This window comes from Pseudomonas sp. GM30 (assembly GCF_000282275.2).
Taxonomy (GTDB): Bacteria; Pseudomonadota; Gammaproteobacteria; order Pseudomonadales; family Pseudomonadaceae; genus Aquipseudomonas.
On record NZ_AKJP02000011.1, the window covers coordinates 1 to 115343 of the forward strand.

The window sequence follows — 115343 nt, forward strand, 5'->3', positions numbered from 1 at the left end:
GGAGGGGTTTATCCGGGGGTGGGAGCGCAGCGACCGTTTGGCGCAGCCAAACACATCGAGAGGAGGTGCAGCGAAGCAAACCGGAGGCGATGCGCCCGGATGAATCCCGCAACGAAGGAACCCGAGCCTAAGCGAGGGCCGAACGCCGGGGCCCAGACCTTTGCTTCCTTTGGGGCGTTTGCCAAAGGGAGTCGCCGTAAGGGCGAAACCGCCAGCCGCAACACCCGAAGCAACGGATATACACCCAAAACCCCAAGAACCTGGTCGGCCCAGAGGCCGCCAAGTCAAAAGCGTCAAAGCCGAAAATGCCCAACCATCCCCTTGAGCTCCCCCCCCAACCGCGCCAGCTCAACACTCGAAACCGCATTCCCCCGCATCGCCATCGAAGACTGATCCGCACTCGCACGAATACTCGTCACACTGCGATTGATCTCCTCAGCCACCGAACTCTGCTCCTCGGCCGCCGCCGCAATCTGCTGATTCATCTGCTGAATCAACGAAACCGCCGCCGCAATACTGCCCAGCGCACTTTCGGTCTGCAGCGCATCACTGACCGCCAGCTTCACCAATTCACCACTGCTCTGAATCTGCTGCACCGACGAATGCGCCGCCGAACGCAACGCACTGACCAGCCGCTCGATCTCCTCGGTCGATTGCTGCGTACGCCGCGCCAACGCACGAACCTCATCGGCCACCACCGCAAAGCCCCTGCCCTGTTCCCCGGCCCGCGCCGCCTCGATCGCGGCGTTGAGCGCCAGCAGATTGGTCTGTTCGGCAACGCTCTTGATCACATCCAGCACCGTACCGATGTTCTGGATCTGCGCACTGAGACTTTCGATGCTCGAACTGGCCGACGTCGCCGAGTCCGCCAGTTGCTCGATCCGCACCATGCTCTGGCGCACCACCTGCTGCCCGCTCTCGACCTTGGCATCCGCCGTTTGCGCGGCCAGCGCGGCCTCCTCGGCATTGCGCGCCACATCATGCACGGTGGCGGTCATCTGGTTCATGGCCGTGGCCACTTGCTCGGTCTCTTCCTTCTGGCTGTTGACCTCAAGGTTGGTCTGCTCGGTGACCGCCGACAGCGACTGCGCGGAACTGGCCAACTGCTCGATGCCCGCCTGCAAACCGCTGACGATCGTGCTCAGCCCGGTGCCCATCTGCTGCATCGCCAGCATCAGTTGCCCGATCTCATCACGCCGGGTGACCTCCACCCTCGCACTCAAATCCCCGGCCGCAATCTGCTGTGCCACCCGCATCACGCTGCGCAACGGCGCGACAATCAAGCGGGTGATAACCCACGCGGCAATCAGCCCGACCAGCAATGCCAGCGCCGAAGAACCGATGATCAACGCGGAGTTCTTCTTCAGTTCCGCCTGCATCGCGCCGTCCTCGGCGCCATACGCCTGATCCACGCGCGCCATCACCTGCGCCGCACGCTGGTGCAACTGTTCGTAGACGGTTTTTTCCTGGGCCAGCAGGCCGGTGTACTCGGCGAGTTTGTCGTTGAAACCGGCGATGTGCCCGGACACTTCATTGAGTACCGTCAGGTAACCCTCATCCTTGACGGTGGTCTTCAACTGCTCGGCCTGAGCCTGCGCCTGGGCGGCCTGCTCGATGTTGCCCTTGCCGGCACTCTCGGCATCGCCCTTGCGGCTCTGGTCGAGACGAATCCGCGCCTCGTTCATCGCCTGCAGCATCAGCCGCGACACTTGACTGACCTGACTGGCCTGCTCGATGAATTGCGCGCCGTCCTTGCCTTCGGTGTCCTTCAAGGTATACGCGCCATCATCGGCCAGACCGGCCTGCAGCACGTCCAGGTTATTGGCCACGCTGGACACCGACCAACTGGCCATTTCCAGCGCCAGATCCTTGGCCTGGGTCAGCGAGACAAACTCATCGAAAGCCTTGCGATAAGCGCCCAGTGCCTGCTCGACATCCCCCATCACCGCCACGTTGGCCGGTGAATGCGCCTTGAGTTGCGCGGCCTGAGCCAGCAAAGCGTCTACGCCTTCGTGCAAGGCATCGACGGTTTTCGGGTTGCTGTGCAGCGCATAATCCTGCTCCAACAGCCGCACCTTGAGCAGTGCACTGTTGAGCGCCGACATCTGCTTCAGCCCATCGAAACGCTGACTGATGGTCTGCAGGGACCAGACACCAATGGCAGCCACCAGCGCAGTCAACAGCAGCACCAGCACGAACCCGATACCCAGTTTCTTCGCCATACCGAGGTTGGCAAAACGTCCTTGCACGGCGGAAATCATTGCGCGAAGCCCCCTGCCAAAGTCTGTTGCCGAAGATTCGCAACGGCCATGGAGCAGCACAAGTCTCTGGCGTCGGAATAATGGCAAAAAGCTACGCACGCGTCGTTTTCAGAACGCTTGAGGTCGATTCACACCGGTATTGCGAAAAAACTGCCGGGCCCTGGGATCACAGGCATAGGCCACGTTGATCCGCTGCCACTCACTGGGTTCGCCACTCGGACTGAAGGCCCCCGAGTCGCAAAGGTTGACACCATTGCACTGCGCCTGACTGTGCAAGCGGCCAGTATCGCCCAGAGGGGCACGGGCCCAGATGAACAGGCCGCCACACGGCTTACCGAAAACCTCCCAGTCGGCGTCTTCCAGCGCCTGCAACGCGGCGACCCGATCGGTATTCAACCGTTGACGCTGGCGCTGGACCATTTTGCGATAGGCGCCATTGGCCAGAAGACTAGTCAGCACCGCCTCATTGAAACTCGAAGCGCCCATGCTACTGATCATCTTGATCCGCCCCAGCCGCGCAATCAGCGCCGGCTCGGCGTAGACAAACCCGACGCGCAGCGAGCTGCTCAGTGTCTTGGAAAAGCTGCCGACATAGATCACTCGCTCATCGAGTGCCGCCAGGCGTGTGCCATTGCCATTGTGCAGGTCGGCGTAGACATCGTCCTCGATCACTCGCACATCGTGAGCGTTGCACAACCGCAGGATCTGTTGGGCAACGCCAAGGGTCAGGCAAGAGCCGGTGGGATTGTGGTGGTGACTGTTGATGAACATCGCAACCGGCCGGAACTGCCGCAGCAGCGCTTCCAGCGCCTGAGGATCAGGCCCGCTCGGCGTGCGGCGCACTTCCAGCAACTGCACGCCGTACAGGCGCAACAGCTCGAACAACGGCGCATAGCCCGGGGTTTCGACGACAACGCAGTCACCGGCCTTCAACAATGTGCGCGCGAGCAGATCAAGCGCCTGGCTCGCACCGGAGGTCGTCAGCACCTGCTCATCCAGAGCCTCGACGCCGATCAGCCTGAGGCGTTTGACGATCTGCTCGCGTAGCGCCGGCAGCCCCAGCGGGCTGCTGTAATTGAACAGACTCGCCATGTCGGTACGGGCCACCTGACGGATCGCATAACTCAGGTCGTCGGATTCACGCCAGCTCTGCGGCAAGCCTCCCTCGCCGAGTTTCAACCCGCTGTGTGCCTGCCCGCAGTCAATCCCGATCACCCCGCCGCCCTGCGCGGCCACCATAAACCCGGCGCCCTGACGCGGGGCCAGAACGCCTTGCGCCACCAGCCGTTCGCAGGCCTCGGCCACACACGACTGACTCAGCAGATTGGAGCGCGCAATCTGCCTGACGGAGGGCAAACGCGTGCTCGGCGCCACACCGCTTCGCGAGATCCACTCAGTCATGCCATCAACAATCTGCTGTACGACCGGCACCATTGCCTGTCGGTCAATTCTCAATTCCATGAGCACGCAAACTCCTGTCCATTTTGCTGGCGGCAGTAAATCACAGCCGCGTCGTTCAGGCTGTGCGACAACGCCGTCAAAAGCAGCCGTTCTAACCGTTTGATACACATTGTTTAGCGGTTTAACGGAACTGGCACCCAGCAACAGGAAAACCCGCACTGAGGCGGGTTCCAGAGTCTTGCCACTCGGCGTCAGAAAGCCGTGACGCCGCCATCCACGGCCAGGGAATGACCGGTGGTAAACGCCGCACCATCGCTGCACAGATACAGCACGGCGCTGGCGATTTCCTCGACCTTGCCGATGCGCCCCACTGGGTGCATCGCGTTGGCGAATTCGCCTTTCTTCGGATCGGCCTCGTAGGCGCGGCGGAACATGTCGGTGTCGATCACCGCCGGACACACCGCGTTGACGCGGATTTTCTTCTTCGCATATTCGATCGCCGCCGATTTGGTCAGGCCGATTACCGCGTGTTTCGACGCCGCATAAATGCTCATCTTCGGCGCCGCGCCAAGCCCCGCCACCGACGCGGTGTTGACGATCGCCCCGCCGCCCTGAGCGAGCAACAGCGGCAACTGATATTTCATGCACAACCACACGCCTTTGACATTGACGCCCATGATCGCGTCGAACTCGTCCATCGAGCCGTCAGCCAGCTTGCCTTGCTCGATTTCGATCCCGGCATTGTTGAAGGCGTAGTCCAGGCGCCCGTAAGTATTGATCACCTCGTCCATCAGATTCTTCACTTCGCTTTCGACGGTAACGTTGCAGCGTACGAAGGTCGCTTCGCCACCGGCTGTACGAATCAGCGCCACCGTGCCTTCGCCCCCTGCCGCGTCCAGGTCGGCCACCACCACTTTCAAACCTTCGGCGGCGAACGCCTGGGCGGTCGCCCGGCCGATACCGTTGGCCGCTCCGGTGACTACGACCACTTGGCCGGAAAACGTCATGCTCATTGTTATGTCCTCGAAGGGAGAGATGCAGGAGGGATTTGCAGACTCGCAGCATAGTCACCGGGGCCCGTCCCGAGTCAGCACTATCAGAAGGCTGTTTATGCCTTCATCCGTCGCAGTGATAAAAGCCTGTGGGCCACTATCACTGCACTGGATCATTGCGCATTCGCCACATCAGCCGACCTTGCAGCATTGGCCTCTAGGGTCTATCAACAAGGCTTCATTCAGTTCGAGTGCCTGCCATGACCAGCCAGACCAATCGCCAGTTCCTCCTCGCCAAACGCCCGGTGGGGGCTGCGACCCGTGAGACCTTCACCTACCAGGAAGTCCCGGTCGGCGAACCGGGCGCTGGTCAGATACTGGTGAAAAACCAATACCTGTCCCTCGACCCGGCCATGCGCGGCTGGATGAACGAGGGCAAGTCCTACATTCCGCCGGTAGAAATCGGTGAAGTCATGCGCGCCTTGGGCGTGGGCCAGGTCATCGCTTCGAACAACCCGGGCTTTGCCGTCGGCGACTACGTCAACGGCGCCCTCGGCGTGCAGGATTATTTCCTCGGTGAGCCCAGAGGTTTCTACAAGGTCGATCCGAAACTGGCACCGTTGCCGGTGTATTTGTCCGCCCTGGGCATGACCGGCATGACCGCTTACTTCGCGCTGCTCGACGTCGGCGCACCGAAGGCCGGCGACACCGTGGTGCTGTCGGGAGCAGCCGGCGCGGTGGGCAGCATTGCCGGGCAGATCGCCAAGATCAAAGGCTGCCGGGTCGTCGGCATCGCCGGTGGTGCCGACAAGTGCAAATACCTGATTGATGAGCTGGGCTTCGACGGCGCCATCGACTACAAGCATGAGGACGTGCTGGCTGGACTCAAGCGCGAGTGCCCGAAAGGCGTCGACGTGTACTTCGATAACGTCGGCGGCGAGATTCTCGACGCTGTGCTCAGCCGTCTGGCACCGAAAGCCCGGGTGGTGATCTGCGGCGCCATCAGCCAGTACAACAACAAGGAAGCGGTCAAAGGCCCGGCCAACTACCTGTCGCTGCTGGTCAACCGTGCGCGCATGGAAGGTTTTGTGGTGATGGACTATGCCGCGCAATACGCCAGTGCCGCGCAGGAAATGGCCGGCTGGATGGCCAAGGGGCAGCTCAAGAGCAAGGAAGACATCGTCGAAGGTCTGCAGACCTTTCCGGAAACGCTGATGAAATTGTTCAGCGGGGAGAACTTCGGCAAGTTGGTGCTGAAGGTTTAAATCCACCATATAACAAATGTGGGAGCGAGCTTGCTCGCGAATGCGGTGGATCAGCCAACATCTTGGGTGACTGAAACTCCCTCTTCGCGAGCAAGCTCGCTCCCACAGGTTTTATGGTGTTTTCTTACGCGATTTCGGCCACGACCGAAGCCAGTGCCTTGGCCGGATCCGCCGCCTGGCTGATCGGGCGGCCGATCACCAGGTAATCGGAACCGGCATCCAGCGCCTGACGCGGCGTCAGGATACGGCGCTGATCATCTTGCGCACTGCCTGCCGGACGAATCCCCGGGGTCACCAGTTGCAGCGACGGGTGCGCCGACTTCAGCGCAGTGGCTTCCAGTGCCGAGCACACCAGACCGTCCATCCCGGCCTTCTCGGCCAGCGCAGCCAGGCGCAGGACCTGCTCCTGCGGCTCGATGTCAAGACCGATACCGGCCAGATCCTCGCGCTCCATGCTGGTCAGCACGGTCACACCGATCAGCAACGGCTGCGGGCCGCTGCGCTTGGAAAGCTCTTCACGGCAGGCGGCCATCATGCGCAGACCACCGGAGCAATGCACGTTGACCATCCACACGCCCATCTCGGCGGCGGCTTTCACCGCCATCGCGGTAGTGTTGGGAATGTCATGGAATTTCAGGTCGAGGAACACCTCGAAGCCCTTGTCACGCAGGGTGCCGACGATTTCCGCGGCGCAACTGGTGAACAGTTCCTTGCCCACTTTGACCCGGCACAGTTTCGGGTCCAACTGGTCGGCCAGCTTCAGTGCGGCGTCACGGGTGGGGAAATCCAGGGCGACGATGATAGGAGTCTGGCAGGCGGACATGGATGGGCTCTCAGGCAAGTCGAAATCGGCGCGCATTGTAGCGGAAGCGGCGCCAGCGCGGCACCCGATGATCGGTAAATCGTCGCCGCAAACGTGATCAGCATAGCGCTCGGTGCAATTGTGTCGAAGCCGATACACAACCGACACGCCGCCAACAAGCGCCCGCGCTAGCCTCGCCAGCCGCAACACGTCCTTACATCAGCACTTCCCGCCTCACGGCAGGACGCCTATGCTGAAACCACCACCTCGCAGCCCATCTTTGTGGTTGGCGGCCTACTGGCAGATGAACAGCCCCATGCACAACACCCAGACCACCGTGACTGATGAGCAGAAAGACGACAAGCGCTGGAGCATCCGTGCGCTGATCGTCGATGACGATGTGCCGATTCGCGAGCTGATGATCGACTACCTCGCGCGCTTCAACATCCACGCCAGCGGCGTCACCGACGGCGCAGCCATGCGTCAGGCGATGCAGGCCGAGCATTTCGACGTGGTGGTGCTCGACCTGATGCTGCCCGGCGAAGACGGCCTGTCGCTGTGCCGCTGGCTGCGCGCCGAATCGGACATCCCGATTCTGATGCTCACCGCCCGCTGCGAACCCACCGACCGCATCATTGGTCTGGAACTGGGTGCCGATGACTACATGGCCAAACCGTTCGAACCCCGGGAGCTGGTGGCGCGGATCCAGACCATCCTGCGCCGCGTGCGCGATGACCGCACCGAACAGCGCGCCAACATTCGCTTCGACAACTGGCGCCTGAACAGTGTGCTGCGCCAATTGATTGCCGACGATGGCCTGGTGGTGCCGCTGTCCAACGCCGAATTCCGCCTGCTCTGGGTCTTCATCGAACGCCCGCGCCGGGTACTCAGCCGCGAACAACTGCTGGATGCCGCCCGTGGCCGTTCGATCGAGGCGTTCGACCGCAGCATCGATTTGCTGGTGTCGCGCCTGCGGCAAAAACTCGGCGACGACCCGAAAGCCCCGCAGTTGATCAAAACCGTGCGCGGTGAAGGTTATTTGTTCGACGCGCGAGACATCGGCTGATGCGAGCGCGCTTCGACACGCTGTTCGGCCGCCTGTTTGGCATGCTGTTCGTGGCGATCGTCCTGGCGCACCTGCTGGCCTTTGCCTGGTTTCACCACTACGGCCCGCCCCCACCGCCACCCCCGCCGGAGTTTACCGAGGGCGTCGACGGCCAGCGGCCGCCGCCGGATCCGCGTTTCGCCCATCGCCCGCCGCGTCCGTGGTTCGGCGGGCCGCTGGTACCGCTGACCTTCCAGTTCATCTCGCTGATGATTGCTGCGTGGTACGGCGCCAAACTGCTCAGCCGGCCGATCCAGCGCCTGAGCGACGCCGCCGAACGCCTCAGCGAAAACCTCGACAGCCCACCGCTGGACGAGTCCGGCCCGCGCGAGGCACGACAAGCGGCGCACACCTTCAACCTGATGCAACAACGCATTCGCGAACAGGTGCAGCAACGGGCACGCATGCTCGGCGCCGTCTCCCACGACCTGCGCACCCCACTGTCGCGGTTGAAGCTGCGCCTGGAACAGATCGCCGACGAAAAACTGCAAGGTCAAATGCGCCAGGACCTTAACGACATGATTGGCATGCTCGATGCCACCCTCACCTACTTGCACGAACAGCGCACCAGCGAAGCCCTGCAGTTGATGGATGTGCAGGCGCTGGTCGAATCGTTGTGCGAGAACGCTCAGGATCAAGGCGCAGACGTTGAAGTCAGCGGCCATTGCGCGCCGCTGCAGGTACAACCGATGGCGCTGCGCTCGTGCATCAACAACCTGATGGACAACGCCCTGCGCTACGCCGGACAGGCGCGCATCGAACTGCAGGATCAACGCGAGCAACTGCTGATCCGCGTGATCGACCACGGCCCGGGCATTGCCGAAGACAAACGCGAAGCGGTGTTCGAACCGTTCTTTCGCCTGGAAGGTTCACGCAACCGCAACTCCGGCGGCGTCGGCCTGGGCATGACCATCGCCCGCGAAGCCGCGCAGCGTCTGGGCGGGCAATTGAACCTGGAAGAAACCCCCAGTGGCGGCCTGACCGCCATCATCCGCCTGCCGCGCACCTGAGAAACATCAAAGCCATTTGCAGGAGCTGTCGAGTGCAACGAGGCTGCGATCATTTGATTCTGCTGGGTGATGGATAGGGCAACGGCAAAAGATCGCAGCCTTCGGCAGCTCCAGGGGATCGGGGCATCTGTGTACCACCCGGTACAAAGCCAAGATACCCAGGACAACTTGCCCCGTGAGTCTGCACAAGCCGGTACACCCACCGGTTTTACAGTCCAAGGAGTGAGCCCATGATCAGTAGCGTCAGCAACTACACGAGCTATACCAGCACCAGCAGCACCTCCACCCAGAACGCCCGCAGCCAGCAACTGCAAAAGCAATTGTTCGCCAAACTCGACAGCAACGGCGACGGCGCGGTGGACCAGGACGAACTGAGCAGTGCCCTGTCGCAGAAGTCCGACGACGGCCTGCTGGTCAACCTGAGCAAACAATTCGGCGACCTGGACAGCGATGCCAGCGGCGGCCTCAGCGCCGAAGAAATGAGCGCCATGGCGCCCCCACCGCCACTGCAGGATCAAGCGCCCAACACCGACCTCGCCGACGCCCTGATCAGCGCCCTCGACACCGATGGCGACGGCGTCATCAGCAGCGACGAACTAAGCAACGGCCTGACCAGCGCCGGCAGCAGCGCCGACAGCAACCAGATCTTCTCGGCCTTGGACAAGAACAAGGACGGCACCGTCAGCCAGGACGAACTCACCGCCAGCCTGACCCCGCCTCCACCTCCGCCGCCTCAGGTTTCCAGTGATGAACTGTTCAGCCAACTGGATGCCGATGGTGATGGCAGCATCAGCGCGACCGAACTGAGCAGCGCACTACAGAGCAGTGACAACACCTCAACGAACAGCACTGACACCAGCGCCGCGCTGCTCAAGGTACTCGACAGCGACAGCAGTGGCGGCGTGAGCAGCGATGAACTGAAAGCGGCGTTGCAGGGGGGTCGGGAACGCCCGCCCGAAGATCAGACCACCATTGCCCAGACCACCAGCGAAGCGCTGAACCGCATGATTGCCAACTTGAGCAAGCAGTATTCGCTGGACAATGCTGCGCCGGTGGGCAAGTACCTGAATGTGGCGACTTGAGTTGATGGGGTGATAAGTGATCGTTTCCATGCAGTGGTGTGGGAACGGTCATTTGGGTGTGGCCGTGAGAGGCTGGTTGCCTGATATGCCTCTTCGCGAGCAAGCTCACTCCTACAATTGGATCGAGTACAGGCAGTTAGAGATTAGTTGGCTTTAAGGCCGCCATCGCTGGCAAGCCAGCTCCCACAACGATTGAAGGCCGTCAGTTGGAAATTGGTCGGCTATAAGGCCGCCATCGCCAGCAGGCTGGCTCCCACAATTTTGAACTGTATGCACCGTACGCGGCGAAGCCGCCCCACTCAATGGCCGAGTGTCAGCTCGCCGAAAGCTCTTGATCTTGCCGTGCCGGCCCCGTCGGCAGGCTGAGTGGAGGGGTTTATCCGGGGGTGGGAGCGCAGCGACCGTTCGACGAAGTCGAACACATCGAGAGGAGGTGCAGCGAAGCAAACCGTAGGCGCTGCGCCCGGATCAATCCCGGAGCGAAGGGACCCCGAGCCCCAGCGAGCGGGCCGAACGTAGGAGCAAGCGTTTTGGGTTACTTTTTAGGCGTTTGTAAAAAGTGACTCGCCGTAAGGGCGAAACCGCCAGCCGCAACACCCAAAAAAACGGATATGCCCACCATCCCAAAAAAGCCTGTCGCAGCGCCTAAACCCGAGCCTGACTCTTACTCCAATCCGTCAACAAACTATAAGCCACCGCCAACAACGTAGGCCCGATAAACAACCCGATAAACCCAAACGCAATCAACCCGCCAAACACCCCAAGCAACACAATCACCAACGGCAGATTCCCCCCGCGGCTGATCAGATAAGGCTTCAACACGTTATCCACGCCGCTGATGATGAACGTCCCCCAGATCCCGAGAAACACCGCCATCCCATACTCACCTTTCCAGGCCAGCCAGGCCGTGGCCGGAATCCACACCAACGGTGGTCCCATCGGAATCAGGCTCAACAGAAAGGTCACGATCCCCAGCACCAACGCCCCCGGGACCCCGGCAATCAGGAAGCCGATCAACGCCAGAACCGCCTGCGCCGCCGCCGTACCGATCACCCCGTTGACCACTCGCTGCACGGTGCCGGCCACCAGTTCGATGTAATATCCGGCACGCTCACCGATCAGCCGCTCCAGCAGACTGTGTACAAACGCCGCCAGCCGCGGCCCGTCGCGATAGAAAAAGAACACGAAGACAATGCTCAGGGTCAGCTCGAGAATCCCGCCGCCAATCTGCGCACTGCGCGCCAGCAGCCAGTTGCCGACCTGCCCCAGGTACGGCTTGATCGACACCATCAGCGCGGCGCCCTGCTGATCGATGCTGTTCCAGAGCCCGACCAACCGCTCGCCCACTAACGGCACGCTGCCGAGCCAGACCGGCGCCTCCGGCAGACCATCGACCTGCACATCCTTGATAAACGCCGTGGCATCGCGCACGTGATCGGCAAGGTTGAACCCCAGCCACACCAGCGGCGCCGCCACCAGCAACATCCAGCCCAGGGTCAAAATAGCTGCCGCAAGGGACTCGCGACCATGGAGCCAGCGGGTCAGCAGCCGCATCAGCGGCCAACTGGCAAACGCCAGCACCGCGCCCCAGAACAGCGCCGACCAGAACGGCGCCATCACCCAAAAACTGGCACCGAACAGCACCAGCAGGAGGATTTGCACCAACAGCCGATCGTTATTGAGCATGTAGAGTCTCGAAGAAGTCAGTCGATCAAAGAGTAGGCGAACACGCCACGCGTGCGCGCCCGGTGCAGCTTAGCGCAACAGATCGATGCGTAGTCCAGAGCCGTCGGCGCTCCCCGCCTCCATCCGCGCCGCCCGCACCCCCTGATCGATCAGTGCCTGCCGCCAGGCCTCAGCCTTGGGTCCGGCAATCGTCACGCGCTGGGTGGTGTCGAGGTTCAAGCCACGGGAAATCAGCCGCAGCCAAGTGTCATCCGGATCCCCGGTCAGCTTGGGAAAGTCCAGTTCACCGGTGCTTTTGAGCTGTCGCAACAGCGTGGCCGAGGTCGGCAACAGCTCGCCCAGCGACGCGCCCGCCTCAAACTGTTCGACATGCAGGTAGGCTTTGCGATTGCCGCGGGTGATGCTGTAGAGCGCCACCAGGGTGTTGTCCTTCGGTGCGGCCAGACGCAACAGCAGATAGGCCTGTTGCTCGTCGGCACCGTACAGCTTGGAGTTGCCAAACACTTCATTGGCCCACAGGCTGCTTTCGCCACAATCGCGGGCCTGGCACCAGAACAGCAACTCGGCGTCCTGCTTTTGCAGGGCTTCACGAGCGGCGGTGAAGGCTTCGGTGGCGGAATGTTCCGGGGGCAACTCGTAGGTGACCGAAGTGGTCTGGCCGCGCGCCGTGACTTGGCCGTCAAAGCGCAACTGGCCGCTGATCTTGCGGATTGAACCCAGCGGATAGATCCGCTCAAGCTCCACAGGAGGGCGATAGTCGACGATCTGTGCATCGGCCAGACGCGGCACGATCTGCAGATCCTGGCTGCCGGGCACGTCGGCGGCGAACGAAACGGAACTGAAACAGCACAGCGCCAACAGACTGAGTGACCGCATAGTCAGGCTCATCGGATCGGCATGGCTTGGCGGGTCGGGGGCGCAGCGGTATAGAAATCCATCGTGTTTGTCTCCCATTTCAACCCGCCCAGCCTCGACAGTTGCCCGGTGCAAGTCAAGGAGTGGCGAAGAAGCGATTGAAACAGTCTGCGACAAGGTCGGCACCGGACTCATCGTTCAGGTGCAAATGATGCCCGCCCGCCAGCTGTTCCTGGCTAAAGGGTAGACGCTCCAGCAACTCCGGATGTTTGGCCAGCATGCCGTCGGCGGCGACCACCAGTTGCGCCGGGCAGGTGACGCGCTGGACGAAAGCCATCGCCTGCTCTTGAGTCAGGCGCAGCGGTGACGGCAGGGTCAGGCGATTGTCGGTGCGCCAGGTATATCCACCGGGCACCGGCATCAAACCGCGTTGCGCCAGCAGTTCCGCGGCTTCGCGACTGACCGCCACCAGCCCCTTCATCCGCGCTTCGATGGCACGATCAAGGGTGTTGTAGACCGGCTTGCGCTTCTCGCGCAGATCCAGTTGCGCTTGCAGGGCCATGCCCATGCGCTCGGCGGCATTTTCGCCTTTGTCCGTAGGAGGAATCACCCCGTCGATCAACGCCAGGTGGCTGATGCGCTCCGGCAACGAACCGGCCAGCACCAGCGAAACGATCGCGCCCATCGAATGCCCGAGCAGACCGAAGCGTTTCCAGCCCAGTTGCTCGGCGACCTGCAACACATCATGGGCGTAGTCCCACAGCGCATAACCGGCGCCGTTGGGCCGATGCCCGGAATGCCCATGCCCGGCCATGTCCAGCGCGATAATGCGCAAGCCTTTGAGCTTGGGCGCCAGGCGCGCAAAGCTGTTGGCGTTGTCGAGCCAGCCATGCAGGGCGATCACCGGCAGACCGTCCTCCGGGCCGAACAAATGCGCGGCCAGTTCGATATGCGGCAGGCTCAGGCGCACTTCTTCGAAGATCGGGCTCATGCGCAGTCCTTCTGTTGGCGGCGCTCCCAGCGCGTAAACAGCTCTTTGAGCAGGCGCGCCGTGTCTTGCGGACGTTCGAGCGGGAACATGTGCCCGCCAGGCATGCTCAGCGCTTCACCCTGCGGCAGGCGCCCGACGAATCGGCTGTGATGACGCATGACCACCCGGCTCTTGTGGCCACGCACCACGGCCAGCGGCACCTGCAATTGGCGTGTGCGCCCCGGACTGGTGTGTGGCACGCCGCGGTAGATACTGATTTCGGTGGCCGGGTCGAAGCGCAGACGCAACTTGCCGCCGACTGTATGCAATCCGTGTTGCAGATAGGCATCGAAGCATTCCGGATCGAAACCGCGGAACAGGGTCTTGCCGGCAAAATAGCTGCGCGCCGTGTCGAGATCGGCGAACTCTTCGCGCCGCCCCAACGTACGTCCGGCCGGGGTCAGTTTGTCGATGAAGCCGAAGCGCTTCGCCGCGCGGATCACCCACTGGTCAGTGCGAGTCAGCACCGGCGAATCGAGCATCACCACGCCGCGATACAGCTCAGGGCAACGCAACGCCGCGTGCAGGTGCAACACGCCACCAAACGAATGGCCGACGCCCCACACCGGTTGATCCTGCTGCTGCAGATGGTGGATCAGTTCGTCGACCAGGTTGTACCAGTTGTCGTCCGCCGGGAAACGCGGGTCATGGGCATGCTGATCCAGATGCGCAACCCGGTACTCGGGCGCCAGCGCCGCGAACAACTTGCCATAGGTGCCCGAGGGAAAGCCGTTGGCGTGGGCGAAAAAGATCGGTTGCGACATGCAGGCTTATCCATGAACGGGAAACGTGATGTTGATTGTCCGTAAGACCAGGAGCCGCAGCAATGACCATAACTGCCAGAAAGGGTGGTGGAGATGTCGTGAAAAGCAAAAGATCGTCCGATCGCGGCCCGAACCTGCGCCAGCTCCTGCACTGAAATACGATCCCATGTAGGAGCTGGCGCAGCCTGCGATCTTTTGATCTTATAGATCATCACCGCAGCGGCGGCTGCTCACCCAATGGCACCACCGCCATGGTCAAACGCGACACACAACTGGCCTTGCCCTCGTCGCTGGTCAGGCGGATATCCCAGACGTGCGTGGTGCGACCGATGTGAATCGGTTTGGCCACCGCGGTCACCCGCCCGCTGCGCAAGCCGCGCAAATGGTTGGCGTTGATTTCCAGCCCCACGCAATAGAACTTGCTCGCGTCGATGCACAGATAACTGGCCATCGAACCGACGGTTTCCGCCAGCACCACCGAGGCGCCGCCGTGCAGCAGACCGTAAGGCTGATGGGTGCGGTGGTCGATGACCATGCTCGCCGTCAGCGATTCCTCGTCGAAGGACTCGAAACGGATATCCAGCACTTCGCCGATGGTGTTTTTCTGGATTGCGTTCAACTGCTCGATGTTTGGAGTGGTGCGCCACAAGGTCATCGCAGGCTTCCTTTGTTGTTTTGATCGTCAGTCAATCCTGCCACAGCACCGCCTCGCTGCGCGCGCTCCATTCTTCGAACCGTGCACCATAGGTGTCTTCGATGACATTACGCTTGATCTTCAAGGTCGGCGTGAGAAAGCCGTTTTCCACCGCCCAACTGTCCTTGACCACCACCAGCCGCCGCAGCCGTTCATGCTTGTCGAGCACGGCGTTGACCTCTTCCAGCAGTTTTTCCAGGCTCGAATGCAGACTGGCCCGCCCCTCGTCCTGATTGACCGTCGACAGCACGCACAACCCCAGCGGCGCACTCAAACCATCGCCGACCACACACACCTGTTCGATCCGCGAGTGCACCGCCAGACGGTTTTCAATCGGCGCCGGGGCGACGTATTTGCCTTTGCTCGTTTTGAAGATTTCCTTGAGTCGCCCGGTCAGGCGCAAGCGCCCCTCGGCATCCTGTTCGCCCTTGTCGCCGGTACGCAGAAAACCGTCCTCAGTGAGGGTTTCGGCGGTTTTCTGCGGTTCCTTGAAATAGCCGAGCATGTTCGCCTGACTGCGCACCAGCACCTCGCCGGACTCATCGATGTGCACCTCGACCTCCGGGCACGGTCTGCCGATCCAGCCCTGTTTGTACTGGCCCGGCAGACAAATGTGCGAGTAACCACAACTCTCGGTCATGCCATAGACCTCCAGTACATCGAGGCCGAGCTTCTGATACCAGTCGAGCAGGGTCTGTGGCACCGGCGCCGCGCCGGACAGGGCAACGCGCAAGGCATCAAGGCCCAGTCCGGCCAGTACCTTGTGCCCGACCCGTTTGCCAATGAATGGCAGACCGAGCAGGAAATCCAGGCGCTTGGCGGGGATCTTGCCGTACACGCCCATCTGGAATTTGGTCCAGATCCGCGGCACGCCGAACATCGCGGTCGGCCGTGCCCGTTGCAGGTCGGTGATGAAGGTGTCGAGGCTTTCGGCAAAAAACACAGTTTGCCCGGTGTAGATCGACGCCAGCTCAACGAACATGCGTTCAGCGACATGGCACAGCGGCAGGTACGACAGCAGCCGGTCGTTCTCGTTGAGCCCAAATAACTGCGTCCCGCGAGTGGTGGCAAACCCCAGATTGGCAAAGCTGTGCATCACGCCTTTGGGCGACCCGGTGGTGCCGGAGGTGTAGATGATGGTTGCCAGTTGTTCGCCTGCCGGGCGCGGATCGTCCCGGATCGGCGAGCTTTTCTGCAAGTCGTCCCAGCTGAAATCAAACTCGCCGGGCGGATGCAGCGGCAGGCTGATGGTGGGCATGTCCGCCGGTATCCCGGCGGACATGCCCGGCCAGTCATCGAGTTTGCCGATGAACGCCAGCACACTTTCCGAATGCGTCAGCACTTGATTGACCGAGTCTGCCGTGAGGTTGGGATACAGCGGCACCGACACATGCCCGGCCATCCAGATCGCCAGATCGGCAATGATCCAGTGCGCGCAGTTTTTCGAGATCAGCGCGATGTGGCTGCCATGCGGCAATTCCCGGGCGCGCAGCCAATGCGCGGCGCAACGGGCCTGATGACCGACATCGGCCCAGGTCAGGGTCTCGACCTGCCCGCCGCCGACGGGTTGCACGAGAAAGCGTTGGCGCGGGTGCCGGGCCTCACGTTCGTAGAACACGTCCAGCGGCAAACGGAATGCGGCAGACATGCGACTCGCTCCTGTTTTTTTGGTCTGGAGCAAGCGTAGTCAACCAAGCAAGTGCTTGGTTGGAAAATTCAAACAAATAATTTCGGCCGTACGAAGAACCTGTAGGAGTGAGCCTGCTCGCGATAGCGGTGTATCAGTCAACCTTCGTTTCGGCTGACAGGGCCTCATCGCGAGCAGGCTCACTCCTACAAGGGAAGGGTGTTACGGGTGCTTGAGGCTGTTGAGGGTCATCGAGCCAATCAGCAATTCAGGGCTTTCCAGCTCGGCAAGGCCAGCGGTACTGACCTTCTCCGGCGGATACCCGGCACCATGCTGCAGATAACTCAACAGATTGCCCACCAACGGGTTATGGCTGACCAGCAGCACATTGCTCACCGACACCAGTTGATCGGTGACCTTGTCCGGATCGGTTTCAGGGGTCAGCCACTCGACGGTACGAATCTCCGGCTCGAACCCCAGCGCCTCGCGGACAATCTGTGCGGTCTGTTGCGCACGCAGATAAGGGCTGGCGTAGATCGCCGTCAGTGGCTGGCCGATCAATTGCGCGGCGCTGCTCAACGCTTCTTTGCGACCGTGTTCGGTCAACGCCCGCTCGGAGTCAGGGCACGAGCCGTAAGGCACCGCCTCGCCGTGACGCAACACCCAGAGTTTCATAGCTTGGGTTCCTCATCGCGGGCCGGATGCGGCGCTGGCGGCACGGCGTGCGGCGCTTCGCCTTCCGGGGCACGCGGGGTTGGCCAGTCGGCAAACGGCCAGGGTTTCTGGTCGCTGTGAAAGCTGCCGAAGCGGCCGATCTGCGCGAGGAACTGGCTCAGGCTGTCGCCGAAATTCATCAGGCTGGCGCTCGGCGCGCCGTAAATCAAACGATAGATCAGTTGCACCAGCACCACGGCGCCGAGGATGAACTGCGCCACTTGCCAGACCAGCACGTAGACGATCATCCACAGCACCCGCAGGAGAATGGATTCGTACTTGGCTTCGGTTTTCGGATCGTTCATGGCTCGCTTCCTGTTGAATCAGTTGAAACCGCTGGTGGAAATAAAGTCGACGTCGGTTTTCGGTTCGGCACGCATCAGTAGACCGATCACCTGCTCCAGCGTGCGTCCTTCAAACAGAATCGCATGCAGCCCGGCGACCAGCGGCATGTACACGCCAACCTCCTGGGACTTGGCCTTGAGCACCTTCAGGGTGTTGACCCCTTCGGCCACTTCGCCCAGGCGCGACACCGCTTCATCGAGGCTCAGGCCCTGACCCAAGGCAAACCCGACCTGATAGTTGCGGCTCTTCGGCGATGAACACGTCACGATCAAATCACCGACCCCGGCCAGACCGAGGAAGGTCATCGGGTTGGCGCCCTGATTCACCGCAAAACGGGTCATCTCGGCCAGGGCGCGAGTGATCAGCATGCTCTTGGTGTTCTCGCCCATCTCCAGCGCCACCGCCATGCCGGCGATGATCGCGTAAACGTTTTTCAGCGCCCCGCCCAGCTCGACACCAAAGCGGTCGGCACTGGCGTAAACGCGGAAGGTGCGACCATGCAGCGCAGCCTGCACTTGTTTGCACAACTCTTCGTCTTCACTGGCGACCACCGTGGCGGTCAGCGCGTGCTCGGCGATCTCCCGCGCCAGGTTCGGCCCGGACAGCACGCCGATGCGCGCCTGCGGGGCGATCTCTTCGAGGATCTGGCTCATCAGTTTGAAGGTGTGGGCTTCGATGCCCTTGGTCAGGCTGACCAGCATCTTGCCGCTCAGGCGCTCGGCGTGGGCAGCCAGCACCGTGCGCAGCGCGCTCGACGGCAGCGCGACGAAGCACAGCTCGCAGGCATCGAGGGTGGCCTGCAGGTCAGTGACAGCAGTCACTCCCGGCAGAATCTTGATGCCTTTGAGGTAACGCGGGTTCTCGCGGTTGACCCGGATAGCCTCGGCCTGCTCGGGGTCACGCATCCACTGCCGGACTTGATGGCCGTTCTCGGCCAATAGATTGGCCACGGCGGTACCAAAACTTCCGCCTCCCAGGACCGCAATCGGGCGCTGTTCAGTCATATGCAATCCGTTAATCCATACCAGTGGCGATGCCGGCATTATACGGGGCGACCGGAGCGCGGCCAGCCCCCGCGTCAATTACCGACACTTGTAGGAAGAAGACCAATAAAGCCGAGGAAAATGCCAGCATCGTGACTGGAAAAGTCACTGTCCTCGGTTAACATGCGCGCCAAATCTCTGTGATCAAGGCTGTGTCGTGTCTCTTGGCTCTCCCCCTTCGCGTTCGTCGTTGCTGCTGGCGCTGTTGTTCAGCCCGGTGTTGCAGGCGGACGACCTGTTTGTCGACAGTGACGCGCTGCCGCAGGTGCTGACGGCCACGCGCCTGAAGCAGACGCCGGCGGAAGTGCCGGGGAGCATGACCGTTCTCGACAGTGAGCTGATCAACGCCAGCGGTGCACGAGACATCAGCGAGCTGCTGCGCCTGGTGCCGGGGATGATGGTCGGCAACATCAGCGGCAATCAGGCGGCGGTCAATTACCACGGGACCAATGCCAGTGAAGCGCGGCGCATGCAGGTGCTGATCGATGGCCGCTCGGTGTACCGCGCAGGCCTGGCCACGGTGGACTGGAGTGATATTCCGGTGGCCATGGAAGACATCGAGCGCATCGAGGTTTTCCGTGGGCCGAACACCGTCAGCTACGGCGCCAACGCACTGATGGCGGTGGTCAACATCATCACCCGCAACCCGGCAGACAGCCACGGCACGCGCCTGAAGTACACCCGTGGCCAGCGCGGCATCAACGACTTCTATGCCAGCCAGGGCACCGGCTGGAACGGCGGTGATCTGCGCCTGTCGCTGTCCGGCCAGGAGGACGACGGCTTCGACAGCGACCGCACCGGCGCCGATTACCGCGACAGCCGTCGCTTGAACCGCTTTAGTCTCGCCGTCAGCCAGACCCTGAGCGACAACCAGAGCCTCGACTGGCAGGTCAACGCCAAGGACGGCAGCAACCAGCGGCCCTACACCTACCGTCCGGTGTTCTCGGGGATTACCGCTGCCGGGAACAATTCTGACGTGGTCGCCAAGGATTACGCCGGCTCGGTGCGCTGGAATCTCGACATCAACCCCGAACACAGCCTTTATATACAAGGCTCGGCCCAGCATTGGGATCGCCAGCAGGTGTGGCGCGCCTGCGATGCCGAAGTGTCGTTCAGCCCGCAACTGACCCAGCTGTGGCAACTCAACCCGAACTACACCGAACGCCTGGCGCGCAACATCAACCGCTTCACCGGCCCCGGTCCGGAAGCCGGAACGCCGCAGGAAATGGCCCTGGCCAATCAGGTGCTGGATCAATGGCGCAACGGTGCCAGCCAGACCCTGTGCGGCGACATCGATCAAAGCGCCCGCGAGTCGCGCTACGACCTCGAATTGCAGGACACCCTCAGTCTGTCCGACAGCCTGCGGCTGGTCAGCGGCATGAACTATCGTTACGACCGGGCCGACTCCGAGACCTACTTCAACGGCACGCTGGACGACACCACCTGGCGCGCGTTCGGCCAACTGGAGTGGCGCGCCAGTGAACATTGGCTGTTGCAGGGCGGCGCGATGTTCGAAAACACTCAACTGATCGGCAGCTCGCTGACGCCAAGATTCGCCGTCAACTATCTGATCAACCCGCGCCATGGCCTGCGCGCCGTGTACTCGGAGGCGATCCGTTCGCCGGACATGTTCGAGAACAACGTCAACTGGAGCTATCAGGTGAGCAACCTGCGCCCCTCGGCCTACGGTCAGTCTTCGGCGCGCTACTTCGTCAAGACCCGTGGCCCGGGTGATCTCGATCAGGAACACATGCGCTCGCGCGAACTGGGCTACAACGGCTATTTCGCCGAGCTGGGGCTGGCTGTGGACGTGAAGCTGTTCTACGACGAAATCACCGGGATGATCAGCGAGCCGCTGCGCAACAACCAGTACATCGCCAGCAACGCCAACAGCTCGCGTTTTCGCGGCACAGAAACCCAGCTCGACTGGCGCCTGAGCATGATCGATCGCCTGCGCCTGACCTATGCCTACGTCGATGCCGAGGCGAGCAATCCGCTGGATCAGCAATTCACCTCGCGCAACAGCGGTTCTGCCGGCTGGCTGCGCGATTGGGGCCACGGCTGGAACAGCGCCCTGTTCTATTACGGCGACAACGCGCTCAACGGCTACCGCTTCGAACGGGTCGACACGCGCATCGCCAAACGCATCCCGCTGGGCAAGGCGCAACTGCAATTGGCCGGCGTGCTGCAACAGCGGCTCGACAACCAGCCGACGACTTTCGTCGACAACAATTACGACGAACGCCGGGTGCTGTACTTCAGCGCCGAGCTGGAGTTCTAGGGTGCGCTACGGCACGCTGAACAAGACGCCAACCCTTGGCCACTGGCTGGCCGGTGTCTGTCTGTTTTTGACCGCGTGGCTGCACGGCGTGGCGGTGCAAGCGGCCGACATTCTGTTGACCGGCGCCGAAGAAAGCCCTGGCGTGCAGGCCTTCGTCCAGGCATTAAGCGAGCTACGCCCCACTGACAACGTGCGGTTCCAGCCTTTGGCCAGCCTGCCGACGCCGGGCAAGTTGCCGGGCAACCTGCGAATGATTCTGCTCGACCTGCCCAGCCTCGACTGGCGCCTGCAGGAGTCCCAGGGGCCGGCGACGCTGGTGTTGCGCATCAGCCGATTGCAAGCGCGGCAACGCCTGGGTGGCGCACAACCGCCGCACTTGAGTCTGCTGTGGAGCGACCCGCCGCTGGGGCGGCAACTGCAACTGATTCGGCGGATTCTGCCGCAGGTGCGGCGGGTCGGCGTGCTGTTCGATCAGCACAGCGAATTTCTGCTCAAGGAGCTGCACCACGCCGCAGAACCGCTGAATCTGCAAATCGTCAGCCAGCGTTGGGACAACACCCAGGACAGTCGCCCGTTGCAAAGCGTGCTGAGAAACAGTGATGTGTTGCTGGGCCTCGACGATCCCGATCTGTACAACCCGAAAACCGCAAAAAACCTGCTGCTGAGCAGCTACTCCCGGCAGGTGGCGCTGGTCGGGCCGAACGCGGCGTTCGTGCGCGCAGGGAGCCTCGCCAGCACTTACAGCGATCAGCCTGACTGGCTGGCGATCCTCGACCAGTTGCTGGATCGCCCGCCGGCAACGTGGCCGCGCACGCTCTACCCCGATCGTTTCAAAGTTTCAAGTAATGCGCAGGTCGCTCGTTCACTGGGTATCGAGCCAATCGATGAAGTGTCTGTTGCCCGCCAGTTGGCTGAAGGAGAAAGCCACCCATGAATCTGCGTCGCCGCTGGGACATCAACACCCGCACGCAATTGATCAGCCTCGGCCCGGCCTTGCTGCTCACGCTGCTGCTGATCAGTTTCTTTACCTTCGTACGAATTCAGGATTTACGGCAGGAGCTCAATCACACCGGGCAACTGATCGCCAACCAACTGGCGCCCGCCACCGAATACGGAGTGATTTCCGGCAACAACGAAGTGCTGGAAAGCCTGCTCAAAGCGACCCTGGCCACACCCAACGTGCGTTTTCTGGAAGTGCAGGACAGCGCCAACCGGATTCTCGCCTACGTTGAGCAAGCCGCCGACGCGCACAACCGTCCGCATCAGGTCGAGGTGTTTCAGGCCCCGGTGCGCCTGCAACGGATCGCCCTCAACAGCGATTTTTTCCACGACGCCAAAGCCAGCAACAACGTGACCAGCGAGGACTATCTGGGCCGGGTGATCGTCGGTCTGTCCAACGATGCCTTCAGTCAGCGCCAACAGGAAATTCTGCTCAAGGCCGCAATTCTGGCTTTGTTTGCCCTGCTCTTCACGTTTGTTCTGGCGCGGCGCCTGGCCGGCAGCCTGTCGGCGCCGATCCGCGATATCGGCAACGCGGTCAAGGCGATTCAGCAAGGCGACTACAAGACCCCGCTGCCGATCGTCGATGACACCGAACTGGGCGCCCTGTCGCAACACATCAACAACCTCGCCCAGGCCCTGGAGCAGGCCAGCCGCGAACAGCATCAGGCGATGGCGCAACTGATCCAGACCCGCGAGGAAGCGGAAAAGGCCAACAACGCCAAATCCGATTTTCTGGCGATGATGAGCCACGAACTGCGCACCCCCATGAACGGTGTGTTGGGCATGTTGCAGTTGCTGGAAACTACGGACATGACCGAGGAGCAGATCGAGTACGCGGCGCTCGCGTCCGAGTCCACCGAACACCTGCTGAAAGTCATCAATGACATTCTCGATTTCTCGCGGATCGAACGCTCGGAGCTGGAGCTTGAGCACATTCCATTCAACCTCGCCGACCTGATCGGCGCGTGTGCCCAGTCGTTCCAGCACAGCGCGGTGCAGCGTGGCCTGGACCTGAACCTGCGGATTCCCGAGGACATGCGCGACTTGCAGGTGCAGGGCGATCCGACGCGGATCCGGCAGATTCTGGTCAATCTGGTGGGCAACGCGTTGAAGTTCACCGAGCGCGGCCGGGTCAGCATCGAGGCGCAGTGGCAGTCGCTGGATCACGAACTGCTGTGGTTCACCTGTTCGGTGCGCGACAGCGGCATCGGCATCTCCTCGGAAAGCCTGGAGTTGATGTTCAATGCGTTCCAGCAGGCCGACAGTTCGATTTCCCGGCGCTATGGCGGCACCGGCCTCGGCTTGCCGATCGCCCGCACCCTGGCCGAACGCATGGGCGGGACGTTACGCGCGCAAAGCGAAGAAGGCCTGGGGTCGGTGTTCACTCTGGAAATCCCGCTGGCCTTATATAAGCAGACGTTGCCGCAACTGGCGGCACCGCGTGCAGCCAATGGCAACGGGCATGGTGAGGGGCGCAATGTGTTGCTGGTGGAGGACAATCCGGTCAACCAGACCGTCATCGAAGCGATGCTGCGCAGCCTGGGCTTTACCGTCAGCGTCGCCACCGATGGCGCGCAAGCGGTGCGCAGCGCCGAAGGCAATGATTTCGAAGTGATTCTGATGGACTGCCGGTTGCCGATCATCGACGGCTACGAGGCGACCCGGCAGATCCGCCAACTGCCCGGACGCGGCGAGGTACCGATCATCGCGCTGACCGCCAATGCTTTGCAGGGCGACCGTGAAACCTGTCTTGCGGCGGGCATGAACGATTACCTGGCGAAGCCGTTCAAACGCAATGACCTACAACAGATTCTGCAGCGCTGGGTGCAGTAGTGACGGTTTTTCGACCATCTGCGACTGGCGTGAAAAGCGAAAGTGCGGCAGTCTTAGGCACCCGAACAAGCCTCAAAAGAGACTTGAATAAAAATTTCAGTGCACAAGTGTACATTCATGTCCTTGGTGCTGTGACTTTCACCACAACGCAATAGTCTATGAGTAGGCTGCCGGTACGAGGCATGAACGCGTCGATCGGCCGGGAAGTTTTGCCCCACCTGCCGCATGGGATTATTGAGGAGCTCGCATGACCAAACAAAACGCCTTTACTCGGGAAGACCTGCTGCGCTGCAGTCGCGGTGAGCTGTTCGGCCCAGGTAACGCGCAACTGCCCGCCCCGAACATGCTGATGGTGGATCGCATCACCCTGATCAGCGAAGAAGGCGGCAAGTACGGCAAAGGTGAATTGGTCGCCGAGCTGGATATCAACCCTGACCTGTGGTTCTTCGCGTGCCACTTCGAGGGCGATCCGGTGATGCCGGGCTGCCTGGGTCTGGATGCCATGTGGCAACTGGTCGGCTTCTTCCTGGGCTGGCAAGGCCTGCCGGGCCGTGGCCGTGCGCTGGGTTCGGGCGAAGTGAAATTCTTCGGCCAGGTCCTGCCGACCGCCAAGAAAGTCACCTACAACATTCATATCAAACGCGTCCTCAAGGGCAAGCTGAACCTGGCCATCGCCGACGGTTCGGTGACTGTCGACGGTCGCGAAATCTACACCGCCGAAGGCCTTCGCGTCGGCGTGTTCACCTCCACTGACAACTTCTAAGGGTTATTCGCATGCGCCGCGTCGTTATCACTGGTCTGGGCATTGTTTCGTGCCTGGGCAATGACAAAGAGACCGTCTCCGCTAACCTGCGTGCAAGCCGCCCTGGCATCCGGTTCAACCCGGAATATGCTGAAATGGGTCTGCGTAGCCAGGTTTCCGGCTCCATCGACCTCAACCTTGAAGAACTGATCGATCGCAAGATCTATCGTTTCGTCGGCCACGCAGCGGCTTACGCCTACCTGGCCATGAAAGACGCGATCACTGACTCCGGCCTGACCGAAGAGCAGGTGTCCAACCCGCGTACCGGCCTGATCGCCGGCTCGGGCGGCGCGTCGACTCTGAACCAGATGGAAGCGCTGGACATCCTGCGCGAGAAAGGCGTGAAACGCGTTGGCCCATACCGTGTAACGCGGACCATGAGCAGCACCGTTTCCGCGTGCCTGGCCACGCCGTTCAAGATCAAGGGCCTGAACTACTCCATCGCTTCTGCCTGCGCCACCAGTGCTCACTGCATCGGTACCGCCATGGAACAGATCCAGATGGGCAAGCAGGACATCGTCTTCGCCGGTGGCGGTGAAGAAGAGCACTGGAGCCAGTCGTTCCTGTTCGACGCGATGGGCGCCCTGTCCAGCAAGCGTAACGACACCCCGGAACAAGCCTCCCGCGCCTACGACGCCGACCGTGACGGTTTCGTCATCGCTGGCGGTGGCGGCATGGTCGTGGTTGAAGAGCTGGAACACGCGCTGGCCCGTGGCGCCAAGATCTACGCCGAAATCGTTGGCTACGGCGCAACGTCCGACGGCTACGACATGGTTGCCCCAAGTGGCGAAGGCGCGATCCGCTGCATGCAGATGGCAATGTCCACCGTCGACACCCCAATCGACTACCTGAACACCCACGGCACCTCGACTCCGGTCGGCGACGTCGCGGAAATGAAAGGTGTGCGTGAAGTATTCGGCGACAAGGCTCCTGCGATCAGCTCGACCAAGAGCCTGTCCGGTCACTCCCTGGGCGCCGCCGGCGTTCACGAAGCGATCTACTGCATGCTGATGATGGAAGGCAACTTCATCGCCGGCTCCGCCAACATCGACGAACTGGACCCTGAAGTGGCCGATCTGCCGGTGCTGACCAAGACCCGCGAAAACGCCACCATCAACACCGTGATGAGCAACAGCTTCGGCTTCGGCGGCACCAACGCCACGCTGGTGCTGAAGCGCTGGGAAGGCAAGTAAGTCCCCGCTGCAGAGCCACACATGAAACGCCCCGACTGGTTCGGGGCGTTTTTTTGGCCTGTAGAAAGTCGCGAAAACACCACCGATCCCTGTGGGAGCTGGCTTGCCAGCGATGACGTCAGCACAGGCAATATCTATGTTGTCTGAAACACTGCTATCGCTGGCAAGCCAGCTCCCACAGGAATCCCGGTTTGCTCAGGAGATGAAACTTCTGTCATGAAACTTCCCACCCTGCGACCGAATGTCGCGGATTACGCGGGCTGCAGCACTGTTGCAAAAACCGCAACAACACCTTGCGCAAATCAAGCGTTTACCTAGCAAGCTAACAAATCATATAAAAGAGTCCTGCACACGCCTTGCTGCAGATAACTTGAGATTTGGAGCTAGCAGATGACTGTAAAAGTAACTGAACGCGACGATTCACACATGTCCCATGAAGGTGTAGCCGCCGGTGTACGGATCTGGGATGTGCATCAACAAGACTTGCTGGTCGGCATGTTCCACAACGAGATCGACGCCCACAACTACAAGGCCGAACTCGAACTGCAAGAACAGCAACGTGATCTGAAATCCGCTTAGGCGAATATTGAACCTGTGGCGAGGGGGCTTGCTCCCGCTGGGGGCGCGGAGCGGTCCTGTTCTTTAACTCAAGAGCAGGGGCCTGCTACGCAGTCTAGCGGAAGCAAGCTCCCTCGCCACAGGTGCAAGCTCCCTCGCCACAGTTTGTCGTTGTTACAGCTTTATCGGTTTACCACATCAGGTCATCAGGGATCTGGTAGGCCGCGTACGGATCGTCCTCTGCATTGACCTCTTCAGTCTGCACGTTGAGCTGGACGATGCGCTGCGGGTCGCGCTCCTGGATCTTCAGGGCCGCTTCACGGGGGATCACTTCGTAGCCGCCGGCATGGTGCACGATCGCCAGCGAACCGCTGCTGAGCTTGTTGCGCATCAGCGTGTTGACCGAGATGCGCTTGACCTTCTTGTCGTCGACGAAGTTGTAGTAGTCCTCAGTGGTCAGCTTCGGCAGACGCGAGACTTCGATCAACTGCTTGACCTGTGCGGCACGGGCCTTGGCCTCGGCTTTCTCCTGCTGCTGGCGGTTCAGCTCCTGGTCGCGCTTGACCTTCTCGGCCATGGCTTCCTGAGCGGCGCGCTGCTGCGAATCATCCAGCTCGGCCTGCCCTTTGTGGGCCAGACGCTGTTGCTTCTGCTTGTCTTTGCTGACCTGCTTGGCCTGCTTTTGGTTGACCAGACCTGCTTTGAGCAACTGGTCGCGAAGGGAAAGGCTCATTAATGCTTACTCACTTGGGCAACGGCTCAGCCGCAGCTGGGCAAATTCTTTTCCTGACGTTTGGCTTCACCCCACAGGGCGTCCAACTCTTCGAGGGTGCAATCTTCCATGGGACGACGGGTGTCGCGCAATGCCTGTTCGATAAAACGGAAACGTCGTTCGAACTTGCCGTTGGCGCCACGCAGCGCGGTTTCCGGATCGACCTTCAGGTGCCGGGCCAGATTGACCACGGAAAACAGCAGATCGCCGATCTCGTCGGCCACCGCTTGCGGATCGTTTTCGGACATGGCTTCGAGCACTTCGTCGAGCTCTTCGCGCACTTTGTCCAGCACCGGCAACGCATCCGGCCAGTCGAAACCGACCTGCCCGGCACGCTTTTGCAACTTGGCCGAACGCGACAGTGCCGGCAGCGCGGCAGGTACATCATCGAGCAGTGACAGTTGCTCGGGCACGGCAGATTTTTCGGCGCGCTCTTCGGCCTTGATCTCTTCCCAGCGCTGCTTGACCTGCTCTTCGCTCAAGCGTGGTACGTCCAGCGGCGCATACAGATCGCCGGTGGGGAACACGTGCGGATGGCGGCGGATCAGCTTGCGGGTGATGCTGTCGATCACCCCGGCGAATTCGAAGCGCCCTTCTTCCTTGGCCAACTGGCTGTAATAAACCACCTGAAACAGCAGATCGCCCAGTTCGCCCTGCAAGTGATCGAAGTCGCCCCGCTCGATGGCGTCGGCCACTTCGTAGGCTTCTTCGAGGGTGTGCGGGACGATGGTCGCGTAGGTTTGCTTGATGTCCCACGGGCAACCGTACTGCGGGTCGCGCAGGCGGTTCATCAGGTGGAGCAGGTCTTCAAGACTGTACATACAGAATCTCACTCAACCTTGTAGGAGCTGTCGCAGGCTGCGATCTTTTGACTTTGTTTTCAAGATCAAAGGATCGCAGCCTGCGGCAGCTCCTACAGGGGACCGCGTTAGGGAGTACGGTTACGCCGCGTCTCGATGATGTTCGGCAACTGCGAGATCCGCCCCAGCAATCGTCCCAGCGCATCCAGCCCGGGGATCTCGATGGTCAGTGACATCAGCGCGGTGTTGTCTTCCTTGTTCGAGCGGGTGTTGACCGCCAGCACGTTGATGCGCTCGTTGAGCAGCACCTGCGAGACGTCACGCAGCAGACCGGAACGGTCGTAGGCGCGGATGACGATGTCCACCGGATAGGTGAGCACCGGCACCGGGCCCCAGCTGACCTGGATGATCCGCTCCGGCTCGCGCCCGGCCAGTTGCAGCACCGAGGCGCAGTCCTGACGGTGAATGCTCACGCCACGACCCTGAGTGATGTAGCCGACGATCGCGTCGCCCGGCAGCGGCTGGCAGCAGCCGGCCATCTGCGTCATCAGGTTGCCGACACCCTGAATCTGAATGTCGCCGCGCTTGCCTGGCTTGTAGCCAGTGGCTTTGCGCGGGATCAGCTCCAGCTGTTCGTTGCCGCGTTCCGGCTCGACCAGTTGCTGCGCGAGGTTGACCAGTTGCGCCAGACGCAGGTCGCCGGCACCGAGGGCGGCGAACATGTCTTCGGCGGTTTTCATGTTGGCCTTTTCGGCCAGCTTGTCGAAATCCACCGCCGGCAGACCGAGGCGATTGAGTTCGCGCTCGATCAGGGTTTTACCGGCCGCGACGTTCTGGTCACGGGCCTGCAACTTGAACCAGTGAACGATTTTCGCCCGCGCCCGCGAGGTGGTGACGTAGCCCAGGTTCGGGTTCAGCCAGTCGCGGCTCGGCGTACCGTGCTTGCTGGTGATGATCTCGACCTGTTCACCGGTCTGCAGGCTGTAGTTGAGCGGCACGATCCGCCCGTTGATCTTCGCGCCACGGCAGTTGTGACCGATTTCGGTGTGCACGCGGTAGGCAAAGTCCAGCGGCGTCGCCCCCTTCGGCAAATCGATGGCGTGGCCGTCGGGGGTGAAGATGTACACCCGATCCGGTTCGATATCGACCCGCAGCTGTTCGGCCAGACCACCGATATCGCCCAGCTCCTCGTGCCACTCGAGCACCTGACGCAACCAGGAGATTTTCTCTTCATAGTGGTTGGAGCCGGATTTGACGTCGGTGCCCTTGTAGCGCCAGTGCGCGCAGACGCCGAGCTCGGCCTCCTCGTGCATCGAGTGCGTACGGATCTGCACTTCGAGAACCTTGCCTTCCGGGCCGATTACCGCGGTGTGCAGCGAGCGGTAGCCGTTCTCTTTCGGGTTGGCGATGTAGTCGTCGAATTCCTTCGGGATGTGCCGCCACAGGGTGTGGACGATGCCGAGCGCGGTGTAGCAGTCGCGCATTTCCGGCACCAGCACGCGCACCGCACGCACGTCGTAGATCTGGCTGAATTCCAGACCCTTGCGCTGCATTTTGCGCCAGATCGAATAGATGTGTTTCGCCCGGCCGCTGATGTCGGCGTCGACGCCGGTGGCCTGCAATTCGTCCTTGAGCTGGGTCATCACATCACTGATGAACCGCTCACGGTCCAGCCGCCGCTCATGGAGCAGCTTGGCGATCTGTTTGTATTGATCGGGTTCCAGGTACCGGAAGGACAAGTCCTCCAGTTCCCACTTGATATGACCGATGCCAAGTCGATGCGCGAGCGGCGCATAGATGTCGAAAACTTCCCGGGCGACGCGGTTGCGCTTCTCGTCATCGGCGGTTTTCACCGCACGAATGGCGCAGGTACGTTCGGCCAGTTTGATCAGCGCGACGCGAACGTCATCGACCATCGCCACGAGCATCTTGCGCAGGTTTTCCACCTGGCCCTGAGTGCCCATCACCATCGACTGGCGCGGGCTGAGGCTGGCACTGATCGCCGCCATGCGCTGCACGCCGTCGATCAGCTTGGCCACCACCGGGCCGAAGCGCTGGCCGACGGCCGCGAGCTCGATCTGGCCTTCGCGCACGCCGCGATACAGCACCGCCGCGACCAGCGAATCCTGATCGAGTTTGAGGTCGGCGAGGATCTCGGCGATCTCCAGTCCCGTGCTGAAACTGCCGGAGCCTTCGGCCCACAGATTCTTCTTGGCATTGGACTGCTGTTCGGCCTCGCGAGCGAACTCGCAGGCTTCTTTCAAGGCTTCGCGATCCAGCGCCATGTCGACACTGACCGCGTGATCGAGCCAAGCCTCGAGATTGATACTACCGTCGGTGTTGATCGGCTGGTGTGCTCTCACCTGTACCATGCTGCTTTACCTTCCCTACGACGCAGATTCAATGCGTCAAATCGCTGACCCTCAACGCCCGTATGCGCTCGCGGGGCTAAAGCGAGCGCCGCCCGGACAGGTCAGACGGATTCAGACGAGCCTTCCTGGCTCGCTTCAAATAACGCCATGGCCTCGACATGCGCCGTCTGAGGAAACATATCGAGAATCCCGGCACGTTTTAACCGGTAGCCCTGCTTGATCAATTCGACCGTATCGCGCGCCAGAGTTGCAGGGTTGCACGATACATAGACCAACCGTTTGGCACCCAGGGTCGCGAGCTTGCGCACCACCTCGAAAGCACCGTCACGCGGTGGGTCCAAGAGTACCGCAGAAAAGCCGTTTCCGATCCACTGAGCATCGGTCAAAGGCTGGGATAAATCGGCTTGAAAAAACTTTGTGTTATGCAAATTGTTGCTAGCGGCGTTCGCGGCGGCACGGTCGACCATGGCCTGCACGCCCTCCACCGCCACCACTTCGCGCACGCTTTTGGCCAGCGGCAAGGCGAAGTTGCCCAGACCGCAGAACAGGTCGAGTACGCGCTCGTCACCGCTCGGCTTGAGCCAGTCCAGCGCCTGCGCCACCATCGCCTCGTTGACCCCGGCGTTGACCTGGATGAAATCCCCCGGCCGCCAGGCCAGATCCAGACCCCACTGTTCCAGGCGATAACCCAGCGCCTGCGTGGCATCCACCGGTTGCGGCTCGCCTTCGCCATGCAGCCACAGTTGCGCTGCATGGAACTGGCAGAAATCCTTGAGGATCGTCAGGTCGGCTTCCGACAGCGGCGCCATGTGGCGCAACAGCACCGCCAGCGACGAACCACTGAACAATTCGACATGCCCCAGCGCCTGCGGCTTGCTCAAACGACGGAGCATCTCCGGCAAACGGGTCATGATCGATTGCAAGGGCTGTACCAGCACCGGGCATTCATTGATGGCGACGATGTCCTGACTGCCGGCGGCGCGGAAGCCAACTTCAAGCTGCTTCGCCTTCATGTCCCAGCGCACGGCAATCCGTGCGCGGCGGCGATAGCCGAATTCCGGGCCGGTCAATGGCGCTGCCCATTCTTCTGGCGCGACGCCGGCAACCTTCGACAACTGCTCGGCGAGCATGCGCTGTTTCAGGGCAAGCTGTTCGGTGTGGGGCAGATGTTGCACGCTGCAACCACCGCAACGACCGGCGTGCTGGCAGGCGGCCGGGCGACGCAACTCGCTGGCCTTGAACACGCGCTCGGTGCGCGCCTCGACCACTTTGCCGTGGGCACCAAGCACCCGCGCCTCGACCTCTTCACCAGCAAGGGCGCCGAGGACGAACCAGGTTTTGCCTTCGAAAAACGCGATGCCGCGACCGTCATTGGCCAGGCGCTCGATGCTCAAGCGCTGTTTTTTGCCGGTCGGGATCTGCGCGGCCTTGCTGCCGCCGGTGGGCTGGAAGCGCAGGCCTCTCTCGTGCCTGGCCATCAGTTGGGCGCGTCGAAAATGCCGGTCGACAGATAACGGTCGCCACGGTCGCAGATGATCGCGACGATCACCGCGTTTTCAACTTCTTTGGACAGGCGCAGCATCGCTGCCACCGCACCGCCCGAGGACACGCCACAGAAGATGCCTTCTTCGCGGGCCAGACGCCGGGTGACGTCTTCGGCCTCGCTTTGCGCCATGTCGACGATGCGGTCGACGCGGTCAGCCTGATAGATCTTCGGCAGGTACTCTTGCGGCCAGCGACGGATGCCGGGAATGGCCGAGCCTTCCATCGGTTGCAGCCCGATGATCTGCACGCTGTCGCTCTGCTCTTTCAAGTAGCGCGAGACGCCCATGATGGTGCCGGTGGTGCCCATCGAACTGACGAAATGGGTGATGCTGCCCTGGGTCTGACGCCAGATTTCCGGACCGGTGGTGGTGTAGTGCGCTTCCGGGTTGTCGCCGTTGGCGAACTGATCGAGCACCTTGCCACGGCCTTCGGCTTCCATCCGCTGGGCGAGATCGCGAGCGCCTTCCATGCCCTCTTCCTGGCTGACCAGAATCAGCTCGGCACCGTAAGCGGTCATCGCCGCCTTGCGCTCGGCGCTGGAGTTGTCCGGCATGATCAGGATCATCTTGTAACCCTTGATCGCGGCGGCCATGGCCAGCGCAATTCCGGTGTTGCCCGAGGTCGCTTCGATCAATGTGTCGCCAGCGTGAATCTGCCCGCGCAGTTCGGCACGGGTGATCATCGACAGCGCCGGACGGTCCTTGACCGAACCCGCCGGGTTGTTCCCTTCGAGCTTGAGCAACAGAGTGTTGCTGGTGGCACCGGGCAGGCGCTGCAAACGCACCAGCGGAGTGTTGCCGACGCAATCGGCGATGGTTGGGTACTGCAGGGTCATGGCGTATTCGCAATCCAGACGTGCGGGGGCGCCTATCATACCGGCAAACGTTCGCAGGCCATATCACGCAAAGTGCGGTGCTTATGGTTTCTGGGAATAAGCAGAGAACTCAGCCTTCCTCTTGCCCTGCGACATTCATCGCATAGAACTCGTGCAATTTGGCTTGCAGCAATTGTTTGTCTGGTAACTGCACCTGATATTCCGCGATCAGTGCCGCAGACAGGCTGCGATTGAGGGCATATTCGACTACCTCGTCCTCCTTGCTGGCGCAAAGCAATACGCCGATGGCCGGATTCTCGTGAGGCTTGCGAACGCCGCGATCCAGCGCTTCAAGGTAGAAATTCAGCTTGCCCAGATATTCAGGCTCAAAACGTCCGACCTTGAGCTCGATGGCGACAAGACAGTTGAGCCCACGATGGAAGAACAGCAGATCAAGGGCGAAATCACGACCGCCAACTTGCACCGGATACTCCGAACCGACGAAGCAGAAATCGCGCCCCAACTCGATCAGAAATTCCTTCAGTCGCCCCAGCAAACCTCGATGCAGATCGGTTTCGGCGTGCACGCCGGGCAGATCGAGAAACTCGACCATGTAGGCGTCACGGAAGATTTCGAGCGCAGCGGGATGAGTCTGTTTGAGGACAGCAGAAGCCTTTGCTGGCTGGGTGACACTGCGCTCGAAGAGCGCAGCCTTGAGCTGGCGTTCGAGTTCGCGCTTTGACCACTTTTCCTGAATCGCCATGCGGACGTAGAACTCGCGTTCTTCTGGACGTTTGCTTTGGCTGAAAATGATCAAATTGTGAGACCAAGACAATTGTCGCACCAGTGGTGCGACTTTTTCTTCAGCGTGATAAGTCTCGTAGAACTGGCACATGCGGAACAAGTTTGAACGGGTAAACCCACGCAGCCCTGGCTGCGTTCGAGCCAGATGTTCGGCCAGTTGCCTAACCACCGCATCGCCCCACTCAGCGCGAGCGATCTTGCGACTGATGTAACCCCCCACCTGCCAGTACAACTCGATCAGTTGAATATTTACTGCCTGCACGGCTTGCTGCCTGGCGTTCTGAATCAGCGCCAGTACTTCATTGAAACGGTTATCGGAGGCATTGCCGGGGATGTCAGCTGCAGTCATGACCAGTTCCTTGAGGACGAGCGGAGCCCCGAGAATAAACGGTCAAGGACGGGTTAAAACGTCGATAAAGTCCTTTAGGAAAGGTCGTACAAAAATACGCGAACCCTCCCGCATGGGCTGACAGCGGTGAGGCGAAATTCCCCATCGCGAGCAGGCTCACTCCTACAGGAGATCTGCGTTGTTCACACGATCGGCGGCGAAACGAGTTCCAGTGCAGGAGCGAGCCTGCTCGCGATAGCATCAGTCGATGCGACATCATCGTCAGCCACCAGGCGCAAATTCAGGCGCAACCCCGCCCCGGCATTCTCCGCCCACAACATCCCGCCCTGACGCTGCACCGCATTCCTCGCAATGCTCAGCCCCAGTCCAAACCCGCCATCCCCCGGGCGCGAGCCGTCGAGGCGGGTGAAGGGTGAGAAGATCCGCTGCAGATCGCCCTCGGCCACGCCGCCGCCCTGATCCTCCAGCCATAAATGCCAGTAATCGCCGTCACGCCGTCCATCGAGGCGCACGATGCCGCCCTCGGGCGAATGACGGATGGCATTGCGCAGAATGTTCTCCAACGCCTGAGCCAAAGTATTGAGGTTGCCGCGCACCCAGCACGACGCCGGCACCGCACACTGCAATTGCAGGCTCGGCCAGCCGCTTTCATAACAGGCATTATCGGTGAGCATCTCCCACAGCGCCTGAATCTGGATCGCTTCGTCCGGCAACGGCGCACGCTCGGTGTCGAGCCACGCCAGTTGCAGGGTGTCTTCGACCAGCCGTTGCATGCCGTCGACTTCACGGCCGATGCGTTCGCGCAGTTGCAACAGATCCTGCTCGCTCTCACTGGCCACCCGCAGCCGACTCAACGGCGTGCGCAGCTCGTGGGACAAATCACGCAGCAGTTGCTGTTGCAGGGCGACGGTGGATTGCAGGCGTTCGGACATCGAGTCGAAAGCCCGCGCCAGCTCGCCGAGTTCGTCCGGGCGCTGGGTGATGCCGCTCGACAGGCGCACATTCAATTGATCGGCGCGCCACGCATTGGCCTGCTCACGCAGGTTGTTCAGCGGCACCACCAGCAAGCGATACAGGCCGACACACAGCAGCAAGGTGAACAGCCCCGGAATCACCCCGTTAGTGATCACCCGCCAGAACACCCGGTATTTCCCCGGCAGGAATCGTTCGGGCAACTCGATCACCAGACTGCCGGCAGACGGGTCCAGCGGAAACGGCACCCGCAGCCACGGCCGGCCCTTCTTGTGGATCGGCCAGTCGAGGCCGCGCAAAAAGGTCAGGTGCTGGATTTCCTGTTCATTCAGCGGCTCGCTACTCATCGACTGCAGATTGCGGTCGATCACCCCGACCCATGCGGCTTCGCGCAGCTCCATGCTCTGCAACCAGTTATCGACCCCGTCACGCTCGCCGCGTTGCCACGCCCGCTCGGCTTCGCCGGCATAGCGACTCAGCGTGCCGCGTGCCTCGTCGGAGAGGAACTGGTTGCGCTCCTCCATGTAACGGCCCCACGACCAACTGAGCCAGATCATCAGCAGACAGAACGCCACCAGCAGACACGCCAGTTTCCAGAACAGCGAATGCCGTCCCGGCAGGTCAGAGACTTTCATCGGACGCACTCAGCACATAACCCTTGCCCCACACCGTGCGCACTTCCCGTTCGGTGTAACCGATGGCCTTGAGTTTGCGGCGGATCTGGCTGATGTGCATGTCGAGGCTGCGGTCGTGGGCCGCGTAGCCGCGCTGCAAAACGTGCTGATAAAGGAACGCCTTGCTCAGCACTTCTTCGTCGTTGCGATTGAGGATTTCCAGCAAGCGGTATTCGCTGCGGGTCAGGCCGGCGGCTTGCGCGTTATAAAAGACTTCGCATTGTTCGTCGTCGAAACGCAGCGCGCCGTGGATCGCCGCCGGTGCAATGGCTGCCGGGCGCCGATCCAGCGCCACCCGGCGCAAGATCGCTTCGATCCGCACATGCAACTCGGCCATGCTGAACGGTTTGGGCAGGTAGTCATCGGCGCCCAGACGAAAGCCGCTGATGCGATCGGCCTCGGCGCCCAGCGCCGACATGAGCAGCACCGGTGTCGAATGGCTTTGACGCAATTGCGTCAGCACCTTCAGGCCGTCGAGCCCCGGCAACAGAATGTCCATCAGCACCACGTCGAACGGCTGGTGACGCGCGATGTTCAGCCCCTCTTGACCGTTCTGGCACCAGGTCACCGCAAAACCGCTGCGGCCCAGATGTTCGTGAACGTAGGCGCCCAGCACCGGGTCGTCCTCGATGGCAAGAATGCGTGGCGAATCGATGGAGACAAGAGTCATGAGTATCTGCAAATAATTCTCAGTTGGCCGATTATTCAAGATTGCCCGCCATCGGGCAACCCAAGGTTGACCTGCCGGACAAACGAACCGTGACCTGCTGACCGATGCCGAGATGATTTTTCCGAAGATTGCCTGCCTGCAAATCGCTACACTGCGCCCATGTCGCGTGCCGGATGCACGTGCGAGTCAACAGTTCAGCGGGATGCAGGAGATGGGTGTGCTCAAGAAACTGGGAATCAAAGGTCGCGTATTGTTGCTGACCCTGTTGCCGACCAGCCTGATGGCGTTGGTCCTCGGGGGCTATTTCACCTGGATGCAACAGTCCGATCTGCAGACCCAACTGATGCAGCGCGGTGAAATGATCGCCGAGCAACTGGCGCCGCTGGTTGCGCCCGCCATGGGCCAAGGCAACACCGATCTGCTCGAACGCATCGCCACTCAGTCTCTCGAACAGCCTGACGTGCGCGCCGTCACCTTCCTCGCCCCCGACCGCACACCGCTGGCGCACGCCGGCCCGACCATGCTCAATCAGGCGCCCAGCGGCGACAGTGCACAACTGCAACGGCGCAGCGGCAATGACGCCACCCGCTATCTGATGCCGGTATTCGGCAAGCATCGCAACCTTGCTGGCGACGTGATCCCGCAAGAGTCCGAGCGCCTGCTCGGCTGGGTCGAACTGGAGCTGTCGCACAACGGCATGCTGTTGCGCGGTTATCGCAGCCTGTTTGCCAGCCTTTTGCTGATCGCCGCTGGCCTGGCCGGCGCGGCCCTGCTCGCGTTGCGCATGGGCCGCACCATCAACCGCCCGCTGAGCCAGATCAAACACGCGGTCGCCCAGCTCAAGGACGGTCATCTGGAAACCCGTCTGCCACCGCTCGGCAGTCAGGAGCTGGACGAATTGGCCTCGGGCATCAACCGTATGGCCGGCACGCTGCAGAACGCTCGCGAAGAACTGCAGCACAGCGTCGATCAGGCCACCGAAGACGTGCGGCAGAATCTGGAAACCATCGAGATCCAGAACATCGAACTGGATCTGGCGCGCAAAGAGGCACTGGAAGCGAGCCGGATCAAATCCGAGTTCCTCGCCAACATGAGCCACGAGATCCGCACCCCGCTCAACGGCATTCTCGGTTTCACGCATCTGTTGCAGAAAAGCGAATTGACGCCGCGCCAGCTCGACTATCTGGGCACTATCGAAAAGTCTGCCGACAGCCTGCTCGGGATCATCAACGAGATCCTCGACTTCTCGAAGATCGAGGCCGGCAAACTGGTGCTCGACCATATCCCGTTCAACCTGCGCGACCTGTTGCAGGACACTCTGACGATTCTGGCGCCGGCGGCCCACGCCAAGCAGTTGGAGCTGGTGAGTCTGGTCTATCGCGACACGCCGCTGTCGCTGGTCGGCGATCCGCTGCGCCTGAAACAGATCCTCACCAACCTGGTCAGCAATGCGATCAAATTCACCCGCGAAGGCACCATCGTCGCCCGCGCCATGCTTGAAGAAGAGCATGAAGACAGCGTGCAGTTGCGCATCAGCATTCAGGACACCGGCATCGGCCTGTCGAGTCAGGATGTGCGCGCGTTGTTCCAGGCCTTCAGTCAGGCCGACAACTCGCTGTCGCGCCAGCCCGGCGGAACCGGTCTGGGGCTGGTGATTTCCAAGCGCCTGATCGAACAGATGGGCGGCGAAATCGGCGTCGACAGCACCCCGGGCGAAGGCTCGGAGTTCTGGATCAGCCTGAGCCTGCCGAAAGCCCGCGACGACAGCGAAGACCTGCCCGCCCCGCCGCTGCTCGGCCGGCGTGTGGCGGTGCTGGAAAATCACGAACTGGCGCGTCAGGCGCTGCAGCATCAATTGGAAGACTGCGGCCTCGACGTCACGCCGTTCAATACCTTGGAGAGCCTGACCAACGGTGTCACCGGCGCGCACCAGACCGATCAGGCCATCGACCTTGCGGTGCTCGGCATCACCAGCAACGACATGCTCCCGGAGCGCCTGAACCAGCACATCTGGGATCTGGAACACCTGGGTTGCAAAGTGCTGGTGCTGTGCCCGACCACCGAACAGACGCTGTTCCATCTCTCGGTGCCCAACCCACACAGCCAGCTCCAGGCCAAACCGGCCTGCACGCGCAAATTGCGTCGGGCGCTGGCGGATCTGGCCAATCCGCGCCAGCCGCGCAACGAGCCGGGCGAACCGCTGTCGAGTCGCGCACCGAAAGTGCTGTGCGTCGACGACAACCCGGCCAACCTGTTGCTGGTGCAGACGCTGCTCGAAGACATGGGCGCCAAGGTGCTTGCGGTGGAAAGCGGCTACGCGGCGGTCAAAGCGGTGCAGAGCGAGTCCTTCGATCTGGTGCTGATGGACGTGCAGATGCCGGGCATGGACGGACGCCAGACCACCGAAACCATCCGCCAGTGGGAAAGCGAACGGCATTGCACGCCGCTGCCGATCGTCGCCCTCACCGCCCACGCCATGGCCAACGAAAAACGCGCCCTGCTGCAAAGCGGCATGGATGACTACCTGACCAAACCGATCAGCGAACGGCAACTGGCGCAAGTGGTGCTGAAATGGACCGGTCTGGCCTTGCGCAATCAGGGGACGGAGCGGGCCAGCGACAGCGCGGCGGGCGCCAATGAGTTGCCGGTGCTCGACCACGAAGAAGGCCTGCGTCTGGCCGCCGGCAAGGCCGATCTGGCGGCGGACATGTTGGCCATGCTGCTCGCCTCGCTGGAAGCCGACCGCGAAGCGATTCGCGCCGCCAGTGAAGCGCGTGATCAGAACGCATTGATCGAGCGCGTGCATCGCCTGCACGGCGCGACCCGGTATTGCGGCGTCCCACAATTACGCGCGGCCTGTCAGCGCAGTGAAACCCTGCTCAAACAGGGCGATCCCAAAGCCGTGGCGGCGCTGGAAGAGCTGGAGCGGGCGATCAATCGCCTCGCGACCCAAGCCAGGATCAGCGCCTGATCCACGGCAATGCCGGCAACGGCATCCGCCGTTAAAGTGGTGGCCGTCAACGCTGACTCGCCACCCCGTTCCAGGAGGAATTCATGCGCACGCTCGTTTTCAGCAGCCAGACCTACGACCGCGACAGCTTCCTCGCCGCCGCCTGCCCGGCCGGGATAGAACTGCACTTTCAGCCGGCCCGGCTCAGTCTCGACACCGCTGCTTTGGCCGACCAGCATGAGGTGGTCTGCGCCTTCATCAACGATGACCTCAGTGCGCCGGTGCTGGAGCGCCTTGCCGCCGGTGGCACGCGGCTGATCGCCCTGCGCTCGGCGGGTTACAACCATGTCGATCTGCTCGCCGCGAAACGCCTCGGGCTGGCCCTGGTGCGGGTCCCGGCCTACTCGCCGCATGCGGTGGCCGAACATGCGGTGGCACTGATTCTGGCGCTCAACCGGCGCCTGCACCGCGCCTACAACCGCACCCGCGAAGGCGATTTCACCCTGCACGGCCTGACCGGTTTCGATCTGGTGGGCAAAACCGTGGGGATTGTCGGCACCGGGCAGATCGGCGCGACGTTCGCGAAAATCATGCACGGTTTCGGTTGTGAATTGCTGGCCTTCGACCCGTATCCAAACCCCGAGGTGGTGGCCTTGGGCGCCCGTTACCTGAGTCTGCCGGAGCTGCTCGCGCAGTCACGGATCATCAGCCTGCACTGCCCGCTCAACGCGCAAAGCAAACACTTGATCAACCGCGAGTCACTGGCACACCTGCAACCGGGGGCGATGCTGATCAACACCGGCCGCGGCGGCCTGGTCGACACGCCGGCGCTGATCGACGCCTTGAAGGACGGCCAGCTGGGCTATCTGGGACTGGATGTGTATGAAGAGGAGGCGCAGCTGTTTTTCGAGGATCGCAGCGACTTGCCGTTGCAGGACGACGTGCTGGCGCGGCTGCTGACCTTCCCGAATGTGATCATCACCGCGCATCAGGCGTTTCTGACTCACGAGGCGCTGGGCGCGATTGCCGCGACCACCCTGCACAACATCGCGACCTGGGCCGCAGGCGCGCCGCAGAACCAGGTCGAGGGTTGAAGGCTTGCCGGTTTACTTCGGCGACAGCGACGAGGCCAGGATCAACAGCGCCAGCCAGCCAAAACCGAAAAAGCGCTGCTTCATCGAGTGGCCGTTACGCAGCAGGAACCAGACAAAGACCATCGGCAACAGAAACACCATGATTTTCAACCAGCCTTCCACCGGACGCGAACCGTCGGCGTTGGCTTGAAGTTGAGGTGCGGGTTCCGGTTGCCGACGACGGCGACCGAGCGCCGCCGGTGAAACTCGCGGCGCCGGCTCAGGAGCTGCTGGCGGGATAAACGCCTCAGGCACGGATTTGTTGCGCGGCAGGCTGCCAAATGAAATCGTCGCGGCGGCTTGCGCCGGTGTGTGCGGGTGTTGCTGCGCCATCGGAGCACCACAATGAATGCACGCCTTGACTTCAGAGCTGATGCTCCGCTTGCATTCATAACATTCGATCAGCGCCATGTTCCGTTCCCTCAGAGTGAAGGGCGGCAGTTTGCCATGAGCGCCAACCGATTTGAACCGGATCGAAGGTCGCACACGTACGCCATCCTGTAATCCAGCCCGTGCTAGCATGTCGCGCAGATTTGGAGGACCCATGGTCGAACACGATTTCCGCTACACCCTGATGAACCCGCAACACACCCTCACCGAATGCCGCGCCCTCGTACCGGGCCGCTATCAGGTCACCGGCAACGGTGGCTCGATCCGCAACGGTGACGTCCTGTTGGTCACCCTCAAAGGCAGCAAGGACTTGTCCATGCGCCTGACCGTCGACTCCGTGCGCCACCTGATCAACCCGCCGGGCCAATGGACCGCGATGACAACCGGCCCGGTCTTCGGCGAACTGGCGATTCACACCTGGCAGGTCAACTGCGACAGCTGCGCCAAAGAGCTGAACTTCGAGTTCGCGGTGGACGCCAAGCTGGGCAAGACCGCCGAGAAACCGGCCGCCACGGCGCGCGTCGCCGAGCTGGGCTGGAAAGCCGTCGGCGACAAGCATCTGTGCCCGAAATGCCAGGAGCCTGCGTGATGAAACGCCTTGCCCTGCCGCTGCTGGTCGGTGCCGCTCTGGTGGGCTGCGCCGCAGAGCCGGTGCAATTGCAGCAGAACCGCAGCTACATTCTGGAATGGATCGGCGAGCGGCCATTGATGGATTACAGCCATCTGACCGTGACCCTCGGCGACGATGGCCGCGCGTATGGCAATGGCGGCTGCAACCACTGGTTCGCACCGTACACCCTCGACGGCGACAAGCTGAGCTTCGGCCCGATCGGCAAGACCCGCAAACTCTGCGCGCCGGCGCTGATGGAGCAGGAACAACGCTTCCTGCAGGCGCTGCAAGGTGTCGAGCGCTGGGACATCTCGCCGATCGAGCAGATGCGCTTCTGGCCGGCCGAAGGCAAGCCGCTGCGCTGGTGGCTGGAAGAGGGCTGATCGTTCAGCCACAGAAAAGATCGCAGCCTGCGGCAGCTCCTACAAGGTCATGTGTCCACCCGTAGGAGCTGCCGAAGGCTGCGATCTTTTTTTGAACGCCATTTACTGTGGCGAGGGAGCTTGCTCCCGCTCGGCTGCGCAGCAGTCGCAAAATCGTCAACCGCACGTTGTCACAGACACCGAGTCAGCAGGGTTTTGGGCTGCTTCGCCGCCCAGCGGGAGCAAGCTCCCTCGCCACAAAAGCCCATTCAGCTCATTTTGTCGCCTGCAACGCCTCAAGCTTGGCCATCACCCCCGCCGCTGTCTGCTCACCCATCAACTGTTCGCGCACCTTGCCCTTGTTGTCGATGATGTAGGTCACCGGCAGGGCCTCACTGCGCGGCAGGTCGAACAGGTCCGCCGGATCCTGCGCCAGTACGGTGAACTTGATGCCCAGTTTCTCGCTGGCGCTTTTCAGGTCTTCACCCTGGACGTTGTCGAAGTTGACCCCGAACACGCCGATGTTCTTGCCCTTCAGTTCGTCGGCCAGATGATTCAGTTCGGGAATTTCCGTGCGGCACGGGCCGCACCACTCGGCCCAGTAATTGAGCACTACCCATTGCTTGTCCAGGCGCTCGGACGCGACTTTCTGACCGTTCTGGTCAATGCCGTAGTCGTTGCCGCAGCCCCCCAGCATCAACGCCCCGATTATCGTCAATGCCGCTGCCAATCGCCGTGTCATGTCATGTTCCCTGGTCAAAAATTGAAGGCGCCTGCGACCCATCGCCTCTGAAGGTTCTGGATTGCGCGCTGCACAGTTAGAATAGCCGCCACTTTACGCCAGAAGCGACCCGCCATGACCGATCTGACGCTTTATCACAATCCGCGCTGCTCGAAATCCCGCGGCGCGCTGGAACTTCTTGAGGCCCGTGGCCTGACCCCGAACGTGGTGCGTTACCTGGAAACGCCGCTGAACGCCGCGCAGATCAAGGCCTTGCTCGGCAAGCTCGGGATCAGCGCGCGTCAGTTGCTGCGCACCGGAGAAGATGAATACAAAATGCTTCAGCTGGCTGACGAGAGCCTCAGCGAAGCGCAATTGATCGACGCCATCGCTCAGCACCCAAAACTGATGGAACGGCCAATTCTTGAAGTCGGCGACAAAGCCGTGATCGGTCGTCCGCCGGAAAATGTGCTGGAGTTGTTGCCGTGAGCGCGCCGTACATTCTGGTTCTTTATTACAGCCGCAGCGGCTCGACCAACGAAATGGCGCGGCAGATTGCCCGCGGGGTTGAACAGGCCGGCCTCGAAGCACGCCTGCGTACCGTGCCGGCAATCTCCACCGAGTGCGAAGCGGTCTCCCCGGACATCCCCGACGAAGGTGCGCTCTACGCCACCCTCGATGACCTGAAGAACTGCGCCGGTCTCGCTCTTGGCAGCCCGACGCGTTTCGGCAACATGGCCGCGCCGCTGAAGTACTTCCTCGACGGCACCAGCAACCTGTGGCTGACCGGCGCTCTGGTCGGCAAACCGGCTGGCGTGTTCACCTCCACCGCCAGCCTGCACGGCGGCCAGGAAACCACCCTGCTGTCGATGATGCTGCCGCTGTTGCACCACGGCATGTTGATCACCGGCCTGCCGTACAGCGAATCGGCGCTGCTGGAAACCCAGGGCGGCGGCACGCCGTATGGCGCCAGCCACCACGCCGGGGCTGATGGCAAAAAAGGTCTGGATCAGCACGAGATGGCACTGTGTCGCGCACTCGGCGCACGCCTGGCGAAAACCGCGCAAAAACTGGAGGGTTGAGTGTGGCCAGGAAGCCGAAAGTCCTGCCTTCCATCGAGTGGCTCGAACCGCGCGTGAAAGCGATGCGGGCCATCAGCCTGCTGTGCTTCTTCGGCCTCGCCGGGCTTCTCGCCGTCTACTATCTGGCATTCGCCGACCTGCATGGTGCCCGACCGTGGGTGATTCTGTTGATCGAGCTGATCCCGTGGCTCGTCCTCGCACCGGGAATGATCATGGGCAGTGCCCGCGCGCATTCGTGGATGTGCTTTGTGGTGAATCTGTATTTCATCAAGGGCGCACTGGCAGCGTATGACCCGAGCCGGCAGCTGTTCGGGGTGCTGGAAATGGTGGCGAGCCTGGCAGTGTTCTGCTCGGCGCTGCTGTATGTGCGGTGGCGGTATCAGTTGAATCGCAAACTGGCGGGCGAAGGCGAGATTTCCGTCGCCTGACAGATCGCTATCGCTGGCAAGCCAGCTCCCACAGTTTTTGTTTCGATCACAGAATTGTGATTCAACAAGGATCCTGTGGGAGCTGGCTTGCCAGCGATTGAAGCGACTCGATGTCAATGATTGACGGTGTACGCCAGCATCATCGAAATCTGGCTCATCGGCCGCCCGCCACTCTGTTCATGCCACTGGTTGAACGCGTCTTGCACAATCGCCAGATCGCGCAGGCTGGTTGGCACCTTGTCGACGATCTTTTGTGCATTCAGCGCGGCGACCACGTCGTAACTCGGCACGAAGGTGTCCTTGCCAACCATGCGCAAGAAGCGTGGTGCCGACAGCCCGCCCAACTGACTTCCGTGCTTTTTCAGATAGGTCCACAGACCGACGATATCGGTCACCGGCCAGTCGGCTATCAGCGCGCGGAAACTGCCCTTGTCCTTTTCCACATCGAGGATGAACTGTGCATTGTGCGGCACGCTCTTGAGCTTGCCCAGGTGGCGGATGATCCGCGCATCCTGCATCAGGCGTTCGAGATGTTCGGCACTCATCAGCACGACTTTTTCCGGGTCGAACTTGAAGAACACTTCTTCGAAGGCCGGCCACTTGGCGTCCACCAGGCTGTGCTTGAGTCCGGCGCGGAACACGCGCAGGGCCATGGTCGAGAGGTAGCGATCGTCGCTGATCTTGCGCAGTTGCGCGGGAGTCTTGGGAACGGGCAGATGGGCTTCCAGTTCAGCCGCCGAACCGAAGCGGTTCAGACAGTATTCGTGCAGCCACTTGTAATCACGCATGCCCTCTCCTATTGAATGAAACGAAGAAACCCATGTGGGAGCAGGCCCTGTGGTGAGGGGATTTATCCCCGATGGGAGCAAAGCTCCCCCAGAAAAGCTGGGGACTGCTGCGCAGCCCATCGGGGATAAATCCCCTCACCACAGGGCTCACTCCTACAGGTGATGATTAGAGGTTGACGACGTTGACGAAGCGCGAAGCCGCCGTCTCGTCGATCTTCAGGCTGGTGAAGTCGAACAGGTTGCGGTCGGCCAGTTGCGACGGCACCACGTTCTGCAGACTGCGGAAGATGCTTTCAGTTCGGCCCGGAGTCTTGCGCTCCCAGTCCTGAAGCATTTCCTTGACCACCTGACGCTGCAGGTTTTCCTGCGAACCGCAGAGGTTGCACGGGATGATCGGGAATTCCTTGAAATCCGAATAGGCCTGGATGTCTTTCTCGTTGCAGTAGGCCAGCGGACGGATCACCACGTTGCGCCCGTCATCGGCGCGCAGCTTCGGCGGCATTGCCTTGAGGGTGCCGTTGAAGAACATGTTGAGGAAGAACGTCTCGACGATGTCATCGCGATGGTGACCGAGGGCCATTTTCGTCGCGCCGATTTCGTCAGCAAAGGTGTATAGCGTGCCGCGACGCAGGCGCGAGCACAGCGAGCAGGTGGTCTTGCCTTCCGGCACCAGTTCCTTGACCACCGAGTAAGTGTCTTTCTCGACGATGTGATACTCGACGCCCAGCTCTTTCAGGTAGGCCGGCAACACGTGCTCGGGGAAGCCCGGCTGCTTCTGATCCATGTTCACCGCGACGATCTCGAACTTGATCGGCGCAACCTTCTGCAGGTGCAGCAGCACGTCGAGCATGGTGTAACTGTCTTTGCCCCCGGACAGACAGACCATGACCTTGTCGCCGTCTTCGATCATGTTGAAATCGGCGACCGCTTCGCCGGCCAGGCGGCGCAGGCGCTTTTGCAGTTTGTTCTGGTTGACCGTAAGAGTGCCCATGACGCGAAATCCGTGAGGTGTGACGAAAGGCGGGCATTTTACGCAAAAACCCACCAGCGGCGAAGGGCCGCGGTCGCATTGACTCACCTCCCCTGTGGCGAGGGAGCTTGCTCCCGCTGAGGTGCGAAGCGCCTCCAAACCCGCACCCGCTATTTTCCTGACACACCGAACCGGAAGGATGGGCGACTGCTGCGCAGCCGAGCGGGAGCAAGCTCCCTCGCCACAGAAGTGATCCGGCCTCAAATGTGCAAGACCCTGCCGCGATTACGCCCCGTGTTTACAGCGCGATTTGCTCTAAGCCCCTAATCCCTGTGCGGTTAAGTCCTTTCTATACTGCGACATAAGGTCGCATACATCTGAAGACCTGAATTTGCTCGGCCACCTTTGGCCCGTAGGCGCTCCGCTGGGGGGCGATGGCAATAACAAGAGGAGTGACTGGCATGATCCATCACGTAGTGGGACTTTTTACCCACCCCGATCAGGAATGGAAGGAAATCCGTGGCGACCAAGAGGAAAGCATCAGCCACATGTACCTGACGCACACGCTGATTCTGGCGGCAATTCCGGCGGTTTCGGCGTTTATCGGTACCACTCAGGTAGGCTGGGTGATCGGCAACCGCGCACCGGTGATGCTCACCGTCGAAAGTGCGATCTGGATGACCGTGATGTCGTATCTGGCGATGCTCGGCGGGGTCGCGGTGATGGGCGCCTTCGTGCACTGGATGGCGCGCACCTACGACGCCAACCCGAGCCTGGCCCGTTGCGTGGCCTTCGCCACCTACACCGCGACGCCCCTGTTCGTCGGCGGGCTGGCGGCGCTGTATCCGCACATGTGGCTGGGCATGATCGTCGGCACGGCGGCCATCTGCTACACGGTGTACCTGCTCTACGTGGGGCTGCCGACGTTCATGAACATTCCGTCGGACGAAGGCTTCCTGTTTTCCAGCTCGGTGCTGGCGGTGGGTCTGGTGGTGCTGGTGGCCATCATGGCGTTCACCGTGATTGTCTGGGGCCTCGGCGTGGGGCCGGTGTACACCAACTGACAGGCTTCACCCCCGAGAACAACAAGATCTGCCAATACAGGCCGCCGCAAGGCGGCCTTCTCGTTTGGCGGATGACCATTCGGCAGGTCAGCGATTCGCAAGTCCGGGAGGTTGCGGCATACTCGACGCCTCTGGAGATCCATCAAGCATGCCCGAGCAACTCAATACCCGCGTCGAAGACTGTTACCAACTCGCTGAAGCCTTTTTCAAACGTCATTTCCAACGCCCCGTCGTCAGCCTCAAGCTGCGCGGGCAGAAAGCCGGTGTCGCGCATCTGCACGAGAACCTGCTGCGCTTCAACCCGCAGCTGTACCGGGAAAACACCGAACACTTCCTCAAGCAGACCGTGGCCCACGAAGTCGCGCACCTGATCGCCCATCAACTGTTCGGCGACCGCATCCAGCCGCACGGCGAGGAGTGGCAACTGATCATGCGCGGGGTTTACGAGCTGCCGCCGGATCGCTGCCACACCTACGCAATCAAACGCCGCAGCGTGACCCGCTACATCTACAAATGCCCGTGCGCCGACAGTGATTTTCCGTTTTCGGCGCAGCGTCATAGCCTGGTAAGGCAGGGGCGGCGGTATTTGTGCCGGCGCTGTCGCAACACCTTGGTGTTCAGTGGTGAGATGCGGGTGGAATAGCCGGTTCGTTGCTGCATTGGAGGGCCTCATCGCTGGCAAGCCAGCTCCCACAGGTTTTGTGTCGTGCACAGAGTCTGTGAACACCCCGAAAAACTGTGGGAGCTGGCTTGCCAGCGAAGAAGCCGGTACAGACGCTAGAGAATCACCTTGGCACGCCGCAACTCGGCAATCCGCTCAGCATCAAACCCCAACTCCCCCAACACCTGCTCGGTATGTTGCCCCAACCCCGCCCCGACATGCCGCGGCGCCGGCAGCGCCTCGGAAAACTTCAACGGACAGGCAATCTGCGCCTGGGTCGTACCATCGCCACGCGGCACCAGGGTCACCAGTTCCCGCGCCTGCAACTGCGGATGTTGCACCGCCTCGCTCAGGTTCAAGACCGGCTCGACACAGGCATCGACCCTGGCGAACAGCTCGCACAGCTCGGCAAAGTCGTGCTTCTCGAATTCAACTTTCAGCGCGTCCTTCAATAACCGTTGCTGCTCGGGTTTCGGCGACAAGCCCTGCGCCGCCAACTCCGGCCGGCCCAACGCCGAACACAGTTGCTGCATGAACCCCGGTTCCAGACTGCCCACCGACAACCAGCGCCCATCGCGCGAGCGGTAGTAGTCATAGAAGCTGCCGCCATTGAGCATCTGCTCTTCCCAGTGCGGCTCCTCGCCACAGGCCAGATACCCGGCGCCAGCCATGGCGTTCAGGCTGAAGGCGCAATCGGTCATGCTCACGTCCAGGTGCGTGCCCTGCCCGCTCTGCTGCCGGGCGATGACCGCCGCCAGCAGGCCGATCACCCCATGCAGCGAACCGCCAGCGATATCCGCCACCTGCATGCCCAGCGGCAACGGCCCGCTATCGGCGCGGCCGGTGTAACTGGAAAGACCGGCCAGTGCGAGGTAGTTGATGTCATGCCCGGCGCGATCCTTGTACGGCCCGGTCTGGCCGTAGCCGGTGATCGACACGTAAATCAGTTTCGGGTTGATCGCCTTCAGCGCCTCGTACCCCAGGCCCAGACGCTCCATCACTCCAGGACGAAACTGCTCCAGCACGATGTCGTATTCGCCCAGCAACTGCCTGACCACCTCCAGCGCCCCCGGCTGCTTGAGATCCAGCGCCAGACTGCGCTTGTTGCGATTGAGGTAAGCGTGGCTGGCCGACACACCTTGATCGTGCGGCGGCAACACCCGCAGCAGATCCATGCGCGTCGGCGACTCGATGCGCAGGACTTCGGCGCCCATGTCCGCCAGCAACAGCGAGGCGAACGGCCCCGGCAGCAGGGTCGAGAAATCCAGAATCTTCAGTGAGGCCAGCGGCGCGGACATGGGCGATCTCCTTGGGCGATACACCCAGCCTAGGCAGCGCTGCCGCGCACGGCAATCACCGGATGCATCAGCGGCAGTGACCGTAATGCTCAAATCGCAGGCAATAAAAAACCCCTGTAGCGAGGGGATTCATCCCCGATGGACTGCGCAGCAGTCCCCTTCTATCTAAGAAGGGGCCGCTTCGCGACCCATCGGGGATGAATCCCCTCACCACAAGGGCTCTCAGACTCCAGCATTACACTGGAGCCAATTCAGATTACTTGACGTTGCTCGGAGTAGCACCTTCAGCCACACCCAGGTCATCTTCCGGACGGGTATCAACGATACCGCGACCGCCCGAAGCCAGCTCGGATTGCAGCACGTCGGTATCCAGCTCTTTCACCCACTTGGCAACCACGATGGTCGCGACGGCGTTGCCGACCAGGTTGGTCAGGGCGCGGGCTTCGGACATGAAGCGGTCGATACCCAGAATCAGCGCCAGACCGGCCACCGGCAGGTGACCGACCGCCGACAGAGTGGCGGCCAGCACGATGAAGCCCGAACCGGTCACACCGGCGGCACCTTTGGAGGACAGCAGCAATACCACCAGCAGAGTGATCTGGTGCGTGATATCCATGTGGGTGTCGGTGGCCTGCGCAATGAACACTGCAGCCATGGTCAGGTAGATCGCGGTACCGTCGAGGTTGAACGAGTAACCGGTCGGGATCACCAGGCCCACGACGGATTTCTTCGCGCCCAGACGCTCCATCTTGATCAGCATGCGTGGCAGTACCGATTCCGACGAGGAAGTACCCAGTACGATCAGCAGCTCTTCACGGATGTAGCGGATCATCTTCAGCACGCTGAAGCCGTGCATGCGGGCGATGGCACCCAGCACGATCAGGATAAAGGCCAGGCAGGTGATGTAGAAGCAGGCCATCAGTTGACCCAACTGCACCAGCGAGCCGACACCGTAGGCACCGATGGTGAACGCCATCGCGCCGAAGGCACCGATGGGTGCGAGCTTCATGATCATGTTGATGATGTTGAACATCACGTGGGCGAAGCGATCGATGAAGTCGAGGATCGGACGGCCGTAGTCACCCAGGCGATGCAGGGCGAAACCGAAGATCACCGAGAACATCAGCACTTGCAGGATGTCACCGGTGGCGAACGCGCCGACGATGGTGGTCGGGATCACGTTGAGCAGGAAGCCGACAACGCTCTGGTCTGCGCCTTGCTGCACGTAGGTCGCGACTTTCGAGGCGTCGAGGGTGCTGACGTCGATGTGCATGCCATTGCCCGGCTGCACGATGTTGACCACGATCAGGCCGACCAGCAGGGCGATGGTAGAAACGATTTCGAAGTACAGGAGTGCATAACCGCCGGTCTTGCCGACCGACTTCATGCTTTGCATGCCAGCGATGCCGCTGACCACGGTGCAGAAGATGATCGGGGCGATGATCATTTTGATCAGCTTGATGAACCCGTCACCCAGCGGCTTTACCGCCACACCGAACTGCGGGTAGTAGTGACCAAGCGCAATACCGATGATGATTGCGACGATCACCTGGAAATACAGGGATTTGTACAGTGGCTGACGAGTCGTCATTGCAAGTTTCCTCAAGCGTCCCGCGGGCAACATCCATCTGTTGAGCGCAGAACCTGAATTGCGAACCCTCCTGCACTGGAGGGATTTGTTGTTCGAGCGGCGCTTTTCCCGCGGGATAGACGCACACTTCTGTCGCTCTTATCGCAAACGCCGTGCCACTTTGGTGCAATTCGCTGCAAGCCTTTTGATATCAGGGGATGCAGACTATTTTTTGTCACTGCCCGGTGACGCAGGTGTGGCGGATTTCCGCCAACTCAGCGGATCTCGTCCTACAATTTGGCGGAAATCCGCCTTGTTGCCCTGCGCATGCCCCGGCTACCATCCGGCGCTTGAGGAAGGATCTACCGCTTATGCGCGAACGTACCATCGCCAGTCATTTCGCCCGCGCCGCCCTCGGTGGCGCACGCCGTTCAGGGTTCGACTATGCGCCGCTGTTGCAGCAACTGGGGATCAGCCCCGAGTTGCTCGATGAGCCACGGGCGCGGATTGCCCCGGAGCAATTCACCCAGTTGATCCAGAACCTGTGGCTGGCGCTGGATGACGAATACCTGGGTTTCGGCAATGCGCCAAGCAAACCCGGCAGCTTCGCGATGATGTGCCACGCCCTGATCCACTGCCGCAGTCTGGAGAAGGCACTGCAACGCGGCTTATTGTTTTATAGCCTATTCCCCGACGCCCCGCGCCTGAGCCTGAGCCGCGAAGACGAATGGGTGCGCCTGAGCCTCGATGATGCGCAGTTGTGGGACCCGGATCACTTTCTCAGCGAGAGTCTGCTGGTGATCTGGCATCGCCTCGGCAGTTGGCTGATTGGCCAGCGCATTCGCCTGGAACAGGCCACGTTCAGTTATCCGAAACCGGCGCACGGTGCCGAGTACGATCTGCTGTTTCCCTGCCCGCTGGTGTTTTCGGCCCAGCAGAGCAGCCTGCTGTTTCACAGCCGCTATCTGCACATGCCGTTGTTACAGGATGAACGCACGCTGAAGCATTTCCTCGAACGCTCCCCCGCCGACCTGCTGTCACGCCCGGACGACGGCGACAGCCTCAGCAGTCGCCTGCGCCGCTTGCTCAGCCGCGACAGCGCGCAGTGGCCGGACCTCGAAGCCGTGGCCGCGCAGCTACACATCAGCCCGCAAACCCTGCGTCGGCATTTGCGTGAGGAAGGCAGCAGTTTTCAGGAATTGAAGGATCAGTTGCGCCGCGACATTGCCATTTATCACCTGGGCCGGGCGGATCTGTCGTTGCAACAGATTGCCGAGCAGTTGGGGTTTTCCGAGCCGTCGGCGTTTCACCGGGCGTTCAAGAAATGGACCGGGCTGACACCGGGGGCGTATCGGGCGCAGGAGCAGTGATCTGTTCGCCGTCTGTGGCGCCTTGACTGGCCTCATCGCTGGCAAGCCAGCGATAGCGCCCGAAAGACCAACACCTAAACCGCAGGAAACTGAATTCTGAACGCCGCCCCGCCCATCGGCGAATCCCCGAGCATCAGCTTGGCGTTGTAGCTCTCGATGATGTCCTTGACCACCGCCAGGCCGATGCCCTGCCCCGGATGCTGACGGTCCAGACGCTCACCGCGCTCGAGAATCCGCGCGCGCTGATTCGGCGGCACGCCGGGGCCGTCGTCTTCGATGCACAGCTCGATGCCGGCAAGGCTCTCGCGCACGCTGATGCGCACTTCGCCCAGGCACAGGCGATAGGCGTTCTCCAGCAGGTTGCCCATCATCTCCAGCAAGGCGCCCTGCTCGATCGGCACATAGCAATGTTCCGGCAGGTCGAACGCCACTCGCACATGTTTGTCGCGATAAACCTTGTCCAGCGTGTCGCACAGGCTTTTGAGCACCGGTTGCAGCCGTACCTGATGGCGCACCAGGCCGCTTTTGCGCAGGCTGGCGCGCTGCAGTTGATAGCTGATCTGCTGGCTCATGCGCTCGATCTGGGTTTGCAGCACCCAGGCCTGATCGCGATCTTCCGGGCGTTGGGCCATGTCTTCACTGACCCCTTGCAGTACCGCCAACGGGGTTTTCAGGCTGTGCGCCAGATCATCGAGGGAATCGCGGTAGCGGCTGCGCTGCTGGCGTTCGCTGTGCAGCAAACGGTTGAGCGAGCCGGTCAGCCGCAGCAGTTCGCGCGGGTGCTGTTCGGTGAGGCTTTCGCGGGTGCCGCTTTCGATTTCGTCGAGTTCCTGGCTGAGTCGGCGTAGCGCCTTGAGGCCCCAGGTCAGACCGATCCACAGCAGCGCCAGCAACACCAGCAATGCGGCGCCAAAGCCCAGATACAGATTTTCACGCAGGCCTTCGAGGGTATTTTCGTATTCGCGAACCGGTTGCAGGGCGACGATACTGAAGGCCGCGCTCTTGCCGCCGAGCAGTTTGACTTCGACGTCGTAGACGAAGAATTCCTGGCCGTTGCTCTCGCGGATCCGTGCGAACTCGTTGCCCATGCCGTCGTAACGCGGCTTGTAATTGATCTGCTCTTCCTGCGTACCTTTCGAGCGCCAGACCAGTCTGCCTTCGCGGTCGTAGATGTAGCCGAGCAGGCGGTTGTCGGTGAGATTGAAGCGCTCATCCGGCAGCTGCGCCGGCATCACCAGATGACCACTGTCGACGCGTGCCGCCGAGATCAACGTGGTGACGTCCGAGGCCAGGCGCTGCTCGATCGAGTCCTGCAGCGCCAGGCTGAACGCGCCCTGCATGGCCGGCAGCAAGCCGAGCATGAACAACACCGCCAACGTGGTGGCGGCGAGCATCAAACGAACGCGAAGAGAACGAATCAAGTGCAGCGCTCATTGAACAGGTAGCCGAGACCGCGCACGGTGTCGATCGGCTTGAACCCGCCCGGGCCTTCGAGCTTGCGGCGCAGGCGGCCGACCAGCACTTCGATCACGTTCGGATCGCGCTCGTCGTCATCCGGGTACAACTGCTCCATCAGGCGGTCCTTGGGCACCACTTGCTGGTGATGGCGCATCAGGTATTCGAGGATGCGGTACTCGTAGGCGGTCAGCGCCAGCGGTTCTTCATCCAGCGACGCCTGCTTGCGATTGAGGTCCAGCAACAACGGCCCGGCAACGATGGTCGACTGGGTGAAACCGCTGGAGCGGCGCAGCAATGCATTCAGGCGTGCATCGAGTTCCTCGAACTGGAACGGCTTGACCACGTAATCGTCGGCACCGGCGGCCAGCCCCTCGACCTTGTCCTGCCAGTTGCCGCGCGCGGTGAGGATCAGGATCGGAAAGGTCTTGCCGTTCGAGCGCAACTGCCGGATCAGGTCCAGACCGCCCATGCCCGGCAGACCGAGGTCGATCACCGCCAGATCGAAGTTGAACTGCCCGGTCTGGTACAGCGCCTCTTCGGCATTGGCCACGGACTCGACCACGTGACCGCTCTCCGTCAGGCGGGTTTGCAGGTGATGGCGCAACAGCGCTTCATCTTCGACGACCAACAGTTTCATAACGCTCTCCCGGGTGAATCAAAAACTCCAACAACGCACCTGTGGGAGCGGGCTTGCTCGCGAAGGCGATGTACCAGCCAACATTGTTGTCGACTGATAGACCGCTTTCGCGAGCAAGCTCGCTCCCACAGGGTCTAGAACGAACCGCGCCTTAGAAAGCGTAGTTCGCCGACAGGTAAGTCTGGGCGCTGCTGGTCAAGTCCAGCGAGCCTTGCTTGCTGCCACCGCTCTCTTTCATTTCGGTGCTGGCGTTGCTCATCAGGTAACGGTAACCGAGTTCCACCGACACATTCTGCGCCACTTGTTGCAGCACACCGAACTGGCCACCGACGGCGTAACCAATGTCACTGTCGCGGCTGTAGCCTGGCGAATCCTGAGTCAGTTTGGTCAAACCGGCCGTGGCGCCACCGAACAACTTGGTGCTGCCGCCCACTGGGTAGAACAGATCGTAGCTGCCCAGCAGGTTTTCCTGGCGCAGTTTAATGCCATTGTGCGAACCGGACACGTTGTCGTAGGTGGCGTAGTAACGACCTTGCGCGTTTTGCTGACCGAGGCGCACGCCGTAGGTGTTGTTGCCGTCAATCGCGCCGCTGGCGTCCGGGTGGCCGAGGTTGTCGTTCAGTGCATGGGACTTTTTGATTTTGTCGCTGGTCTGGCCAAAGGTCAGGCCGGCGAAGTTGGTGGTGTCATCGGCGTGTGCCGCAATGCTGGAGCCCAACAAGGTGAAAGCCAGCAGCAGTTTGTTCAGACGAGTCATCGAGTTTCCTCTTTCTCAGTGCTGTTTGGGTATGGCGCAAGGTTACTGACCTGCCCCTGTACCGGCCCTGAACGTTCTCTGAACCTGCGCTGAATCAAATCGACTAGGCTGTCCTGACTACTTTCGATAAGGAGACCGACCATGCGCCTGTTCCTCGCCCTCGCCCTGCTCGCTGCCAGCAGCCTGGCCAACGCTGCGATCAAGACTCAGGAGATTCCCTACCAGAGCGCCGACGGCACCAAGCTGATCGGCTACTACGCCTACGACGACGCGATCAAGGGCAAACGCCCTGGAGTCGTCGTGGTGCATGAATGGTGGGGCCTGAACGATTACGCCAAACGCCGCGCCCGCGATCTCGCCGAACTGGGTTACAGCGCGCTGGCGATCGACATGTACGGCGAAGGCAAGAACACCGAGCACCCGAAAGATGCGATGGCGTTCATGCAGGCCGCGACCAAGGATGCCGCCGCGTCGAGCAAGCGCTTCGAGGCCGGTCTGAACCTGCTGAAAAAGCAGCCGCAGACCGACGTTAACAAGATCGCCGCGATCGGTTACTGCTTCGGCGGTGGCGTGGTGCTCAATGCCGCGCGTCAAGGCGAGCCGCTGGCGGGCGTGGTGAGTTTCCACGGTGCGCTGGCGACCACCACCCCGGCGACGCCTGGCAGTGTGAAGGCAAAGGTTCTAGTCGAGCACGGCGCGCTGGACAGCATGGTCACTGCCGACAACGTCACCGCGTTCAAAGCCGAAATGGACAAGGCCGGCGCCGACTACAGATTCGTCAGCCTCGACGGCGCCAAGCACGGTTTCACCAATCCCGATGCCGATCGCTTGAGCCACGGTGAACACGGTGGCCCGGATATCGGCTACAACAAGGCAGCCGATGAAAAATCCTGGGCGGACATGAAGGCGTTCTTCCAGAAGATCTTCAGCTGACGGTTGCCCCTGTGGCGAGGGAGCTTGCTCCCGCTCGGCGGCGAAGCCGTCGCAAAAACCTGCCGACGCGGTTTACCTGACAGATCTCGTCCACAGATTTTGGGGGCTTTGCCCCCAGCGGGAGCAAGCTCCCTCGCCACAAAAGTGTGCAGCCTCTACCCAGTCGTGACTTCAACCGGCAAAATGCCCGCCATGAATCCAACCCCGCCCCTCCCCGCCTGCTGCACCCCACTCGACGCCCATTGGCCGTTGCCCAACGTGTTGCCCGAGACCGTCCTGCTGAGTACCCGTTTCGACCCGAAACAACTGCTCGGCGATGACTTCCAGCGCAGCGCCATCGCGCCGCCGCCGAGCATTCAGCGTTCGGTGGCCAAGCGTCAGGCCGAGTTTCTCGCCGGGCGGATCTGCGCCCGGGCCGCGTTGCAGCAACTGGAAGGCTCAAGCGTGATTCCGGCGATTGGCGAAGACCGTGCGCCGGTATGGCCGGCGCACATCTGCGGCTCGATCACTCACAGCACCGGGCGCGCGGCAGCGATTGTCGCCAACAAGCAGCACTGGCGCGGCTTGGGTATGGATCTGGAAAACCTGCTCGAGACCGACCGCGCCGAACGCCTGGCCGGGGAGATTCTGACGCCGGCGGAACTGCAGCGCATGGCCGCCGGTGCGCGGGAACAACTGGCGTTGCTGGTGACCCTGACGTTTTCGGTGAAAGAGAGCCTGTTCAAGGCGCTGTATCCGATTGTGCAGAAGCGCTTCTACTTCGAGCACGCCGAGGTGCTGGAGTGGACGGAGCAGGGTCAGGTTCGATTGCGTCTGCTGACTGACTTGTCTGGCGAATGGCGTCATGGCACCGAGCTGGAGGCGCAGTTTGGTGTGCAGGATGGGCAGTTGTTGAGTCTGGTCAGCATTCCTGCCTGAGGATTTTCTGCGCCAGTGAGGCCCCCATCGCTGGCAAGCCAGCTCCCACAGTGTCCGTGGTGAGCACAGATTTTGGATACCCCCCTGAAACCTGTGGGAGCTGGCTTGCCAGCGATTGGGGCCGGCAAAACCGCCACAAAACTCAACGGCGCTCCTGATTCCGCGGCCAGCTCAGACTGAAGCAAGCCCCACCCAGACTCTTGCTCTTGTTGATCAGCGCCCGACCGTCATGCCAGTGGATGATCCGCCGCACAATCGACAGCCCCAGCCCGTGCCCACCAGAGGCCCGCGTGCGGCTGTCATCCAGACGCAGGAACGGCGTGAAGATTCGCTCCCACGCCACCTCCGGCACGCCCGGCCCGTCATCCTCGACATCGACCCGGCAGCGCAATTGCCCGACCTGATAACTCACCGTGACGTTCGAGCGCGCATGGCGCATCGCGTTGCTCACCAGATTCTGCAATGCGCGATGCAGGAAGCGCGGCTCGGCCTCGACCCAGGCGCCGTCGTTATCGGCAGCCGACAGACACAACCCGCGCTGCACCGTGACCTCGGCGCGCAACGGCGCCAGTTCTGCGATCACCTGATTGACCAGCGCATCGAGGTCAATGCGTTGAAAGGTCAGTGCCGGCGAACCCTGTTCCAGCCGCGCGTAAGTGAGCATTTCGTCCACCAGCTTATCGAGATCCTCGATGTCGTGATCCATGCCCTCGCGGTATTTTTCCAGCGCTTGCGGGGTGGTGGCCGAGCCGATCATCTCCAGCCCGAAACGCAGGCGTGCCACCGGTGTGCGCAGTTCGTGGGACACCGCGCGCACCAGTTCGCGCTGGATCGCCAGCAACTGTTGCAAGTGCTCGGCCATGCCGTTGAATGCCGACGCGAGACGCCCCACCGAGTCAGCCCCTCGGGCCGGCACGCGGGTTTCCAGACTGCCCTTGGCGATCCGCGTGGCCGCCGCTTCGAGGCCACGCAAACGCCGTTCGAGCTGACGCACCAGCAAGTAGACGATCAGCCCGATCAAGGTCAGACCGAGGGCCGCAATCAGCACCAGCCATTGCGGCGGGTACGGATTCATCTGATACAGCGGACCGATCTCCAGCACCCACGGCGTGCCAACCATGCCGGCAAACACCCGGATCGAGTCGCCGCCCTTGCCCAGCGCCATTACCGTATCGCCCTCGGACACGCGGCGGCTTTGGTCTTCATCCATGTCGGCCTCGTTGACCGTGACCAGTCGCAGATCGAAACCGAAGCCCTTCTCTTCTTTTAACTGCGCCAGCCGTTTGGGCTGCTCGCCCACCGGAAAACGCACCAGTTCATCGGCCAGCAGATAAATAGTCGCGCGCGCCAGTTGCTCACTGATCTGTTGCACGTCACCGGTCAGCAGCAGTTGTTCCTTGTCGCTGACCAGTCGATACACCCGCGCCGCATGCGGGCCGGTCTGTTCCACCAGCGCCTGACCGCGCTGCACCCGGGTGCGTTGGGACAAATCCAGATCGGTCTCGGAAAACTTCTTCAGCGCCAGCGGAATCCCCAGCAGACGCTCCCAGACCAACAACGCCCGGTGGCGCTCGGTTTCGTTCATCGGTTGCAGGTTGTCGGCCATCAGCGAAAACGTGCCATGGGCCAGGCGCTCGCGGTATTGCTCGCTGCGCACCTGATTGAGCAGGTGCAGCGCCAGCACGCCGAGCACCGCCACCAGAATCAGCGCCGCGCACATGCCGCCATAGATGCGCAGGAAGATCGAGTTCACAGCGCCAGATCCACACAGGCTTCAGGAACGAACAAATAGCCTTTGCTGCGGATGGTCTTGATCAGGCGCGGGTGATCGGGGTCGTCACCGATTTTCGGGCGGATGCGCGAGATGCGCACATCGATCGAACGGTCCTGGCCGTCGTAACCGATGCCCCGCAGCGCAGTGAAGATTTCTTCGCGAGAGAGGATCCGCCCGGCATTCGACACCAGCAGCCAGAGCAGGTCGAATTCGGCGCTGGTCAGTTCGATGCCGTTGTCGCTGAGCCAGGCTTCGCGCAGGGCGTTGTCCACCACCAGCGGACCGAATTGCAGACGACGGCTTTTTTCCGCGATCGGCTCGGCTGTGTCACTGCGTCGCAGCAAGGCCTGAATCCGCGCCAGCAACAGCCGTGGGCGCACCGGTTTGCACACGTAATCATCGGCACCGAGGTCGAGGCCCTGGATCTGGTCGGCATCGTCGGTGCGCGCGGTGAGCATCAGGATCGGCCCGTCGTAACGGTCGCGCACCTTGCGGCAGATGCTCAGGCCGTCTTCACCGGGCAGCATCAGGTCGAGGATCACCAGGTCCGGCTGCTCCTTGATGATCCGCGCCGCCGCCAGCGCGCCGTTGCCTTCGATCTCCACGCGCAATCCATTGGCTTGCAGGTATTCGCGGGTGAGTTCGGCCAGACGCTGGTCGTCCTCGACTATCAATACCTGCCAGGCTTCTTGCTCCACCAGTGACCTCTGCTTGCTGTTGTTATAAATAAGGCAGAAACGCACTGCCCCCTGCGGCAGCGCCTACACGAGTGTGCGATTGCCCGCAGATTCGGATCCTCCGGTCTTTTTGTCATCTTTCGGGAGGATAAGAACGGGTAAACACCGCTCGATTGTATAAACGGCGTACAGCCAGAACACAAGTCGCCAAATGCGTTCGGACAAGGCGGTTTTTTGTGATAGGGTTCGCGCCCTTAAAAATCCGCTGAAGCGTTTTTCCCGAGTGAAAAACAGTGACAAACGGTCTAGCTCAGCAGGTTCGCGGCCTACACGGGAATTCCTGGTTTCTTACACAATTTACGCACAGGTTTATCCACAGCTAGTACGTTGCAAGCCCTCTCGAAACGCATTATCTTGTAGCACGGCGCGAGGAGAGACCCTACATATAGGGTTTTCCGCTCAGGCGACCAACCACATTTCGGACCTGAAACTCAAGCGCTTTATTGCCAGTTTCCGGTTGAACCAAGCAAGTTTTTCAAAGCCCAAACCGCACTTGCGGATGGCGCCGTTTTTCAGGTCGGAAACGACCGGAACGGTACGGGTGTTGCAGTCATTACTGTCATCCGGGAAGGAATCCGGCTCGAGCCCTGGCTCGCAGCCAAAAACTTCGGCAAGGATGCGGCGTCATTAGCCTTTTTCCTACTGGTCCGAAGTTGTTATGCCCGACGCCCGTCGGTTGTAGTGCTTCGGACCAGAACGGTGAGCACCATGATGGTGCCCAAACAAACATAGAGAATGTGGAGATCACCCCCCATGCAAACCGACACAACTCGCGAGAACCCGCAGGGCACCTTGCCGCAGGCCGCCGATTCGAATTCGGATCTGGCCGCCACCGCGCCTGGTCAACTGCGCGTGATCAAGCGTAATGGCACTGTCGTTCCTTACACCGATGACAAGATCACCGTCGCTATCACCAAAGCGTTTCTCGCAGTTGAGGGCGGCACCGCTGCCGCTTCGTCGCGAATCCACGACACCGTTGCCCGCCTGACCGAACAGGTCACCGCGACTTTCAAGCGTCGCATGCCGTCGGGCGGCACCATCCACATCGAAGAAATCCAGGACCAGGTCGAACTGGCCCTGATGCGTGCCGGCGAGCAGAAAGTCGCTCGCGACTACGTGATCTACCGTGACGGCCGTTCGAAAGAACGCGCTGCCCACGCACCGGTGGAAGCCGCAGTCAACGCGCACCCGTCGATCCGCATCACCCGTGCCGACGGCAGCCTCGCGCCGCTGGACATGGGCCGCCTGAACACCATCGTTACCGAAGCCTGCGAAGGCCTGGCTGAAGTCGATGGTGACCTGATCCAGCGCGAAACCCTGAAAAACCTGTACGACGGCGTGGCCCTGAACGACGTCAACACCGCACTGGTGATGACCGCGCGTACGCTGGTTGAACGTGAGCCGAACTACTCGTTCGTCACCGCTCGCCTGCTGATGGACACCCTGCGTGCCGAAGGCCTGGGCTTCCTGGAAGTGGCCGAAAGCGCCACTCACCACGAAATGGCCGACCTGTACGCCAAGGCGCTGCCGGCTTACATCGCCAAAGGTATCGAGTTCGAACTGCTGAACCCTGTGCTGGCCACCTTCGACCTGGAAAAACTGGGCAAGGCGATCAACCACGAGCGCGATCAGCAATTCACCTACCTGGGCCTGCAGACCCTGTACGACCGTTACTTCATCCACAAGGATGGCGTGCGTTTCGAACTGCCGCAGATCTTCTTCATGCGCGTGGCCATGGGCCTGGCGATCGAAGAGAAGCAGAAAGAAGACCGTGCGATCGAGTTCTACAACTTGCTGTCGTCCTTCGACTACATGGCTTCGACTCCGACCCTGTTCAACGCCGGTACCCTGCGTCCACAGCTGTCGAGCTGCTACCTGACCACCGTTCCGGATGACCTGTCGGGCATCTACCACGCGATCCACGACAACGCCATGTTGTCCAAATTCGCTGGCGGCCTGGGCAACGACTGGACTCCGGTGCGTGCACTGGGTTCGTACATCAAGGGCACCAACGGCAAGTCGCAGGGCGTGGTTCCGTTCCTCAAAGTAGTGAACGACACCGCCGTAGCCGTTAACCAGGGTGGCAAGCGCAAAGGCGCTGTGTGTGCCTACCTGGAAACCTGGCACATGGACATCGAAGAGTTCATCGAGCTGCGCAAGAACACCGGTGATGATCGTCGTCGTACCCACGACATGAACACCGCCAACTGGATCCCTGACCTGTTCATGAAGCGTGTCTTCGATGACGGCAAGTGGACCCTGTTCTCGCCTTCCGAAGTGCCGGACCTGCACGACCTGACCGGTAAAGCCTTCGAAGAGCGTTACGAGTACTACGAAGCCCTGACCGAGTACCCGGGCAAGGTCAAGCTGTTCAAGACCATCCAGGCCAAAGACCTGTGGCGCAAAATGCTGTCCATGCTGTTCGAAACCGGCCACCCGTGGCTGACTTTCAAAGACCCGTGCAACCTGCGTAGCCCGCAGCAGCACGTCGGCGTGGTTCACAGCTCGAACCTGTGCACCGAGATCACCTTGAACACCAACAAGGACGAGATCGCCGTTTGCAACCTGGGCTCGATCAACCTGCCGAACCACATCGTCGACGGCAAGCTGGACACCGCCAAGCTGCAACGCACCGTAAACACCGCCGTGCGCATGCTCGACAACGTGATCGACATCAACTATTACTCGGTGCCGCAGGCGAAGAACTCCAACTTCCGCCACCGTCCGGTCGGCCTGGGCATCATGGGCTTCCAGGACGCGCTGTACCTGCAGCACATCCCTTACGGTTCCGACGCTGCCGTCGAGTTCGCCGACAAATCGATGGAAGCGGTCAGCTACTACGCGATCCAGGCGTCCTGCGACCTGGCTGACGAGCGCGGTGCGTACGAGACCTTCAACGGTTCGCTGTGGTCCAAAGGCATCCTGCCGCTGGATTCGCAACAGATCCTGATCGAACAACGCGGCCAGAAGTACATCGACGTTGACCTGAACGAAACCCTGGACTGGGCACCGGTCCGCGCCCGTGTACAGAAAGGCATTCGTAACTCCAACATCATGGCCATCGCACCGACCGCGACCATCGCCAACATCACCGGCGTATCGCAGTCGATCGAACCGACCTACCAGAACCTGTATGTGAAATCGAACCTGTCGGGCGAATTCACCGTGATCAACCCGTACCTGGTTCGCGACCTCAAGGCTCGCGGTCTGTGGGACTCGGTCATGATCAACGACCTGAAGTACTACGACGGTTCGGTTCAGCAGATCGAGCGCATCCCGCAAGAACTCAAAGAGCTCTACGCAACCGCGTTCGAAGTGGACACCAAGTGGATCGTTGACGCCGCCAGCCGTCGTCAGAAGTGGATCGACCAGGCCCAGTCGCTGAACCTGTACATCGCCGGCGCATCGGGCAAGAAGCTCGACGTGACCTACCGCATGGCCTGGTACCGTGGTCTGAAAACCACCTACTACCTCCGTGCCCTGGCCGCGACCAGCACCGAGAAGTCGACCATCAACACCGGCAAGCTGAACGCTGTTTCCAGCGGCGGCAACCACGGCGACGATTCGGTTCTGGCCGCTCCGGCAGGTCCGGCACCAGTGCCAAAGGCTTGTGCGATCGACGAGCCGGATTGCGAAGCTTGCCAATAAGCTGAGCCGGGTCAGGCGTCGCGAGACGCCTGATGCTTCCAGGCCAAAGAAAACCCCCGACAGACTTCTGGTTTGTCGGGGGTTTTCTTTTGTCCGCCATTTATTTGTAGGAGCTGTCGAGTAGATCGCGGCCTTCGGCAGCTCCTACAGAGGATGAGTACATCTGGCAGGCCGCCATCGCTGGCAAGCCAGCTCCCACATTGGGATTGGATGCGGTCAGTTAAAGATTGGTCGGCTGACAGGCCGCCATCGCCAGCAGGCTGAAAGCGTAGAGCCCATGCGGCAAAGCCGCCCCACTCAATGGCCGAGTGTCAGCTCGCCGAAAGCTTTTGATCTTGCCGTACCGGCCCCGTCGGCAGGCTGAGTGGAGGGGTTTATCCGGGGGTGGGAGCGCAGCGACCGTTTGGCGCAGCCAAACACATCGAGAGGAGGTGCAGCGAAGCAAACCGGAGGCGATGCGCCCGGATGAATCCCGCAACGAAGGAACCCGAGCCTAAGCGAGGGCCGTACGCCGGGGCCCAGCCTTTTGGTTACTTTTGGCTGGGCCGGCATTCCGGCGTCTGCAAAAGTGACTCGCCGTAAGGGCGAAACCGCCAGCCGCAGCACCCGAAGCAACGGATATTCACCCAATCAAAACCACCGCCACCCGATAGCCGTCCACAAAAAAGCCCCTCAAAAAGAGGGGCTCCCTTGCACAACCAGAAACCGCAATCAGGTCATCTGAATGATGGTCTGCATGATGGTGCTCTGGGTCGAAATGGTCTTGGCGTTCGCCTGATAGTTGCTCTGGCCCTTGATCAGGTCCACCAGCTCGTTGGTCAGGTTAACGTTGGACTCTTCCAGCGAGTTGGACGCGATCGAACCCAGCGTACCGGTTTCCGGTGCATCGTAACCCGGGATACCCGAAGCGAAAGTCTCTTTCCAGCTGGTACCGCCGACCGCCTGCAGGCCTTGTTCGTTGGTGAAGCTGGCCAGCGCAACCTGGCCGATGGCCTTGCTCTGGTTGTTGCTGAAGTTGGCGAACAGCGTACCGGTGCCGTCGATGGTCAGGTTGGTGATCTGGCCAGTGGCATAACCATCCTGAGTCGGGATCGAACGCGCGGTATCAGCATTGAACTGAGTGGTCTTGGCCATGGAAATGGTCACGCCATTGGCGTTGGCAGACGCGCCGTTAGGCGTGAAGGTGCCGTCAATCACTTTACCCGGTACCCAGCCGGTCAGCTTCAAGTCGCTGCTGATGATCGGCTTGGTCGGATCTGCCGGGTTAGGCGTGCTGACCTGAGTGAGATTGCCCGAACTGTCGAACGTCAGTGTCGAAGCAGTCGGGGCGGTCTTGGTTGGATCGCTGCCGGTTGCATCCGGATTGCGCCCGTCCACCAGGGTGTAGACTTTCCAGGTGTTTTGGCCGGTTTTCACCATGTACTGATCCATGACGTGCGAGTTGCCCTGAGAGTCATAGATAGGCGTGCTGAAGGACTTGGTGTAGGTTTCGAGTTTCGCCGGGTCGAACTTGCCTGCCGCCGCTGTGTCGTCGATCACGGGTGCCGACGAGTTCAGGTTGATGGACGAAGTCACCAGCGAAGTCGATTTCGGCGCCAGGTTCGAAGTGTCGATTTTCAGGTCGGTCAACACGCCGTTGATGATCTTGCCGTTGGCATCCACACCATAACCTTGCAGGCGCGAGGTGTAGTCGGTGTTGGTGATGAAGCCGTTGTTATCGACCTTGAACGTACCGGCACGGGTGTAGGTGATCGCGCCGTTGTTGCTCATGGTGAAGAAACCGGAACCGTTGATGCCCATGTCCAACACGTTGCCGGTGTTGTTGATGTCACCCTGGGTGAACTGCTGGGAGACGTTGGCCAGGCGCACACCGTTGCCGATGACCTTGCTGCCGCTGCCCAGGCGAGTGGCCGAGTAGACGTCTTCGAATTCTGCACGGGACGATTTGAAACCGGCGGTCGCGACGTTGGCGATGTTGTTGCCGGTCACGTCCAGTTGTTTGTTGGCTGCATAGAGACCGCTAAGGCCGATATTGAAAGACATATTCCACTCCTTTGTGCCGGTTAGTCGGCTCTATATACCAATGGTTTGTACTTTGGACAGGGCAACGGTGCCCTTGCCGGACAGGTTGAGCATCAGCTCGCCACCGGTCTGGCTGATCGTGACACTGGTGACCGTCGCTGGCAGGTAGGTCGCCAGGTCGGTGGAGGTGCCATTGATCGATGCGTTGGCCTTGACGGTATAAGTACCGGCCTTGACCAGATTGCCGTCCTTGTCCTTGCCGTCCCAGGTGAAGCTCGCGTTGCCCGCTGCGCGACTGCCCAGGTCGATGGTGCGAATCGCCGTGCCGGTGCTGTCGGTGATGGTGACCGTGCCGCCGGCAATCGACGACGGAACGGTGACCGAACCGGTCATGCCTTTGCTCGGGTCGTCCATCTGCACGCTGTTGGTCTGCACGATCACGTTGCGACCGACCAGCGACGACGCCTGCAAGGCTTGCGAGGAGTTGTAGTTGCCGGCCAGCGAACTGACGGTGCTGTTGAGGGTGGTGATGCCCTCAAGACTGCTGAACTGCGCCAACTGCGCAACGAAGGCGCTGTTGTCTTGCGGGTCGAGCGGATTCTGGTTCTTCAACTGGGTAACCAGCAGTTGCAGGAACGCGTCCTTGCCCAGGGCCTGGCCGCCGGTGGAGCTGTTCGTGGCCGAAGCAATGCCATCGGCGGTCGAACTGGTCTTTTTCGACGAGTTCGCCAGGATGTCATTCATGCTCAGGCTGCTGGTGGTATCGGTAACGCTCATGGCAGTCGCCCCTTATTACTGACCGAGGGTCAGTACCTTCTGCATCATGGTTTTGGCGGTATTCATCATTTCGGCGTTGGTCTGGAACGACCGGCTCGCGGAAATCATGTCAGCCATTTCTTCCACCACGTTGACGTTCGGGTAGTAGACATAGCCCTTGGCATCAGCGGCCGGATGGTTCGGCTCGTAGCGCGCTTCGAGGTTGCTCTGGTCTTCGACCACGCCGAGTACCTGCACGCCCTGCCCTGCGGCGTCCTGACTCTGGAACAGCGAGTTGCTGCCGGTGTTCTGGCCGCCCTGGAACATGGTGGCGAACACCGGGTGACGGGCGCGGTAAGTCTGATCGATGCTCGACGAAACGGTTTCGGCGTTGGCGATGTTCGAAGCCACGGTGTTCAGACGCGTGGTTTGTGCGCTCATGCCGCTGCCGGCAATGTTGAAAACGCTGGACAGGGACATGGATTACTCTCCGCGCAGGGCTGACACCAGCCCTTTGAATTTGCTGTTGAGCAGGGTGAAGCTGGCCTGGAAGCCGACTGCGTTTTCCGCGTAGTTCGACTGCTCAAGCTGAGCGTCCACGGTGTTCTGGTCGATCGAAGGCTGCATCGGCGTGCGATACATCAGCGACTCGTCGCCATTGCCCAGGCCTTCAACTTCGATGTGACGGCTGTTGGTCATGTTCAGGGCAATGGTGCCGTTGGCGTTCTTCTGGGTCTGTGCTTCAAGCACTTTGGAGAAGTCCAGATCCCGAGCCTTGTAATTCGGGGTATCGGCGTTGGCGATGTTGTTGGCCAACACTTCAGCGCGCTGGGCGCGGAAGCCCAATGCCTTTTCGTGAATGCCGAGCGCTTTATCGAAGCTGATGCTCATGTCGGGAACCTTCGGGTGACCGGTTTTTCGTACCTGAGCTTTAGCAAGGCGCGTGCCAAACAGAATAACCCCCGTAAACCGGGGCTTTGCGGGGCATCGGCAAAGCGGCAATGCCAGAAAAGCGGCAACCGGTTTCCGCCGAATGCCGCTTTTCTGCCGCCTGACTGCCTTCTATCAGCCAACACTGAACCCTGTGGGAGCGGGCTTGCCCGCGATGGCGGTATGTCTGGTTAATCTAAATCGACTGACACGACGCTATCGCGGGCAAGCCCGCTCCAACAGGGATTTGTGGTGCCAGGGAGAAATTCATCGGGCACAAAAAAAACGGCAGGCCTTTGCGGGCCTGCCGTTTTTTGCTGTTGCCGGTGCAATCACTTCGCCTGGTAGATGATCCCCGGGCTGCACTGGACCATCTGGTAATGATCCGGCAAACCGTTCAGCGCTTCGGAAGCGCCAAGGAACAGATAGCCGCCTGGCTTCAACGTGCTGTGAATGCGCAACAGGATGTCTTTCTTCACCTCGGCGGAGAAGTAGATCAGCACGTTGCGGCAGAACACGATGTCGAACTTGCCCAGACTCGCGTAGCTGTCGAGCAGGTTGAACGAACGGAATTCCACCCGGTTCTTGATCGGCGCCTTGATCACCCAGCGCCCCGGCCCTTTCGGGTCGAAGTAGCGCTGCAGACGATCGGCGGACAAACCGCGGCCGATTGCCAGGCTGTCGTACTCGCCGGTCTTGCAGTTGGTCAGCATGCTGCCGGACAAGTCCGTGGCAACGATCTGCACGCCCATCTTCAACTGACCGAGGTTGCTGCGCTCGAACTCATCGATCGACATCGACAGCGAATACGGTTCCTGACCCGACGAGCACGCCGCCGACCAGATCCGCAGACGCTGGTTGGGACTAGCCTTGATCGCCTCGGGCAGCACCTTGTTCTTCAAGACTTCAAACGGATAGGTGTCACGAAACCACAGGGTTTCGTTGGTCGTCATGGCATCGACCACCTGCTCGCGCAAACCGCTGCGCGGCTGGGTCTGGATGCGCTGTACCAGCTCACCCAGGGACTTGATGCCTTGCTGCTCCATCAGTTTGTTGAGACGGCTCGAGACCAGGTACTGCTTGTTTTCACCGAGCAAAATGCCACAGGCTTTTTCCAGGAAGACCCGGAATTGTTCGAAATCCAAATTACCCGTAGACAATGATGCCGCCTCTTAAATCGTGTTGACCGCCAGGGACAAAAGGTCCCTAGCTGATATCTGCTGCTTTGATCCGGTCGACTACCCGGGATGCCAGGTCATCAGGACGGAATTTGGCCAGGAAGTCATCGGCACCGACTTTCTTGACCATCGCCTGATTGAATACCCCCGACAACGAAGTATGCAGGATGATATGAAGCTTTTGCATGCGCGGGTCGTTGCGGATTTCCGCCGTCAGGGTGTACCCGTCCATCTCCGGCATCTCGATGTCGGAAATCATCATCAGGAACTCTTCTTCCGGCTTCTTGCCCTCATCGACCAGCTTGCGCAGGTAATCCAGCGCCTGCTTGCCGTCGTTCAGCGCCACCACTTCGACCCCGACCGTCTGCAGGCAACGAGTGACCTGCTTGCGCGCCACCGACGAGTCATCGACCGTCAACACCCGCAGCGACAACGCCTTGCTCTGGGTCTCGACATCCACCACGCCGACCGAAATCGCTTCCGGCGTCGGCGCGACTTCCGCCAGCACCTTCTCGACATCGATGATTTCGACTAACTGATTGTCGACCCGAGTCACAGCGGTCAGGTAGTGATCGCGCCCCGTGCCCTTGGGCGGCGGATGGATCTCTTCCCAGTTCATGTTGACGATGCGCTCCACCGAGCGGACCAGGAAACCCTGGGTCTTGGTGTTGTACTCCGTGATGATCACGAACGGACTGTTTTTGTCTTTCAACGCCCCGGAACCGGTCGCCATTGCCAGATCAAGGATCGGAATGGTCGCCCCCCGGATATTCGCCACCCCGCACACGACAGGACTGGACTTGGGCATCAACGTCAGCGACGGGCATTGCAGCACTTCCCGCACTTTGAACACGTTGATTCCGTAGAGCTGTTGGCCGTCGAGACGGAACAACAACAGCTCCAGGCGATTCTGCCCCACCAGTTGCGTGCGCTGGTTCACCGAATCCATTACACCAGCCATGCCCAGACTCCTACACCAACGCCAAGTGTTGTTGCGACGCACATTCATTGCTAAACGGCACGGCGCTTGCTTTTTAACTCGTATGAACGCTCAAACGACATTTTTCCGACGCCTGACCTCCCGCACCCGCAAAGCGCTGTGCGCGACGTCTGCCGTCTGCTTGTTTTTCGCTGGCAGCCCTGCCGGTGCTGATACGGTTACCTTGCCTGACATGCTTATCGGCGTCACCCAGGGCTTTCTTGAGTTCACCGTAGAAGACTATCTGGCTACCAGTCAAACGGAAGGTCGCTACGAAATCGAGGTCAACCAGCTCGACCCGCGTATGCGCATGCCTATGTGCGACAAGGAATTGACAGCGTCGCTGGAGAGTCCGGCACGCCCGCTGGGCCGGGTTACGGTCAAGGTGCGATGCGAGGGAAGCTCGCCGTGGACGGTGTTCGTGCCCGCTCAAGTCCGCCTGTTTCGCGAGATTGTCACCACCACCCGCCCGCTGAAACGCGCCGGAATTATCGAGCCGCAGGACGTGACCTTGCGTGAACGCGACATCAGCCAGATCAATCAGGGTTTCCTGACGTCGGTGGATGAAGCCATCGGGCAGAAATTAACCCGACCAACGGTCGCCGATCAGGTGATCACTCTGGTGCATCTGGAACAGGCTGAAGTGGTGCGCAAGGGTGATCAGGTGGTCATCATCGCCCGCAGCGGCACACTCGCCGTGCGCATGCCCGGCGAAGCCCTGGCCAATGGCGGTCTGAAAGAACAGATCCGGGTGAAAAACCTCAATTCCAACCGGGTGATCAAGGCGCAAGTCATCGCGCCGGGCCAGGTGGAAGTGGCCATGTAAAACGCTCAGGCAGAAAACTGGCGCCGATCTCGACGCTTCCCTAAACTGTGCCGAAGCAGAACACGCTTCGGCACATGCAGCTCATTGCAAAGTGAGCCTAAAGTTTTCCAGGGAATGGCCGAGAACATGGCAAGCGTCCAAATTCCCAGAGGTTTTTAACATGGTCATCGATTTCAGCCGTTTGAACAGCTCCTCGTCACTTACGGGCAGTACACGTACCAGCAACGCCAAGGAAACTGCCGAATCCGGCACCTCCGCGCCGCTGAATACCCAGGCCGAAACGGCCAGTACCGCAAAAAGCGGGGAATCGGTACACCTCAGCAATGAGGCTCAACAGTTGCAGAAGGTCACTGACAAGCTGCGCGATCAGCCTGCCGTCGACAAAGCCCGCGTGGCCGAGTTGAAAGCAGCGATTGCCGATGGCAGCTATAAAGTCGACAGCAACCGTGTAGCCAGCAAACTGCTCAACTTCGAAGCCCAGCGCTAGGCTTTTGCCGGCGCCAGGCTTTTGGACGCTTAGAACCCAAGGCCAGCCATGCACGACACTAATTTATTGCAACTGATCACCGACGACTTTGCTCCAGCTCAACAATTGCTGGAGTTACTGCAAACCGAGTCCCTCGCCTTGCACGGTCGCGACATGCCTTTGCTCGAAGATATTCTGGCGCGCAAACAGGCATTGATCATTCTGCTTGAACAGCATGGCCGCAAGCGCAGCGAAATCCTCGCCAGCCTCAACCTGCCGCTCGACCGTCAGGGCCTGGAGCAACTGGCCAGCCACTCGAGCATTGGCGACCAGTTGCTGGCTCAGAGCGACGTGCTGACCGACCTGATTGCCCAGTGCCAGGCGGCCAACGTCAAGAACGGCCAGTCGATCCAGATTCAGCAGGCCGCCACGGCCAATCAGTTGAAAATCCTCACCGGGGGCGAGCCGCCAGCGTTGTATGACGCCTCGGGCACTTTCGCCAAACCCACCAAGCCGCGTACGCTCAGCCAGGCGTGAGCCATTCGACGTGCCTGCACTATCAACCCGCGAAACATGCTGGCAAAATGCTGGCTAGTCGTAGTCAAATTTTGTCTGGAGATTGAGAAAACGTGCCAAACGCCCTAAGCGCGGATGACAGTCCGCAGCCCCCAAAGGTGCTGACCACGCCCCTGGAAATCTCCAGCAACCTGCGCCAGCTGCAAGAAAGCCACGATCCGCTGATCATCACGTTCCATGAGCGCAGCCAGCGCTTTCAGAGCTACCTGATCAAGGTCGACCGCGATACCGCGACCATCGCCCTGGACGAAATGATCCCGCGCGATGGCGAGCGTTTTCTGCTGGCGGGCGAACCGTTCAAGGTCGAAGGCTTCCACGAGGGCGTGCGCATCGCCTGGGAATGCACCGGCACGCTGAACATCGAAGAGTCCGAAGGCGACCGCTTCTACACCGGCGACCTGCCGACCGAAGTGGTTTACCACCAGCGCCGCAACGCCTTTCGCGCAGCCCTGAAGCTGACAGACCTGGTCAGCGTCGAACTCGGTGGTGAAAAGCTCAAGGCGCCGATCAACGGCAAACTGCTGGACATCTCCGCCACCGGTTGCAAGCTGCGTTTTGAAGGCGACATTACTGATCGCCTACAACTGGGCCAGGTCTACGACCGCATGATCGCCACCCCGCTGTTCGGCAATCAGCCCATCTCGGTCGAACTGCGTTATCTGCACTTCGAAGAAAAGCTCAACATCACCTTCGCTGGTCTGCGTTTCCACAACATCAGTGGCCAGGCGGCGCGCAACGTCGAGCGCTTCGTCTATCAGCTGCAGCGTGAAGCACGCCGGTTCGATAAAGACGATCTGTGATTCGTACAGGCAAATAGAAAGGGCAGTCCCGCGAGGGACTGCCCTTTTTTATGGCGGAAATTTTTCTGCCAGCACCGAACACCTGTGGCGAGGGAGCTTGCTCCCGCTGGGGCGCGAAGCGCTCCCTTTATCTGGCAAGCGGGGCCTGCTGCGCAGTCCAGCGGGAGCAAGCTCCCTCGCCACAGCCACAGTCAAAGTTACAGTTACAGTTACAGCGTCTGCCTCTGAACAGCCTTACCCTCACCCGACTCAGGGCCTGGCCCCACTGATGTCCGGTGTCGGTTTATCGCCGCCATCAGCCGGATCAGTTTCCACCGCCGCTTCAGGCTGCACTTCGGGTTCCGGCTCCGGTTCTGGCGTAACCGTGGTCTGCATCTGCTCCTGCACCACCTGCTCATCCACTCGCGGATCGAGTGCTGCCACCAGCGGCGAGCTGGACATGCTGTCCGGCATCGCTACGTGATGCAGCGGCGCATCGTCGACCTGATGCAGATTGGTCACGGCTTTCGGGCGGATGCGCCACACCAGCACCAATGCGAAGAAGCTGAAGAACGCGTACAGGCTCTGACTGCCAAACAGCTTCATCAGCACGCCCGCCAACAGCGGGCCGATACTTGCGCCGACCCCGTAGGTCACCAGCAGCATCGCCGTCAGCGACACACGGCGATCGCCCTCGACGTGGTCGTTGGAGAACGCCACCGCCAGCGGATACAGGCAGAACTGCACCAGCGAACACATGAATCCGACGACAAACAAAACCTCCAGCGGCACCTGCGGCAGGATCGCCAGCGGCAACGCCGCGACCGCGAGGAACCCGGCAAAGCAGCGAATCAGCAGCGCCCGGTCATAACGGTCGGACAACCAGCCCAACGGCCACTGCACCAGCAGCCCGGCAAAAATGCAGCTACCCATGAACAGACCGACCTGCTCGGTCGACAGCCCCTGCTGCGAGGCATACAGCGGCGCCAGACCGTAGAACGAGCCGATGATCAGGCCGGCGCCGAGCACCGTGCTCAACGACTGCGGCACGCGCTTGATGAAGAAGCGCGGCTCCATCGGCGCCGGATGCAGCGGCGCCGGGTGAATCCGCCGGGTCAGCGCCACCGGCACCAGACACAGGGCAAAACACAGCGCGACCAGCATCAGCAGCTCCAGACCGAGGCCCGGGTGCATGACCAGAATCAGCTGACCGAGCACCAGCCCCAGATACGAAGCGATCATGTAACCGCTGAACACCAGCCCGCGCTGATTGGCATCGGCCTGCTCGTTGAGCCAGCTCTCGATCACCATGTATTGGCACATCATGCCCAGACCGACGATGGTCCGCAGCACCAGCCACGCCGGCAGCCAGTCGACCAGTCCATGCCCGAGCACCGCCGCGCCGACAATCCCGGCACACGCCGAATACGCGCGAATGTGTCCGACCCGGGCGATCAAGCGGTGACCGATCTTGCCGCCCAGCACCAGGCCGAAATAGTTGGCCGCCATCAGCGCACCGACCCACAGTCCGTCGACATGGTCAGCGGCCAGGCGCAATGCCAGATAAGTAGATAGAAGGCCCGAGCCGATCAACATCATCAGCGAGGCGAAATACAGCGCTCGAAAGGATTTCCAGATTTGGCGCATCGGCGTTCCGAGCGGCTCCTTGCAGTAAGTATCGGGCTATCCAAACGATAGCCCGACGACGACAGTTCGTCAGGCCTGGGCTGCTAGAACACGCCGTTCCCAGGGAGTGATTTCATCAAAGAAGCTGGTCAACTCCATGGTCTTCGAAGCGATGTAGCCTTCGATGAACTCCTGTCCGAACAGTTCCCTGGCCAATTGGCTACGTTTCAGACGCTCGAGCGCGGCATGCAAGGTACACGGCAACGAAAGATTGTCCGGCACTTCGAATTCGCCCTGAATCGCCGCGGTCGGCTCCAATTCATGCTCGATCCCATGCAAGCCGGCGGCCAGACTCGCGGCAATCGCCAGATACGGGTTGGCATCGGCGCCGGGCAAGCGGTTTTCGACTCGCCGGGCCACCGGCGAACTGGCCGGAATTCGCAGCCCTGCGGCGCGGTTGTCATGGGACCAGCAGGCGTTGTTCGGCGACGCATACGGGTGACACAGACGCTGATAGGAGTTCACGTTCGGCGCAAACAGCGCGGTGAAATCGGCCATGCCCGCCTGCTGCCCGCCGATGAAATGGCGGAACATCGCGGTTGGCTGGCCACTCTCGTCACTGAACACGTTGTTGCCGGTGGCGATCTCGACCAGGCTCTGGTGAATGTGCATCGAACTGCCCGGTGTGTGCGCCAGCGGTTTGGCCATGCACACCACGCTCAGACCATGCTTGAGCGCGACTTCCTTGAGCAGGTGTTTGAACAGGAAGGTCTGATCGGCGAGCAACAGCGGATCACCGTGCAGCAAGTTGATCTCGAACTGGCTGACGCCCATTTCATGCATGAAGGTATCGCGCGGCAGACCGAGGGCTGCCATGCATTTATAGACTTCGCTGAAGAATGGCCGCAGACCATTGTTGGAACTGACGCTGAACGCCGACTGACCATCCTCGCGACGCCCGTCGAGGCCGACTGGCGGACGGAACGGCTGGGTCGGATCGGTGTTCGGCGCGAAGACGAAGAATTCCAGCTCGGTCGCCACTACCGGCGCCAGACCGCGTGCGGCGTAACGGGCGATGACTTTCTTGAGTTGGCCACGGGTCGACAGATTGGAGCTTTCACCGCTCAGTTCGTCGGCATCGCAGATGGCCAGGGCACGTGGCTCGTCGCTCCATGGCAGGGGATGGATCATGCTCGGCTCGGCCACCAGCGCGAGGTCGCCGTCATCGCTGCCGTAAAAACGCGCCGGCGGATACCCGCCCATGATGCATTGCAGCAGCACACCCCGCGCCATCTGCAAACGCCGCCCTTCGAGGAAACCCTCGGCGGTCATCACCTTGCCGCGCGGCACGCCGTTCAAATCCGGCGTGACACATTCAATCTCATCAATGCCGGTCAGTCGCTGCGCGAGTGAACGCTGGCCATCGGTTGTCATGACGCAATCCTTGTTATTGTGCGAGCCGCGAACGGCGACCGTACAAAATAGGCTCCGGCTGTTCGGAATATCAAGCAGCGTCAAACAAAAAAGGCCACCACTGAATTTCCGTGTAGGAGCTGCCGCAGGCTGCGATCTTTTGACTTTGTTTTTAAGATCAAAAGATCGCAGCCTGCGGCAGCTCCTACAGGGGGCATGCCTTCAGGGCAGGTAGAGGCTGAACACCCCGCCACCCAATGGTCCGCCATTGCGAATTTCGGTGTGCCCGACCACGCCATTGCGCTGGTGCAACGCAGCAATACGGTTGGCGAAATACAGGCCCAGGCCGGTGCTGCCGCTGCCGTGATTGATGCCTTGCACGTAATCAGCCTGACGCTCGAGCATTTCGGCCGGGTAACCGTCGCCGTCATCGTTGATGCTCAACACCAGTTGCCCGGCCTCGTCGCTGACGGTAATCAGCAGCGACTCGCGGGCATGACGAATGGCGTTGTTGATGCAGTTGCCCAACACCGAGGCTACCAATTCGCGGTCGAAGAACCCCAGCGGGCTCAAGGGATCGACTTCATAGGTGGCAATGATCCCGCGACTGGCGAACACCTCTTGGTGCGATGCCAGTTGCGCCTCGATGAAATCATCCAGTTCGTGATACGCCGGTTGCAGCGGCAACTGGTTGACGCCGAGCTTGTACAGCCCCAGCAACTGCACCAGCATGCCGTTGAGGTGGGCGAACTCGAAGTCGATCACGCCCTGCTCCGCCCCGCTACGCTGCTCTTGAGGCAAACGCGCCAGCCACTGGCTGTGGGCCTGCATCAGCATCGCCAGCGAGTTCTTCATGTCGTGAACGGTGGAGGCAATCACCGTGGAGAAATCCAGCGCCTGCTCGTCTTGGTTCATTCGCCAAACGCCTTGCTTTTCAGCTTCTGATAACGCGCAAACCGCGCGTCGGTGTCGGGCATCAGGCCGACCATTTTCAGGCAGGCCCGACATTCTTCCAGCTCCGCCGACGGCACACTGGTGTCGGTGCCGTGCAGCAGCGACTGGGCCATGTTCAGCGCGATACTGATGTTCTTCGGTTGCATCTTCAGCGCCTTGCGGAACACCTCGCGGGCCTCCACCAGGTTGCCGGTCTTGTACACACGCACGCCCTGCCGGTTGAGGTCGGCAGCGGCGTTGCTCGAACTGAGGATAGTCGGATCGTCGGTGAGCTTGGCGATGTCTTTCATCACCGCCGGATCGTCACCGTAGATCTCCGCACAGCTCTTGAGCATCGAAGTGCCCGCCTCGGCCTGACCGAGCATCTGCAATTGCTTGGCGACCAGCAGCGCGGCCTCGGGACTCATGAACTGCTCCATGCCGTCGAGGCGCATCAGCGCTTGTTCGGTGAGTTTGTCGGCAGTCTCGGCATCGTTGAGCAGCAGACTGGTGGCCTTCATCAGCCGCGCACGAATCTGCAGGCCCGGGTCAGACGGGTTCTCTTTGGCGACGGCGCTGAGCGTGGTGTTGATCTCCAGCCGCGTGCGCGTATCGAGACCGCGCTCACTGCCCTTGCTGATCAAGGCATGAGCCAGACCAAGGTTGCTTTCCGGATCCTTGAAGCGCGACTGCGCGCCCTGCGCCACTGCCTGCCGATAAGCGCGGGACGCGGTGTCGAAGTCTTCGTTGGCCATCGCCAGTTTGCCGAGCAACGCCTGCCGGCGCACCGCCAGCGGCGATAAGCGAATGGCCTCCTCCAGCACCCGCTGCGCGCCTTTGGTATCGCCCTCGGCGACCAGCACATCGGCCATGCCGTCGTACAGTGCCGGCATCATCGGAAATACTTTCAGCGCTTTTTCGTAAACACCTTTGGCCTGCGCCACTTGCCCACGCTTGAACAGCAACTTGCCCAACCCGGCAAACGCCCACGGCAACGGCCGGTCAGCGATGATGCTGTCGTAGAGGCGTTCAAGGGCTTCGTTCTGGTTCATGTCGCGCAGCGCATCGGCGCGATAACGCAGGCACAGCGGCGAATAACGAATGTCCTGCTTGCACAGCGCAATACAGGCATTGAGCACCTCGACCGGCTTACCGCGATCAAGGGCTTGCAAAATCGGTTTGAGCAACGTCTTGCGCTGCTCCAGACGCTCCAGGCGCTGGGCCAGGCCGGAGCGGTTGAACGGCTTGGTCAAGTAAGCATCCGGCTCGTGCTCCAGGGCACTGAGCACCATTGCCTGACTGGTCTCGGCGGTCACCATGACAAACACCGCTTCATGGCTGATGAGTTTTTCCGACATCAGGTCTTCGAGGACCTGCTGGCCGTTCTTCTTGCCGTCGCCGAGGTGAAAATCCTGCAGGATGAAGTCATAAGACTTCTGCGCACACATCTTCAGCGCCTGCTCGCCGGTATCGGCGGTATCCACATCCTTGACCCCCAGTTCGCGCAGCATCGAGCGTACGGAACTGCGGAAATCCGAGAAATCATCGACGATCAGAAAACTCTTTTGGTGATACGACAGCATCGAGGATTTCCAGGCAATTGAAGTAGGTGAACCGGGGGGCGTTTTCACAGGCGCGCAGATGATAGCTGGAGGCTAAATGCTATCAAGCGATTTCGTGCGAGTCTGAGGTCGCCGAATGAGTTATCGGCAAGGGGTGGGGTTCTCTGAAGTGGAGAGGTTCAAGATTCCTTGTGCAGCGATTACCCTGCGCGCCGGGTCATCTTTTCACTACAAGGTTTATCTCGACGGGCGACACGGGCGAAGCGTGGAAGGCTATCGACGTCAACCGTTCCGGTTTCGTGGATCTCCTCGCGGATGCGAGACGAGGGGGCCTTGTATTCGCGGTTTCCGGAATCGGAAGAAGGTTGGCGAGAATGAATTGAAGATGGGGGTGCCAAGGAGATTGGGATGTCATGGAGAGTAATCCTCCCAGCCGGGCCCTCCATAAGGCGTCTTATCCAGCTCGGGAAAATCCGTCGTCCACTCCCCCCAGTCCATGTACTCATAGTACTTGTTCATCGCTTCAAAGCGGCTTGCCGCCTCAACTTCCCAAATCAGTTTTGACCCCGGCTCAAGGAGCGCGCGCGATTCATCACCCTGAGGCCCGGAGGGACAAAACAATTGTAAGCCATCGGGTTCCAGCCATAGTTCATGATTCAAGGTTCATCCTCATTGGTCTGAATGAGCCATTGGCTGGCGTTCACTGCGAAGCGAACCTCCAACCCAAAGCCGAGAGACGCAAGTTCGGTAGTTAGAAATAGTCTAGGTCAGCAGTAGCTATCGTCGACCAAAGACTCATCTCTTCTTGCAGAGCAATACCTTGGTACGAGGTCGCGATTACTAAAAAGCCCCGACGGGCAATAACCTGAGCGGGGCTCTTTGCATGCTTGAAGCGATCCTTTTGCCCCCCTCTGCCCCCACGAGGCTCGGACGTTCGTCGCTTAAATCGCTGGAAGCATAGATATATATGGTGTCCCAGGGCAGGTTCGAACTGCCAACCTTCCCCTTAGGAGGGGGATGCTCTATCCAATTGAGCTACTGAGACACTGAGTTGTCGTGGCCGGACACGGCGCGACGGACGGCGTGCATGTTAACGGCCAGCCCCTGATTTGTCATGTCGTCCGTGGGCTTTTTAAGTGTAGGCAGGCGCCCTGCGATGCTGCGGGAACATTTACCGTGCAATTTGCACTGCCGCGAAAAAGCCATCATTGCAGATTGCAACCCGAAGCTTGGGGGAAACCCTTGCAAATGCTTGTTTTTAAAGGACTTCACAGCGGTTAGACTGTTGGCACGCCGGCTGCTTTGTCTGTTCTCATAACAGCACAAACGGAGTCCGCCCCATGAACAGCACTCTCCTCCTCGCAAACGCAATCGCACTGGCGGTTTTGGTTGGCTTTCATTTTGTTCCCGAGCGTGCTGAACCGGTGGCCCAACGCATGCCGCATTACTTGCAGGTGCAGAAGGCGCCGCAGTGGGCGGTGCTGAGCGATCAGAGCGACTTCGCAGCACAGGCAGTCAATGAGCCTGAGCAAGCACAGCCGACGCGCGACACCGAACGTCTGGTTTTTTGAAATATCTTCAGGAGTACAGCATGTCCAAATCAGCCGCAGGATTTCTGATCCTCGCCTTATTGAGTGGCGTTGTGCATTTTTCGCTGTTCGAGGAAACCACAGTCACCCTGCCCTTGATCAGCTGCGGCGTGTTTGCAGTGTTGTTTGTACTGGCCCTGGTGGCCGGGCGCAAAATCAAGTTTGATCCGGTGCTGCGTTAAGCCGGATCAAGTCCAGCAGTTGCTTGACGGCGTCCGCCAGTTCGCCCGAGTTGTCGATCAGATGCACGGGCAAGTCAGTTGCCCTTCTGTCCTTGAACAGCGCATTGCGCGCCAGCCTCGCATCGATCTGCTCGGGCGTCTCCCGGCCACGTCTGAGCAGACGTTCACGCAAGACCTCATCCTTGACCGTCAGCAAAACCGGCAGCAGGCTTGGATAGCGCTCAAGCGCCTGACGCAGGTTGGCGCGTGAGCCGTTCACCAGCACGGATTGCCCAGCGCGTAACCGTTCGTCCATTTCTGCGGGAATGCCATAAGCCAGCCCATTGGCCTGCCAGGTCAGCGAGAAATCCCCGGCTTGCTGGCGTCGCTCGAACTCTTCGGGCGTCACGCCAATGGCATCCTCACCCACCGATTCCGCTGATCGGGTAATCACCCTGCGAATGATTTCACAGTTCAACTCGCGCAAAGACTCACGCGCGGCCTCGATCAGGCTGTCCTTGCCTGAACCGGAGGGTCCCATCAGATAAATAAGCCTGCCATCCATCCTGAAAACGCCCTCCAACGGGTGTTTGCCCTAGTAAATCGGCAGATTGCCACTATCCTGTACAGGTAAGGAACAAGGATTGAAAATCCGCATAGCATGCACGTTCTGACGTCATCGGACATCAACAGATGTGCACCCGGAAGCGGTCAGTGATGCGGGCCAGGGCAAAGATTTCAAACCAGTCCGCATTTCTGATAATTGGTGCTGGCATTACGCCTTTACCCAGCTCAATATTTGTCACAGAATTGACGCCAATGATCTGGCAATTTTGAGGCATGATGCGCGCCTCTTAACAATTCAGGTTGAACCATTTGGCGCGGATGCTTGTCCTACCACACATCCTGCGGCCAATCCCGAGAACCGCTCCCCTGAACTAACCGGTTAAATATATGCGCCCATTGAAACAGGCAATTTATTCCAGCCGTACGGCTGACAAGTTCGTCGTACGTCTGCCAGACGGGATGCGTGAACGCATTGCCGAGGTGGCTCGCAATCATCATCGCAGCATGAACTCCGAAATCATTGCGCGCCTTGAGCAGAGTCTTATTCAGGAAGGCGCATTGGGCGAAGAGCTGAGCATGCGCCTGGACAGCCCGGAGCTGTCGTTGCACGAGCGCGAGCTGCTGCAACGCTTCCGTCAGCTGTCTCACCGTCAACAGAACGCTCTGGTGTCGCTGATCGCTCACGACGCCGAGATGGCCGCAGACGCGTCCTGATCTACATCGAACATCTCAAGCCAGCTTAAGTGCTGGCTTTTTTTTGCCCGGGTGTTAATCACGACAATCCGAGGCAGACTTTGTAGTGAGGGGATTTATCCCCTCACCACAGATAAATACACAGGCACAAAAAAGCCCGCCAATTGGCGGGCTTTTGCGTTGCATAGAATCAAAGCAGGAAGATCGTCGCCAACCCCAGAAAGATGAAGAAGCCACCGCTGTCGGTCATGGCCGTGATCATCACACTGGCGCCCATCGCCGGGTCGCGGCCCATCTTGGCCAGCGTCATCGGGATCAACACTCCCATCAGCGCCGCGAGCAGCAGGTTGAGAGTCATCGCCGCCGTCATCACCACACCCAGCGACCAACTGCCGTAAAGCAGGTAGGCGACCACGCCGATCACCCCACCCCAGACCAGACCGTTGATCAACGCCACCGCCAGCTCCTTGCGCATCAGCCGCGAAGTGTTGCCGGTGCTGACCTGGTCGAGCGCCATGGCACGCACGATCATGGTGATCGTCTGGTTGCCGGAGTTACCGCCGATACCCGCCACGATCGGCATCAGCGCTGCCAGCGCCACCAGCTTCTCGATCGAGCCTTCGAACAGACCGATCACCCGCGACGCGACAAAGGCCGTGATCAGGTTGATTGCCAGCCACGCCCAACGGTTGCGCAGGGATTTCCAGACCGAGGCGAAGATGTCTTCCTCTTCGCGCAGACCGGCCATGTTGAGGACTTCGCTTTCGCTCTCCTCACGAATCAGGTCGACCATTTCGTCGATGGTCAGACGGCCGATCAGCTTGCCGTTCTTGTCGACCACCGGGGCCGAGATCAAGTCGTAACGTTCGAACGCCTGAGCAGCGTCATAGGCGTCTTCGTCCGGGTGAAAACTCACCGGATCGCTGGCCATGACTTCGGCCACCTGTTTTTCCGGATCGTTGACCAGAAGACGCTTGATCGGCAGCACGCCCTTGAGCACACCGTCGTAATCGACCACGAACAGTTTGTCGGTGTGGCCCGGCAGCTCTTTGAGACGACGCAGGTAACGCAGAACCACTTCGAGGCTGACATCCTCACGGATGGTCACCATCTCGAAGTCCATCAGCGCACCGACCTGCTCCTCGTCATAGGACAGGGCCGAACGTACGCGCTCGCGTTGCTGCTGGTCGAGCGTCTCCATCAGCTCATGGACGACGTCTCGCGGCAGCTCGGAGGCCAGGTCAGCAAGTTCGTCGGCGTCCATGTCCTTGGCCGCTGCCAGGAGCTCGTGATCGTCCATGTCGGCGATCAGCGTTTCACGAACGGAATCGGATACTTCGAGAAGAATGTCGCCGTCGCGATCAGCCTTGACCAGTTGCCAGAGCGTCAGACGGTCGTCCAGCGGCAAGGCTTCAAGGATGTAGGCAACGTCGGCGGAGTGCAGATCATCGAGTTTGCGTTGCAGCTCGACGAGGTTCTGCCGGTGAACCAGGTTCTCGACCCGGTCGTGGTGCGCGCCTTCCTGGCGATGAGTCAGGTCTTCGACGACCTTCTGGCGCTGCAGCAGCTCAACGACCTGAGCCAGGCGATCCTGCAGGCTTTCCTGGGTTTTCTTTACTTCGATTTCGGACATAGGCGAACTCCACTCCCAGCAGCGGGGCACGCCGGAAGGATCAATCAGTCAATTCATGATTGGTGAAACGGGCTACTGAGTAACTACTGGGTAAGTCCATGGAGGTTTTCCATAAGCCCCGGCGGGGCTGACGGGCGCAATGATACACCGCCTGACGGTTTTAAACGTTAAAAAATCGCGGTTGAAACAAGCGCTTGCGCGACAAAGCTGAGCGCTGTCCTGACCCGTGCAGATGCGACGACTCATCTTGAAAAGAAAACACAACGGCACTGAAAAATGTAGCGACTACCCTTGAGCGTAGACCGTCATGGAGGACGTCGAATGCTATCCAGAACATCCCGTTTTGTAGTCGCCAGCCTGCTCTGCCTGCCGCCCGCCGGGGCCGCCACCAGCCTTCACCGCTGCGAAGCGCCCGACGGCGGCATCACCTTCACCAGCCTGAGCTGCGCGAGCGACGAGCAGCTTTCAGTGCAACAGGTTCATCCCTACTCGCCCGGATCCGTCATACCGATCATGCCGGAACACAACCACGAGGAAATATCCGGTATGACAATCAGGGGACGTGAACCGGGTATTGTTGGCCGCCTCGAGGACAAATGCGGAAACCTGATCGATGCCCGGCAGCGCCGCGCAGCGATCATCAACCGACGAGTGATTGCCGGCATGAGCCAACAGGATGTCGAAAGCGCGCTCGGCAAACCGGACAAGGTGAATATTCGGACGTCGACAACGAGCTATCGCTACGACCTGAAACGAGGCCGCAGTGCTCAAGTCGATTTTGACGAGCAGGGATGCGTGAAAGGAAAAGCCAAATCGCAGGCAACAAAAAGCCCGCGTTGAACGCGGGCTTCTTGAATATGGTGCACTCGACAGGATTCGAACCTGTGACCGCTCGGTTCGTAGCCGAGTACTCTATCCAGCTGAGCTACGAGTGCATTTTGTGTTTTTAGACCAGATCACAACTGGTTGAAGCCAAGTTGCCTGTATTGCTACAAACGACTCTTAAATGGTGCACTCGACAGGATTCGAACCTGTGACCGCTCGGTTCGTAGCCGAGTACTCTATCCAGCTGAGCTACGAGTGCATTTGTGTTTTTAAACCAGACCACAACTGGCTGAAGCCGAGTTCTTTATATCGCTATAAACAACTCTTAAATGGTGCACTCGACAGGATTCGAACCTGTGACCGCTCGGTTCGTAGCCGAGTACTCTATCCAGCTGAGCTACGAGTGCATTTGTTGCGCCGCATTATAGCCCGTCTAATCTCTATTCCAACCACTTTTTCTAATAAATTCAAGAACTTACAGAAAAAGCCAGATTACAACGTACTAAGCAAATAATGGCGGAGAACGGGGGATTCGAACCCCCGACACCCTTTTGAGGTGTACTCCCTTAGCAGGGGAGCGCCTTCGGCCACTCGGCCAGCTCTCCGCAACACGGGGCGTATATTAACCACCTTCTTCCCCGTTTGCAAACATAAAAATCGATAAAAATTAATGGCTTGGTTCTTCGTCCTTCTCTTTCTTTATACGCAGGTAAATTTCCTCACGGTGCACGGCAACCTCTTTCGGGGCGTTGACGCCGATGCGCACTTGATTTCCTTTGACGCCGAGCACGGTCACGGTGATTTCGCCATCACCGATAATCAGGCTTTCTGCGCACCGACGAGTCAGAATCAGCATACCTTTCTCCTCACGCAATTCTTCAGGGACAACAGTCTGCAAAAAAAAGGCACCCGACCTACAACCGGAGCGATCGTAGCCCTACATGCCTGAGTATTGACCAGCGCGAGCAAAAGAACAGTTCAGGGCTCGCGCCATTCAAAAAATAAAGGGCGCGGTCAGACCGCGCCCTTCAGATGACCGGATTACTCGCCCTGACGGGCCGGCGCGTCCAGTTCGAAAGCCGTGTGCAGGGCGCGCACGGCCAGTTCCAGGTACTTCTCCTCGATCACTACGGAAACCTTGATTTCCGACGTCGAGATCATCTGGATGTTGATGCTTTCTTTCGCCAGGGATTCGAACATGCGGCTGGCCACGCCTGCGTGGGAACGCATGCCGACGCCGACGATCGAGACCTTGGCAATCTTGGTGTCGCCCACCACTTCCCGGGCACCGATCTCGCGAGCGGTGTTTTCCAGCACGGCCTGTGCGGCCTGGTAGTCGTTGCGGTGCACGGTGAAGGTGAAGTCGGTGGTGTTATCGTGCGCGACGTTCTGCACGATCATGTCGACTTCGATGTTCGCGGCACTGATCGGGCCGAGAATCTTGAACGCCACGCCCGGGGTGTCTGGCACGCCACGGATGGTCAGCTTGGCTTCATCGCGGTTGAAAGCGATGCCGGAGATGATCGGCTGTTCCATGGTTTCCTCTTCATCAATAGTAATGAGGGTACCCGGACCCTCCTTGAAGCTGTGCAGTACGCGCAGCGGAACGTTGTACTTGCCGGCGAATTCCACCGCACGGATCTGCAGCACCTTGGAACCGAGGCTGGCCATTTCCAGCATCTCTTCAAAGGTGATCTTGTCCAGTCGCTGAGCGACCGGCACCACACGCGGGTCAGTGGTGTAGACACCATCGACGTCGGTGTAGATCTGGCATTCATCAGCCTTCAAGGCAGCCGCCAGTGCCACGCCCGTGGTGTCGGAACCGCCACGGCCGAGGGTGGTGATGTTGCCGTGCTCGTCGACGCCCTGGAAACCGGCGACAACCACCACGCGACCTGCTTTCAGATCACCACGAATCTTCTGGTCATCAATCTGCAAGATACGCGCTTTATTGTGCGCACTGTCCGTCAGGATCCGCACCTGATTACCGGTGTACGACACCGCCGGCACACCGCGCTTGATCAGCGCCATGGCCAACAGGGCAATCGTCACCTGCTCACCGGTGGAGACGATCACGTCCAGCTCACGCGGAACCGGTTGCACGTCGCCACTGATTTGCTTGGCCAGATCGATCAGACGGTTGGTTTCGCCGCTCATTGCAGACAGCACAACCACCAGGTCATCGCCGGCATCGCGGAATTTCTTAACCTTGTCGGCGACCTGCTCGATTCTCTCGACAGTGCCGACCGAGGTGCCTCCAAATTTCTGTACGATCAAAGCCATTTCAAAGCCGCCTCTGCCCATGAAGGGCGCCCAATAATCACTCGAACAGCCGCCGGGCCCGCCACTAGACTGCGGGCCCGACGGGCCGTCTTATAAACCCTGCTCGACGAATGGAACGGTCAGCGCCAGCGCGCCATCCAGTGCGCCGGCGTCGACACCGCCGCCCTGCGCCATGTCCGGACGACCACCGCCCTTCCCGCCCACTGCCGCAGCAGCCTGTTTCATCAAATCACCGGCTTTGAGTTGGCCAGTCAGGTCCTTGGTTACGCCTGCAACCAGTACGACCTTTTCCTCATGGACACTGCCGAGCAGGATCACTGCGCGGCCGAGTTTGTTTTTCAGCTGATCGACCAGCGCCAGCAGCGCCTTGCCGTCCTGACCATCCAGACGTGCAGCCAGAACCTTCACGCCTTTGACGTCGACTGCCGAGTTCGACAGATCGTCGCCTGCAGCGCTGGCAGCCTTGGCCTGCAACTGCTCGAGCTGCTTTTCCAGCGCGCGGTTGCGCTCCAGCACAGCCGACAGCTTGTCGATCAGATTGTCGCGGCTGCCCTTGACCAGGTTGGCCGCTTCCTTGAGTTGTTCTTCAGCGGCGTTCAAGTAGGCCAGTGCCGCAGCACCGGTGACTGCCTCGATACGACGCACGCCCGATGCCACACCGCCTTCGCTGATGATTTTCAGCAGGCCGATGTCGCCGGTACGGTTGGCGTGGATACCGCCACACAGCTCGACGGAGAAATCGCCGCCCATGCTCAGCACGCGCACGTTGTCGCCGTACTTCTCGCCGAACAGCGCCATCGCGCCTTTCTGCTTGGCGGTCTCGATGTCGGTTTCTTCGGTTTCAACTGCAGAGTTCTTGCGGATCTCGGCGTTGACGATGTCTTCCAGCGCCTTGATCTGCTCAGGCTTGATCGCTTCGAAGTGGCTGAAGTCGAAGCGCAGACGCTGGCTGTCCACCAACGAACCCTTCTGCTGAACGTGCTCGCCCAGTACCTGACGCAGCGCAGCGTGCAACAAGTGCGTGGCCGAGTGGTTCAGCGAAGTCGCGTGACGCACCTCGGCATCGACGTGGGTTTCCACTGGCGCGCCGATGGTCAGGCTGCCGGAATCCAGCACGCCGTGGTGCAGGAACGCGCCGCCGGTCTTGGTGGTGTCACGGACGTCGAAACGCGCGCTGCCCGCCTGGAGGAAACCGCAGTCGCCGATCTGACCACCGGACTCAGCGTAGAACGGCGTCTGGTTCAGCACGATTACCGCCTCTTCGCCTTCATTCAAGACGTCGACCGACTGGCCATCTTTATAGATGGCGACGATTTTTGCCGAACCACTGGTGTCTTTGTAGCCGGTGAACTCGGTGGCCACATCAACCTTGACCAGGGTGTTGTAGTCCAGACCGAACGAGCTGGCCGAACGCGCACGAACACGCTGGGCTTCCATTTCACGCTCGAAGCCGACTTCGTCCACAGTCAGGCCGCGCTCGCGAGCGATGTCGGCCGTCAGGTCCATCGGGAAACCGTAGGTGTCGTAGAGTTTGAATACTACGTCGCCCGGCACCACGGTGCCTTTGAGTTCCAGCAGATCCTGTTCGAGGATCTTCAGGCCGTGCTCCAGGGTCTTGGAGAACTGCTCTTCTTCAGCCTTGAGCACGCGCTCGATGTTGCTCTGCTGCGACTTCAGTTCCGGGAAGGCTTCGCCCATCTCGGCGACCAGCGCCGCGACGATCTTGTAGAAGAAGCTGCCGGTAGCGCCCAGCTTGTTGCCGTGACGGCAGGCGCGACGAATGATCCGGCGCAGCACGTAGCCGCGACCTTCGTTGGACGGCAATACACCGTCAGCGATCAGGAAACCGCACGAACGGATGTGGTCGGACACCACTTTGAGCGACGACTGATCGCCATTTTCGCAGCCGATCGCTTCGGCCGAGGCCTTCAGCAGGTTCTTGAACAGGTCAATGTCGTAGTTGGAATTGACGTGCTGCATCACCGCACTGATCCGCTCCAGGCCCATGCCGGTGTCGACCGACGGCGCTGGCAACGGATGCAACACACCATCGGCGGTGCGGTTGAACTGCATGAACACGTTGTTCCAGATCTCGATGTAACGGTCGCCGTCTTCTTCCGGCGAACCCGGTGGGCCGCCCCAGATGTGGTCGCCGTGATCGTAGAAAATCTCGGTGCACGGGCCGCACGGGCCGGTATCGCCCATGGTCCAGAAGTTGTCGGAGGCGTACGGCGCACCTTTGTTGTCGCCGATGCGGATCATGCGCTCGACCGGCACGCCGATCTGCTTGGTCCAGATGTCATACGCTTCGTCGTCGGAGGCGTAGACGGTGACCCAGAGTTTTTCCTTCGGCAGTTTCAGAACGCCGGTCAGGAAGGTCCAGGCGAAGGTAATCGCGTCGTGCTTGAAATAGTCACCGAAGCTGAAATTACCGAGCATTTCGAAGAAGGTGTGGTGACGAGCGGTATAACCGACGTTTTCCAGGTCGCTGTTCTTGCCACCGGCACGCACGCACTTCTGGCTGCTGGTTGCGCGGGTGTACGCGCGCTTTTCCTGGCCCAGGAAGCAGTCCTTGAACTGGTTCATCCCCGCGTTGGTGAACAGCAGGGTTGGGTCGTTGCCCGGAATCAAAGAGCTGGAGGCTACACGGGTGTGGCCTTGCTCTTCGAAGAAGCGAAGGAAGGCTTCACGGATTTCTGCGCTTTTCATTAGGTTCTTCCACGGAGGCTGCGGCCAAAGGCCTGTACGAAACGTCAACAGACGAAACGACGGCAAAGGGCCGCATTATATCGGCCCTTCGCGCGGGGTACAGCGTGTTTATACGATAGTAACGGTCAATTGGACGGCTAACGCTGTCACTTGCGCGAAAACTCGACGAATGTCGCGATCACTTGCTCGATTTGCGAGCGACTGACGTCCATGTGCGTGACCAGGCGCAGGCGCGCGGCGGCGCTCAACTTGATCCCGCGTTCGGCGGCAAACGCCTTGAGCGCTTCGGCCCGCTCGCCCATTTGCACGTAGACCATGTTGGTCTGCACCGGCTCGACGCTGAACCCGGCCTCGTGCAGGCCTTCGGCCAGATATTGCGCGTTGGCGTGGTCATCTGCCAGGCGCTCGACGTGGTGATCCAGCGCATACAGCCCCGCCGCTGCCAGCAACCCGGCCTGACGCATGCCGCCACCGACCATTTTGCGCAGGCGTCGGGCCTTGCCGATCAGCTGCTCAGTGCCACACAGCACCGAACCGACCGGCGCACCAAGCCCCTTGGACAGGCACACCGACACCGAATCGAAATGTTGCGTGATCTCGCGGGCATCGACGCCCAGCTTGACCGCCGCGTTGTAAAGGCGCGCGCCGTCGAGGTGCAGTTGCAAGCCTTTATCCTGAATGAAGCGGCGGGCGCGGGCCAGATACTCCAGCGGCAGTACTTTGCCCTGCATGGTGTTTTCCAGCGCCAGCAGCCGGGTACGGGCGAAGTGGAAGTCATCGGGCTTGATCGCCGCAGCGACCTGATCCAGATCCAGCGAACCGTCGGCCTGCAACTCCAGCGGCTGCGGCTGGATCGAACCGAGTACCGCCGCGCCACCGCCTTCGTACTTATAGGTATGCGCCTGCTGGCCGACGATGTATTCGTCGCCACGTTCGCAGTGCGCCATCAGGCCCAGCAGGTTGCTCATGGTGCCGGTCGGCACGAACAGCGCGGCGGCGAAACCCAGACGCTTTGCCAATTCCGCCTCCAGACGATTGACCGTCGGATCTTCGCCGTACACATCGTCACCGGTGGCCGCCGCAGTCATCGCGTCGAGCATGGCAGGAGTCGGTTGGGTGACAGTGTCGCTGCGAAGATCGATAACGCTCATGAATCTGGCCTCGGAGTCAGCAGGGGAAATCCCTTTTCGAAGGTGAATTACTGCGGTCATGGCGCGGATTAATCAACCCTTGAGCGCGAAAAGGTCAGGTTACTTCTTGAGAACACGCCATCCATGTGGGAGCGAGCCTGCTCCGGGCGGCGTCCCGAAGAAAGCAGTGTGTCAGTCAGCAGATGTGTCACTGACAGACCGCCTTCGCGAGCAAGCTCGCTCCCACAGGTTCTGTGCACGGTCGGAAAATATGTGATAAAAACGCTGCGCCGCCCGACAAAGGGCGGCAAAAACGTTCTCAGGGCGGGGTGCAATTCCCCACCGGCGGTAATTGCGCGCAATGCGCATAGCCCGCGAGCGCTTGGCGACGAACACGGCTTTTGCAGTGCCCGGCGACAAGGTCAGCAGACCCGGTGAGATTCCGGGGCCGACGGTCATAGTCCGGATGAAGAGAGAACGGGATTGACGCCAAAGGGCCGCCTGCGCACTGCTGTGCTCGCGCGTACCCTTGAATCCCTTTCGATTCATAACGCCCTGTTTTTCACACAAACAGGAGTCAGAACATGCAACCCACCGCTATCGACAGCAAAACCAAACACCCTCACGGCGAGCGCGTTGCGTTCATCCAGGCCTGCTGGCACAAGGAAATCGTCGACCAGAGCCGTAAAGGCTTCGTCGCCGAGATGCTGGCCCAGGGTTATCAGGAATCGGACATCGATTTCTTCGAAGTCGGCGGCGCCTTTGAAATGCCCCTGCACGCCAAGTTGCTGGCCAAGACCGGTCGCTATGCCGGCATCGTCGCCGCTGCACTGGTGGTAGACGGCGGCATCTACCGTCACGAGTTCGTCGCCCAGTCAGTGGTCAGCGGCCTGATGCAGGTGCAGCTGGAAACCGAAGTGCCGGTGTTCTCGGTGTCCCTGACCCCGCACCACTTCCATGCCGGTGACGAACATCAGAAGTTCTTCTTCGAGCACTTCGTGCACAAGGGTCAGGAAGCGGCGCGCACTTGCGCGGATACGCTGCAAAAGGTTCGCGCGCTGCGTCGCAGTGAGCCGCGTGCAGTCGCGGTCTGATAGCCCATGAGTGAGGCTTTTGGTCTCACTCATTCCCCTGTGGGAGCGAGCTTGCTCGCGAAAGCGGACTGACAGCCAACTCAAATGTTGTATGCCAGATTGCATTCGCGAGCAAGCTCGCTCCCACAGGGTCATACATCAGACCGAAAATTGGGTCAGGCGAGATGTTCGTCGGTGGTCGGCACGATCAGGATGCCCGCGCGCAAGCCGTTCTTGACCTTGGGATTAGGGAAAATGATCCGCGCGCCCTCTTCCTCGATGATCCAGCGGGTATTGGCCAGGTCTTCGGCCAGCACATAACCCACATCCAGTTCGGAAAAGTTCTCGATGTCCGCCGGCAGGTTCAGGCGGAATGCATCGCTGTGCTTGATGATTTCCCGGGCGACGCTGAACAGCTGCAAACCATCCAGACCTTCTGCAGCCAGATCCGGCTCATTGCCTTCGATGATCTGCTTCAGACGGGTTTCCAGGCGTGAAACATCCACCCCTTCGTTCTGCCCGAACGGCCGTGCCTTGCCCAGCTCCAGGGTGAAAGCCTCGGCGCCGAGCTTGTCGTAGGTGTAGGAACTGAAGACGATCGACGGCTTGTTCTGCAGCAGCACCGCTTCCATCCCGGCGGCGCGCAGACGTGCCAGTTCGCGGCGCGAATGCTGACGACCATCCTTCCACGGGTACAGGGCGAACTGCTCGATCTTCGAACCACGAATGGCGGTGTGCAGATCGTAGTGCAGACGCTGACGATCCGGCAGGCTGAAGAAACTCGCCGCCAGGCGTTCCAGCTCGCAGGCGCGGATGGCTTCGGAACCGCTGGTTTGTTCATGCCGGCCGTTGAACAGCCGATTGACGTCCTGCTCGACGAAGCGCTCGCCCTTGCGAATCGCTTCCGGGTTGCCGAACAGGAACAGAATGCGTGCACGCGGCTTCAGATCGCCGCGAGCGATGTCATGCAGCAGCCGGTCGAGCAACTCGATCGGCGCTGTTTCGTTGCCGTGGATACCTGCCGACAGCAGCAGGTCCAGGCCATTGTCGCGCGCTTCGGGTGGCCGCACTTCCAGCGCACCCTCGCTCAACCAGCGCATGCGCACGCCTTCGACAGTCAGTTGAGTCTTCTCCGCCGGTTCGCGGCCGGCGAGGGTCAGTTCAAGCAGTTTGCCGAGGGCGAGCATAGAGCGGTTTCCTTAGTGGTCGTGGTTGCAATCCGGGCCGTGCACGTGGTCTTCGTCACCGACTTCAGCCGGTTCCATTTCCAGTTGCAGACTTACCAGATTAGTTGCCAATGGGCGCAGCAGCAGGTTGGCGTACTCTTCGTCACCTTCCTCGACGTCCACGCCGATCAGCAGTTGGCCACGGCCGTCCTGCTGGATCCACAGCTCTTTGCCTTGCCACATGACCGCGACGCGGGTGCAGGAGGTTTGCAGTTGCGTGCCGTCGGTGTCTTCAAGGATCAGCTGCAGGGAATCGCTCATGTTTTTACTCTCTTGGGGAGACAAGCCGCGCGCCGCGTTCAGACGACGCGCCGGTCATCAATTGATCTGGAATGGATAAACCGCGCCCAGTTTAAGGATTTGCGTCAGTTCATCCAGTGCCGTCCGGCATTCAAGCAGCAACTGCGGGTCCGCCAGATCGCTTTCGCTCAGGCGGTCGCGGTAGTGCTTTTCAACCCATGCGGTCAACGAACCGTACAACGGGGCCGTCATGATAACCCCTGGGTTGACGGCCGCCAGCTCGGTTTCGTTGAGCGCGACGCGCAGTCGCAGGCACGCCGGGCCACCGCCGTTCTGCATGCTTTGCTTGAGGTCGAAGACTTTGACTTCACGGATCAGGCCGCCGGAGCTGGTCAGACCTTGCAGGTAGTTCCACACGCGCTCGTTGCCCCGGCATTCTTCCGGCACGATCAGCAGCATCGAGCCATCAGGACGCGACAGCAACTGGCTGTTGAACAGGTAGGAGCGCACCGCGTCGTCCACGGTGACCGCCGAACGCGGCACGCAGACCGACTGGAATTGGCCGCCAACCTTGGCCAGTTTGCCCTGCAACTCGGCCAGCATCTGCTCGGTGTCGAGGAACGCGTCCTCGTGATAGAACAGCACCTCGCCGTTACCTACCGCGATCACGTCGTTGTGGAATACGCCCTGGTCGATCACCGCCGGGTTCTGCTGCGCGTAAACCACGCCTTCGTCACGCAGACCGTGCAGACGCGCCACCGCTTGCGAGGCTTCCAGAGTCTGGCGCGCCGGGTACTTCTGCGGCGCCGGGTAACGGGTATCGAACGCACTGCGACCGAACACGAAGAACTCGACACCGGCCTCGCCGTATTCACGGCAGAAACGCGTGTGGTTGGCCGCGCCTTCGTCACCGAACTGCGCCACCGCCGGCAACGCGGCGTGATGGGCGAAGTGTTGCTGATCGGCAAACATCGCACCGAGCACACGGCTGGTGGTCGGGTGTTCGATGCTGCGGTGGTATTTGCAGTTGAGGTTGGCGGCGGTGAAGTGCACGCGGCCATCAGCGGTGTCGGCACTCGGGCTGACCGTGGCGGCGTTGGCCACCCACATGCTCGACGCCGAGCAACTGGCAACCAGCAACGGCATGGCTTCTTTCGCGGCGCGCTCGATCACTTGCGCGTCGGTGCCGCTGAAGCCCAAGCGGCGCAGAGCGGCCACGTCCGGACGCTCCTGCGGCGCCAGCACGCCTTGCTGAAAGCCCATTTCCATCAGCGCTTTCATTTTCGCCAGACCTTGCAGCGCCGCTTCCTTCGGGTTCGAGGACTGCTGGCTGTTGCTCTGGGACGCAACGTTGCCGTAGGACAGACCACCGTAGTTATGGGTCGGCCCCACTAGACCGTCAAAATTGACTTCATAGGATTTCATCAGCGAGGCTCCACGAGAATCTGTTGTTATAGGCTTCAGTAACTAACTGTTCAGTGCGACCGCGTCGCGGCCTTCGCGAGCAAGCTCGCTCCCACAGGGATCTCATCGCCCTTGTGGGAGCGAGCCTGCTCGCGAATGGGCATCACACCATTTTCACGCCAGGCGTCAGGGCCGCCGGCAACACCAGGCTCGGCGTTTCCAGCGAGGCCACCGGGTACGCGCAGTAATCCGCCGCGTAGTAGGCGCTGGCGCGATGGTTGCCGGAAGCGCCGACACCGCCGAACGGCGCGCTGCTCGCGGCACCGGTCAGTTGTTTGTTCCAGTTGACGATACCGGCGCGGCTTTCCAGCCAGAACTGCTGATAATGATCTTCGGAATCCGACAGCAAACCCGCCGCCAGGCCATAAGCGGTGTCGTTGGCCTCGCTGATCGCCGCAGCGAAATCGGCGTAGCGGATCACCTGCAGCAACGGGCCGAACAGTTCTTCGTCCGGACGCTCGGCCACGGCGGTCACATCGAGAATGCCCGGAGTCAGCAACGCCGATTGCGCGTGCGGCTGAGTCATCGCCAGCAGCGACACCGCGCCGTTAGCCAACAGATGTTCTTGAGCGTCCATCAGCGCTTTCGCCGCGCCAAGGGAAATCACCGAGCCCATGAACGGCGCTGGCTGCTGATCGAACGCACCGACTTCGATGGTCGCGCTGACTTCCACCAGTCGCTTGAGCAGGCTGTCGCCCCACGCGCCTTGCGGCACCAGCAGACGACGGGCACAGGTGCAGCGCTGACCGGCGGAGATGAAAGCCGACTGAATGATCGTGTACACCGCCGCGTCCATATCAGCCACTTCATCAACTACCAGCGGATTGTTGCCGCCCATTTCCAGCGCAAGAATCTTGTCCGGACGCCCGGCAAATTGCTGATGCAGGTGATTGCCGGTGCGGCTCGAACCGGTGAAGAACAGACCGTCGATGCCCGGGTTCGCCGCCAGCGCGATGCCGGTTTCGCGAGCGCCCTGCAGCAGGTTCAACACGCCGGCCGGCAGACCGGCTTCGATCCAGCACTTGACCGTCAGCTCGGCGACTTTCGGCGTCAGTTCGCTTGGCTTGAACAGCACACTGTTACCGGCCAGCAGCGCCGGCACGATGTGGCCGTTCGGCAAATGGCCGGGGAAATTGTAAGGGCCGAATACCGCCACCACACCGTGTGGCTTGTGGCGCAGCACGGCGGTGGCGTCGCCCAGCGGGCCGCTCTTCTCGCCGGTACGTTCGCGGTAGCTCTGCACCGAAATCGCGATCTTGTTGACCATGCTGGTGACTTCGGTCGCGGCTTCCCACAGGGGCTTGCCGGTTTCCTCACCGATGGTGCGGGCCAGTTCGTCGCTGTGGTTTTTCAGTGCCGCAGCGAAAGCCTCAAGGACGCTGATACGCTCGTCCAGCGAACGCCGCGCCCATCCCGGAAAGGCCTGACGCGCCGCCTGCACGGCGGACTCGACCTGAGCGGCAGTCGCACCCTCCCCCGACCACAGCACTTGCTGGGTCACCGGGTTCAGCGACTGAAAGGCTTCGCCCTGGCCGGCCAGCCATTCACCTGCGATGTATAGCGAATTCATTATTTCGACTCCCGAGCAGCAGACAACGCCACGGCGCGCACTTGATCGCCGGCGTTGAGTTGAAGACGTTTGGCGGTCAGCGGATCGACCACCAGCGTGCCGGCGGCCAGACGGGCCGGCGCAGCAGTGATGCGGCAATCTTCGCGCTTGCGGTTATGGATGATGAACGGCGTGGCGTCATCGCCCGGCGTACCAATCGCCAGCACCAGCGCTTCGCTGTCACGCACCGCGCGGATCTTGCTGGTTTCGCATTCGATGGCCGGGCCGGCGTCGAAGATATCGACGTAGCCCTGATAGCTGAAACCTTCGCTCTTGAGCATCGCCAGCGCCGGCTCGGTGTCGGGGTGTACTTGACCGATGACGTTGCGCGCATCCGGCGACAGGAAGCAGGTGTACAGCGGGAATTTCGGCATCAGTTCGGCGATGAACGCCTTGTTGCCGACACCGGTCAGGTAATCGGCCTGGCTGAATTCCATCTTGAAGAAGTGCCGACCGAGGCTTTCCCAGAACGGCGAACGCCCGGCCTCATCGGAGACGCCGCGCATCTCGGCGATGATCTTGTTGCCGAACAGTTCCGGGAACTCGGCGATGAACAGCATGCGCGCCTTGGACAGCATGCGGCCGTTCAGACCGCTGCGGTAATCGGCGTGCAGGAACAGCGAGCACAGCTCGGAGTTGCCGGTCAGGTCGTTGGCAAGGAACAGCGTCGGAATCTCGCGGTAGATGTTCAGCTCCTGCGAGGCGCTGACGGTCAGGCCGACGCGGAAGTTGTACCACGGCTCGCGCATGCCCACGGCACCGGCGATGGCGGAAATCCCCACCACGCGCCCGTTGTCGTCTTCGAGCACGAACAGGTAGTCCGCATCGCCACGGCCGGCTTCGCCGCGAAAGGTCTTCTCGGCCCAGCCGACCCGATGAGTCAGGCGCTCTTCGTTGGCCGGCAACGTGGTCAGGCCGGTGCCGGTGCTGCGGGCCAGGTCGATCAGCGCGGATAAATCGCTGCTGCGTACGGGACGAACAATCATGCTATCTCCTCAAACGGGCCGCCTTCGCCACCCGTGAAACTCGCTAAGGCGTTAAACCGCCACCAGGCGCACGCTGGCACCTTCACCGACGCCGAGGGCTTCGGCTGCTTCCAGATCCAGGGTCACCGGTTTGCCCGGCGCGTAATCCAGTTCCAGCAGCACCGCGCGGTAATCCTGCAACTGCGCGTTGGCCACCAGATACTGGCGCCCGGCACCTTTGACCGGCTCGCCGATCTTCACCGGCACTACACGGCTCTGGGCGATCGAACGGATCCCCGAAACACGCGCATGCAGGGTCGGGCCACCGTCGAAAATGTCGATGTAGTGATCGGTCTCGAAGCCTTCGCGCATCAGGATGTCGAAGGTGATCTGCGCACGCGGGTGCACCTGGCCCATCGCTTCCTGAGCGGAATCCGGCAGCAGCGGCACGTAGATCGGGTAATGCGGCATCAGTTCGGCGAGGAACGTGCGGCTCTTCAGGCCACACAGACGCTCGGCCTCGGCGTAATTGAGGTCGAAGAAGTTGCGCCCGATTGCATCCCAGAAAGGCGAGTCGCCGTTTTCGTCGCTATAGCCGACGATCTCGGTCACCACCGAATCAGCAAAACGCTCCGGGTGGCTGGCGACAAACAGCAGGCGGCCACGGGAGTTGAGCTCAGACCACGGCGACCCCACCAGCTCGCGCTGCACGTAGAAACTGGTCAGCAAGCTGTTGCCGGTCAGGTCGTGGCATTGCGAAAGCACGTGGATCTTGTTGTGGATTTTCAGCTCGCGAGAAGCGTGGACGAAGGTCTCGTTGCGGAAGCTGTAGAACGGCTCGGAGTAACCGGCCGAGGCAACGATCGCCGAGCAGCCGACCAATTTGCCGGTGGCGGTGTCTTCGAGGACGAAAAAGTAGCTCTCCTCGCCGTTGAAACTCACTTCGGCGGCGAACGAGGCTTCGCTTGCGGCGATCTTGTCGCTCAGACGTTCCACGTCATCCGGCAAGGAAGTGACACCAATCGGACTGTCCGCAGCCAGACGCTGTACCTCGCCCAGATCAGCCATTTGCGCAGGGCGCATCACCAGCATGGTGTCACTCCTTTCTCTTATAAAAATTACAGAAAAAACACCGGACATTGTAGGAGTGAGCCCTGTGGTGAGGGGATTTAGCGAAACGTCGCACCGCCCCGATGGGTTGCGCAGCAGCCCCAAGATTTTGGGGGCCGCTTCGCTGCCCATCGGGGATAAATCCCCTCACCACAAGCTCGCTCCCACAATGAATCTCACCGGTATCAAAAATTGGGTTCGACGCCCGAGAAACTCAGGCGTCGAAAGGTCTATCAGGCTTGCGTCAGTGCAGCAGCCGCGCGTTCGAAGCGGTCCAGGCCAGCGTCGATATCGGCGTCTTCCACCACCAGACTCGGGGCGAAACGGATCACGTCCGGGCCGGCCTGCAGAATCATCAGGCCTTCTTTTTCAGCGGCGTTGAAGATGTCCTTGGCCTTGCCTTTCCAGGCTTCGCTCAGCACACAACCGATCAACAGACCGAGGCCACGCACCTGAGTGAACAGGCCGTACTTCTCGCCGATCTGCTGCAGGCGGGTCTTGAATTTGTCGTGCTTGGCGTTGACGCCGTTCAGCACCTCAGGGGTGTTGATCACGTCGATCACCGCTTCGGCGACGGCGCACGCCAGCGGGTTGCCGCCGTAGGTGGTGCCGTGGGTGCCGACGACCAGATGTTTGGCCAGCGCTTCAGTGGTCAGCATCGCGGCGATCGGGAAACCACCGCCCAGGCTCTTGGCGCTGGTCAGGATGTCCGGGGTCACGCCGTAATGCTGGTAGGCGAACAGGTGACCGGTACGGCCCATGCCGGTCTGCACTTCGTCGAACACCAGCAGCGCGTTGTGCGCGTCGCACAGTTCACGGGCACCTTGCAGGTAAGCCAGTTCGGCCGGCAGCACACCGCCCTCGCCCTGGATCGGTTCGAGCACGACCGCACAGGTCTTGTCGGAAACCACCGCTTTCAGCGCGGCCAGATCGTTGTAAGGAACGTGAGTGATGCCGGTGATTTTCGGACCGAAACCGTCGGAGTACTTCGACTGGCCACCGACGTTGACGGTGAACAGGGTACGACCGTGGAAGCTGTTGAGCGCGGCGATGATTTCGTACTTCTCGCTGCCGAAACGGTCGAACGCCACGCGACGGGCCAGCTTGAACGCGGCCTCGTTGGCCTCGGCGCCGGAGTTGCAGAAGAACACGCGCTCGGCGAACGTGGCGTCGATCAGCTTGTGCGCCAGGCGCAGGGCCGGCTCGTTGGTGAACACGTTGGATACGTGCCACAGCTTGTTCGCCTGCTCGGTCAAGGCACCGACCAGCGCCGGATGCGCGTGGCCCAATACGTTTACGGCAATCCCGCCGGCGAAGTCGATCAGCTCGCGACCGCTCTGGTCCCAGACGCGGGAACCGGCGCCACGCACCGGAATGAAAGCGGCAGGCGCGTAGTTGGGAACCATTACCTGGTCGAAATCGGCGCGTTGTACCGCAGCGTGCTCAACGGACATCGGAGTCTCCTGAAGAGGAACACCCGCCTGAAACTGGCGAGCGATGGGGGGATTGTAAGGACAGTTTTCAGCCCGGCCTTGCCGCCAAGCGACAACTTCTTATAGCGCAAACCCCGGATTTTCCCGGGTTTACGGCAATGCGACATATAGCGTCGCAAAGGCGCAGTTTAAACTGCACGCCGTCATTTGCGCAGACGTACCGGGGATCTTAGTCAAGAGAGTTTTGTGGCGTGCGGTATATATGTACCGCACATCGAATCAATGGCTGGTGTTTGCTACTGACCTTTCCCAGGCAAACGGCCTCACCCCATGATTCAAGAAACCACACCCGCCCTCGCGACACTGCCCGACCCACTGCTGCTACCCCGGCAGGACGCACACTACCAACCGCTACTCCAGGCCATCCCGACATGGCTGAGCCAGGCGGCGGCACACAAGCGCGCGTCTTTGAAACGGGCCAGTCCGCTACTGCCCGCCAACCTCAACCAGGCATCACGCACCGAGCATGCAAAACTGCGCGCGCTGAATGCCGCGCACTGGACCGCACACAACCGCGTCGAACGAAGCCTTGCCCGGTTGCAGGACGCCAAAGCGTTCGCCGAACCGTTGCTGCGCGCCGAACTGGCAGAGCGCTTTGGCTTGAATCTGGATGTCCGGCAGACCTTCCTGCGCCTGTACCTGCCCGACCATGTTCCGTGGCTGCGCATCAAATCCGGCGCCGCACGCACCTGGACCGTCTCGTTGCTGGACGCCGCGCTGCACAATTTTGAGAGCAGCGAGACCGCCGCTGACGCCTTTGAGTCCGCCTCGGGCTATGTCAGCCAGCCCTCCCCCGAAGGCCGGTTCAGCGTGCTGCCGAACATCCTCAAGGCGATGCCGATCCCTGACTTCACCCGCCTGTGTCGCGAACTGGATATCGGCCGCCGCTATAACACTTATCTGCAAGACAACCTGGGCATCAGCAATCCGTTGGTTGCCGCCGTGTTGCAACCACAGGTTTGCGCCAGCGACAAAGCCGCACTGGTCGCCGCCCTGCAAATGGCCTATATGCAAAAGCTGCTGGGAGCCGATGCCCATCGGCTGATTCTCGGGCTGCTCGAGGGTTTGCAGCATTTGCGCCTCAATCGGCAGGCGTGGCAGTGCCATGCGCTGACGATGATGAAAGTCAGCCTGACCGGCATCGTACTGTTCGCGCCGAATCTTGAAGCTGCACACGCAGCAGCGCGAGTTGTGGTTTACATTCCCGATGACCCGCAACACCCGGTCAAGGAGTACGCCAATTCCGCTGCCTTCGCTGAAGAGCTGGCGCAACGCTTGCGCGATCCGGACTATCAGGTCTTCTTCAGCCGTTTCATCGACCACGCAGAACGCGGGGCTTTCTTCAGTCAGTTGCAGTCGCTGCTCAGCCCCGTCACCAGGCAACCGGTACCCGTCGGCGATCCACGGCCGACCTGGCGCGAGCATCCGGCCGCGCGACCTTTTCTGCAGATCGTCGCGACCCCGATCCAGGGTGAGCTGTGGATGTATCTCTACCAACGCAAGCTCGACAAGATGCTCAACGATGCCCGCGCCATCGCCGTCTCGACAGCCATGGTCGATCGCAAGACGCGCTGGGCACTCTGGGATGCCTTTACGGAGATCGCACAGGCACTGCTCGATATCGCCGTGTTCGTCGCCTTGCCATTTGTGCCATTTCTCGGCGAGCTGATGCTCGCCTACACGGCCTACCAACTGCTCGACGAGACGTTCGAAAGCATCGTCGACTGGGCCGAAGGGCAATCCCGCGAAGCGTTCGCGCATTTGATCGGTGTCGTGGAGTCCATGGTGCAGGTCGGCACTTTCGCCGCTGGCGGCGCGATCGCCGTCAGCGAGTTTCGCGCGGTTTTACCTGCCGATGTCGTCCAGTTTATCGACCGCTTTATTCCGGTGAAGGCAGCCGATGGCAAGCCCCGCTACTGGAAACCCGACCTGCGCCCTTACGAGTGGCCCGGCACGCCGCCCAAAGACGCCAGAACCGATGCGCTGGGCCTGCAAGCCCACCAGGGCAAGAACCTGCTGGCCCTCGAAGACAAGTTGTATGCCGTCAGCCTTGATGCCGAAACGGGCGCCTATCGCATCGACCATCCGACGCGTCCCGAGGCTTACAAACCCGCACTCAGGCACAACACCGCAGGCGCCTGGCAAACCGAAATTGACCAGCCACTGGGTTGGGATCGCGCCACTGTGCTGAGCCGCAGCAGTGCGCAGATGCAGCGCCTTCCCGCCGCTCTGCAGGAACGGCTGCTGAATATCAGTGGCTGCGAGGAAAACACCCTGCGCCAGATGCACGTCGAGCGCGAACAGTTGCCACCCTTACTGAACGATACGCTGCTGCGCTGGCAGATCGATCAGGCCATTCAATTGTTCATCGAGCAGATCGGCAGCCCGCATGCCGAGGATTACCTCAAGGCCGACCCGGCCACCCAATTACAGCTGCTTTTCGACAACGGCGACTGGCCGGCAGAGCTGGGCCTGCAACTGATCGATCGCCAGGGCAGAACATTGTGGCGCAGCCCTGTCGTCGATGTGCCCTTCGTACAAATCGAGGGCTCACGACTGGACGGTGGCGACCTGCTCAAGACCTGCCTGCAACGCCTGACAGAATCGCAACGAAGGACGCTGTTGAGCGAAGCACTGCATACGCCCGCCCCCTCGGCGGAGGCCCGCGCAAACCGCTTGCGGCGCACCGTCGCCGAGCTGGCACAGCGCAAACGCCAAAACCTGTTCGAGGATCGGTATCGCCAGTTGCAGCGCGGCGCCAGCCCGCTGGTACAGGTACTGATGGATGCCGAACCCGGCCTGCCGAAGGCGTTGGCGCAGTCGATACTGGAAACGGCAAGTGACGGCGAATACCTGCAATTACAGCGTGGAACACTCTCCGAAAGACTGGTCGCTCTGACGCAGGAAACGGGTCTGCAAGTGCGCGCGACTCGAGCCCTCGAAGGGCTGGAGCTGCAAGCGACGATCAATAATCTGGATACCGATCGGCTGGCCCTCCATTCGCTGCCAAGCTTGCCGGGCTGGTCGCCGTCGATCCGACTGGAGCTCAGGCACTACAGCTATAGCGGGCCACTGATCGACAGCCTCGGTGCACAGGACGCGCTCATTCGCAAAGTGCTGGTACTCACTGAACAGGGCGACTATCAGCCGTTCGATGCTACCGGTGAGTCGCTCAGCGCGCCAGGGTCTCTGTATGCGAGCCTGTTGCATGCCCTGCCCGACGCACAACGTTCGGCGCTGAACATTCATATCACACAAGATCTGCAGCTCAGGCAACTGATTCGTGACCACGCGCTCGACCGTCAAGCGTTGCTGGACCTGTTCTCGCAAAACCCGATTCGCAAACACGCCTACGATCCAACGGTGATGCGCCTGCGTGGCGGAACCAGCGGCTATCGACGCATGCCCGTCAACACGCCGACACTGCACGCCCATGTCCACTGGCTGCTGCCGCACCTGCTGCCCGAGGAACTCAACGCATTCGTCGAGCGTCTGCAACGCCATCCGGACGGCCCGCGAGTGGAACTGAGCCGTCTGATCGCTGAACGCAGCCGCCTCGGCGAGGTTCTGAATTCGTGGGCCGAGGGGATTCCCCTCGCTCATCCGGAGACCGGCGCCCGCCTCAACACCGAGCAGCATGCGATCCAGCGCCATCGCCGACGGCAGATGCTGGTCGACATTCTGGACTGCTGGAAACAGCAGGTTTGCTTGCCGGAGAACACCGAGCAGACCATTGATCTGCGCCTGTCACAGCCAATCCTGGGAGAGCTGCCAGCGCTGGAGGTGAACTTCAGTCACGTGGACTACCTGACCATCGAGGGTGTCGGCAGCACTCAGGGCGTGCAGCGTTTTCTGGACAGTTTCTCCGGCCTGCGCCGTCTGGCGCTGCGCAACTTCCGCCTCGGCGACCTGCCGGAGGCAGTCAGTCGCTCACCACAACTGCGCGAGCTGATTCTCAGCGACTGCGGCATCACCCTGACCGCCGAAAGCCAGGCAACGCTGGCGGCGCTGAACCAAATGAAAACCCTCGACCTGTTCAGGAATCCGCTCGGACTCACGCCCAATGTCGAAAAAATGCCCCGGCTGAATTACATCGATGTGTCGGAGACCGGCATATCCGAACTGCCAACCGGCCTGCTCACGCGCCCGCAATTGCGTACCGCGCTGCTCAACGACAATCAGATCAGGTCATTGCCTCCCGCCCTCTTCGAGCTGCCCAGCAATGTTCCGGAAGGCTTCGATCTGAGCGGCAACCCGATCGCCAGCACAGACCGGGAGCGCGTCAAACGCCACTTCAACGACACCCGACAGGACTTCGGCGTAATGGCCGAACAAGCTGATTTGCTGCGCGTACAGACGCTGTACACGCACATGGATCGGGAACAGGCCAGTGAGTTCTTTTATCTGCTACCTGGCGACCTGGCCGAGGGGCGAGTCGAACTTGCACGACTTGAGCGGGAATACAGCGACTTGAGTAGCCACCTCGACACCTGGGCGATCGACCATCCTGCCCTGCACCCGATCAGTGGCGAGCCCTTCACGATTGAGCAAGTGTTGTATGAGCACGCGGCACGCCACGAATTCAAATCGCTCATTGAGCAGTGCTGGCGCCGGGAAACCGAGCAGGACGATCTGGATCAGAACCTGCAGCCACTGCATGACTTGAACCTGACGACCATCATCAGCGGCGACTTGCCAGTGCTCAATGCCGACTTCAGCCATGTCACCCATCTGTACCTCAGAAGCCTGCCGGGTCAGACGTTCGGGGTCGACAGGTTTGTCGAGACGTTCGCCAGTCTCAGAGGACTGACGATTTATCAATATCGACTGGAACACATTCCGCCGGCGGTGTTTCGCATGGCAGACCTGACCTACTTGTCGCTCTCACAGTGCGAGCTGACGCTCACGCCGCAAAACGCCCTTGAGCTTGCGCAAATGGAGCGCCTCGATCATCTGGACTTGAGCGACAACCCGCTGGGCGAGACGCCGGATGTCAGCCAGATGACCAATCTGTCAACGCTGATGCTGGACAACAGCGGCATTACCGGTCTGCCGCCGGGCATGCTGCAACTCGAACATCTGGAAATCGCCGACCTGAGCGACAACGCAATCACCCAGGTTCCCAGCGATATTCTGGAGTTGCCAGAAGAGCGTGCGGAAAAATTCAGCCTGCGGGGCAATCCGCTCTCTGAACTCAGCCTGCAACGGCTGATCGCCTACTTCAGAAAACACCGCATCGATTTTGGCGTGGAAGCCGTCATCGAACGGGCGGAAATGGAGGTGTCCACGTCCGAAGATTCCGGGGTCGATGAGTGACGTTCAGCGGGGGGGCCGCCGGGGTGCGTCAACCGCGCTCCGGCGGCACCGACGACAGTTCGAACGGACTGCTGCTGCGCCGCTGGTTGCGATCCTCTCGCGGCGTGGCGCCGAAGAAGTTGCGGTAGGCGCTGGAGAAATGCGGCCCCGAGGAGAACCCGCAAGACAGGCCGATCTGGATGATCGACTTGCTGGTCTGCATCAACATCTGCCGGGCCTTGTTCAGGCGCAGTTCCAGGTAGTACTGGCTCGGCACGCGGTTGAGGTATTGCTTGAAGATCCGCTCCAGTTGCCGACGGGACACGCACACGTGCTGGGCGATTTCGTCGGTGGTCAGCGGCTCTTCGATGTTGGCTTCCATCAGCAACACCGCTTGGGTGAGCTTCGGATGGCTGGAACCGAGGCGGTTCTGCAGTGGAATGCGCTGGCGTTCGCCGCCCTCGCGGATACGCTCGACCACCAGTTCTTCGGACACCGCACCGGCCAGTTCCGCACCATGATCGCGCGCCAGCACCGCCAGCAACAAATCGAGCACCGACATGCCGCCACACGCGGTCAGGCGATCACGATCCCAGTCGAACAGGTGACTGGTGGCGATGACTTTCGGGAAGCGCTCAGCGAAATCGTCCTGCCAGCGCCAGTGCACGGCCGCACGATAACCGTCGAGCAGCCCAAGCTGCGCCAACGGATAGACACCCGCCGACAGACCACCGATCACGCAACCGGCTCGCACCAGTTGCTTGAGCGCGCTGCTGAGGGCCGGGGCCAGGGTGGTCGGTGGCTCATCGGCGAGCAGGAACAGTTTCTGGAAGTTTTCCAGCTTGCCGGTCCAGGCTTCGCCGGGCAGTTGCCATGCGCCGTCGGCCGTCGCTTCGGTACTGGCTTCGGCCTGCAGGAACGACAGTTCGTACACCACGTCCGGGTGCACACGCTGAGCAACCCGCAAGGCCTCCTCCGCCAGCGCCAGCGTCAGAGCTTTAGTGCTGGGCCAAATCAGGAAACCAATTCGATGGGCAGTCATGGGCGGGCAATCCGAAACGAAGAACGGTGATGAAGGCATGGGCCAATGCTAGCCCGTAAATGAACGCAAATCTCGAAACCTGCGAAGCTCCCACTGTAGGAGCTGTCGAGTGAAACGAGGCTGCGATCTTTTGATCTTGTTGTTGAAGATCAAAAGATCGCAGCCTTCGGCAGCTCCTACAGGGGATCGGAGCCAGCCTTCAGGCTGCGAAGCATGCACTATTCGGGTGCATATCGGCAGCTCTGATTACTTGAGGCTACCCGACAGGAATTGCTGCAAACGCTCCGATTGCGGATTGACCAGCACTTCGCGCGGGTTGCCGCTCTCTTCAACAACGCCTTTGTGCAGGAACACCAACTGGTTCGACACTTCACGGGCGAAGCCCATTTCGTGCGTAACAACCACCATGGTGCGGCCTTCCTGAGCCAGCGCTTGCATGACTTTCAACACATCGCCCACCAGCTCCGGGTCGAGCGCCGAAGTCGGTTCGTCGAACAGCATCACTTCCGGCTCCATCGCCAGCGCCCGGGCAATCGCCACTCGCTGCTGCTCGCCACCGGACATGTGCCCAGGGAACGCGTCTTTGCGATGGGCCACGCCAACCTTGTTCAGGTAGTGCTCGGCTTTCTCGCGCGCTTCAGCCTTGGACACGCCCAGCACATGAACCGGCGCTTCCATGATGTTTTCCAGCGCGGTCATGTGCGACCACAGGTTGAAATGCTGGAACACCATCGACAGGCGCGAACGCATGCGCTGCAGCTGTTTCGGATCAGCGGCTTTCAGCGCGCCGTCCTTGTTGGCCACCAGTTTCAGCTCTTCGTTGTTGAGCAGGATCTTGCCCGCGTGTGGCTGCTCAAGCAGGTTGATGCAGCGCAGGAAAGTACTTTTTCCGGAGCCACTGGAGCCGATGATGCTGATCACATCGCCGGCTGCCGCTTTCAGGGACACGCCCTTGAGCACTTCGTGACTGCCATAGCGTTTATGCAGGTCTTGGACTTCAAGTTTGTACATGCGGTCGGTTCTCACAAAAACAGTCAGTCAGTCGTTGAGCAGGCGCCCGTGACGCAGCGCTTCGCGCCCCGCCACCTTGGCCAGCCAGAAACCGGGTTGGGCATAGCGCAGCCGTTCAATGGCAAACAGCACCCCGGACGTACCAGCACACACCGTGCTGACCCGATCGGACACAGGGTCGATCACTTCGAAAATCTCATCCCCGGCTTCAACCCACTCGCCGGGTTTACGCAGAAAACTCACCACACCGGGGTGCGGCGCCAACAGCAATTCAGTGCCTTCGAACGGCATGCCTTCGCACGGTTCGTTGGCCGGCTTAGGCCACTCGCCAGTGATCAGGCCTTGCTCGGCGAGAAACGCCAGAATGCCTTCGGCCCAAGCCACCGCATCAGCGCGGTCGGTATTGGCCTGACCGCCCAGCTCGACGGTAGTCGCCAGGCACGCCAGTGGAATCTGCGCGTCCGGGAACTGCCGCGACAGACGCAGCCACGGCAACGAGCACGCTTCATCGAAGGAGCTGCCACCGGAATCTTCTGCCAACAGACCGACCTTCACATTCAGGTGCGCGGCCAGCGAACGCCACTGCGGCCAGTGCTGCGGCAGCGCATACATGTGCAGCGCGGCTTCGGCATCGCAGTGCAAGTCCAGCACCACGTCAGCGGTGCAGGCGTGGCTGAGTAACACGCGCTGCATGCCTTGCAACTGGCTGCTCGCCTCGGGCAGTGCCGCCAGATGATCCGCCATGGCCTGACGGATCAGGCGAATGTTGGCGTGCGGATCGTCACCGAGGCTGTCAGCCAATGTCGCTGCAACCGGTGCACTCAGCTCGACGAAATCGCGGTTGAAATTCTTGCCGCTGCCCGCCTCGAAACGCCCCTGATGATTGCCTTGCAGCAATTGGCCGAGGCCCAGCGGGTTGGCGACCGGTACCAGCTCGATCACACCGTTGAGCAAGCCTTGGGCTTCGAGTTCGCCGAGGCGCTTTTTCAGCTCCCAGGCGGTGCGCATGCCGGGCAGTTCGTCAGCGTGCAGGCTGGCCTGGATGTAGGCCTTGCGCTCGCCGTTGCCGAAGCGGAAGACCGAGATCTTGCGCTCGCTGCCCAGGTGGCTCCACGGCAATACGTGGTCGATACGTTCCATATCAGTGCTTCCGCGGAGCCAGGTAGCTCAACCAGCGGCGCTCGGCCAGCTTGAACAGCTTCACCAGAATGAAGGTCAGGCACAGGTAGAACACGCCGGCAGTGATGTACGCCTCGAACGGCAGGTAGTACTGCGCGTTGACGGTACGGGCCGCGCCGGTGATGTCGATCAGGGTCACGATGGACGCCAGACTGGTGGTCTGCAGCATCATGATCACTTCGTTGCTGTACTGCGGCAGCGCCCGGCGCAGGGCCGATGGCAACAGGATGCGCTTGTACAGTTTGAAGCGCGACATGCCCATGGCCTTGGCGGCTTCGATCTCGCCGTTCGGCGTGGCCTTGAGGCTGCCGGCAATGATTTCGGCGGTGTAGGCGCTGGTGTTGATCGCGAAGGCCAGGCACGCACAGAACGTCGCGCTGGACAGCCACGGCCACAGGAAGCTTTCACGCACTGCTTCGAACTGGGCCAGACCGTAGTAGATCAAAAACAGCTGCACCAACATCGGCGTGCCGCGGATCACGTAGGTGTAGAGCCACGCGGTGCCGTTGACGATCGGGTTCTTGGAGACGCGCATCAGCCCCAGCGGCAGTGCCGCGAGCAGACCGAACAACAGCGACAGCGCGAGCAGTTTGAGGGTGGTCAGCAGGCCGCCGAGGTACAGCGGCATGGCCTCCCAAATGACGTTGTAGTCGAAGATCATAGATCAGCCGCCCTTACGCCTACCGAGTAGCGCTTCTCAAGGTGACGCAGCGCCAGCAACGAGACACTGGTGATCACCAGGTACATCGCCGCCACTGCGAGGAAGAAGGTGAAAGGCTCGCGGGTGGCATCTGCCGCCTGCTTGGCCTTGAACATCATGTCTTGCAGACCGACTACCGAAATCAGCGCGGTCGCTTTGGTCAAAACCAGCCAGTTGTTGGTGAAGCCAGGAATCGCCAGGCGAATCATCTGCGGCACCATCACCCGGAAAAACACCTGAAAACTGCTCATGCCGTACGCCATGCCCGCTTCGGCCTGGCCCTTGGGGATCGCCATGAACGCACCGCGGAACGTCTCGGACAGGTACGCACCGAAAATGAAACCGAGGGTGCCGATACCGGCGGCCAGTGGGTTCAGGTCGATGTAGTCGTCATAGCCGAGCATCGGCGCGACGCGGTTGAGCAGGTCCTGACCGCCGTAGAAGATCAGCAGGATCAGCACCAGGTCGGGAATTCCGCGGATCACCGTGGAATACAGATCGCCCAGCCACGCCAGCCAGCGAATCGGCGACAGGCGCAACGCGACCCCGATCAGCCCGAGAACGATGGCCAGGGCCATGGACGACAAGGCGAGCTGAAGCGTCAGCCATGCGCCATCGAGGATGACAGCCCCGTAGCCTTTCAACATGATTCAGGTCCTCGAAAGTTGGGATGAAAAAATGGCGCAAACCGCAGAGATCCTGTTGCTTGCGCCATTTCTGACTTGTCGCAGAGACGTGTTACTTGCCGTAGATATCGAAGGCGAAGTACTTGTCCTGGATAGCTTTGTATTTACCGTTTTCACGGATGGCCGTGATGGCTGCGTTGATTTTGTCTTTCAGCGCGTCACCCTTGCGCACCGCGATGCCTACGCCGTCGCCGAAGTATTTGACGTCGGTGAACTGCGGGCCAACGAAGGCGAAGCCTTTGCCGGAATCAGTGTTCAGGAAGCCGTCCTGCAGCAGGGTGGCGTCAGCCACGGTACCGTCGAGGCGACCGGCGGCCACGTCGAGGTAGATTTCGTTCTGCGAGCCGTATGGCTTGATCTCGGCACCCAGCGGGGCCAGGACTTCGCGAGCGAAACGCTCGTGGATCGAACCACGTTGCACACCGATGTTCTTGCCCTTGAGCTCCGACAGGTTGTCGCTGACAACGGTGCCCTGCTTCATGACCAGACGGGCCGGGGTGTTGTAGTACTTGTTGGTGAAGTCCACGGACTTCTTGCGGTCTTCGGTGATCGACATGGACGACAGGATCGCGTCGATCTTGCGCACTTTGAGTGCCGGGATCAGACCGTCGAACTCTTGCTCGACCCACACGCACTTGACCTGCATCTGCTCGCACAGGGCGTTGCCGATGTCGTAGTCGAAACCGACGATGCTGCCGTCCGGCGCTTTGGAAGCGAACGGAGGGTAAGCCGCTTCGATACCGATCTTCAGAGGTTTTTCATCAGCGAAGGAATTCAGCGACAGCACGGACAGTGCCAGGGCGCCAAGCAGCACAAGTTTCTTCATCTTGGGACTCCATCGGTAAAGGGCAAAAACGGCAGAGTGAGCGACAGCCCAATATGCGAATGGGTGAATCGGGAAAGCGGTGCAGCATCGGTGGGAAATTTCCCGGTGAAACCACCAGGGGTTTCAACGTCAGCCACGATGAGCGAGTGATCGGCATTCTAACGACAGGCCCGAAGCCGATATTTCTTCAATGCGACAACTAATTACAGATGCACAGAGAAACCCGCTTGAGCGCATTGACAGCCTTGCAAATTCATGCAAGAGCGAAAGACAGTGAACCGATCTATGCTGCAAATTGCGGGCCTATTATTCGCAAACCCTTCTAATCCGGCAAGCGCAGCGTTGTGTCTTATTTTTCACCGGGGGTTTTGAGGCTCTAAAACGGGGCGTTGCGTTTCCCTTTGCCCCGCTGCGGGGCGGGCGGTTACACATTTGGTTACTCGGATGAGTGCGGGTAACAGCGGGAAAGGGCTTGCGCAGGAAATCGATAATTATTGGTTGGGTGGGTTTTCATTCCGACAGCGAAGTACACCGGCGTCTGACAGATTGCCTTCGCGAGCAAGCTCGCTCCCACAGTGGCCCTGCATTCTTTCAGACGGACCGCGATCAACCTGTGGGAGCGAGCTTGCTCGCGAAGAGGCCAGCAAAACCACCACAAACCAGCCAGACACAAAAAAGCCCCGCCCGGCATCACCGGACAGGGCTTCTTCAGAGCTAACGCTTAAGCCACATTCATCGTCTTGTGCGTATCAATCAAATGCTGCACCACACCCGGATCCGCCAGGGTCGAGATGTCCCCCAACCCATCGTATTCCGCCGTAGCAATCTTGCGCAGAATCCGCCGCATGATCTTGCCCGAACGGGTCTTCGGCAGCCCCGGCGCCCACTGGATCACGTCCGGCGAAGCAATCGGGCCGATCTCTTTGCGCACCCAGTTCTTCAGCTCCAGACGCAGTTGCTCGCTCGGCTCTTCGCCATTCTTCAGGGTGACGTAGACATAAATGCCCTGCCCCTTGATGTCGTGCGGCACACCGACCACCGCCGCTTCGGCGACTTTCGGGTGGGCGACCATGGCGCTTTCGATCTCGGCGGTGCCCATGCGGTGACCGGAGACATTGAGCACGTCATCCACGCGCCCGGTGATCCAGTAGTAACCATCGGCGTCACGCCGCGCACCGTCACCGGTGAAATACATGCCACGGAAGGTCTTGAAGTAGGTGTCGACGAAGCGATCGTGATCGCCATACAGCGTACGCGCCTGACCCGGCCACGAATCGAGAATCACCAGATTGCCCTCGGCCTCGCCCTCGATAATGTTGCCGAGGTTGTCGACCAGCGCCGGCACCACACCGAAGAACGGACGTGCTGCCGAACCCGGCTTCAGTGCATGCGCCCCCGGCAGCGGGCTCATCATGTTGCCGCCGGTTTCGGTCTGCCACCAGGTATCAACGATCGGGCAACGCGACTTGCCGACGTTCTTGTAGTACCAGTCCCAGGCTTCCGGGTTGATCGGCTCGCCCACCGAACCGAGCAGACGCAGGCTGCTGCCATCCGCGCCTTCAACGGCGGCGGTGCCCGACGCCATCATCGCGCGGATCGCGGTCGGCGCGGTGTAGAGGATGTTGACCTTGTGCTTGTCGACGATCTTCGCCACCCGGGTGATGTCCGGGTAGTTCGGCACGCCTTCGAACAGCAGCGTGGTCGCGCCATTGGCCAGCGGGCCGTAGACGATGTAACTGTGACCGGTGACCCAGCCGACGTCGGCGGTGCACCAGTAGATTTCGCCCGGACGATAGTCGAACACGCGCTCATGGGTCATCGCCGCATACAGCAAATAACCGCCGGTGGTGTGCTGCACGCCCTTCGGCTTGCCGGTTGAACCCGAGGTGTAAAGGATGAACAGCGCTTCTTCAGCACCCATCTCTTTCGGCGCGCAGACGGTGCCCGCCACTTTCATCAGGTCTTCGTACCAGATGTCGCGATGCTGGTTCCACTTGATGTCGCCACCGGTGCGCTTGCACACGATGACTTTCTGGATGCTGCTGGTTTCCGGGTTGGTCAGCGCGTCGTCGACGTTGGCCTTCAGCGAGATCTTCTTGCCGGCACGGATGCCTTCGTCTGCGGTGATCACCACTTTCGATTTGCAGTCGATGATCCGCCCCGCCAGGGCTTCCGGCGAGAAGCCGCCGAACACTACCGAGTGAATCGCGCCGATCCGGGTGCAGGCCAGCATGGCGACCACGGCTTCGGGGATCATCGGCATATAAATAGTCACCACGTCGCCGCGGTGCACGTCCTGACCACGCAGGGCGTTGGCCAGTTTGCAGACTTGTTCGTGCAGTTCGCGGTAAGTGATGTTGCGGCTTTCGGAAGGATCGTCACCTTCCCAGATAATTGCAACTTGGTCGCCGCGCTCGGCCAGATGACGGTCGAGGCAGTTGTAGGAAACGTTCAGGGTGCCGTCGGCGAACCATTTGATGTCGACATGGTGATCGTCGAAGGAAGTCTGCTTCACCGTGGTGAAAGGCTTGATCCAGTCGAGGCGCTTGGCTTGCTCGCGCCAGAAACCGTCAGGGTTGACGACCGACTGCTGGTACATGGCTTTGTAGGTCGCCTCGTCGGTCAGCGTATTGGCCAGAACCTCGGGACGAACGGGATACAGAGAAGCCGCACTCATCTTTCTTACCTCGGTGGAATATTTGTTTTTGTATGACCCCGTTGTAGCCGGGCCGGGCCCATAGAACCATTCGACGATGGTAGTAACAAGCCCCTACAAAACATGGCGATACCCAGACAGCAAGCCCGATGCACTACCCCCAAACACCCCAAACCCCTTGTAGGAGCTTGCCTGCAAGCGATCCAGACAACTCGGTTCCCCAGACAAATTGCATCGCCAGAAAACGCTCTTCCCCACCCTAACGACCGATTGTTACCAAAACCGCGAAAAGTGTTTATCAAAACCCCACCTGTTTACCCCCACCCCACCTCCCTAAAATCCGCATCGCCGACAAGGCAAACGCGATTAACAACGTTACAGCCCCCACGAAGGCCGTTAATCCAGTTCTCAAGTAATAAGTGCAAACGATGAAGTTCCACACGCAACCCTAAAAAGGTTGCGTGACCCCACTCGACCTCAAAAAGGTAAATCTGAAATGAAAGCTTTATTGGTTCTGGCCCTCAGCAGTCTGTGCGCAACCGCCATGGCAGACGAGGTCCCGACTGATGTCGCACAGCAACAACCGGCTATCGAGGAATACACTTACTCGACTCACCTGGACATCGCCAACGTAGTGTCCATGAGCGAAGTTCCAAACGTCTGCGAAGTTGTCCCGATGAAAATGGAATACGACGACTCCAAAGGTCAGCGTCATATTCTGCGTTACAGCGTCATGGGTAACGGCTGCACCAATTGATGATCGAGACTGCACCGAATCAGATCGCTCAGCGCCTCATTTGAGGGTCGATTCCAGCCCGGCTTCGGTCGGGCTCAGTTGTGTCTGGAGTCGCTCAAAAGGGTTGCAAAACACAAGATATAGTGAAAAACCCGGTTTTTTGCTCATTTCTTGAGCAACCAAAGCCTCGCAAAAAAATTAATGAAAAAAAATTCTCGCAGGCCAATCCCAGCGAAAGCCCTGTAAACCCTCGCTCCAATCGAAATCACCCGGCCAATCGAACGGCCTGCGGTGTTTCGCCCTCCCCCACGCCCGCGTTTTTTTCCCTATAATGCCGCCCTAATCGGGTCAGCAATATTCCCTTACAGGGATCAAAGCCATTCTGAAGCCCCGCAGCAGCCTCAACGCTGATCTGCGCCCGTCAGAGGCTCTCGGAAACCCGTACAAAATTCTGTTTTATTGCCTGCCTTGGCTGCCGCAAAAAACGATTCCTTAAGATCCAACGCGGTCTGTACGACCGTGTGAAAAACCAACCAATCAGGTTTCACACGGGGCGACAGGCCCTCACGCAGGAGACGACACGTCATGCTGAGCTGGGACGAATTCGACAAAGAAGACAGTGAAGTAGCAACCGTGAAAGGCGCCAACGCCGGCCACGCTACTGAAGCCAACATGGACCGCCTCGACAGCGCCGGCGGTGCCGCAGCGCTGGAAGCCCGCGCCGTGACCGCCGACGACTCGGCCGCCGTGGCCCGCGCCAAGGCAGCACTGGATTCCCTCGACGTCGCCGAAGGCCTCGCCGAACTCGAAGGCGCCTCCGCCCGTGTCGCCGTTGACGAAAAGCGCATGATCAACTGCCGCGCCGACCTCAACCAACTCGTGCCTTTCAAGTACGACTGGGCCTGGCAGAAGTACCTGGACGGCTGCGCAAACCACTGGATGCCGCAAGAAGTCAACATGACCGCCGACATCGCCCTCTGGAAAAACCCGGAAGGCCTGACCGACGACGAGCGCCGCATCGTGATGCGCAACCTCGGCTTCTTCTCCACCGCCGACTCCCTGGTTGCCAACAACCTGGTCCTGGCCGTGTACCGCCTGATCACCAACCCGGAATGCCGCCAGTACATCCTGCGCCAGGCGTTCGAAGAGGCGATCCACACCCACGCCTACCAGTACTGCATCGAATCGCTGGCCATGGATGAAGGCGAGATCTTCAACATGTACCACGAGATCCCGTCGGTCGCGAAAAAGGCAGCCTGGGGCCTGAAATACACCCGCTCGATCTCCGATCCGAAGTTCGAAACCGGCACCCCGGACACCGACAAAGAACTGCTGCGCAACCTGATCGCCTACTACTGCGTGCTGGAAGGCATCTTCTTCTACTGCGGCTTCACCCAGATCCTCTCCATGGGCCGCCGCAACAAAATGACCGGCGTCGCCGAGCAGTTCCAGTACATCCTGCGCGACGAATCCATGCACCTGAACTTCGGCATCGACGTGATCAACCAGATCAAAATCGAAAACCCACACCTGTGGGATGCCGAGATGAAGGAAGAAGCGACCCAGATGATCCTGCAGGGTACGCAACTGGAAATCGAATACGCCCGCGACACCATGCCTCGCGGCGTACTGGGCATGAACGCGGCAATGATGGAGGACTACCTGAAGTTCATCGCTAACCGTCGTTTGTCGCAGATTGGTTTGAAGGAAGAGTACCCAGGGACGACTAACCCGTTCCCTTGGATGAGCGAGATAATGGACTTGAAGAAAGAGAAGAATTTCTTTGAGACTCGCGTGATCGAATACCAAACTGGTGGTGCGCTTAGCTGGGACTAAATAGCTAAAAATTATATACCCGACAAGGACGTTGGGCATATCGCGAGCTTTCGACTGGGGCAATCTCAGGGCACGCTGTATCGTTTATAGGGAACTTAATCATGCCTGAAAACCATGAGTACTCTGTCTTAGGTGGACCTAATCGCTCAAAGATTGGCCACACAATAAGCATTATTGCCGCAGGCATTTCGTCACTAACAGTAACTCTATTCCTTGCAGCTATAAATATCGCTAAAAGCCTAGGCTGGGCACAAAACATACCCAATCTAATATTATGGCCAGTGAGCGCAGGTATTATCTATGCGGGCATATACTGGTTGTTTGAGAAATACGTTTGGAAACTCCCATTCGTATCAAAGCTTCTCCGCGTCCCTGATCTAAGTGGCAAATGGATTTGCGAGGGTCAGTCCCTAAACCCTGATAAATCACACGCAGCCTCCTGGAAAGGAGAAGTCACCATAATTCAAAGCTGGGATCGCCTGCGAGTCAGATTAAAAACAGAACAGTCAGGCTCTAATAGCATTGCCGCCGCCCTTGTTAGTGACGATGCTGACGGTTTTAGACTGCTCTACAACTACAAAAATGATCCTAACCAAAAAGAAAAAGACTTAGTAAGCCATCGCGGCTGCGCCGAACTACTTTTTGACCACAACTTAAAAACTGCTGAAGGCGAATATTTCAACGGTCACGGCAGATACACCTTTGGAACAATGAAGCTTAGGAGGTCGAACTGATGGCGAGAAACATACAGAACCGGCTTAGCAGTTTGCGCTCTCGAAGAAACGGTACTGAAGGTCTTAACCGTGTAAGTGCATTTGATACTGCTCAAATTATCGCCAACAGCTTGAACTCAGAAAAATACGAAAAAAGAACAGAAAAGCCTTATACACGCTATGCAATAGGCTCGATGCAAGAAGTTGACGAGCAGTACACAAAAATCAGCATTGCAGAGGCGGAGCGCGTAGGTAAGCAACTAAACACCGGATTAACAGAACTTGGATTCTCAGTAGCTTTCAGACTTCAAGGCTCAGTTCCATGCAACATCCACATCAGAGGGGTTAGTGATGTTGACCTCCTGGTTCTTGACGAAGATTTTTTCACATACGACAGAACTGGCCAAAACAGTAGGCTTGGTCTTTACAACAATCCAATCTCATACACCCCGCTATCGGCACTACAGCTACTTAGAAAAAATTCTGAAAACATACTAATAAAACAATTTCCTGCCGTAACCGTCGATACGACGGGAGGAAAAGCAATTACTCTAAGCGGCGGCTCTTTGAGACGACCCGTTGATGTCGTCCCTTCCCACTGGCACAACACACACAACTATCAAACGACAAACAAAGAGTCAGACAGAGCAATTTACATCCTCGACAACAAAGTACCTACAACAATATTCAACAAGCCATTCAAACACATCGAAAAAATCACATATAAGGACGCTTTAACTCTCGGGGGACTGAAAAAATCCATTCGGCTTTGCAAGCACATAAAAGCTGACGCAGCAAAGGAAGGAACCAATATCACCCTTCCTAGCTTTGACATAGCGGCAGCATTATGGCATGCGGACTCTTCAGCTCTAATCGCCGGCTTTACAAATGAGCTAGCGATACTTCTTGAGACAAAGCGACATCTAACATTCCTTCATAACAATAGATTTCATACCCAATCACTTCGAACACCTGACGATACCCGACTAATTTTTGACACCGAGTCAAAGCTTAAAGGTCTGGAGCTTTTGCTCAGCGAAGTCAACGACCTAGCTATAGAGGTCGCAAAAGAACAAAATCTATCTCTTTTGCGTGGAGCATATAGTTGGGACAAAATAGATGAAACATTACGAAACACAAGAATACCTACGCTCTAACTAGACAGGCTGCGATAGATTGAAAATCTAGGCTTTGAGCGATGATTAATCGTCTTTTTTTGTAGGCTATTTCCGCTTCTTCCACGCGACCTTGACCCGGCGTCATCAACCTCATAACGTGCTGTTTCCGGCGCCTAAGAAACGCCTCAAGTAGCGGCCTGACCGCTCCCGAAAGATGCGGCTTTTTTGCGCTTAAGGTATTCTCCTGCGCGCAAAAAATCTTTGCTATGTCGGGAGTGGGCGAATACAAGACCCGAAAGGGGAATATGTCCGGCCTTCTACTTGGGGTTTCTTAACTCCCGGCGCCTTAGCCC

At 60.3% G+C, this 115343-nt stretch carries 101 protein-coding genes, 5 tRNA genes, 1 pseudogene and 1 riboswitch; of the genes and pseudogenes, 38 read left to right on the forward strand and 69 right to left on the reverse strand.

Annotated features, from left to right (window positions below):
* Positions 1-293 precede the first annotated feature (293 nt).
* From PMI25_RS29855 to PMI25_RS07705, 4 genes and pseudogenes are all read right to left on the reverse strand, one after another.
* Positions 294-1175, reverse strand: a complete 882-nt coding sequence (locus PMI25_RS29855) for a methyl-accepting chemotaxis protein (RefSeq protein ID WP_431061454.1) — start codon at positions 1173-1175, stop codon at positions 294-296.
* Positions 1176-1202: 27 nt separating this feature from the next.
* Positions 1203-2261, reverse strand: a pseudogene (locus tag PMI25_RS29860) (methyl-accepting chemotaxis protein); the annotation flags it as partial.
* A 108-nt stretch (positions 2262-2369) separates the two neighbouring features.
* On the reverse strand, positions 2370-3722 hold the full coding sequence (locus PMI25_RS07700) for an aminotransferase-like domain-containing protein (RefSeq protein WP_007968917.1): 1353 nt from the start codon (positions 3720-3722) through the stop codon (positions 2370-2372).
* A gap of 191 nt (positions 3723-3913) precedes the next feature.
* Positions 3914-4675 (reverse strand): SDR family oxidoreductase, encoded by a 762-nt coding sequence (locus PMI25_RS07705; protein ID WP_003227117.1) that lies wholly within the window; start codon positions 4673-4675, stop codon positions 3914-3916.
* A 239-nt stretch (positions 4676-4914) separates the two neighbouring features.
* Here PMI25_RS07705 and PMI25_RS07710 point away from each other — a divergent pair, with 239 nt between their 5' ends.
* Positions 4915-5919, forward strand: a complete 1005-nt coding sequence (locus PMI25_RS07710; protein WP_007968915.1) for an NADP-dependent oxidoreductase — start codon at positions 4915-4917, stop codon at positions 5917-5919.
* A gap of 124 nt (positions 5920-6043) precedes the next feature.
* On the opposite strand, the gene pyrF is transcribed toward PMI25_RS07710, so the two are convergent.
* On the reverse strand, positions 6044-6742 hold the full coding sequence (gene pyrF / locus PMI25_RS07715; RefSeq protein WP_007968913.1) for an orotidine-5'-phosphate decarboxylase: 699 nt from the start codon (positions 6740-6742) through the stop codon (positions 6044-6046).
* Positions 6743-7037: 295 nt separating this feature from the next.
* Between pyrF and PMI25_RS07720 the strand changes: the two genes are divergently transcribed.
* The 3 genes from PMI25_RS07720 (at position 7038) to xopAW (ending at position 9918) form a co-directional block, all read left to right on the forward strand.
* Entirely contained in the window at positions 7038-7787 is a 750-nt protein-coding gene (locus PMI25_RS07720) for a response regulator (RefSeq protein WP_041073744.1), read from the forward strand.
* Positions 7787-8836, forward strand: coding sequence for a sensor histidine kinase (locus tag PMI25_RS07725; RefSeq protein WP_007968910.1), 1050 nt, complete (start codon positions 7787-7789; stop codon positions 8834-8836). Before PMI25_RS07720 ends, PMI25_RS07725 begins: the two co-directional genes overlap by 1 nt.
* 230 nt (positions 8837-9066) lie before the next feature.
* Positions 9067-9918, forward strand: coding sequence for an EF-hand domain-containing protein (gene xopAW, locus PMI25_RS07730; protein ID WP_007968909.1), 852 nt, complete (start codon positions 9067-9069; stop codon positions 9916-9918).
* Between the two features lie 645 nt (positions 9919-10563).
* Here the strand turns inward: xopAW and PMI25_RS07735 are convergent.
* The 9 genes from PMI25_RS07735 to PMI25_RS07775 all read right to left on the reverse strand — a co-directional run bounded on the left by PMI25_RS07735 (position 10564) and on the right by PMI25_RS07775 (position 18637).
* On the reverse strand, positions 10564-11604 hold the full coding sequence (locus tag PMI25_RS07735; protein WP_007968940.1) for an AI-2E family transporter: 1041 nt from the start codon (positions 11602-11604) through the stop codon (positions 10564-10566).
* Between the two features lie 69 nt (positions 11605-11673).
* Entirely contained in the window at positions 11674-12480 is an 807-nt protein-coding gene (locus PMI25_RS07740; RefSeq protein ID WP_007968942.1) for a DUF4892 domain-containing protein, read from the reverse strand.
* Between the two features lie 115 nt (positions 12481-12595).
* Positions 12596-13450, reverse strand: coding sequence for an alpha/beta hydrolase (locus PMI25_RS07745; protein WP_007968944.1), 855 nt, complete (start codon positions 13448-13450; stop codon positions 12596-12598).
* Positions 13447-14253 (reverse strand): alpha/beta fold hydrolase, encoded by an 807-nt coding sequence (locus PMI25_RS07750; protein WP_007968946.1) that lies wholly within the window; start codon positions 14251-14253, stop codon positions 13447-13449. The genes PMI25_RS07745 and PMI25_RS07750 overlap by 4 nt, the downstream gene beginning before the upstream one ends.
* 211 nt (positions 14254-14464) lie before the next feature.
* Entirely contained in the window at positions 14465-14908 is a 444-nt protein-coding gene (locus PMI25_RS07755) for a hotdog fold thioesterase (protein ID WP_007968948.1), read from the reverse strand.
* 31 nt (positions 14909-14939) lie between these two features.
* Positions 14940-16595, reverse strand: a complete 1656-nt coding sequence (locus PMI25_RS07760) for an AMP-binding protein (protein WP_007968949.1) — start codon at positions 16593-16595, stop codon at positions 14940-14942.
* A gap of 201 nt (positions 16596-16796) precedes the next feature.
* Entirely contained in the window at positions 16797-17249 is a 453-nt protein-coding gene (gene sixA, locus PMI25_RS07765; RefSeq protein ID WP_007968951.1) for a phosphohistidine phosphatase SixA, read from the reverse strand.
* Positions 17246-17593: a DUF4389 domain-containing protein gene (locus PMI25_RS07770; protein ID WP_007968953.1), complete on the reverse strand. Its 348-nt coding sequence runs from the start codon at positions 17591-17593 to the stop codon at positions 17246-17248. Before PMI25_RS07770 ends, sixA begins: the two co-directional genes overlap by 4 nt.
* Before the next feature lie 18 nt (positions 17594-17611).
* Entirely contained in the window at positions 17612-18637 is a 1026-nt protein-coding gene (locus tag PMI25_RS07775; protein ID WP_007968955.1) for an NAD(P)H-dependent glycerol-3-phosphate dehydrogenase, read from the reverse strand.
* Positions 18638-18833: 196 nt separating this feature from the next.
* Between PMI25_RS07775 and PMI25_RS07780 the strand changes: the two genes are divergently transcribed.
* The 7 genes from PMI25_RS07780 (at position 18834) to PMI25_RS07805 (ending at position 26366) form a co-directional block, all read left to right on the forward strand.
* Positions 18834-20957, forward strand: coding sequence for a TonB-dependent receptor plug domain-containing protein (locus PMI25_RS07780; protein ID WP_007968956.1), 2124 nt, complete (start codon positions 18834-18836; stop codon positions 20955-20957).
* A gap of 1 nt (position 20958) precedes the next feature.
* Complete coding sequence (locus tag PMI25_RS07785) at positions 20959-21891, forward strand: ABC transporter substrate-binding protein (RefSeq protein WP_007968957.1); 933 nt, start codon at positions 20959-20961, stop codon at positions 21889-21891.
* Positions 21888-23792: a response regulator gene (locus PMI25_RS07790; RefSeq protein ID WP_007968958.1), complete on the forward strand. Its 1905-nt coding sequence runs from the start codon at positions 21888-21890 to the stop codon at positions 23790-23792. Before PMI25_RS07785 ends, PMI25_RS07790 begins: the two co-directional genes overlap by 4 nt.
* A 247-nt stretch (positions 23793-24039) precedes the next feature.
* Positions 24040-24555, forward strand: coding sequence for a 3-hydroxyacyl-[acyl-carrier-protein] dehydratase FabA (gene fabA / locus PMI25_RS07795; protein WP_003227150.1), 516 nt, complete (start codon positions 24040-24042; stop codon positions 24553-24555).
* Between the two features lie 11 nt (positions 24556-24566).
* Entirely contained in the window at positions 24567-25787 is a 1221-nt protein-coding gene (gene fabB / locus PMI25_RS07800) for a beta-ketoacyl-ACP synthase I (RefSeq protein ID WP_007968959.1), read from the forward strand.
* 21 nt (positions 25788-25808) lie between these two features.
* Complete coding sequence (locus PMI25_RS29760) at positions 25809-25934, forward strand: hypothetical protein (RefSeq protein ID WP_274519321.1); 126 nt, start codon at positions 25809-25811, stop codon at positions 25932-25934.
* A 243-nt stretch (positions 25935-26177) separates the two neighbouring features.
* Positions 26178-26366 (forward strand): hypothetical protein, encoded by a 189-nt coding sequence (locus PMI25_RS07805; protein ID WP_003227153.1) that lies wholly within the window; start codon positions 26178-26180, stop codon positions 26364-26366.
* Positions 26367-26535: 169 nt separating this feature from the next.
* On the opposite strand, the gene PMI25_RS07810 is transcribed toward PMI25_RS07805, so the two are convergent.
* The 8 genes from PMI25_RS07810 to PMI25_RS07845 form a co-directional block, all read right to left on the reverse strand.
* Positions 26536-27078, reverse strand: a complete 543-nt coding sequence (locus PMI25_RS07810) for a DUF2058 domain-containing protein (RefSeq protein WP_007968960.1) — start codon at positions 27076-27078, stop codon at positions 26536-26538.
* Between the two features lie 26 nt (positions 27079-27104).
* The gene (mazG, locus tag PMI25_RS07815; protein ID WP_007968961.1) at positions 27105-27938 is read right to left on the reverse strand and encodes a nucleoside triphosphate pyrophosphohydrolase; all 834 of its coding nucleotides are present in this window, start codon (positions 27936-27938) and stop codon (positions 27105-27107) included.
* A 107-nt stretch (positions 27939-28045) separates the two neighbouring features.
* On the reverse strand, positions 28046-30289 hold the full coding sequence (gene relA / locus PMI25_RS07820; protein ID WP_007968720.1) for a GTP diphosphokinase: 2244 nt from the start codon (positions 30287-30289) through the stop codon (positions 28046-28048).
* A gap of 101 nt (positions 30290-30390) precedes the next feature.
* On the reverse strand, positions 30391-31767 hold the full coding sequence (gene rlmD, locus PMI25_RS07825) for a 23S rRNA (uracil(1939)-C(5))-methyltransferase RlmD (protein WP_007968719.1): 1377 nt from the start codon (positions 31765-31767) through the stop codon (positions 30391-30393).
* A complete protein-coding gene (cysM, locus tag PMI25_RS07830) occupies positions 31767-32669 on the reverse strand; it encodes a cysteine synthase CysM (RefSeq protein WP_045122014.1) in 903 nt (300 codons plus the stop codon). The genes rlmD and cysM overlap by 1 nt, the downstream gene beginning before the upstream one ends.
* Before the next feature lie 109 nt (positions 32670-32778).
* Positions 32779-33801 carry a PDDEXK nuclease domain-containing protein gene (locus PMI25_RS07835; RefSeq protein WP_007968716.1) on the reverse strand — a complete coding sequence of 341 codons (1023 nt, stop codon included), beginning with the start codon at positions 33799-33801 and terminating at the stop codon, positions 32779-32781.
* Positions 33802-33983: 182 nt separating this feature from the next.
* A complete protein-coding gene (locus tag PMI25_RS07840) occupies positions 33984-35408 on the reverse strand; it encodes a sensor histidine kinase (RefSeq protein ID WP_007968715.1) in 1425 nt (474 codons plus the stop codon).
* Positions 35395-36117, reverse strand: coding sequence for a response regulator transcription factor (locus tag PMI25_RS07845; protein WP_007968714.1), 723 nt, complete (start codon positions 36115-36117; stop codon positions 35395-35397). Before PMI25_RS07845 ends, PMI25_RS07840 begins: the two co-directional genes overlap by 14 nt.
* 217 nt (positions 36118-36334) lie before the next feature.
* Between PMI25_RS07845 and PMI25_RS07850 the strand changes: the two genes are divergently transcribed.
* Together PMI25_RS07850 and PMI25_RS07855 are read left to right on the forward strand one after the other, a co-directional pair.
* Entirely contained in the window at positions 36335-39088 is a 2754-nt protein-coding gene (locus tag PMI25_RS07850) for a response regulator (RefSeq protein ID WP_007968713.1), read from the forward strand.
* A gap of 83 nt (positions 39089-39171) precedes the next feature.
* Positions 39172-40161 carry a 2-hydroxyacid dehydrogenase gene (locus tag PMI25_RS07855; protein WP_007968712.1) on the forward strand — a complete coding sequence of 330 codons (990 nt, stop codon included), beginning with the start codon at positions 39172-39174 and terminating at the stop codon, positions 40159-40161.
* A 12-nt stretch (positions 40162-40173) separates the two neighbouring features.
* Here PMI25_RS07855 and PMI25_RS07860 read toward each other — a convergent pair whose 3' ends face one another.
* Positions 40174-40611, reverse strand: a complete 438-nt coding sequence (locus tag PMI25_RS07860) for a hypothetical protein (protein ID WP_007968711.1) — start codon at positions 40609-40611, stop codon at positions 40174-40176.
* Between the two features lie 133 nt (positions 40612-40744).
* Here PMI25_RS07860 and PMI25_RS07865 point away from each other — a divergent pair, with 133 nt between their 5' ends.
* Positions 40745-41179, forward strand: a complete 435-nt coding sequence (locus PMI25_RS07865; RefSeq protein WP_007968710.1) for a hypothetical protein — start codon at positions 40745-40747, stop codon at positions 41177-41179.
* Complete coding sequence (locus PMI25_RS07870) at positions 41179-41583, forward strand: META domain-containing protein (RefSeq protein WP_007968709.1); 405 nt, start codon at positions 41179-41181, stop codon at positions 41581-41583. The genes PMI25_RS07865 and PMI25_RS07870 overlap by 1 nt, the downstream gene beginning before the upstream one ends.
* Positions 41584-41836: 253 nt before the next feature.
* Here the strand turns inward: PMI25_RS07870 and PMI25_RS07875 are convergent, their stop codons facing one another.
* On the reverse strand, positions 41837-42304 hold the full coding sequence (locus tag PMI25_RS07875; protein ID WP_007968708.1) for a TlpA disulfide reductase family protein: 468 nt from the start codon (positions 42302-42304) through the stop codon (positions 41837-41839).
* Between the two features lie 114 nt (positions 42305-42418).
* On the opposite strand from PMI25_RS07875, the gene arsC reads away from it, so the two are divergent.
* Genes arsC through PMI25_RS07890 form a run of 3 tightly spaced genes read left to right on the forward strand, consistent with a single transcriptional unit; the run spans position 42419 to position 43793 of the window.
* Positions 42419-42772 (forward strand): arsenate reductase (glutaredoxin), encoded by a 354-nt coding sequence (arsC, locus tag PMI25_RS07880; protein WP_007968707.1) that lies wholly within the window; start codon positions 42419-42421, stop codon positions 42770-42772.
* A complete protein-coding gene (gene wrbA / locus PMI25_RS07885; RefSeq protein WP_007968706.1) occupies positions 42769-43365 on the forward strand; it encodes an NAD(P)H:quinone oxidoreductase in 597 nt (198 codons plus the stop codon). Before arsC ends, wrbA begins: the two co-directional genes overlap by 4 nt.
* 2 nt (positions 43366-43367) lie before the next feature.
* Positions 43368-43793, forward strand: a complete 426-nt coding sequence (locus PMI25_RS07890; protein WP_007968705.1) for a DUF2069 domain-containing protein — start codon at positions 43368-43370, stop codon at positions 43791-43793.
* Between the two features lie 113 nt (positions 43794-43906).
* Here the strand turns inward: PMI25_RS07890 and PMI25_RS07895 are convergent, their stop codons facing one another.
* Both PMI25_RS07895 and ttcA read right to left on the reverse strand, forming a co-directional pair.
* Positions 43907-44581: a DNA-3-methyladenine glycosylase I gene (locus PMI25_RS07895; protein ID WP_007968704.1), complete on the reverse strand. Its 675-nt coding sequence runs from the start codon at positions 44579-44581 to the stop codon at positions 43907-43909.
* A 166-nt stretch (positions 44582-44747) separates the two neighbouring features.
* A complete protein-coding gene (ttcA, locus tag PMI25_RS07900; RefSeq protein WP_007968702.1) occupies positions 44748-45572 on the reverse strand; it encodes a tRNA 2-thiocytidine(32) synthetase TtcA in 825 nt (274 codons plus the stop codon).
* Positions 45573-46012: 440 nt separating this feature from the next.
* Between ttcA and PMI25_RS07905 the strand changes: the two genes are divergently transcribed.
* On the forward strand, positions 46013-46615 hold the full coding sequence (locus tag PMI25_RS07905; RefSeq protein ID WP_007917515.1) for a Yip1 family protein: 603 nt from the start codon (positions 46013-46015) through the stop codon (positions 46613-46615).
* A gap of 148 nt (positions 46616-46763) precedes the next feature.
* Positions 46764-47258, forward strand: a complete 495-nt coding sequence (locus PMI25_RS07910; protein WP_003227192.1) for a SprT family zinc-dependent metalloprotease — start codon at positions 46764-46766, stop codon at positions 47256-47258.
* Between the two features lie 134 nt (positions 47259-47392).
* Here PMI25_RS07910 and PMI25_RS07915 read toward each other — a convergent pair whose 3' ends face one another.
* A complete protein-coding gene (locus tag PMI25_RS07915) occupies positions 47393-48574 on the reverse strand; it encodes a CaiB/BaiF CoA transferase family protein (RefSeq protein WP_007968699.1) in 1182 nt (393 codons plus the stop codon).
* A 256-nt stretch (positions 48575-48830) separates the two neighbouring features.
* Complete coding sequence (locus PMI25_RS07920; protein WP_024164441.1) at positions 48831-50165, reverse strand: dicarboxylate/amino acid:cation symporter; 1335 nt, start codon at positions 50163-50165, stop codon at positions 48831-48833.
* A gap of 350 nt (positions 50166-50515) precedes the next feature.
* On the opposite strand from PMI25_RS07920, the gene PMI25_RS07925 reads away from it, so the two are divergent.
* Positions 50516-51514 (forward strand): AraC family transcriptional regulator, encoded by a 999-nt coding sequence (locus PMI25_RS07925; RefSeq protein ID WP_007965962.1) that lies wholly within the window; start codon positions 50516-50518, stop codon positions 51512-51514.
* Positions 51515-51588: 74 nt separating this feature from the next.
* Here PMI25_RS07925 and PMI25_RS07930 read toward each other — a convergent pair whose 3' ends face one another.
* From PMI25_RS07930 to PMI25_RS07940, 3 genes are all read right to left on the reverse strand, one after another.
* Positions 51589-52935 carry an ATP-binding protein gene (locus PMI25_RS07930; protein ID WP_045122015.1) on the reverse strand — a complete coding sequence of 449 codons (1347 nt, stop codon included), beginning with the start codon at positions 52933-52935 and terminating at the stop codon, positions 51589-51591.
* The gene (locus PMI25_RS07935; RefSeq protein WP_007965967.1) at positions 52932-53609 is read right to left on the reverse strand and encodes a response regulator; all 678 of its coding nucleotides are present in this window, start codon (positions 53607-53609) and stop codon (positions 52932-52934) included. The genes PMI25_RS07930 and PMI25_RS07935 overlap by 4 nt, the downstream gene beginning before the upstream one ends.
* 151 nt (positions 53610-53760) lie before the next feature.
* Positions 53761-54366: a hypothetical protein gene (locus tag PMI25_RS07940; protein WP_007965968.1), complete on the reverse strand. Its 606-nt coding sequence runs from the start codon at positions 54364-54366 to the stop codon at positions 53761-53763.
* Positions 54367-54507: 141 nt separating this feature from the next.
* Here PMI25_RS07940 and PMI25_RS07945 point away from each other — a divergent pair, with 141 nt between their 5' ends.
* Together PMI25_RS07945 and PMI25_RS07950 are read left to right on the forward strand one after the other, a co-directional pair.
* Positions 54508-55299: a dienelactone hydrolase family protein gene (locus PMI25_RS07945; RefSeq protein ID WP_007965970.1), complete on the forward strand. Its 792-nt coding sequence runs from the start codon at positions 54508-54510 to the stop codon at positions 55297-55299.
* 192 nt (positions 55300-55491) lie between these two features.
* Complete coding sequence (locus tag PMI25_RS07950; protein ID WP_007965972.1) at positions 55492-56217, forward strand: 4'-phosphopantetheinyl transferase family protein; 726 nt, start codon at positions 55492-55494, stop codon at positions 56215-56217.
* Between the two features lie 142 nt (positions 56218-56359).
* On the opposite strand, the gene PMI25_RS07955 is transcribed toward PMI25_RS07950, so the two are convergent.
* Both PMI25_RS07955 and PMI25_RS07960 read right to left on the reverse strand, forming a co-directional pair.
* Positions 56360-57970 (reverse strand): ATP-binding protein, encoded by a 1611-nt coding sequence (locus PMI25_RS07955; RefSeq protein WP_024164442.1) that lies wholly within the window; start codon positions 57968-57970, stop codon positions 56360-56362.
* Positions 57967-58689, reverse strand: a complete 723-nt coding sequence (locus PMI25_RS07960) for a response regulator (RefSeq protein ID WP_007968483.1) — start codon at positions 58687-58689, stop codon at positions 57967-57969. Before PMI25_RS07960 ends, PMI25_RS07955 begins: the two co-directional genes overlap by 4 nt.
* Positions 58690-59481: 792 nt before the next feature.
* Between PMI25_RS07960 and PMI25_RS07965 the strand changes: the two genes are divergently transcribed.
* On the forward strand, positions 59482-62376 hold the full coding sequence (locus PMI25_RS07965) for a ribonucleoside-diphosphate reductase subunit alpha (protein ID WP_007968485.1): 2895 nt from the start codon (positions 59482-59484) through the stop codon (positions 62374-62376).
* Between the two features lie 711 nt (positions 62377-63087).
* Here PMI25_RS07965 and flgE read toward each other — a convergent pair.
* From flgE to PMI25_RS07995, 6 genes are all read right to left on the reverse strand, one after another.
* Positions 63088-64419, reverse strand: coding sequence for a flagellar hook protein FlgE (gene flgE / locus PMI25_RS07970; protein WP_007963044.1), 1332 nt, complete (start codon positions 64417-64419; stop codon positions 63088-63090).
* Positions 64420-64449: 30 nt separating this feature from the next.
* Positions 64450-65175, reverse strand: coding sequence for a flagellar hook assembly protein FlgD (gene flgD, locus PMI25_RS07975; RefSeq protein WP_007963046.1), 726 nt, complete (start codon positions 65173-65175; stop codon positions 64450-64452).
* 15 nt (positions 65176-65190) lie between these two features.
* Positions 65191-65634, reverse strand: coding sequence for a flagellar basal body rod protein FlgC (gene flgC, locus PMI25_RS07980; protein WP_007963049.1), 444 nt, complete (start codon positions 65632-65634; stop codon positions 65191-65193).
* A gap of 3 nt (positions 65635-65637) precedes the next feature.
* Positions 65638-66045, reverse strand: coding sequence for a flagellar basal body rod protein FlgB (gene flgB / locus PMI25_RS07985; protein WP_007963051.1), 408 nt, complete (start codon positions 66043-66045; stop codon positions 65638-65640).
* Positions 66046-66416: 371 nt separating this feature from the next.
* Positions 66417-67244 (reverse strand): protein-glutamate O-methyltransferase CheR, encoded by an 828-nt coding sequence (gene cheR / locus PMI25_RS07990; RefSeq protein WP_007963053.1) that lies wholly within the window; start codon positions 67242-67244, stop codon positions 66417-66419.
* Between the two features lie 46 nt (positions 67245-67290).
* Positions 67291-68223, reverse strand: a complete 933-nt coding sequence (locus PMI25_RS07995) for a chemotaxis protein CheV (protein ID WP_007963055.1) — start codon at positions 68221-68223, stop codon at positions 67291-67293.
* A gap of 82 nt (positions 68224-68305) precedes the next feature.
* On the opposite strand from PMI25_RS07995, the gene flgA reads away from it, so the two are divergent.
* From flgA to PMI25_RS08015, 4 genes are all read left to right on the forward strand, one after another.
* Positions 68306-69067 (forward strand): flagellar basal body P-ring formation chaperone FlgA, encoded by a 762-nt coding sequence (gene flgA, locus PMI25_RS08000; RefSeq protein WP_081755196.1) that lies wholly within the window; start codon positions 68306-68308, stop codon positions 69065-69067.
* Positions 69068-69227: 160 nt separating this feature from the next.
* Complete coding sequence (flgM, locus tag PMI25_RS08005) at positions 69228-69554, forward strand: flagellar biosynthesis anti-sigma factor FlgM (protein WP_007917589.1); 327 nt, start codon at positions 69228-69230, stop codon at positions 69552-69554.
* Positions 69555-69602: 48 nt separating this feature from the next.
* Positions 69603-70070 (forward strand): flagella synthesis protein FlgN, encoded by a 468-nt coding sequence (locus PMI25_RS08010; protein WP_007963060.1) that lies wholly within the window; start codon positions 69603-69605, stop codon positions 70068-70070.
* A gap of 92 nt (positions 70071-70162) precedes the next feature.
* Complete coding sequence (locus tag PMI25_RS08015; RefSeq protein WP_007963062.1) at positions 70163-70909, forward strand: flagellar brake protein; 747 nt, start codon at positions 70163-70165, stop codon at positions 70907-70909.
* Between the two features lie 249 nt (positions 70910-71158).
* Here the strand turns inward: PMI25_RS08015 and PMI25_RS08020 are convergent, their stop codons facing one another.
* From PMI25_RS08020 to PMI25_RS08045, 6 genes are all read right to left on the reverse strand, one after another.
* The gene (locus tag PMI25_RS08020; RefSeq protein WP_007963063.1) at positions 71159-72535 is read right to left on the reverse strand and encodes an MFS transporter; all 1377 of its coding nucleotides are present in this window, start codon (positions 72533-72535) and stop codon (positions 71159-71161) included.
* Between the two features lie 69 nt (positions 72536-72604).
* Positions 72605-73846 carry a glutamine synthetase family protein gene (locus PMI25_RS08025; RefSeq protein ID WP_177325707.1) on the reverse strand — a complete coding sequence of 414 codons (1242 nt, stop codon included), beginning with the start codon at positions 73844-73846 and terminating at the stop codon, positions 72605-72607.
* Positions 73847-74149: 303 nt separating this feature from the next.
* A complete protein-coding gene (locus PMI25_RS08030; RefSeq protein ID WP_007963066.1) occupies positions 74150-74842 on the reverse strand; it encodes a sensor histidine kinase in 693 nt (230 codons plus the stop codon).
* A complete protein-coding gene (locus PMI25_RS08035; RefSeq protein WP_007963067.1) occupies positions 74839-76443 on the reverse strand; it encodes a tetratricopeptide repeat-containing response regulator in 1605 nt (534 codons plus the stop codon). The genes PMI25_RS08030 and PMI25_RS08035 overlap by 4 nt, the downstream gene beginning before the upstream one ends.
* A gap of 390 nt (positions 76444-76833) precedes the next feature.
* Entirely contained in the window at positions 76834-77082 is a 249-nt protein-coding gene (locus PMI25_RS08040; RefSeq protein ID WP_007963068.1) for a hypothetical protein, read from the reverse strand.
* A gap of 308 nt (positions 77083-77390) precedes the next feature.
* Positions 77391-77467 (reverse strand) — tRNA-Arg (locus PMI25_RS08045).
* A gap of 295 nt (positions 77468-77762) precedes the next feature.
* Between PMI25_RS08045 and PMI25_RS08050 the strand changes: the two genes are divergently transcribed.
* Both PMI25_RS08050 and PMI25_RS08055 read left to right on the forward strand, forming a co-directional pair.
* Positions 77763-77993, forward strand: a complete 231-nt coding sequence (locus PMI25_RS08050; protein ID WP_007963070.1) for a hypothetical protein — start codon at positions 77763-77765, stop codon at positions 77991-77993.
* 20 nt (positions 77994-78013) lie between these two features.
* Entirely contained in the window at positions 78014-78193 is a 180-nt protein-coding gene (locus PMI25_RS08055) for a PA3371 family protein (RefSeq protein WP_007963072.1), read from the forward strand.
* Here PMI25_RS08055 and phnN read toward each other — a convergent pair.
* The gene (gene phnN, locus PMI25_RS08060; protein ID WP_007963075.1) at positions 78168-78737 is read right to left on the reverse strand and encodes a phosphonate metabolism protein/1,5-bisphosphokinase (PRPP-forming) PhnN; all 570 of its coding nucleotides are present in this window, start codon (positions 78735-78737) and stop codon (positions 78168-78170) included. The genes PMI25_RS08055 and phnN overlap by 26 nt on opposite strands.
* Before the next feature lie 389 nt (positions 78738-79126).
* On the opposite strand from phnN, the gene PMI25_RS08065 reads away from it, so the two are divergent.
* A complete protein-coding gene (locus PMI25_RS08065; protein WP_003178899.1) occupies positions 79127-79453 on the forward strand; it encodes an Arc family DNA-binding protein in 327 nt (108 codons plus the stop codon).
* A 169-nt stretch (positions 79454-79622) separates the two neighbouring features.
* Here the strand turns inward: PMI25_RS08065 and mgtE are convergent, their stop codons facing one another.
* A complete protein-coding gene (gene mgtE, locus PMI25_RS08070) occupies positions 79623-81065 on the reverse strand; it encodes a magnesium transporter (RefSeq protein ID WP_007963078.1) in 1443 nt (480 codons plus the stop codon).
* Positions 81066-81386: 321 nt separating this feature from the next.
* Between mgtE and PMI25_RS08075 the strand changes: the two genes are divergently transcribed.
* On the forward strand, positions 81387-81905 hold the full coding sequence (locus tag PMI25_RS08075) for a hypothetical protein (protein ID WP_007963080.1): 519 nt from the start codon (positions 81387-81389) through the stop codon (positions 81903-81905).
* Positions 81906-81923: 18 nt separating this feature from the next.
* Here the strand turns inward: PMI25_RS08075 and PMI25_RS08080 are convergent.
* The 8 genes from PMI25_RS08080 to ltaE form a co-directional block, all read right to left on the reverse strand.
* Positions 81924-82000, reverse strand: a tRNA-Arg gene (locus PMI25_RS08080).
* Between the two features lie 72 nt (positions 82001-82072).
* Positions 82073-82149 (reverse strand) — tRNA-Arg (locus tag PMI25_RS08085).
* A gap of 71 nt (positions 82150-82220) precedes the next feature.
* Positions 82221-82297, reverse strand: a tRNA-Arg gene (locus PMI25_RS08090).
* Between the two features lie 107 nt (positions 82298-82404).
* Positions 82405-82495 (reverse strand) — tRNA-Ser (locus PMI25_RS08095).
* 62 nt (positions 82496-82557) lie between these two features.
* Positions 82558-82746, reverse strand: a complete 189-nt coding sequence (gene csrA, locus PMI25_RS08100; protein WP_002554426.1) for a carbon storage regulator CsrA — start codon at positions 82744-82746, stop codon at positions 82558-82560.
* A 185-nt stretch (positions 82747-82931) separates the two neighbouring features.
* On the reverse strand, positions 82932-84173 hold the full coding sequence (locus tag PMI25_RS08105) for an aspartate kinase (RefSeq protein WP_007963081.1): 1242 nt from the start codon (positions 84171-84173) through the stop codon (positions 82932-82934).
* Between the two features lie 90 nt (positions 84174-84263).
* The gene (alaS, locus tag PMI25_RS08110; RefSeq protein WP_007963082.1) at positions 84264-86882 is read right to left on the reverse strand and encodes an alanine--tRNA ligase; all 2619 of its coding nucleotides are present in this window, start codon (positions 86880-86882) and stop codon (positions 84264-84266) included.
* A gap of 146 nt (positions 86883-87028) precedes the next feature.
* On the reverse strand, positions 87029-88033 hold the full coding sequence (gene ltaE, locus PMI25_RS08115; protein WP_007963085.1) for a low-specificity L-threonine aldolase: 1005 nt from the start codon (positions 88031-88033) through the stop codon (positions 87029-87031).
* A gap of 290 nt (positions 88034-88323) precedes the next feature.
* Positions 88324-88495: riboswitch (FMN riboswitch) on the forward strand.
* A gap of 101 nt (positions 88496-88596) precedes the next feature.
* On the opposite strand from ltaE, the gene PMI25_RS08120 reads away from it, so the two are divergent.
* Positions 88597-89106 carry a 6,7-dimethyl-8-ribityllumazine synthase gene (locus PMI25_RS08120; RefSeq protein ID WP_007963087.1) on the forward strand — a complete coding sequence of 170 codons (510 nt, stop codon included), beginning with the start codon at positions 88597-88599 and terminating at the stop codon, positions 89104-89106.
* Positions 89107-89261: 155 nt separating this feature from the next.
* Here the strand turns inward: PMI25_RS08120 and astE are convergent, their stop codons facing one another.
* The 7 genes from astE to PMI25_RS08155 form a co-directional block, all read right to left on the reverse strand.
* On the reverse strand, positions 89262-90272 hold the full coding sequence (gene astE, locus PMI25_RS08125; RefSeq protein WP_007963089.1) for a succinylglutamate desuccinylase: 1011 nt from the start codon (positions 90270-90272) through the stop codon (positions 89262-89264).
* 12 nt (positions 90273-90284) lie between these two features.
* Entirely contained in the window at positions 90285-90572 is a 288-nt protein-coding gene (locus PMI25_RS08130; protein WP_007963090.1) for a hypothetical protein, read from the reverse strand.
* A gap of 57 nt (positions 90573-90629) precedes the next feature.
* Positions 90630-91976: an N-succinylarginine dihydrolase gene (astB, locus tag PMI25_RS08135; RefSeq protein WP_007963091.1), complete on the reverse strand. Its 1347-nt coding sequence runs from the start codon at positions 91974-91976 to the stop codon at positions 90630-90632.
* A 142-nt stretch (positions 91977-92118) separates the two neighbouring features.
* A complete protein-coding gene (gene astD, locus PMI25_RS08140) occupies positions 92119-93588 on the reverse strand; it encodes a succinylglutamate-semialdehyde dehydrogenase (RefSeq protein WP_177325708.1) in 1470 nt (489 codons plus the stop codon).
* The gene (astA, locus tag PMI25_RS08145) at positions 93585-94610 is read right to left on the reverse strand and encodes an arginine N-succinyltransferase (protein WP_007963095.1); all 1026 of its coding nucleotides are present in this window, start codon (positions 94608-94610) and stop codon (positions 93585-93587) included. The genes astD and astA overlap by 4 nt, the downstream gene beginning before the upstream one ends.
* A gap of 51 nt (positions 94611-94661) precedes the next feature.
* On the reverse strand, positions 94662-95681 hold the full coding sequence (gene aruF, locus PMI25_RS08150; protein WP_007951057.1) for an arginine/ornithine succinyltransferase subunit alpha: 1020 nt from the start codon (positions 95679-95681) through the stop codon (positions 94662-94664).
* Between the two features lie 251 nt (positions 95682-95932).
* The gene (locus PMI25_RS08155) at positions 95933-97153 is read right to left on the reverse strand and encodes an aspartate aminotransferase family protein (protein ID WP_007963096.1); all 1221 of its coding nucleotides are present in this window, start codon (positions 97151-97153) and stop codon (positions 95933-95935) included.
* A gap of 309 nt (positions 97154-97462) precedes the next feature.
* Between PMI25_RS08155 and PMI25_RS08160 the strand changes: the two genes are divergently transcribed.
* The gene (locus PMI25_RS08160; protein ID WP_007963097.1) at positions 97463-102508 is read left to right on the forward strand and encodes a dermonecrotic toxin domain-containing protein; all 5046 of its coding nucleotides are present in this window, start codon (positions 97463-97465) and stop codon (positions 102506-102508) included.
* A gap of 28 nt (positions 102509-102536) precedes the next feature.
* On the opposite strand, the gene argR is transcribed toward PMI25_RS08160, so the two are convergent.
* From argR to acs, 7 genes are all read right to left on the reverse strand, one after another.
* The gene (gene argR / locus PMI25_RS08165) at positions 102537-103529 is read right to left on the reverse strand and encodes a transcriptional regulator ArgR (RefSeq protein ID WP_007963098.1); all 993 of its coding nucleotides are present in this window, start codon (positions 103527-103529) and stop codon (positions 102537-102539) included.
* Positions 103530-103775: 246 nt separating this feature from the next.
* Positions 103776-104540 (reverse strand): ABC transporter ATP-binding protein, encoded by a 765-nt coding sequence (locus tag PMI25_RS08170; RefSeq protein WP_003227281.1) that lies wholly within the window; start codon positions 104538-104540, stop codon positions 103776-103778.
* A 27-nt stretch (positions 104541-104567) separates the two neighbouring features.
* A complete protein-coding gene (locus tag PMI25_RS08175; protein WP_007963099.1) occupies positions 104568-105680 on the reverse strand; it encodes a M14 family metallopeptidase in 1113 nt (370 codons plus the stop codon).
* 1 nt (position 105681) lies between these two features.
* Positions 105682-106380: an ABC transporter permease gene (locus PMI25_RS08180; RefSeq protein ID WP_007963100.1), complete on the reverse strand. Its 699-nt coding sequence runs from the start codon at positions 106378-106380 to the stop codon at positions 105682-105684.
* Complete coding sequence (locus tag PMI25_RS08185; RefSeq protein WP_003227287.1) at positions 106377-107066, reverse strand: ABC transporter permease; 690 nt, start codon at positions 107064-107066, stop codon at positions 106377-106379. The genes PMI25_RS08180 and PMI25_RS08185 overlap by 4 nt, the downstream gene beginning before the upstream one ends.
* 91 nt (positions 107067-107157) lie before the next feature.
* Positions 107158-107931 (reverse strand): ABC transporter substrate-binding protein, encoded by a 774-nt coding sequence (locus PMI25_RS08190; RefSeq protein ID WP_007963103.1) that lies wholly within the window; start codon positions 107929-107931, stop codon positions 107158-107160.
* Between the two features lie 721 nt (positions 107932-108652).
* Positions 108653-110608 carry an acetate--CoA ligase gene (gene acs / locus PMI25_RS08195; protein ID WP_007963105.1) on the reverse strand — a complete coding sequence of 652 codons (1956 nt, stop codon included), beginning with the start codon at positions 110606-110608 and terminating at the stop codon, positions 108653-108655.
* 475 nt (positions 110609-111083) lie between these two features.
* Here acs and PMI25_RS08200 point away from each other — a divergent pair, with 475 nt between their 5' ends.
* From PMI25_RS08200 to PMI25_RS28035, 4 genes are all read left to right on the forward strand, one after another.
* A complete protein-coding gene (locus PMI25_RS08200) occupies positions 111084-111344 on the forward strand; it encodes a DUF2790 domain-containing protein (RefSeq protein WP_003227290.1) in 261 nt (86 codons plus the stop codon).
* Positions 111345-111908: 564 nt separating this feature from the next.
* Positions 111909-113159, forward strand: a complete 1251-nt coding sequence (locus tag PMI25_RS08205; RefSeq protein WP_003227292.1) for a ribonucleotide-diphosphate reductase subunit beta — start codon at positions 111909-111911, stop codon at positions 113157-113159.
* 101 nt (positions 113160-113260) lie between these two features.
* Positions 113261-113893: a Cap15 family CBASS effector gene (locus tag PMI25_RS28030; RefSeq protein ID WP_007963107.1), complete on the forward strand. Its 633-nt coding sequence runs from the start codon at positions 113261-113263 to the stop codon at positions 113891-113893.
* A complete protein-coding gene (locus PMI25_RS28035) occupies positions 113893-115029 on the forward strand; it encodes a hypothetical protein (RefSeq protein WP_007963108.1) in 1137 nt (378 codons plus the stop codon). Before PMI25_RS28030 ends, PMI25_RS28035 begins: the two co-directional genes overlap by 1 nt.
* The last annotated feature ends 314 nt before the right edge of the window (positions 115030-115343 follow it).

What these genes read in the sequence shown, in the direction of transcription:
- PMI25_RS08010 (WP_007963060.1), top strand. Translation starts at nt 69,603, where the DNA reads ATGCACGACACTAATTTATTGCAACTGATCACCGACGACTTTGCTCCA.
- PMI25_RS08050 (WP_007963070.1), top strand. Translation starts at nt 77,763, where the DNA reads ATGAACAGCACTCTCCTCCTCGCAAACGCAATCGCACTGGCGGTTTTG.
- aruF (WP_007951057.1), bottom strand. Translation starts at nt 95,681, where the DNA reads ATGCTGGTGATGCGCCCTGCGCAAATGGCTGATCTGGGCGAGGTACAG.
- PMI25_RS29760 (WP_274519321.1), top strand. Translation starts at nt 25,809, where the DNA reads ATGAAACGCCCCGACTGGTTCGGGGCGTTTTTTTGGCCTGTAGAAAGT.
- PMI25_RS07805 (WP_003227153.1), top strand. Translation starts at nt 26,178, where the DNA reads ATGACTGTAAAAGTAACTGAACGCGACGATTCACACATGTCCCATGAA.
- flgE (WP_007963044.1), bottom strand. Translation starts at nt 64,419, where the DNA reads ATGTCTTTCAATATCGGCCTTAGCGGTCTCTATGCAGCCAACAAACAA.
- relA (WP_007968720.1), bottom strand. Translation starts at nt 30,289, where the DNA reads ATGGTACAGGTGAGAGCACACCAGCCGATCAACACCGACGGTAGTATC.
- PMI25_RS08200 (WP_003227290.1), top strand. Translation starts at nt 111,084, where the DNA reads ATGAAAGCTTTATTGGTTCTGGCCCTCAGCAGTCTGTGCGCAACCGCC.
- PMI25_RS07845 (WP_007968714.1), bottom strand. Translation starts at nt 36,117, where the DNA reads ATGACTCTTGTCTCCATCGATTCGCCACGCATTCTTGCCATCGAGGAC.
- arsC (WP_007968707.1), top strand. Translation starts at nt 42,419, where the DNA reads ATGACCGATCTGACGCTTTATCACAATCCGCGCTGCTCGAAATCCCGC.
- PMI25_RS07740 (WP_007968942.1), bottom strand. Translation starts at nt 12,480, where the DNA reads ATGCGGTCACTCAGTCTGTTGGCGCTGTGCTGTTTCAGTTCCGTTTCG.
- PMI25_RS07995 (WP_007963055.1), bottom strand. Translation starts at nt 68,223, where the DNA reads ATGGCTGGTGTAATGGATTCGGTGAACCAGCGCACGCAACTGGTGGGG.
- PMI25_RS08190 (WP_007963103.1), bottom strand. Translation starts at nt 107,931, where the DNA reads ATGAAGAAACTTGTGCTGCTTGGCGCCCTGGCACTGTCCGTGCTGTCG.
- PMI25_RS08160 (WP_007963097.1), top strand. Translation starts at nt 97,463, where the DNA reads ATGATTCAAGAAACCACACCCGCCCTCGCGACACTGCCCGACCCACTG.
- ltaE (WP_007963085.1), bottom strand. Translation starts at nt 88,033, where the DNA reads ATGAGCGTTATCGATCTTCGCAGCGACACTGTCACCCAACCGACTCCT.
- sixA (WP_007968951.1), bottom strand. Translation starts at nt 17,249, where the DNA reads ATGAAACTCTGGGTGTTGCGTCACGGCGAGGCGGTGCCTTACGGCTCG.
- xopAW (WP_007968909.1), top strand. Translation starts at nt 9,067, where the DNA reads ATGATCAGTAGCGTCAGCAACTACACGAGCTATACCAGCACCAGCAGC.
- PMI25_RS07940 (WP_007965968.1), bottom strand. Translation starts at nt 54,366, where the DNA reads ATGACTCGTCTGAACAAACTGCTGCTGGCTTTCACCTTGTTGGGCTCC.
- PMI25_RS07710 (WP_007968915.1), top strand. Translation starts at nt 4,915, where the DNA reads ATGACCAGCCAGACCAATCGCCAGTTCCTCCTCGCCAAACGCCCGGTG.
- astE (WP_007963089.1), bottom strand. Translation starts at nt 90,272, where the DNA reads ATGCTCGCCCTCGGCAAACTGCTTGAACTGACCCTCGCCGGCCGCGAA.
- PMI25_RS07905 (WP_007917515.1), top strand. Translation starts at nt 46,013, where the DNA reads ATGATCCATCACGTAGTGGGACTTTTTACCCACCCCGATCAGGAATGG.
- PMI25_RS07835 (WP_007968716.1), bottom strand. Translation starts at nt 33,801, where the DNA reads ATGACTGCAGCTGACATCCCCGGCAATGCCTCCGATAACCGTTTCAAT.
- PMI25_RS08205 (WP_003227292.1), top strand. Translation starts at nt 111,909, where the DNA reads ATGCTGAGCTGGGACGAATTCGACAAAGAAGACAGTGAAGTAGCAACC.
- phnN (WP_007963075.1), bottom strand. Translation starts at nt 78,737, where the DNA reads ATGGATGGCAGGCTTATTTATCTGATGGGACCCTCCGGTTCAGGCAAG.
- fabA (WP_003227150.1), top strand. Translation starts at nt 24,040, where the DNA reads ATGACCAAACAAAACGCCTTTACTCGGGAAGACCTGCTGCGCTGCAGT.
- pyrF (WP_007968913.1), bottom strand. Translation starts at nt 6,742, where the DNA reads ATGTCCGCCTGCCAGACTCCTATCATCGTCGCCCTGGATTTCCCCACC.
- PMI25_RS07755 (WP_007968948.1), bottom strand. Translation starts at nt 14,908, where the DNA reads ATGACCTTGTGGCGCACCACTCCAAACATCGAGCAGTTGAACGCAATC.
- cysM (WP_045122014.1), bottom strand. Translation starts at nt 32,669, where the DNA reads ATGACCCTGCAGTACCCAACCATCGCCGATTGCGTCGGCAACACTCCG.
- rlmD (WP_007968719.1), bottom strand. Translation starts at nt 31,767, where the DNA reads ATGGCCAGGCACGAGAGAGGCCTGCGCTTCCAGCCCACCGGCGGCAGC.
- PMI25_RS08035 (WP_007963067.1), bottom strand. Translation starts at nt 76,443, where the DNA reads ATGCTGTCGTATCACCAAAAGAGTTTTCTGATCGTCGATGATTTCTCG.
- PMI25_RS07895 (WP_007968704.1), bottom strand. Translation starts at nt 44,581, where the DNA reads ATGCGTGATTACAAGTGGCTGCACGAATACTGTCTGAACCGCTTCGGT.
- PMI25_RS07775 (WP_007968955.1), bottom strand. Translation starts at nt 18,637, where the DNA reads ATGACTGAACAGCGCCCGATTGCGGTCCTGGGAGGCGGAAGTTTTGGT.
- PMI25_RS08185 (WP_003227287.1), bottom strand. Translation starts at nt 107,066, where the DNA reads ATGTTGAAAGGCTACGGGGCTGTCATCCTCGATGGCGCATGGCTGACG.
- PMI25_RS07745 (WP_007968944.1), bottom strand. Translation starts at nt 13,450, where the DNA reads ATGAGCCCGATCTTCGAAGAAGTGCGCCTGAGCCTGCCGCATATCGAA.
- ttcA (WP_007968702.1), bottom strand. Translation starts at nt 45,572, where the DNA reads ATGGGCACTCTTACGGTCAACCAGAACAAACTGCAAAAGCGCCTGCGC.
- PMI25_RS08155 (WP_007963096.1), bottom strand. Translation starts at nt 97,153, where the DNA reads ATGTCCGTTGAGCACGCTGCGGTACAACGCGCCGATTTCGACCAGGTA.
- astB (WP_007963091.1), bottom strand. Translation starts at nt 91,976, where the DNA reads ATGAAATCCTATGAAGTCAATTTTGACGGTCTAGTGGGGCCGACCCAT.
- PMI25_RS07870 (WP_007968709.1), top strand. Translation starts at nt 41,179, where the DNA reads ATGAAACGCCTTGCCCTGCCGCTGCTGGTCGGTGCCGCTCTGGTGGGC.
- PMI25_RS07865 (WP_007968710.1), top strand. Translation starts at nt 40,745, where the DNA reads ATGGTCGAACACGATTTCCGCTACACCCTGATGAACCCGCAACACACC.
- PMI25_RS07915 (WP_007968699.1), bottom strand. Translation starts at nt 48,574, where the DNA reads ATGTCCGCGCCGCTGGCCTCACTGAAGATTCTGGATTTCTCGACCCTG.
- flgC (WP_007963049.1), bottom strand. Translation starts at nt 65,634, where the DNA reads ATGTCCCTGTCCAGCGTTTTCAACATTGCCGGCAGCGGCATGAGCGCA.
- alaS (WP_007963082.1), bottom strand. Translation starts at nt 86,882, where the DNA reads ATGAAAAGCGCAGAAATCCGTGAAGCCTTCCTTCGCTTCTTCGAAGAG.
- PMI25_RS07810 (WP_007968960.1), bottom strand. Translation starts at nt 27,078, where the DNA reads ATGAGCCTTTCCCTTCGCGACCAGTTGCTCAAAGCAGGTCTGGTCAAC.
- flgB (WP_007963051.1), bottom strand. Translation starts at nt 66,045, where the DNA reads ATGAGCATCAGCTTCGATAAAGCGCTCGGCATTCACGAAAAGGCATTG.
- PMI25_RS07705 (WP_003227117.1), bottom strand. Translation starts at nt 4,675, where the DNA reads ATGAGCATGACGTTTTCCGGCCAAGTGGTCGTAGTCACCGGAGCGGCC.
- PMI25_RS07920 (WP_024164441.1), bottom strand. Translation starts at nt 50,165, where the DNA reads ATGACGACTCGTCAGCCACTGTACAAATCCCTGTATTTCCAGGTGATC.
- PMI25_RS07965 (WP_007968485.1), top strand. Translation starts at nt 59,482, where the DNA reads ATGCAAACCGACACAACTCGCGAGAACCCGCAGGGCACCTTGCCGCAG.
- PMI25_RS08130 (WP_007963090.1), bottom strand. Translation starts at nt 90,572, where the DNA reads ATGAGCGATTCCCTGCAGCTGATCCTTGAAGACACCGACGGCACGCAA.
- PMI25_RS07770 (WP_007968953.1), bottom strand. Translation starts at nt 17,593, where the DNA reads ATGAACGATCCGAAAACCGAAGCCAAGTACGAATCCATTCTCCTGCGG.
- flgA (WP_081755196.1), top strand. Translation starts at nt 68,306, where the DNA reads ATGAACGCTCAAACGACATTTTTCCGACGCCTGACCTCCCGCACCCGC.
- PMI25_RS08055 (WP_007963072.1), top strand. Translation starts at nt 78,014, where the DNA reads ATGTCCAAATCAGCCGCAGGATTTCTGATCCTCGCCTTATTGAGTGGC.
- flgM (WP_007917589.1), top strand. Translation starts at nt 69,228, where the DNA reads ATGGTCATCGATTTCAGCCGTTTGAACAGCTCCTCGTCACTTACGGGC.
- PMI25_RS07790 (WP_007968958.1), top strand. Translation starts at nt 21,888, where the DNA reads ATGAATCTGCGTCGCCGCTGGGACATCAACACCCGCACGCAATTGATC.
- PMI25_RS07910 (WP_003227192.1), top strand. Translation starts at nt 46,764, where the DNA reads ATGCCCGAGCAACTCAATACCCGCGTCGAAGACTGTTACCAACTCGCT.
- fabB (WP_007968959.1), top strand. Translation starts at nt 24,567, where the DNA reads ATGCGCCGCGTCGTTATCACTGGTCTGGGCATTGTTTCGTGCCTGGGC.
- PMI25_RS07925 (WP_007965962.1), top strand. Translation starts at nt 50,516, where the DNA reads ATGCGCGAACGTACCATCGCCAGTCATTTCGCCCGCGCCGCCCTCGGT.
- PMI25_RS07855 (WP_007968712.1), top strand. Translation starts at nt 39,172, where the DNA reads ATGCGCACGCTCGTTTTCAGCAGCCAGACCTACGACCGCGACAGCTTC.
- PMI25_RS08180 (WP_007963100.1), bottom strand. Translation starts at nt 106,380, where the DNA reads ATGATCTTCGACTACAACGTCATTTGGGAGGCCATGCCGCTGTACCTC.
- PMI25_RS07950 (WP_007965972.1), top strand. Translation starts at nt 55,492, where the DNA reads ATGAATCCAACCCCGCCCCTCCCCGCCTGCTGCACCCCACTCGACGCC.
- PMI25_RS08105 (WP_007963081.1), bottom strand. Translation starts at nt 84,173, where the DNA reads ATGGCTTTGATCGTACAGAAATTTGGAGGCACCTCGGTCGGCACTGTC.
- PMI25_RS07935 (WP_007965967.1), bottom strand. Translation starts at nt 53,609, where the DNA reads ATGAAACTGTTGGTCGTCGAAGATGAAGCGCTGTTGCGCCATCACCTG.
- PMI25_RS29855 (WP_431061454.1), bottom strand. Translation starts at nt 1,175, where the DNA reads ATGCTGGCGATGCAGCAGATGGGCACCGGGCTGAGCACGATCGTCAGC.
- argR (WP_007963098.1), bottom strand. Translation starts at nt 103,529, where the DNA reads ATGACTGCCCATCGAATTGGTTTCCTGATTTGGCCCAGCACTAAAGCT.
- PMI25_RS08175 (WP_007963099.1), bottom strand. Translation starts at nt 105,680, where the DNA reads ATGGAACGTATCGACCACGTATTGCCGTGGAGCCACCTGGGCAGCGAG.
- PMI25_RS07875 (WP_007968708.1), bottom strand. Translation starts at nt 42,304, where the DNA reads ATGACACGGCGATTGGCAGCGGCATTGACGATAATCGGGGCGTTGATG.
- PMI25_RS07700 (WP_007968917.1), bottom strand. Translation starts at nt 3,722, where the DNA reads ATGGAATTGAGAATTGACCGACAGGCAATGGTGCCGGTCGTACAGCAG.
- csrA (WP_002554426.1), bottom strand. Translation starts at nt 82,746, where the DNA reads ATGCTGATTCTGACTCGTCGGTGCGCAGAAAGCCTGATTATCGGTGAT.
- PMI25_RS08030 (WP_007963066.1), bottom strand. Translation starts at nt 74,842, where the DNA reads ATGAACCAAGACGAGCAGGCGCTGGATTTCTCCACGGTGATTGCCTCC.
- PMI25_RS07860 (WP_007968711.1), bottom strand. Translation starts at nt 40,611, where the DNA reads ATGGCGCTGATCGAATGTTATGAATGCAAGCGGAGCATCAGCTCTGAA.
- PMI25_RS07735 (WP_007968940.1), bottom strand. Translation starts at nt 11,604, where the DNA reads ATGCTCAATAACGATCGGCTGTTGGTGCAAATCCTCCTGCTGGTGCTG.
- acs (WP_007963105.1), bottom strand. Translation starts at nt 110,608, where the DNA reads ATGAGTGCGGCTTCTCTGTATCCCGTTCGTCCCGAGGTTCTGGCCAAT.
- mazG (WP_007968961.1), bottom strand. Translation starts at nt 27,938, where the DNA reads ATGTACAGTCTTGAAGACCTGCTCCACCTGATGAACCGCCTGCGCGAC.
- PMI25_RS07945 (WP_007965970.1), top strand. Translation starts at nt 54,508, where the DNA reads ATGCGCCTGTTCCTCGCCCTCGCCCTGCTCGCTGCCAGCAGCCTGGCC.
- PMI25_RS07750 (WP_007968946.1), bottom strand. Translation starts at nt 14,253, where the DNA reads ATGTCGCAACCGATCTTTTTCGCCCACGCCAACGGCTTTCCCTCGGGC.
- PMI25_RS07840 (WP_007968715.1), bottom strand. Translation starts at nt 35,408, where the DNA reads ATGAAAGTCTCTGACCTGCCGGGACGGCATTCGCTGTTCTGGAAACTG.
- astA (WP_007963095.1), bottom strand. Translation starts at nt 94,610, where the DNA reads ATGATTGTTCGTCCCGTACGCAGCAGCGATTTATCCGCGCTGATCGAC.
- PMI25_RS08025 (WP_177325707.1), bottom strand. Translation starts at nt 73,846, where the DNA reads ATGACCGCCGAGGGTTTCCTCGAAGGGCGGCGTTTGCAGATGGCGCGG.
- PMI25_RS07725 (WP_007968910.1), top strand. Translation starts at nt 7,787, where the DNA reads ATGCGAGCGCGCTTCGACACGCTGTTCGGCCGCCTGTTTGGCATGCTG.
- PMI25_RS28035 (WP_007963108.1), top strand. Translation starts at nt 113,893, where the DNA reads ATGGCGAGAAACATACAGAACCGGCTTAGCAGTTTGCGCTCTCGAAGA.
- mgtE (WP_007963078.1), bottom strand. Translation starts at nt 81,065, where the DNA reads ATGTCCGAAATCGAAGTAAAGAAAACCCAGGAAAGCCTGCAGGATCGC.
- PMI25_RS08075 (WP_007963080.1), top strand. Translation starts at nt 81,387, where the DNA reads ATGCTATCCAGAACATCCCGTTTTGTAGTCGCCAGCCTGCTCTGCCTG.
- PMI25_RS08170 (WP_003227281.1), bottom strand. Translation starts at nt 104,540, where the DNA reads ATGTACAAACTTGAAGTCCAAGACCTGCATAAACGCTATGGCAGTCAC.
- flgD (WP_007963046.1), bottom strand. Translation starts at nt 65,175, where the DNA reads ATGAGCGTTACCGATACCACCAGCAGCCTGAGCATGAATGACATCCTG.
- PMI25_RS08120 (WP_007963087.1), top strand. Translation starts at nt 88,597, where the DNA reads ATGCAACCCACCGCTATCGACAGCAAAACCAAACACCCTCACGGCGAG.
- PMI25_RS28030 (WP_007963107.1), top strand. Translation starts at nt 113,261, where the DNA reads ATGCCTGAAAACCATGAGTACTCTGTCTTAGGTGGACCTAATCGCTCA.
- PMI25_RS07760 (WP_007968949.1), bottom strand. Translation starts at nt 16,595, where the DNA reads ATGTCTGCCGCATTCCGTTTGCCGCTGGACGTGTTCTACGAACGTGAG.
- PMI25_RS08020 (WP_007963063.1), bottom strand. Translation starts at nt 72,535, where the DNA reads ATGCGCCAAATCTGGAAATCCTTTCGAGCGCTGTATTTCGCCTCGCTG.
- PMI25_RS08065 (WP_003178899.1), top strand. Translation starts at nt 79,127, where the DNA reads ATGCGCCCATTGAAACAGGCAATTTATTCCAGCCGTACGGCTGACAAG.
- PMI25_RS07720 (WP_041073744.1), top strand. Translation starts at nt 7,038, where the DNA reads ATGCACAACACCCAGACCACCGTGACTGATGAGCAGAAAGACGACAAG.